This window comes from Streptomyces tailanensis (assembly GCF_008386495.1).
Classification (GTDB): Bacteria; Actinomycetota; Actinomycetes; order Streptomycetales; family Streptomycetaceae; genus Streptomyces; species Streptomyces tailanensis.
In genome coordinates, this window is the sequence record NZ_VTHJ01000044.1 from 1 (window position 1) to 112,599 (window position 112,599).

Here is a 112,599-nt window from a genome sequence, read left to right on the forward strand (position 1 = left end):
GGCCGCCACCTCCACGTCGGCCGCCACCTCCACGTCGGCCGGGACCGCCACCGGCCGCCCGGGGCGCCGCATGAAGGTGATCGCGGTCGAAGAGGCGTTCTCCGTTCCGGAGCTGATCCCGTGGCCGGGCGAAGCCCAGATGCCCCCCGGCTGGGGGCAGGAGTGGGGGCGCCGGCTTGCCGACTTCACGCAGTTGCGGCTGGCGGACATGGACGAGCATGGGGTGGACATGCAGGTCCTGTCGCTCACCTCACCCGGCGTGGAGGCCATCGAGGACCCCGCCGAGGCCGTGGCCACGGCCCGCCGGGTCAACGACCGCCTGGCCGAAGTGGTCGCCGCCCACCCGACACGGTTCGCCGGCTTCGCCGCCCTGCCGTTGCAGGACCCGCAGGCCGCCGTGGTCGAGCTGCGCCGGGCGGTGGAGCAACTCGGGCTCAAGGGGGTCCTGCACAACGACCACGTTCTGGGTCACTACCTCGACGAGCCGCAGTTCCGGCCTGTGTGGGCCGAGCTTGAACGGCTCGGCGTGACGCTCTACCTCCATCCCGCGCTCTTCCCTGCCGATCAGTGGCGGGTGTTCCAGGGATATCCCGTGCTGAGCGGGCCGTCCTGGGGATGGACAGCGCAGGTCGGCGCCCACGCACTTCGCCTGATCTACGGTGGAGTGTTCGACGAGTTCCCTCGGGCCTCGGTGACGCTGGGGCACATGGGAGAACTGCTGCCTTTCCAGCTGGCCCGGCTCGACAGCCGCTACCACCAGGCCGACCCCAAGAGCAGGCCACGCCACCTGCCCTCCCACTACCTGCGGCACAACCTCTACGCGACCACCAGCGGCGTCTTCTCCCACGCGGCCCTCCTCGGAGCCGTCCATGCCATCGGCGCCGACCGGCTGCTGTTCGCCGTCGACTACCCCTACGAATCAACCGCCGAGGCAGTCGAGTTCCTCCGCACAGCGCCGTTCTCCCGTGCCGACCTCAAACGCATCGCACGCCTCAACGCGGCACACCTGCTGAACCTCTGACCAAGACAGCAGCAGGTGGGGAATGCGGCTGAGCCGACGTCCCANGCGGCACACCTGCTGAACCTCTGACCAAGACAGCAGCAGGTGGGGAATGCGGCTGAGCCGACGTCCCAGCACCGCGAGCACCGGCACCGGATGCTCGGTCCTGAGCCAGAAGGCAAGGCACCGGCCACCGCCAGGACGCGGACGGCGACCGCGAGCGCCAGGGCACGCGCATCACCCGCGCCGTGCCGTCCCGGCGGACGGGGGCGGGCCCATGGTCTCTGCGATGACGGCGAAGGGCGATTGCCTTTCGGTCCGGGCGACCGGCTGCAGGTGGCCACGCGGTTACGGCGCCCATCCGGCGCTGAGGGTGTGCGCGTCCGCGCGGAACTTCATTCGTTGGCGTCGCGGAGCGTGCGCAGGATGCGCTCCAGGTGGCGGCGATCCTCGGATGAGAGCGGTCCGGTGACGTGGTTGCGGAGATGGGAGACGTGGGCGGTCAGGGCGCGGCGAGCGCCTCGGCGCCCTGGTCGGTCAGTGCGGCGAGTGCGGCTCGTCGGTCGGCGGGGTCGGGGTCGCGGCGGATCAGCCCCTCCTGCGCCATACGGTCGGCGAGCCGGGTGAAGCCGCCCGAGCTTGGTCGACGTCGCCCCGGCCGACTCCGCCCTCGGCGACCAGCTGATCGGGACCGGCGACCTCACCGGCCGCGACGGCCGCAAGCTGGGCACCAGCAGCTTCGGCGGCGTCTCCACCCACGCCAAGCCGCGCACCGCCGAGCTGCTGACCTTCGTCTACGAACTGCCCGGCGGCAAGATCACCACGGCCGGCACGGCGAAGCTCTCCGCCTCCGGACCCGTCTTCGACGAGCGGTTCGCCATCACGGGCGGCACCGGCATGACGTACGAGCACACCGACTTCGCGACCTCAACGGCCCCCGGTGACGTGGTCCGCCGCCAGTACCTGGCCTCCGCGGCCGGCGACCTCCCTCTCGCCGGCACCTACCGCACCCCCGACGGGGTCACCTCCCACGTCATGGAGAAGCTCGCCCAGGAGTGGGACGGCTGGACCGCGCACGACGACACCTATGTCACCGAGGGGGAGAACGTCGTCGTCCTCGCCCGCTACACCGCGACCAACAAGGCCACCGGCAAGCCGATCGGCGTGCGCGTCGCCCACCACTTCGTGGTCCGCGGCGGCCTGATCGTCCGCTTCGAGCAGTTCGTCGACACCGCCCTCGTCCGCGACGCCATGCACGGCTAGGCGCCCGCCCAGCCTTCCCCGGGACGGGCCGCGACTCTGTCCATGGGTGTCGCCACTGGCCATGGGCCTGCCAGCGCAATATCCAGCTCCGTGGCGCAGGGCGCGTGAGGTCGTCGGCATGCCCGACGGCTTCCGGTTGTTGAGTCGGCCCTGGGCGCGGTGCCGGGATTGCTCCCGGTCCGTTTCCCCGGACCGCTCGCCGCCCCGCCGTACCGACCTCTCGGCAACGGGCTCGGGTTCTGCCGTCAGCCGGGGTTCGTGGTCGGCCAGGGGCTGGGATCTTGTTGCCCCGGTAGGTGCAACGGAAGACCGCCACCCTCTCGATCCGGCATAACCCGACCCCTTCCGCCGCGATCCGTCATCGTCCTGAGGCGGCGGTCAGGTCAGAGCACGGATCTCCGCCTTCAAGGTCCAGACAGGCCGGGCGTCGATGACGGTGTGGACGTACCACTTGTTCGCCACCTCTTGCACCAGCGCACCGGGCGGCATGATCGGACGTCTCTCCCACCTCATCGGGGGCGCCGGCCGTCTCCGCGATCTCTCAACGAGAGAAAGGCAGGACAGTGACCGACGCCAGTTGCCCAGGTGGATGACAGGAACGTCGCTCGGGCCGGACCGACTGACGACTCGGGTGGCCGGGCCAAGCCGGGCGGGCGCCGGGCACCCGGTGAGTAAGTCTGGTGCCGCGGCGCCTTCGTGGTGATCGCGGAGCAGGGGTGGGCGGCGATCGAGGCGGCGGCTCCGCTCCATGTGGAGCGGAGCGTTCGCTGAGGCCAGGGTCAGGCCTGGTCGAGCTTCTCCAGTTCCTCCAGCTGCCAGCCGGCGACCTCCCTCATGATCGGCCCCTGCGGAGAGGCCCAGTCGAGGCCCGACTCGGAGATCAGCGCGAAGGTCGAGTTGGGTACGCTGCCGGCCTGGACCATGCGCTGGACCGCCAGGTCGTGCGCCTCCTTGGTGACGCCGCCGACCGCGTCCGCGGGGAACGTGGTCCTGAGACCTGCGGCCTGCATCTCCGCCACCGGGTAGGCCAAGCAGATCTCGGTCCACAGGCCGAGCATGATGAAATTGCGGCGGCCGGTTCTCTGTATCGCCCGGCGGAAGGCCGGGTCGTCCCAGGAGTTCATTGTGGTGCGGTCGATCTCGGGGACGTCCGGTATCTCCGCACGCAGTTCCGGGAGCGTCGGCTGGTTGATGCCCATCTCGACCGCGATGGTGCTCAGGACGACCGGCATCCCCATCTTGACCGCGAGGCGGGCCAGCGCTCTCGCGTTGACCATCATCCTCTTGGTGTCGGTGGACTTGACCCAGCCGAGCATTTCCGGCTGGTAGTCGATGAACACCAGCACCGAGTTGTCGAACGTGAACAGTGGGTCCTTCGAGCGGCCACGGGACGCTGCTGCGGCGGCCTGAGGCGCGACCATCGAGGTCGTCACGGCTGCGGCACTGGCGCCAGTGGCAGCAATCACTCCACGACGGCTGATCTTCTTGTCCATCAACGCTCTCCTTGACGAAGGGACCGCGACCTTCATGGCCACGGGCGGGCCTCAGATCAAATGAATGATGCATCATTTATATTGAGAAGTGAATGACGTGTCAAGTAGTTCAGGTGCCCGTCTGTCTCGTAGGAGGTTCCCTAGCCGGCGCATAACCTGAGGCAGCAGGCAGATCCTCATCAGCGCCGACATGGAGGGTGCCACGGGGGTGGCCTGGCCGGCCGACGTGCTGCCGGGACCCCGAAGTGGGAGCGGTGCCGGGCGATGTTCACCTCGGGCCTCAACGCCGCCGCGCTCGGCTTCTTGGACGGCGGCGCCCCCACTGGACCATGCGCAACCCGCTCCTCGAACAGCTCGATGAGCGGGCGAACGTGACCGCGTTCATGGTCAGCCTGGTCGCCGCCGCCCCGCTCGGTCCCGACCAGGCCGCCGAACGTCTCGGGGTGAGGCGAGTCGAGAGCCCACGGAGTGTCGAGAGGTGAGGTACGGCACCTCCCGGGCCGGGACGGTCGACGTGCCGATCTTCACCACGACGTCGGTCGACGCGGTGGTCGACGCGCACCCCGAGGTCGACTGGGAGCAGTTGCATCAGGGCAAGCATTTCCGACTGCCCCATGGGTCCCTTGAGACGAGCGAAGTCAGGAGTCGGCGGCGTCACCAGTGCGAGGACCGCGGCGAGGGTCACCGTGGCTCGTTGTCCAGTTGTTCCAGGATGCGGTTGGAGAGCCGTGCGAAGGTGTCGAGTTCGTCGCTGAGGGCGTCGATGACCAGGCGGCGGACCGTGGCGACATGGTGAGGTGCGGCGGCCTCGATGATTTTGCGGCCGGCCGGTGTGATGGCGACGAAGGCACCGCGTCCGTCCTCGGCGCATTCTTCCCGGGCCACCAGGCCGCGTTTGGTCATCCTGGCAATCTGGTGGGACAGGCGGCTCTGTTCCCACTCGATGGTGCTGGCGAGGTCCTGGAATCGTTGCCGACCGTCGGGGGTGTCGGTGAGGGCGACGAGGATCTGGAAGTCGGCGCCGGACAGCTTGTGCGCCTTCAGGTCACGCTCCAGCGTGGCCCAGAGCTTCTGGTGTAGACGGATGAAGGCACGCCAGGCGTGCTGCTCGGCGGGGCTCAGCCACGCGGGTGTGTCGTTCATACGCAACGAGTTTACTGGGCGCTTGACATGTCATACACCTGCATCTAACGTGCATGACACATCACATGACACGTCATGCACTTTCGGGCGTGAAGATACATGATGTGTCATGCAGTGGGGGTGCTTGCCCCTGACCCAACAAGAAGGAGAAGGCCGTGGCGGAGAAGAAGGTCATCGCGGTGGTCGGCGCGACCGGCGCCCAAGGTGGCGGGCTGGCCAGGGCGATCCTGGCCGACGCCGGTGGCGGGTTCGCGGTACGCGCGCTCACCCGCCGTCCCGACTCGGACACCGCACGCGAGCTCACGGCCCTGGGCGCCGAGGTGGTGAAGGCCGACACCGGCGACCTGCGGAGCCTGACGGAGGCGTTCGACGGGGCGCACGGGGCGTTCCTGGTGACCAACTTCTGGGAGCACATGTCACCCGAGCAGGAGAAGCAGCAGGCGGCAACCATGGCCCGGGCCGCCAAGGCCGCGAATGTGGCCCATGTCATCTGGTCGACGCTGGAGGACACCCGCGACTACATCCCGCTCGACGACGAGCGCATGCCGACGCTGATGGGCGGCTACAAGGTGCCGCACTTCGATGCCAAGGCCGAGGCCAACCAGTTCTTCACCGATGCCGGGGTGCCGACCACCTTCCTGCAGACCACTTTCTTCTGGGAGAACCTTCTCGGCCCGATGGCGCCGCGACGGGGAGACGACGGCCGGCTCATGCTGGCCCTGCCGATGGCCGACAGCCCGCTCGCCGGCATCGCCGCCGAAGACATCGGCAAGACCGCCTACGGCATCTTCCGCCGCGGCGGTGACCTCGTCGGCCGCACCGTGTCCATCGCCGGCGAGCACCTGACCGGCAAGCAGATGGCCGAGCAGCTCAGCGCGACCCTGGGCGAAGACGTGGCGTACGTGCCGGTGCCCTTCGACGCGATGCGGGCGCAGCCGTTCCCCGCCGCGGCCGAGTCGGGAAACATGTTCCAGTTCTACGCGGAAGTGCCGCAGTTCAACGCGGTCCGCGACCTCGACGCCGTCCGCGACCTGAACCCGCAACTGCAGACGTTCCAGCAGTGGCTGAACGCCCACAAGTCCGCCTTCGCCGGCGCCTGACGGGCGACCCGGCGGATCTTATTCCACGCATCTGATCCCCAGGCCCCGGCGTTCTCGCGAAATGCCGCTTTCGTCCCGCACATCGAGACGCATCACGAGAACGTCGGGGCCCTGTCTGCTCCCCCTTGATTGGTTGACTCATGAACATCGTTTTGTGGATTCTGGCCGGCCTGCTCGCCGCGCTCTTCCTGGCCGCCGGCGGCGCGAAGCTGGCCCAGCCGAAGGAGAAGCTCGCCGCCTCGCCGAACATGGCGTGGGCCGAGGACTTCTCTCCGGGCATGCTCAAGCTGATCGGCGCCCTGGAGGTGCTGGCCGCGGTCGGGTTGATCCTGCCCGCCGCGCTGGACGTCATCCCCGTCCTGGTGCCGCTGGCCGCCGTCGGCCTCGTGCTGCTGATGGCCGGGGCGGCGACAACCCACGCCAGGCGCAAGGAGTCCAGCGCGATCGTGCCGAACCTTGTGCTGATCGTGCTGGCCGGTGCGGTGGTGTGGGGCCGCTTCGGCCCGTACTCCTTCGCCTGATCGCCGGCAGCGTCCGTCCAGGGAGGAGCACCATGCCCGCCATCACTGTCGAGGACGTCCTCGTCCTGCCCCGCCTGCCCGCACTCGCCCCTGACAGGACCCGGATCCGTGAGGTGCGCCGGCTGGTCACCGCACCGCACGGCCACGAGGGTGAGGGCTTCCCGGTACGCCGCGGGTTCGCCGATGTGCCCCTGTCCGAACTGGATCCATTCGTCCACTTCGATCATCTCGGCGAAGTGGACCTGGCCCCCGGTGAGCCCAAGGGGACCCCGTGGCATCCGCACCGCGGCTTCGAGACCGTCACGTACGTCATCGACGGCATCGTGGACCACCAGGACTCCAACGGTGGCAGTGGGCGGATCGCCGACGGCGACACCCAGTGGATGACCGCCGGGGCGGGCATCCTGCACATCGAGGCGCCGCCGGAGAGCCTGGTGATGAGCGGGGGCGTGATCCACGGCACCCAGCTGTGGGTCAACCTGCCCCAGGCGAAGAAGCTGGTCCCGCCCCGATACCAGGACATCCGCGGCAGCCAGGCGGCGCTGCTGACCACACCGGACGGCGGCGCGCTCATCCGGGTCATCGCCGGCGACATCGCCGGACACGCCGGACCGGGGGTCACGCACACGCCGATCACGCTGGCACACATCACAGTCGAGCCCGGCGCCCAGGTCGACCTGCCCTGGCACCCCGGATACAACGCGCTGGTCTACGCCCTGGCCGGCGCCGGCACCGCCGGCGCCGAGAACAGGCCGATCCAGGTCGGTCAACTCGCCGTGCACGGGCCCGGGGACGGCCTGCGCCTCACCGCCGCGCCACGGCAGGCCTCACACACCCCGAAGCTGGAGCTGTATGTCATGGGCGGGCAGCCGATTCGTGAACCGATCGCCCACTACGGCCCGTTCGTCATGAACACCCGCGACGAACTGGCCCAGGCCTTCGAGGACTACCAGGCCGGCCGGCTCGGCGTCACCCCCGCCACCCGGCTGCCGCACACCGGATAACCGGCCACCGAATCTCCCTGGCCCCCGGCACCGACCGCACGCCGGGTCCTGTCACCGTGAGCTGGCTCGCGGTGACAGGACCCAGCGTGCGGTCGTCGTTCAGTGCCGACTCAGCCGGGGTATACGCGCACGCAGCTTCGGGAACTGGGCGAGGGCGTGGGTCCGCTCGAGAGCGATCCTCTGGTGCGGGCTGTAGACGCCGTCGACGGGTGGTTCGGGGTCGCCCGCCCGCGGGTCCGGCAGACGTCCCTCGAGGAACGGCATCTTCTCCACGTTGTCGGCCTCGAAGAGGTTGTGGACGGCCGGCCAGTCGCTGCCGAACATGATGTGGTCGGCCGGCACGAGCGACGCCAGTGGCAGCAACTGGGCGGCGGTGAACGCCTGCGCGTCGTCGAAGTACAGCCGCGAGAAGTAGTCGAGGGGGCCTTCGGGCAGTACGGAGTTGAACGGCGGGAAGAACGCGTGCAGCGTCGCGAGCCGGTAGGACAGGAACGGCAGCGTCCCGCCGCAGTGCGTGAAGTGCCGGCGGATGTTCGGGTGGTCCCGCAGGACACCGTTGTAGATCAGGCTCGTCATCGCGCGGGTCGCGTCGAAGGTGTACTCGTAGACGAAGTTCAGGGCCGGGATGTCGGGGCCGTAGCGGAGCTTCGGGGCCGGATTCACCTCCGGACCCGTCGGGTGGACGTAGACGTAGGCGCCGTGGTGGTCGAGGACCTCGTACAGCGGCGCGAACGAGGGGTCGCCCAGGTAGCGGCCCTGGTAGTTGGTGAGCAGACAGATGCCGTCGAGGTCCAGCTCACCGAGCGCGCGGTCCACCTCGGCCACCGCGCCCTCGACGTCCGGCATCGGGGTGACCGCGAAGATCCCGAACCGGTCACCACGGGTGCGCACGAGGTCGTGGGCGTAGTCGTTGACCGCGCGGGCGGTGACGCGGCGGTCGTCGACCGGGCCGAGGGTGAGCTGGAGGTCGCCGAACGACAGGACGCTCGCCTGGATCCGGTACCGGTCCATGAACGCCAGGTGCGCAGCCGGCGACCAGGGACCCACGTTGGCCAGGGTGTCGGCGAGGCCGCCGTGGCGCTCCACGTAGTCGTAGTACACGTCGGGGAAGTAGTGCGCGTGGGTGTCGATGCGCCAGTTGCCCTTCGGCAACCCTCGGCCGGACGGTGCCGCGGAGGCGGCCGGCACCGCACCCGCCGCCGCGACGAGGGGCGCGCCCGATGTCGCCTCGGTCAGTCCTCGAGGTGAGGTGCTCCGTACGGGGTCCCTGTCTGGGGCTCCACTTCTCGCAGGCCCGTCGTCGTCCGGACGGGTTGGTGGATGGGGCCGGGGACGCGGGACAGGGGCAGGCCGGTGCCGTTGTGGGTGTGGGCGATGATCTCGGCGGTGATGGAGATCGCTGTCTCCTCGGGGGTGTGGGCGCCGAGGTCGAGGCCGATGGGTGAGTGCAGGCGGGCGAGGTGCTCTTCGGGCACGCCGCCCTCCCGCAGACGTTCCAGTCGGTGCTCGTGGGTACGGCGTGAGCCCATCGCGCCGACATAGCCGACCGGCAGGCTCAGCGCCAGGCGGAGCAGAGGGACGTCGAACTTGGCGTCGTGCGTGAGGGCACAGATCGCGGTACGCCCGTCCACCTCGGTGCGCTCCAGGTAGCGGTGCGGCCAGTCGGCGACGACCTCGTCGGCGTGCGGGAAGCGGGCCGGGGTGGCGAAGACTGGGCGGGCGTCGCAGACGGTGACGTGGTGGCCGAGGAACTGCCCGGCCCGGCTGATGGCGCCCGCGAAGTCGACCGCGCCGAAGATCAGCAGGCGGGGGCGGGACGCGTGGGTGTGGACGAGGACCGACAGGCGCTCGGGGCAGGTGTCGGCGTCGCCGCCCACCTCGACACGGCGGGTGCGGTCGGCCCTCAGCTGCGCGCGGGCCTGCGCTGCGACAACCTGGTCCGCGTTCGTGTCGCCCACGGTTCCGCGGTGAGGACCCGTGCCCTCGGGGACGTGGAGGGTGCGGCCGAGGAGGTCGTCCGGGCCGTCCACCACCTGGGCCACAGCGACGGGTCGGCCCCCTACGACCGCGTCGAGGGCGTCGATGAGATGCGGCTCGGCGGCGGGCTCGACCCGCTGCACCAGGACGTCGATCTCGCCGCCGCAGGTCAGACCGACGGCGAAGGCGTCGTCGTCGGAGTAGCCGAACCGGGCGCGGGTGGGACCGCCGCCGTCCCTGAGCACTTGGACGCACAGCTCGTAGACGGCTCCCTCCACACAGCCGCCGGAGATGCTGCCGACCGTGTGGCCGTCCGTGTCGACGGCGAGGGCGGTACCGGGTGGCAGGGGTGCGCTGCCGCTGACGTCGACGACGGTGGCGAGGGCGAAGGGACGGGCCTCGCGGCACCAGTCGTACAGCGTGTCCGCGATGTTGAGCATGGGCGTGCGCTCCGGATGATGGGGGGCTTGAGGACCGCCGCAGCACTGTGAGGGGGCAGCGTGCGACGGCGGCCTGGTGCCCGGCGGTGGGCCCGTCGTCGGCCGCCGGATGCTGGGGAGCCCGGGTGACCGGTGGCGACGCGGCCACCCGGGAGTTCAGAGCAGGGCCTCGGGCTTGATCGGCAGTTCGCGGATCCGGCGGCCGGTGGCGTTGAAGACCGCGTTGGCGATGGCGGGCGCCACTCCGACGATGACGACCTCACCGAGTCCCTTGACGCCGATGGGGTCGGCTTCGTAGTCCTCTCCGTCGATGTAGATCGCCTTCAGTTCGGGGATGTCGGCGTGGGTGGGCACGAGGTAGTCGGCGAGGTTGGCGTTGACGATCCTGCCGTCGCGGTGGTCGGTGACCGTGTGTTCAAGGAGGGCCTGGCCGATGCCGCCGGTCATGGCGCCGAGGGCCTGGCTGTCGGCGAGTCTCGGGTTGATGATCCGGCCGGCGTCGTACACGCCGACCATGCGCCGCACCCGTACCAGGCCGAGGCGGGCGTCGACGGCGACTTCGGCGAAGGTCGCGGCGTAGGCGTAGAGGGAGAACTTCGCCGTTTCCGGCGCTCCGGCGTACGAGCCCATCGCTTCGAGGTGGGTGCGGTTGTTGCGGGCCAGGAGCTGCTGGTACGTCTCCCCGCGCGCGGGGTCGTCCTGCACGTGCAGTCGGCCTCCTCGTACGACGATGCCGGCGGGGTCGACGCCGTGCAGCGGTGACTCCTCGTCCCCGACGGCCAGTTCGATCGCCTGCCGCCGCAGTTTGTCGCAGCCGTCCTGGACGGCCGATCCGACGCTGGCCATGGTCTGCGAACCGTAGTGGCCGGGGGCCGGAGGCAGACGGGAGTCGCCGAGCCGGAAGGTCACCCGGCGCATGGGCAGGCCGAGGGCGTCGGCGGCGAGCTGCGTCATGGACGTGGCGGTGCCGACGCCCATGTCAGCGGTCGCGGCCTGGAGCAGGGCGGTGCCGTCGGCGTCGAGCCGGACGGATGTCTGGGACTCGGAGCGTGCTGTGTCGTAGACGCCGGCGGCCATGCCCATACCGATGAGCCAGTCGCCCTCGCGCCTTGAGCGGGGCTCGGGCCTGCGCCGCTCCCAGCCGAACTCGCGGGCGCCCACGCGGTAGCACTCGCGCAGGCGGCGCGTGGAGAACGGCAGCCCGCTGGACTCGTCGTCGGCGGGCTCGTTGCGCAGCCGCAGCTCGATGGGGTCGAGTCCCAGTTCGTGGGCGAGCTCGTCCATCGCCGACTCCACGGGGAAGGCACCGCTGGCGTAGCCGGGGCCGCGCATATACGTCGGTGTGTTCACGTCCAGCGGTACGTGCCGGTACGCCTGGCGGACGTTGGGGGTGCTGTAGAGCATCTGGCCGGGGCCCAGCACGTGTTCGATGTGTGTCTCGTACCTGGAGGTCTCGGCGCGCACGTCGTGCGCCGACGCCGTGAGACGCCCCCGGCGGTTGCTGCCCAGGCTCAGTTCGTACTCGTACGCGGGCCGGTATCCCACGCCGAAGTACAACTGCCTGCGGGTGAGGGCGAGCTTGACGGGGCGCTGCACCTCGCGTGCGGCCACGGCGGCGATGACGGAGTGCACCCAGGTGCGGGCAGCGTTGCCGAAGGCCCCGCCGATGAACGGAGAGATGACGTGGATGTCGTCCGGTGGCATGCCGAGCGCGGCGGACATGCCGAAAGCGGCGGACTGCACCCATTGGCTCTTCTCCCAGAGGGTGAGCTTGTCGCCGTCCCAGCGGGCGACGAGGCCGGCCGCTTCCATGGCGTTGTGGTGGTTGCGGGCCGTCCGGTACGTCATCTCCATCCGGACGGCGGCCGAGTCCAGGGCTTCGTCGGCGTCGCCGCGCGCATAGGTCTCGGGCTCGCCGGCGGGGTCGGCGGCGGCCAGATCGGTGGCGGGACGCTGGGCGTCGTAGGAGACCTTCACCAGGCTCGCGGCGTGCTGGGCGGTCTCCAGTGTGGCCGCCACCACGACCGCGACGGGCTGTCCGAAGAACCGGATGCGGTCGTCCTGGAAGGCACGCAGCGGCTTGCCCGGCGGCCATTGCCCTTCAACGGGCGGGAGTTCGGGCGCGTTGAGGTGGCTGATCACCTTCAGCACGCCCTTCTCGGCTTCGGCGGCGCGGGTGTCGATGCCGGTGATGCGGCCGCGGCCGACGCCGCTGTCGACGATGACCGCGTGCACGACCCCGTCGGGGTTGTTGTCGGCGGCGTACTTCGCTTGCCCGGTGACCCTCAGCCGGGCGTCGACTCGGGGGACCGCCGCTCCGACGGCTGCCTGTGGCTGCGGGCTCACTTGCCACCTCCTACGACGCGCAGTTGACGCTCGACGGTCCGTTTGAGCAACTCGACCTTGAAACGGTTGTGTTCGAGGGGCCGGGCCCCGTCAGCCGCCCGCTCGGCGGCCTTGGTCCACAGGGCGTTCGACGGCCGGCGTCCGATGAGCTCCCGCTCGACGGCGGGCAGTTTCCAGGGGACGGTGCCCACGCCTCCGGCGGCCACTTTGGCTTCGCGGATCACGCCGTGTCGGAGGTGCAGGGCGACGGCCGCGGAGGTGAGGGCGAACTCGTAGGACTGCCGGTCGCGCACTTTCAGGTAGCCGGACTTCAGCGGGCGCGGGTGGGGCGGTATCTCCACTGCGGTGATCAACTCTCCGGGGCGCAGGGCCTGTTCGTGGTGGGGTGTGCTGCCCGGCTTGAGGTGGAAGTCGGCGAAGGGCACGGTCCGCTCCCCCGCTGGGCCGAGCAGGTGGACGGTCGCTTCCAGGGCGGCGAAGGCGACGGCGGCGTCGGAGGGGTGGGTGGCCACGCAGTCGTCGGTGGTGCCCAGGATCGCGTGGCTGCGGTTGTAGCCGTGCAGCGCGGCGCATCCGGAGCCGGGCTCGCGTTTGTTGCAAGGGGCGGTCACGTCACGGAAGTACGTGCACCGGGTGCGCTGCATGATGTTGCCGCCGATGGTGGCCATGTTGCGCAGTTGGGGCGACGCACTCAGTTCCAGCGCCTGCGAGACGACGGGGTACAGGGCATGGACCTTGGGGTGGGCGGCGGCCTCGGTCATGGTCACCAGGGCTCCGATGCGCAGGCCCCCGCTCTTGGTGGCGGTGACCGAGCGCAGGGGCAGGGCGCTGATGTCGACCAGCGAGCCGGGGTGTTCGACGGTCTCCCGCATCAGGTCGACCAGGGTGGTACCGCCGGCGATGTAACGCCCGCCGCGCCGACCGGCATTGAGGGCTTCGCGCGTGTCCGCGGCCTTGGTGTAGGTGAAGGGATGCATGGGAATCGGCCCTCACTTCCGTCCTGCGGTCTGCTCGACCGCCCGCACGATTTTCACGTAGCAGCCGCAGCGGCAGATGTTGCCGCTCATCCACTCCCGGATCTCCTCCGCCGAGCCGGTGTGGCCCTCCTGGACGCAGGCGACACCGGACATGATCTGACCCGGGGTGCAGTAGCCGCACTGGAAGGCGTCCTGGTCGATGAACGCCTGCTGCAGCGGGTGCAGCCGTTCGCCCTTGGCCAGGCCCTCGATCGTGGTGACCTCGGCGCCGTCCAGCCGGACCGCCAGCGTCAGGCAGGAGTTGACCCGGCGGCCGTCGACCAGGACGGTACAGGCGCCGCAGGCCCCGGCGTTGCAGCCCTTCTTCGAACCGGTCAGGTCCAGGTGCTCGCGCAGCAGGTCGAGGAGCGAGGTGCGGTTGTCGATCGTGACGGTGCGCCGGACGCCGTTGACCGTCAGGGAGACGCGGCTGCCGTGCGGCGCCTCGGCGGCGGCCGCTTCCCCGGAGCCGGGAAGGGGCACCGCGACCAGGCCGCCGGCCAGGGCGGCCCCTCCGGCCACCGTGGTCGTCGCGATGAACGTACGCCGGGTCGGTGCCGAGCCGGATTCGGCGGGGGGAGACACGGCTGAGTCGGGAAGTTCGGTGGACATGCCCACTCCTCGGTGCGGGGTACGGATGGTCCTGCTGATCGGCGCGAACCTGTCGGGGCGGGGCGCACGGGGCGTCTCCTGCCGCACCCTCGCCCCGCCCCCCCCCTGAACCGGGCGCCGACCCGCGGTCTCGCGTATGCGCCCGCCTCCGCCTCGGCTGTCGCGGCTGAGGGCGGTGCGGGGCCCGCTGCTCAGGCGACGGGCAGGTGCCCGTAACGGGCGGCCGGGGAAGAATGGTTGCCGGTCAGCAGGGCGGATTCGGCGGTCAGGAGGGCGTCGAGCACGACAGCCTGGTCCTCCAGACCAGGGACGCAGACGGACTCCCCCAGGCGGACGCCGGCGAGACTGGCATGTGCCACACCCTCGGCCGTCATGGCGAAGGGGTAGCCCTGGCCGAAGCCGCCGTCGAACTCCGTCGCCACCACCCCCGGGCACACCACCTGGGCATGGACGCCGGTGCCGGCGAGTTCGTGTGTGAGCGTCCGTGTGAAGGCGACCGTGGCGGCCTTCGCGGCCGCGTACAGGGTGCGCGGTATCGGCATCTCCTGACCGGCGCTGAAGGCCAGCAGTGAGGCGAGGGTGATGACGGTGCCGTCACCGGCGGCCAGCATCCCGGGCAGGGCGGCCCGCACCAGACGGATGGGGCCGGCGGCGTTGAGTGTGAGAAGACGGTCGATCTCGACGGCGTCGATGTCGGTGAGCGGTGCGAAGCCCCCGACTCCGGCGTTGCAGATCAGCAGCCGGACGTCTCCGGTGGCCAGGCGGTGGGTCACGGCGTCGATGCCGTCGTGCGTACTGAGGTCGGCGGGCAGAACCTCGACGGCGGCACCTGCTTCGCGCAGTTCGGCGGCCAGCTCGTTCAGCCGGTCCACCCGCCGGGCCACCAGGACGAAGTCGCAGTCGGACGCCAGGAGCCGGGCGTAGGCAGCGCCGATGCCGGACGAGGCGCCAGTGATCAGAGCAAGAGTTCGGGACATGCGCCCAGCATTAACCAAGCGCCTGTCTAGAATCAAGCATTTGATAGCAAGTGATTGATACACGTGAATTCCCGTATCCTCCTCGCGTGACCACGGATGACGAGAAGACGCCTGGTGGCGATGTCAGAGCGATCTGGGCCCTGCGGAGGGCGGAACTCGCCGTGCAGGCGCTCAAGGGACAGCGACTGCGCACCCTGGACATGGCGCCCGCGCACTACTCCCTGCTGTTCTGCATCCATGACGAACCCGGCCTCACAGGCGCGGAGGCCGCCCGCCGCCTGAACGTCACCCCTCAGGCCGTGGCATCACTGGTGGCGCGACTGGAGGGGCGCGGCCAGCTGGAGCGTCGACAGCACGCGCTGCACCGCCATGTGCAGGAGCTCCACCTCACCGACGCCGGCCGTGAGGCATTGGGCTCCGCCAGTCGCGTCGTCGCGGACATCGAGCGCCGCGTCGTCGAGCGGCTGGGCTCGGACGGCACTGCGCAACTCACCGCCTTGCTCGGGCAGGTGGTCGAGGCGGTCCGGGAGCCGTAGGTCACCGCTGTGGTCGGGTCAGCGGTACCCGGCGGCGCTGCCGGCGATCGTCGACGTGTGACGGGCAGGCCCGGATCCGCAGCGCGGACGCCGGATCGGGAAGGTCAGGCCGAGCTCAGGAGTGGGGGGAACTGCGCGACACGGCAACCCCGTTGCGCTAACCGTGAGTTAGTGCTTTCCTTCAGAAAGCACGAGGTTGAGCTTTCAACCTTCGCCGATCTTCCTTGCCTACTTCTTGAGGAGAGCGCACCGTGACCCCCACCACCCATGCCCGCAGAGCACTCGTCGCTTTCATGGCCTCCGCCGCCCTACTGGGCGCCGTCGGCGCACCCGCCGTCGCTGCGCCGTCCGCCGCTTCCGCCGGGCACTCCGGTTATGGCGCCCACTCCGGTTACGGCGACTCCGCCCGCCTCAGCCACCAGAAGGCCGTCACCGTACGCGTCCTCAAGGGCCTGTTCGAGCGGGGCGACACCAAGGTCGTCGATCGCTACGTCCGCCCGGACTACATCCAGCACAACCCGCTCGCGCCCGACGGCGCCGAGGCGCTGAAGAAGCTCGGCACGGACCTCCACCAGCGGTTCCCGGACGCCAAGTACGACATCAAGCGGGTGATATCCGAGAGTGACCTGGTGCTCGTCCACTCGAACGTCGTCCTGACGCCGGGCGAACGGGGCGCGGCGGTCTTCGACATCTTCCGGTTCCAGGGCGGGAAGATCGCCGAGCACTGGGACGTGGAGCAGAACGTGCCCGAGACTTCCGTGAACGGCAACGACATGTTCTCGATGGAGAGTTGGCCGCGCACCGAGCAGCCGGGGCCGGCGTGGCTCACCGAGTACAACAAGAAGCTGGCCACCAAGGCCTTCGACGAACTCATGGTCCACAAGGACCTGTCGGCGATCGACCGCTACTACGGCCCCGAATACCACCAGCACAACCCGACCGTCCCCAACGGGGTGGCGGGCGTGAAGGCGGGACTCGGCGGACTCTTCGAGGCCCTCCCGCAGCTGGAGGCCTCCCGGAAGCGGGTGATCGCGCAGGGCGACCTGGTCGCGGTCCACCAGCACTTTGTGGAAGCGCCGGGTGCGCGGGGTCAGGCGATTGTGGATCTGTTCCGGGTGCGGAACGGGAAGATCGTCGAGCACTGGGACGTGATCCAGGCCGTGCCGGAGACGTCGGCGAACGACAACACCATGTTCTGAGCCGAGAGCGTCCCCCTGTCCGATCATCGAACCAGTCTGGCATAGTGCATGACACATCACGTACATTCTTGACATGTCATGCACTCTGATGCGTCATGCAGATCGCTGGTCCGCTCGTCGGGTCCTGTACGCGAGGAGCAATCGTGAAAGCCGTCACCGTCACCGCGTTCGGCACTCCGCCCGTTTTGCGCGAGGACGTTCCGGAGCCGATCACGGGGCCCTGGCAGGTACTGGTCCGCGTCCAGGCGTCGTCAGTGAACTGGCTGGACGCGGACATCGCCTACGGCACCCTCAAGGACATGGCCCCGCACGAGCTGCCGATCACACTGGGCCGGGACTTCGCCGGGATCGTCGAGGCCGTCGGTGAAGGCATCAGCGAGGTGGAGGTCGACGACGAGGTCTTCGGGGCCGTACCCATGGCGGAGACCGCTCGCGACGGGGCCTGGGCCGAGCTCGTCGTGACCGGCGGGCACACGCTGACCCGCAAGCCCGCCCACATCGACACCGCGACCGCCGGTGCGGCCGCGCTGACGGCCAGTACTGCGCTCATGACGGTCGACGCGCTGGACCTGGCACCCGGCGACACCGTCCTTGTCGTGGGTGCGACCGGCGGGGTCGGCGGCATCGCCGTACAACTCGCCCGGGCGGCCGGTGCGGTCGTCCTGGCGCCGGGACTACCCGAGGACGAGGAGTACCTGCGCGCCCTGGGCGCGAGCGACGTGCTCGAGCGCGGGGGTGACCTCGTCGCCGCCGTACGCAGGAAGCACCCCGGCGGGGTGGACGCGCTCGTCGACGCCGTGACCGCGTACGAGATCACGCCGTTCGCGGGAGTCGTCAAGGACGGCGGCCGTATCGCCTCGCCGACCTACGCCGCAGGTTATGGCCCAGGCCGCACCAACGTCGTGCACGGGCCGTGCCCCGAGATCCTCGGGCGCGTGGCGCGGCATCTCGCCGATGGCACGATCAGGAATCCCGTCGGACGGACCTACGCGCTGGCGGACGCGGCCACGGCGCTCCAAGTCTTCGCGACCCGCCACACGCACGGCAAGATCGCCCTGCGCGTCGCCTGAACCCGGTCCATCCCCCTTCATCACCCCGTCTCCTTTCGAGAGCCGGGCATCGGGCATCACGGAGCAACCATGACCGCACAGTTGACGGGTGAGCGCACACTGACCCGCATCACCACCAAGCAGCAGCTGGGCCCCGACGCGCAGGTCGACGACAAGGCACTCGTCTTCGTGCCGACCGACCCGGCCCTGACCGACCCCTTCCTCGCCCTGGTCGAGGACTGGTTCTCCACCCCCGGCTTCGAGTGGCACCCCCACCGCGGCCTGGAGACCGTCACCACCGTCGTGGACGGCGCCCTGGAACACGGCGACAACCTCGGCCACGCCGGGGCACTGGAGGCCGGTGAGGTGCAGTGGATGACCGCCGGGCGCGGCATCATCCACCGTGAGCTCGCCTACCGCGACGAGCACGCGCACGTGCTGCAGATGTGGCTCAATCTGCCCGCCGAGAAGAAGCTGACGCCGGCGCGTTACCAGGACCTGACCAAGGCCGCCATGCCACGCGTGCGGGCGCCGGGTGTGACGATCGACGTCCACGCCGGCACCGTCGGCGGCGTCACCGGCGCGGCCGACACCCGTCACCCGGTGCAGGGCGTCGTCGCCACGCTCGACCCCGGTGCCTTCTACGACCTGCACGTTCCCGCCGAACACCGGCTGTTCGCCCACGTCATGAGTGGGCGCCTGCTGATCGGCGGCCGGGAACTGCACGCGGGGCAGACCGGCTGGTCCGACCCCGTCAAGAGGAGGAGCGGGGATGACGGCGGTGCTCCGGCGGCCACCTCGCTGCACCTGGCGACCGTCGACCCCGAACAGCCCGCCCGCGTCATGGTCTACAGCGGCACTCCACTGCGCGAACCCGTCGCCGTCGGCGGCCCGTTCGTGATGAACACCAACGTGGAGATCACCAAGGCATTCGCCGACTTCCACGCCGGCGCCTTCGGCCCGGTGCCCCGCCAGGCCCGCCTCGCCTACGACCGGTGACCGGACGTCTGCGACACGGACCGAGAACAACCCAGACCACCAGAAGGACCAGAAACAAGAGACAGCGAACATGATGAAAAAGAACACAGACATGGCCCAGCCCGAGTCGTCGGCCAGCTCAACGCCCCCGCAGCCGGCTGGTCACAGGGCGCGGACGTTCGGCCGCCGACCGGTACTCGCCGGGCTGCGGGCGCGCTCGGCGCCACGGCCGTGGGAGTGGGCGTCGGCCTGGGGGCGGCCTCCCCGACCGCGACGGCATCCCCGGAACCGGCGGCCGCGCCGGTGACGTTCGCACCCGGCCGGCCCCTCCTCTTCCGCCGGGCAACCGTGATCACCATGGACCCCCGCCGCGGGATACTGCCCGACACCGACGTCCTGGTCCGCGGCACGGACATCACCCACCAGCACATGTGGCAGGCCGCGAAGCGGGGCGTGGGCGCGGACTGGACCTTGGCCCAGTACCTGGATTGGATGCTGATGAAGCGGGGGCCGCTGTTCCGCCCGGAGGACATCCACGCGGCCAACTATCCGAGCATGGTCGAGGCCGTCAACGACGGGGTGACCACCGTGATGGACTGGTCGCACGGCCTGCGCACCCCGGACCACGCCGACGCCGCCGTGGACGCGCTGTTCGCCGTACCGGGACGCGCCCGGTTCGGCTACAGCAACGCCTTCGCCACGGACCTGAAGTGGGTCTACGAGGGGCGCATCGACAAGATCACCCGAGCGAGCGACTGGGGCTTCACCGGCTGCCTCCGGCCGCGGCTGACCTTGTCCTGCTCGGAGACCTCACCGGCCGCTACGTGGCGGGCAGTTACAGCAGGCTCGGCTCCGACGGCCGAACCGTGGTCCTGCGCGAAGACCGTCAGGGCGCGGCCGAGCACGGGCACCGGATCACCGCGGCCATCGCCTGCCACGTCGCCCGCGCCGGCGGAACCGTCGACGAGCTGACCCGGCTGCTGCTGCACCCCGACCACGAGGGTGGTCGGCACGTCCAGCACATCGCGCTGCGCTCCGGGCAGGCGCGTGCCCTGGACTACATCCGCCGGGTGTGGGCCAGCGCCTCGGCCGCGGTCGCCAGCACGCGGGTCCTGGAGTCGCGCCAGCAGGCGCACGAGGTTCTCGCCGCGCTGCGGGACCGGATCGAGACGACGCCCTGGCGCGGGGAGCGGGGACGGACCGCGCTGCGCGTGGCCCACCCCTGAGACAGGGACGGCGGCCGACATCGATTCCACCGTCATCGGCCGGCTGATGGGCCACGACGCCTTCGCCCACCACGGCCTCGGCAGCTCCGCCTTCATGATCATCGGCGCGCTGCACGCCCGGCCAGCCCAGACGGTCGGTGAGCTTGTCGGCTCCGCATCGGTGTCCCGGGCCACCGCCTACCGGACCTTGCGCCGCCTGGCCCACCACGGCCTGGTGCACCACAGCGGAGAGACCTGGAGCCTCGCGCCTCGCGCGCTGGAGGGCTTCGGTACCAGCCTGCCGGATGCGGTTCCTGGCCCGACCGCGTACCCGGCACAGGGCTGGGACGCGGTCGCCCGGCAGTACGGCACCGCGGGCATCGCGGCCCGGCGCAAGGGACTGCACGCTGCCGAGCGCTCGACGTACCGGGAGGCACTGGACCGGCTGTCGGAGCACCGCAGCAAGGCCATGGTGATCGTCCGCGACGGGCGCCGGGTCCTGGTCCCGGCACCTCGTCCCGACGAGATTCCCTCTGCGTGGCACGCACCGGGCGGGCGCGTCCTCGACCCGGTCACGGGCCGCCCTGACGCCGAATGGCGCGTGGCCACCGACGGCCGTCTGATCCTCATCACCCCATCGGACCAGCGCAGTTACGACGAGCTGGCCGCCGCCCATGCCGAAGCCCTCTGCGAATGGGAGTCCGCCGCATGAACCCAGAGCCCCCAGTCACATCCGATGCCAGCGAGGCGGTGACACCCGAGGCCCTGCGCAAGCAGTACGAGTCCGGTGCCACCATCGACGAACTCGTGGCCACCAGTGGCCTGTCCTACGGCACGGTCCTCAACCGGCTGCACGACGCCGGGACCGAGATGCGCACGTCGTGGCAGACCCGCCGAATGCGCGAGGACCCCCAAGCACGCCAACGCCTCGCAGCACATCTCCGCACCCTTTACGAGGAGCACGGAGCGACCCTCACCGAGCTCGCCGCGGCCGCGGGAGAGACGAGACGTGCTGCCCGACGCCTGCTGATCGAGGCCGGCGGCACCGTGCGCACCACGCAGCAGACCCTGCGGATGCGCTCTGCGGCGCGGGCCGTCGAGCGGCAGAAACTAGCGGTGTCGTTGCGGGCGCGGTACAAGGCCGGCGCCACGGTCCCGGACCTCGCCCAGGAGTGCAACTACTCGGTCGCCACCGTCTACCGGCTCCTGCACCAGGCCGGCACCCGGATGCGTCCCCAGCACACCCACAGCCCAGCCCACGAGGGCAGCTCAACCACGCCGTCCCTGAAGTTCTTCAGTTCCAGCGCCGGATCCGCCGCTGCAACGCCGACACCGACATCCCTCACGGTGACATCGTCGCTCTCGCCCTTGATGCCTGGCTCCGTGCAAAGGGCTACCCGCCCGGCCTCGTCCCGACCGAGACGGAAACTCCATGACCGGGCAGCCCAAAGTGCGACTCGAATCGCCCATCCCGCACCCCGTGCCATCCCAAAACACCGGATCAGCTCGTGCTGCTCGGTCACCGACGGCTCTCCTCCGACCTCGTCAGAGGGTGCCGCACAGCGACCCGCCTCCGCCAGGAGCGGCCCAACGGGGGCAGAGACCGGCAACAGGCGGCTCCCGGTACTCGATCACCTAGGCGGGGATGAGCGATCGCCGGACGACTGATCCACCGGACGGGCGGCTGCGGCGGCCATAAGGGCCAGCAGGAGCGCGATCACGCCGACGATGATGTTGTTGACTATGGTCCTGGTGGTACTGACGTCTCCTGCTACAACCCAGGGCGCAAAGATCGTCCACACGCTGAGTGCGCAAGCGGCCCACGCCATGCCGTGCGAGCGCTCGTATGCCCGGCCAAAGCCACCGCTCATGATCACGGCGTATGCGATGCCGACGATCAAGTTGTTGACGGCCAGGGTGGAGAAGTCGCTGAAACCCGCGATCCACGGTGAGGCCGCCAGGTAGAGGCCCGTGATCAGTGCCATCGCCTCGACCGCCTGCGCCCTCGGCGTACTCGCGACACGCTCGGCCATCTCGTGTCGACTGCGCATGGCGAGGATGTCGGGGTGCGTTTCCATGTCCGACCGGGGATGCGTTGCCATTCCGACCTCCAATTTGCCCGTTATGTGCATTCGTGAAGGCGGGTACCCCTCAGGGGCGGAGTAACCATCGCAGACATGCCTGCACCCTCAGGACGCCACTGAAGGAGGTGACCTTCAGAGCACCTCGCCAGCCCTACTCAGGGCCTGCTCGACGGTGGGACGGCGGGGGATGAGCACGGGCGATGCGCAGTCACCTTTGAGCGCCAGTCACGCGCCGGTGAGCGGCGACGAAGACGTTGACCCCCCTGGAGTCCATGGAGGCCACGCCGCTGAGATCTGCCACGATCGAGGGCGGCGGCGTACCGTCCGCTCCCGGGCCGCACACGCGGGGGCAGAATGGGACATTACGCCATCGACAGGTGGTTGATACGTGGCCGGCAGTGATGCGGTGCCGCGCGAGGCCCCCTGTCGGGTTGTCCCATAGCCGGTGTGAGCTGCCGTCTCCCCACCCGTGCCCCAGGTGGTCCTGGGCCATACGGCAGTCGGCAGGCGGCGGGGCGGCCTCGCGTCCGGCAACCGGTCGGCGCGGACGATCGCCCCGGTGCGCGTGGATCCGGTCATGCCATAGTGCGCTGGCACTGTCATCTCGGCTGATCCGGTGGGGGAATCGCACGCCCTCTGGGCGCGAGCGGTGGCTGAAGGTCGGCGATGACGGCGAGACTCGCAGGTGGACCTGTGCTCGTCGTTCGCGGCGGGGTACCCGTCGGCGCACGAGTCCTCCTGTCCCAGGAGGCACCCCCCCATGACCTTCAATCCACTCGAGCAGCGGGGCATCCCGCTGGATCGGCAGCTGCGCAGCTGGCGGGAGCTGAACGTGCAGCCGATCGACCCCGACCGCTGCGACCCCTATACGCGGTGCCGGATCATTACGATGAACGGCATCGAGGTGGAGGCGATCCTCTTCAGCCACCAGCTCGCCCGGAACACGGCCGACCAGGAGGTCAAGCGGCAGCTGGCACGGACCCGCTACATCGAGGCGCAGCAGCAGAAGGTCGTGAACTGGCTGCTGCCGGGCGTCTCGTCGGTGCTGGAGACGACCATCGCCTACGAGCAGGTCGCCGTGGACCTGACGGCGTGGGTGGCGCGGATGGAGCCGGACCCCTATCTGAAGCAGGCGTACCAGTTCGGTGTCCTGGAGGACTTCGACCACCTGTACCGGTACGCCAACCTCTACGAGATGATCGAGCACCGCAAGGCGGAGTCGATCGTCGACAACCTCACCGAGGTCATGCCGGGCAGGCCCACCCGGTACCACCACCGCGATCCGGTCGACAACGTCCGTGACCCCTACGACAAGGACGCCACGAACCCCCTGTCGAAGCTGCACGCGCTGACGATCTTGTCGGCGGAGCAGCAGACCATGAACTTCTACATGAACACCGGCCCCACCTACGTGGAGCCGATCGCCCGTCAGCTCTACCAGGAGATCGGGCTGATCGAGGAGGAGCACGTCACCCACTACGAGTCCCTCGTGGACCCGGGCGAGACGTGGTGGGAGCAGCTGGTCAACCACGAGTACAACGAGTGCTACCTGTACTACTCCTTCATGGAGCAGGAGAGCGACCCCCGGGTGAAGTCGATCTGGGAGCTGCACCTGAACATGGAGCTGGAGCACCTGCACATCGCCTGCGACCTGATGCGCCGCCACGACGGACGCGAGCCGCAGGAGGTGCTGGCGCCGGAGCTGCCCAACGTGCTCACTTTCGAGCCGAACAAGCAGTACCTGCGCGAACTGCTGGATACCCAGATGGACCTCACGACCCTCGGCGCGGGCTACGTCCGCGAGGCGCACGAACGGTTCGAGAAGATGCAGGAGCAGATCCACGGCGGCGAGGCCCCGCCGAGCGACCGGGTGATGACCGAGCACGACGAGATGTTCGGCCGCGAGTACCGCGTCCAGACCGAGGGCGAGCACCCCGACCCCGCCCAGCGCGAGAAGTGAGGACGCCGCACATGTCCGAACTGCGAACACCTCAGGCCGGCGACGACCAGGCACCTGACATTGACGTAGTGGCTCTGCTGATGCGTCAGCACGGCGACATCCGCAACCTCTTCGACGAGGTCGAGCAGAGCCGGGGTGAGGAACGCCGGGACGCTTTCCGTCGCCTGGTACGCCTGCTGGCCGTGCATGAGACCGCCGAAGAAGAGGTCGTCCACCCCTTCGTCCGCAGGGCGGTCGAAGGTGGCGAGCAGGTCGTCAGGGATCGCCTGGCGGAGGAGAAATCGGCGAAGGAAACGCTGGCGGCCCTGGACGACATGGACACCGACGACCCCAAGTTCATGCCCCGGCTGATGCAGTTGCGCACCGAGGTGCAGGAGCACGCGCGGGCGGAGGAACGCTACGAGTTCGCCCACATCCGCCGCAGCACCGACGTCACCAACCTCGCCGCCATGGCCAAGGCCGTCAAAGCCGCCGAGGCGATGGCTCCCACCCGGCCGCACCCCGGTGTCGAGTCGGCCACTGCCAACGTGGCCCTCGGTCCGGTGGCCGCACTCATGGACCGCACGAAGGACGCTGTCCGCAAGGCGATGGGAAAGAGCTGACATACCCGGGAGTCGTCAAGTCGGCCGCCTCGAGATCGCCGAGGGGGGACGGGCCGGCGTCAGAAGTGAGTCTCTGGGCCACCACCGAGCGATCGAAGCATGGAGCATCCGGGCGGAATATTGCTCGGCGAGGACCTGCTGGCGCGGTATCGCGCCAGCAGGTCCTCGCCGAGCTCGTCGTCGGAGGCAGCTGCGGCGGGCAGACCGACGCAGACCAGCAGGACCGCCTCACGGGAGGAGCCGGGGTACAGGTCCAGTACCGCCGTCGACAACCAGCTGCCGATCGGCACCTGCACCGTCAGCGGATGCGCCGGATGCCCCAGCGCCCGCACCCCCTTGCGGACCTCGTCGATCACCGCGCCGGCCCTGGGCTCACGCTCCAGGTGGTCCAGCAGCCGCAGCACCCGGCTGCCGCATCCGGGGGCGGCGTGGCGTCGTGCTCATAGTGGACCGGATCCCCATCTGCGCAGACGGGACAGGGGCCGCCTGCGGTGGACCACGGTCAGCCGCCCGGCCGGATCACCGCGCGCACGCAGCCGTCGTTCTTCTCCTTGAACATGTCGTATGCCCGTGGCGCCTCGTCCAGGGGCACGGTATGGGTCGCCAGGTGGGCCGTGCTCAGCTCTCCGGCCGCCAGGCGGTCCAGCAGCATCGGGATGTAGCGCTGGCCGTGCTGCTGGGCGCCCCGCACGGTCAGGCCCTTGTTGATCACCGCGCCGAGGGGGAACTTTTCGACGGCGCCGGCGAAGACGCCGAGGACGAAGACCGTGCCGCCCTTTCGGCAGGCGTGGATGGCCTGCCGTACGGCGGTGGGGCGGTCCGTCTGGAGCCGGAGCTGCTGCTTGGCCTGGTCGTAGAGGTGGACGGGGCTGTCGCTGTGGGCTTCCATGCCGACCGCCTCGATGCACACGTCGGGGCCGCGGCCTCCGGTGCGCTCGCGCAGTTCCGCGCCGACGTCGGTGGTCGTGTAGTCGATGACCTCGCTGCCGATGTGCCGCTCGGTCATCTCCAGGCGTTCGCTGTTGCGCTCCGGCCTTTTCGCGCAGCCCGGGGAACTCGTACTGTTCCTCCGAGGCCGCGTGCTGGAGCACGTCCGCGCGCAGTTCGCGCAAGGCGGGCATGAACCCGGGGTCGTCGGGGTCCATGTCATCGAGTCGGCTCAGCTTCTCCTTCGCGGCCCGCTCCTCCTCGAGACGGTCGTCGACCACCTGCTCACCCTCCTGCAGCAGACGGCGGGCTGCCGGGTGGACCACTTCCTCCTCGGCGGTCTCGTGGACGGCCAGCAGGCGGACGAGTCTGCGGAATGCCTCCGCCCGGTCGTCGGCGGTGGCGTTCTCGACCTCGGCGAAGAGATCACGGATGTGGTTGTGCTGCTGCTTCAGCAGTGCCACGACATCGTCGTTCTCGCCGGTGTCGTCGAGGTGGGGCATGGCGTCGGTCAAGGGAGTCTCCTTGGGGTGCGATTCCGAAGCGGCGTCGGCCCGCAGACAGCGGTCACCTAGGCTTCGTCCAGGTTCTCCCTGGTGACGGGCGGCCGCGACCGCGCGGGGCCGAACGACGCGGGTGATAGCCCAGGGCGAGCAGCCGCCATCGACCTCGCACGGCTGCCCGGCGTCGCGGCCGGTCACGGGGGTACCCGGGCCGGGTCTCAGGAGTGCCGGGCCGTGAAGGGGGCGTCGCGATGGGCGTGCACGACCGGATCATCGAGCTGCGCCGCGTCGCCCGGGAGCGGTTCGGGTGGAGCGACCTGGCCGCCGAGCAGACGGAGGCGATGGAGGCACTGCTCGAGGGCCGCGACGTGCTGGTCGTCATGCCCACCGGTTCCGGCAAGTCGGCGATCTACCAGGTTCCGACCGTCCTGCTCGGTGGTCCCACGGTCGTGGTGTAGCCGCTGATCGCCCTGCAGCGCGACCAGGTCACCGGACTGCGGGAGAGCGCGGCGCCGGACGCCGTGGCCGTGAACTCGGCACAGCCCCGGTCGGCCACCGAGAGGGGCTGGCGGGCGATCCGGGACGGTGGTGCCGAGTACCTGTTCCTGTCTCCCGAGCAGCTGGCCAAGGACAGTGTCGTGGAACAGCTGCGGGAACTGGGTCCTTCGCTGTTCGTCGTGGACGAGGCCCACTGTGTCTCGGCCTGGGGACACGACTTCCGTCCCGACTACCTGAATCTGGGCGAGGCCGCCGAACGGCTGGGCCGCCCGCCGGTACTCGCCCCGACGGCGACGGCCGCGGCCCATGTCCGCGCGGACATCGTCGAGTACCTGCACATGCGCGAGGCTCACGTCGTGACGGCTGGGACCGACCGGCCGACCATCTATCTGGCGGTGCGCACCTTCACCGACGACCCTGCCAAACGTGAGGCCGTCTCTCGCTGGACGGCCCGAGCGGGCGCCCCGGGCATCCTGTACACCGCCACCCGCAAGGACGCCGAGACGTACGCGGGGCGACTGCGGCAGGACGGAGTGGACGCGGAGGCGTACCACGCGGGCATGAAGGCGGCCGACCGCCGCCGCATTCACGACGGCTTCATGGCCGGCGCTCCCGCCGTGGTGGTGGCCACCTCAGCTTTCGGGATGGGCATCGACAAGTCGGACGTACGGTTCGTCGCCCACGCGTCCGTCCCGGAGTCGCTGGACTCCTACTACCAGGAGATCGGGCGCGCCGGCCGGGACGGGGAGCCGGCCCGCGCGGTGCTGTTCTACCGCCCCGAGGACCTGGGACTGCAGAAGTTCCTCACCGCCCGGGCCCTGGACGACGACGCACTGCGCCGGATCATGACCACGCTGCTCGGCCAGAACGCCCCGCAGAGCCGTAGCCGCACGGCGCAGCTGTGCGGCCTGTCGCGCCGGAAGACCAGCGATCTGCTGAACCTGCTGGAAGAGGCCGGAGCGGTGACCGTCGAGGGCAGGCGCCGTGCAGTCCGGGCCCTGCCTGGCCGCACGGCGGACGAGGCCGCCGAAGAGGCGGCACGGGTGTTCGAGCGGCGGCGCCGCGTCGACCGCTCGCGCATCGAGATGATGCGCGGCTACGCGGAGACGCCCACCTGCCGCCGCCAGTACCTTCTGGGCTACTTCGGCGAGCAGCTCGACGCACCGTGCGGGCGGTGCGACGTGTGCGACCGCGAGGACGAGCACCCCGCCACCGGGGCCGGGCACCGCGACGCCGCTCCCCCGCCCGGGCACGGCGGGCCCTATGCGGCGAACGACCGCGTGCGCCACGCGGAGTGGGGTGCGGGCACCGTGATGCGCACGGAGGAGGACCGCCTCGTCGTGCTGTTCGAGCAGGTCGGCTACAAGACGCTGTCCCTGACAGCAGTACAGGAGGGCGACTTGCTGACCGGCACCTGACGTGCCCGGCGACCGGGCCGGGCCGTGACCGGGCCGAGCAGCAGGTGAAAACACCACAAACGGTGGGCCGCGCCGCGTCGGGGTACCCGCCACTGGACACTGTCGGCAGCCGCTCGGGCGGACGGGCGTCGCGGCCGGTCTGCGCAGAGGAGAGGTCCATGCCCGAGACGATCAAAGAGCAGACGGTTGAGCAACTGGGCGGCCCGAGCAGCGTGCTGGCCCGGCAACGCCGTGATCATGCCGAGATGGACAGGTTGATGGACCGCTATTCAACCCTGGCGGACGGCAAGGACCGCGAACGGGTCCTGCAGGAGACCGTCCAGCTGGTCTTCAGCCATGCCTTCGCCGAGGAGACCGTGCTGTGGCCGGCCGTCCGGCGCTCGGTCGAGGACGGGCACGAGTTGACCTTGCGGGTCGAGGAGGAACACCAGCAGATCAACGATCTTGTCGCCGACATCGAACGCCTGAGTCCGGGTTCTCCTCAGCGTGAGGAGAAGGTACGGCGGGTCTTCGTGCTGATACGGCAGGACATCCGCGACGAGGAGGACCTCGTGCTGCCCCGGCTGCAGGAAGCGCTGCCCGCCGCGCAGCTGCGCCGGCTCGGCACGGCATGGGACACGGTGCGACGCAGCGCGCCCACCCACCCCCACCCCGTCATCCCGCGGCGCCCGCCCGGCAACGCGGTCCTGGGTGTGCCGCTCGGTCTCTACGACCGGCTGCGCGACGCCTTCGGACTGAGCACGCCCATGGCCGCTGCCAAGAAGGTCTTCACCGGGCTCGCCGGGGTTCTGGTATTGCTCGCGGCCGTCGCGATGCGCCGTAAGCGACGGTGAACCAACCATGTGCGGCGCTGGGTGCCGAGGGCACCACGGGCAGGCCGTCGACGTCGCACGCATCTTCTGATCGGGAGGCATCATGTCCGTGTGGTCATGGGTCCGCGAACACCTGGGGGGTCGCACGACCGAGCCCTCCGCAGAGGTCCGTTCGGGTCGGTCGGAGGACACGGGCGGTAAGCCGGACACCGAGGCGGCGGACCGGCACAGCACGACGGGGACGACGCCCAACGACGTCTTCGTGGGCCGGGTCGCGGGCGACGACCCCGGCTACCTGGAGACGGGCGTCGAAAAGCGCGCCGAACCGGACACCGGAGAGGGCGACGAGACCACGACATCGACGTAGGGAAGACACCGCCCGGCATCGGTGATCGCCCAGCAGGCGTCCCGGCCGGACGACTGGCCGTCCGCGTGCCGAGTCCGCCCTGTCCTCGCTGTGCCGCCGGCCGAGTGACCGCCGCGATGCCGGTTGGCGCGGGGCGTGTTCTCCTCTCCCCTGAGGGCCGGTGCACTTGTGCTTGGCCCTGCCCTGGCGGGTACCCGGCGCCGGGCATCCCCAGCCGACGTCGTCGTACAGCGGGAAGGAAGAGCCATGAGCGACTCCGTCCGGTCCGACACCGCACCGGGCACCGGCTCCGCGACCCGCAGGTCCATGGCCGTCTGCGCGCTGATCGGGGCGGCGGTCATGGCCTCGGTCGACGAGATCGTCTTCCATCAGATCCTGGGGTGGCACCACTTCTACGATCGTTCCACCTCCGGCGTGGGCCTGCTGTCCGACGGCCTGCTGCACACCGCCGAACTGCTTGCTCTGGTCGCGGGGTTCTTCCTCTACGCCGATCTGCGCCGCCGCAGGGCCCTGGTGCCGGCCCACGCCTGGTCGGGCTTCTTCCTCGGACTGGGCGTCTTCCAGCTGTTCGACGGGGTCGTGGACCACAAACTGCTGCGCCTGCACCAGATCCGCTACGGGGTGGACGTCACCCCGTACGACTGGGCGTGGAACATCGCCGGCCTGGTCCTGCTGCTCATCGGCGTGATCCTGGCCCTGCGTGCGGCCCGCCGCAGCGGGGCCGGGCCGGCGTCGTGACACTCGCGCACGTCCACCCCGGCCCGGCCACCGGACCCGGGACGGGCCAGCTGCTCACCGTCGTGGCCGCGCTGCTGGTGGCGGTGGCGTATCTGCTGGCCGCGGGGCGTCTGCGGCGCCGCGGGGATGCCTGGCCCCGATGGCGGGATGTGTCGTTCACCGCCGGGGGCATCGGTACGGCCTGGGCGTCGGGGGGAACTGTGCCGGGAGGACCGTTCACCGGGCACATGATCCAGCACCTCGTCGTCGGCATGGCCGCCCCGCTGCTGTTCGTCGCGGCCCACCCCCTCACCCTCGCCCTGCGAGCCCTCAGGCACGGCCGGGCACGACGACGCCTGCTGGTTCTCGCGCGATCCCGTCCCGTCGGCTGGCTCGTCCTCCCACCGCTGGCGGCCCTGTTGGACGTCGGCGGCCTCTGGCTGCTGTATCGGACGGACCTGTTCGCGACCATTCGGCACCAGCCGCTGCTGCACGGCGTGGTGCACGCCCACATGCTGGCGGCAGGGCTCGTGTTCACCTTCGCCGTGTGCCAACTCGATCCGGTGCGCCGTCGCTGGAGTGTCGCCGTACGTGGTGCCACCTTGCTGGCCGCCGGCGCCGCGCACGCGGTGCTCGCCAAGACCCTGTATGCATTTCCGCCGCCCGGCACCGACTTCGCTGCTGCCGACCTACACAGCGGCGTCCAGTGGATGTACTACGGCGGCGATGTGGTGGATGCGGCCTTGGCGGTGGTGCTGGGGGTGGGCTGGTACACGGCCGGCGGACGTGCCCGTGCCCGTCGCACCCGACGTGGAGCTGCCCGGACCGGCTCCAAACAGAGGTTGACCAGTGCAGCCGGGGCACTCGGTGACCGTCGGCAGGGCGCCAGTACGGCGACATCCGCAATCTGTTCGAAGCTGGGGCTTCAACTACATCGAGAACGTGGACGGCAAGGCAGATACGGGCAACGCGAACGCCGATCCCGACCTGAGGATCGTTCCGGACAGGTACAGCAAGGATTTCCCCGAAGGCGCCGAAGGTGTCTACGACGTGGGCGTCCCCAGCACCCGCAACCCGCAGACCGGCAATCCCGGCCCGACGCTGTGGCTACCGATGGGCGAGAAGGTCCGGTTCGTCCTGTCCTCGCGTGACGTCATCCATTCTTTCTGGGTGTTGCCGTTCCTGATGAAGCAGGACGTTTTCCCGGGCCACAATGTCAATGCCTTCGAGGTGACCCCCAACCACGAAGGCACCTTCCGGGGGAAGTGCGCCGAACTTTGCGGCGTCGACCACGCCCGGATGCTGTTCAACGTCAAAGTCGTCACCCCTGATCGCTATCAGCAGCACCTCAAGGAACTGGCCGCCCAGGGGCAGCGCGGCTTCATTCCGGCAGGCATCGACATCACCGATCCGGCCAGAAACGCTGAGCCACGCAAACTGTAAGGACCCCGGGCATGAGCAATGCCACGGCCGTGCCGGGCGGTTGCTGAAGCAGGCAGAGCAAGGTGTGCTCACTCCAGCTCGCTGTGCACGTCGCTGAGGCGGAGAGTCTCGGCCGGCTTCGCCGCTCGGGGAACTCTGCGGCGACGGCCCCGCGCAGGCCGTCAACGAGCCAGCGCCTCATCAGCCAGGCATCGGCGCCACGCGGCGTTGATCAGCCGTGGTGTCGAGCGAAATGTCCGGCTTCAACAAGACGGCGGTTCCACCAGCCGGGGCGGGCTGCCGCGATCGCCTTCAGCCGGCGGTGTTCCGCACGCTGGGCGGCGACGAGGAGGGGAACCAGCGCAGGAGTCAGCAGCGGCAGGCGTCGCGGAGCGGATTCGTTCTCTAGGAGCAAGGCTGCCACGGCCGCGGTACCGGAGACGTAGAGGATCGGGTTGTAGTACGGCATGAGCCGCGGGCCAAGCCCTTCGCAGTCCGTGAGCCACGGAAGACCCAGCCGCGTCCGCCTGCGCGGCCAGCCCGTCAGGTGGGCGATCACCGCAGCCAGGCTCACGCTGTTGAGCACGGCGAAGGCCGGATCGTCCTGCGAGGGCCGGGTGCCCCCCGCCCGCCAGGCCGTTGCCGTACCGACGGCCCACGCGGTCGCAGCGGTGAATGGTCCGAGAAGGGACGCCAAGGGCATCCCGACGCCTGCGGCCAGTTCGAAGAAGGCGTGTGTGGCCGTCGCGGCTGCGGTGACCTTGGTCAGGGGCCGCCGTCGGCGCGCCGTCCGGTTCATCGCCGTCGCCTCCTCCGCCTCCGGGCGTTCCGCCTGCTGTCCTGCTCATGGCCGCCCTGGTGCGGGCGGCATCGGCTCCGACGGTGTGGGTCGCACCGGCTCGCTGCCCTGGTGTCGTTGCCGTCGCGAGTACCCAGAGCCGCGCGTCGCCACCCACTGGCCCTCGCGTGTATACCCGGCGGCTGATGATCGCGGGATCTACCGCATGCGTTGGCGCGCGGCGCCGGGTCAGCACCGGGCGTACGGTGGACCGGCGGAGCGTCGAAGCGTTCTGCGGGGAGGGGGGTCACCGCGCGCCTGCCTCGGCCGTCGACCGGTTCGGCAGGCAGCCACCACAGCGAGCGCTGGAGGGCCGGTTCCGATGGCCACGCCGGTTATGGACAAGGCGGAGCAGACTTCCGCTGCATTCCCGTACATCACGGTCACCTTCCGGATCCGCCGGTTCAACCCGGAGGGCTCCGCGGGGGCGACCTGGCAGGACTTCCTGGTCGAGATCGATCCGAAGGAGCGCGTCCTCGACGGTCTGCACAAGATCAAGTGGGAGCAGGACGGCTCGCTGACCTTCCGCCGTTCCTGCGCGCACGGCATCTGCGGGTCGGATGCCATGCGGATCAACGGCCGCAACCGGCTGGCGTGCAAGACACTGATCAAGGACATCAACCCGGGCAAGCCCATCACAGTCGAGCCCATCAAGGGCCTGACCGTGCTGAAGGACCTGGTCGTGGACATGGAGCCGTTCTTCCAGGGCTACCGGGACGTGATGCCGTTCCTCATCACGACTGGCAACGAGCCCACCCGGGAGCGCATCCAGTCCGCGGAGGATCGGGAGCGCTTCGACGACACGACCAAGTGCATCCTGTGCGCCGCGTGCACATCGTCGTGCCCGATCTTCTGGACCGACGGGCAGTACTTCGGTCCGGCGGCGATCGTCAACGCGCACCGCTTCATCTTCGACAGCCGGGACGAGGGCGGTGAGCAGCGACTGGAGATCCTGAACGGAAATGACGGCGTGTGGCGCTGCCGCACAATCTTCAACTGCACCGACGTGTGTCCGCGTGGCATCGCCATCACGAAGGCGATCCAGGAAGTGAAGCGGGCACTGATCACACGCCGCATCTGACCGGCAGCGCGCCGACGCCGCCTGCTAGGGCTGGGCGAGGACCCATTCGGCTGCGCTGGTACCTGCGCTGGGGGCTTTCCAGCCGACTCGGTGTCGGTACGTGTGGCCGGTGACGGGCGCTTTCACGTGCTGCCGTTGATGCAGCCGGCGATGAGCGCCGTCACGTGCCACTGTCTCTGTGGGTCGGTCCGTCAGCCTGTTCGGCCGGCTGGGGATGGTCGCGTTGGAAGGTGGCGTACAGCCACCACAGGGACGGCAGCAGGAGGACTGCTCCGACGGCCAGGGAGATCAGGCTGGCCGACAGGACGGTGTCGGTGGCGGCGGCGTCCTGGAGTGTGACGCCGGGCAGCAGCCGGGGGTACTGGGCGATTCCCCAGCCCCACAGCAGGCCGACGACGGCCAGGGCGGCTGTCAGCCGCACGGCCAAAAGGTGCCGGCCCCACATTAGCAGCGCCAGGGAGACCAGCCCCGATGCCACGGAGAGGATCAACAGGGGCAAGGCACTGCCGGAGGTGAGTTCGGAGTGGAGCGCGGGTGCGTCGGCGTGCAGGACGACGAGCCCTGCCGCGGACAGGACACCGACGACGAAGCCGGTGACCAGTGCGCGGCGGCGGAACGCTTCGGTCAGCGGCGCATCACCGGCTCGCTGGGCGTCTCGGGTGAGATAGACCGCGGCGAGGTAGGCGGCGGTTCCCACCGCGAGAGCCCCGCTGATCAGCGAGGTCAGGTTGAGCCAGCTGGATACGGTGCCGCCTTGGGTGATGCCTGCGGGGACCCGGCCGGAGGCCACCGCGCCCGCCACGGTGCCCAGGAAGAAGGGCGTGGCCAGGGAGGAGAAGGCGAAGGTGGCGCCGAAGAGGCGTTGCTGCCAGATCTCGACGCTGACCTTGCGGAAGGCGAAGGCCGCACCGCGGGCGATGATCCCCAGGGCGGCCAGGGTCAGCGGAATGTAGAGAGTGGAGGCGATGGCGGCGAAGACGGGCGGGATGCCGGTCCACAGCAGCACGATGACGAAGATCAGCCAGACGTGGTTGGCCTCCCATACGGGACCGATGGAGTGCTCCACCAGGTCGCGCTGGGGCCTGCCGCGTCGGGTGGTTCCGGCGAGCAGGTCCCATACCCCGCCGCCGAAGTCGGCGCCGCCGAACAACACGTAGGCAGTCAGACCGATCCACAGCACCGCCAGCATGGCCTCGGGCAGCGACATGACCGGTCCCTTCCGCTCGGCGTCTCGGACGACCTTGAACTCGGCGACATCGCGCTCCTGCGGGGCGATCGGCACCGGCTGGTCACGGGCCAGGCGGCGCAGAACATAAACCGTGGCCACGGTCAGCACCAGATACACGACGCTGACCACCACGAATCCCCACACCACTCCGGGTGCGGGGTTGACCGCCTCGGACGTGCGCAGGACGCGGTAGACGATCCAGGGCTGGCGCCCCACCTCCGTGACGACCCACCCGGACTCCAGCGCCAGGACCGCGGCCGGACCGGAGAGCACGGCGGCGCGCAGGAACCACCGGCTGCCCGGAAGCCGTTTGCGGCGCCGCCACACCAGGCCGAGCCAGGCGGACAGGGCCAGCAGCGCGAACCCGCAGCCCACCATGATCTGGAACGCCCAATGGGTGATGTTGACGGGCGGGCGGTCGCGCGCCGGCACCTCGTTCAGCCCCGCGACCTGCGCGTCTGGGGCGAAGTGCGCCAGCAGGGACAGCCCGCGGGGGATTTCCAGGGCGTAGCGCATCTCGCCGTCGACGGCGATGCCGCCCACATGCAGGGGAACACCGCGCGCGGTGTCGAAGACGCCCTCCATGGCGGCGAGTTTGACGGGCTGGTTGTCCGCCACGAAGTGCGCCGCCCAGTCACCCACCCCGATCTGCACCGGGGTCACCAGGGCGGCGATCGTGAACGGCACCAGGAAGCCGAGCCGGTGGTATCGGTCGCGGCGGCCGCGCAGCATCGCGACCGCGTACACACTGGCCATGAGGAAACCGGCGACCATGAACGCGGCGAGGATCATGTGAACGGTCTGCGGCGGGGTCGCCGGATTGAACATCGCCTCCCAAGGATCGACGGCCACGACCCGACCGCCCCGCATCTGGAAGCCCACCGGTTGCTGCATCCAGGCGTTGGCGGCGACCACGAAGAAAGCGCTGGCCACTCCCGCGACGAGGATCGGCAGTGCGGTGAGCATGTGCTGGCGGGGCGGCAGCCGGTCCCAGGCGTACAGGTAGATGCCGAGGAAGATCGCCTCGATGAAGAAGGCGATGCCCTCCAGTGAGAACGGCAGGCCGATGACCTGTCCGTAGGTGCCCATCATCCCGGGCCACAGCAGGCCCTCTCGAACGACAGGATGGTTCCGGACACCGCTCCGACCGCGAACAGCACCCCCGTCGCCTTCGCCCACCGCCGCGCCAGCAGCCGGTAGTGCACATCCCCCGTGCGGTGACCGCGCCACTCGGCGAACACGGTGATCGCGGGCATCCCCACCCCCAGGCAGGCGACGATGATGTGCCAGCCCAGCGACAACGCCATCTGGGACCGCGCCGCCCCCAAGCCGCCGGCCTCGGCATGTCGGGTGCCATACCTTGGCGGCGTTGCCCGGCGGCGGCCAGCCGGTTCTACCCGGGTGTCGTGGACGTGAGGTTCTCCACCGGGCGCGTTCCTGCACGTTGGCGCGGAGGGCGGCCTGGTGGCCACCGGGCTACGGGCCATGGCGGTCTCATGTCCCGCGTGCCGGGTCTGGGCCCGATGTCTGCCGTGAGGAGGAATTCGGGTGAGCAGCACCGCGCTTGGGGACGTGCTGTCCGCTAGGCATGTCACAGCAGCGACGCGACGTCAGCCGCAATCGGCACAGGCTCCGAGCAGCGAGGCCCGCAGAGCCGTCACGTCCCGGCCGGCGAAGCCAAGGCCGCGGCACCACCGCGGGCGGGGCTGGCCGTCTGCCAGCGGAGTGGTGGAGTACAGGGTGGATCACTTGGCCTCGCAGCCGATGACGTCACCGTCCCGGTCAAGGCGGTCCTGGTCGTCGGGAGCCGCCCCAATCGGGGCCTGAGCGACCTGAGCAGTCCACTTCGGGGACACCAGCGGGAGGCTCGTCCGGGAGATCCGGGAGGTCCGGTCGTGCCGGGGCGTCCGGGGCAGGCGAGTCAGGCGAGTCGTCTGTTGCCTCTTTCGGGCACCACCAGCTGGCAAGCTCGTTTGTTTCCCCCGCATCTGCTGCGGCTGCGGCAGCCGTGGGAGCGGCGGCCCCGCCGCTTGCTGCCCCGGTCGGCCCTCCCCCGAGTTGACCGGGTCTCATGTGCCGTTCGTGGCTTGCACGCGGCGACACAGGGCACCCGACATGCGCGGATCGGCGTCCGCCGCGCGGGCACAGGGGCGGTGAGTCGGCGGTGGCCGTCCGCTCGGATGACACAGGGAGACACGTGACGGTGGGCATCGGGGCACATGCGTCAGGGCTGCGGAGGGCCGGATGACGGCCGAGGCGACGAAGGCGGTGCGGCTGGTCGCGGAAGCCGCGGCGGGCACCCCCGGCGAGGAGGTTCCCCGGCGGGTGTGCGCGGCGGTGTGCGAGGGACTCGGCGTGGACGGTGCCACCTTGTCGTTGCTCACCGACACACCCTCCCGCCAGCTGCTCGCCGCGTCGGACGATGCCGCCCTGCTGCTGGAGGAGATCCAGTTCACGGTGCTGGAGGGGCCCTGCATCAGTGCCGCGCAGACCGGCGAGCCTGTGGCCGTGGACGACCTGGGGCAGGAACTGACGCCCTGGCCGCTGTTCGGGGCGATGGCGCACGAGAAGCTCCCGGAAGTGGGCTCGGTGTACGCGCTCCCCCTGTTCTTCGGCGACTACGTCCTCGGGTCGGTAGACCTGCTGTCGACACGGCCCCGCGCTCTCGATGAGGACGCCCTGGAGCAGGCGTCCCACGTGGCCGACGCGGTGACGGCAGCGCTCATGCCCACCCGCGAGATGCTGCTCACGGGGAATGACGCCCCGGCGTGGGAGCCGGAGCAGGTCGTCCGTGCCCACTGGTTCGACACCTGGCGTGCCGTCGGAGCCCTGGCGGCCCGACGGCGGATCAGCCCTGAGGACGCCCTCGCCCTCATGCGCGCCGAGGCCCTTCGCACCGGCAGGTCATTGCCGGACATCACCACGGACATCCTGCGCGACCCGCCCGGTACGTCGTAGGCGCGCGGGTCCAGAGCAACTGCTCAGGCGCCCGTCAGCAGGTCGTGCTCCCGGACAGCTGCCAGGGACAGCGTCCTGGAGCCGACCTGCTCGAGGCGGCGGCGCCGGACACGACGACCAAGGTCGGCGTTGGACTCCAGCAGGGCCTTGACCTGTTAAGGCGTGATCATGCCGGTCCGTCCTGGCCACCGATTCGCCGCGCTAGGACCCGCGCTTCCCGCTGATCGCGTCGATGAGCTCTTCCTTACGCATGTCGTGAACACCGCTGAGGCCCTTGTCGCGGGCCATGTCGCGCAGCTCGTCCATGTTCATCTCGCGGAGTTGCTCCTCGGAGACCTCCTGGGACGCCTCGGACGTTCCAGACGTCTCTGCCCCGCCGCCCATGGAGGCTCCGGCAGGCGTCGTCGCGCTGGGCGGGGACGTGGGGTACCCCTCGCCGGCGTCGCTCGAGCCCATCTGCTCGGCCAGCCGACCCAGCAGCTGTTCCGTCTCGCGGCACTCCTTCGCGGACAGCTCGAAGTACGGAGTGCCCTTGAACTCCTCGGCAGCGTCCGCGCTCGCGCGCAGGACGGTGCGGGTCGCCTCGATGATCGCCATCGTCGTCGGCGCGTCGTATCCCGTCTGGCGGGCCAGGATCCGGGCCGCGACCGTACACAGGTCGGCGCAGTCGTTGTCCAGGCGCACGCACTTGATGGACATCACGATCTTTTCCGGGTCCTGCTCGGCGGCGGCCGCGTCGGCGCAGGACAGACAGACGCCGGCGCACTCGTACAGCTTGTCGACCGCCTCGCCCAGCATTTTGGGCGGCATCCCGGTCTCGGCGGGGTAGGCGTCGAGCAGCTTCTCGACCAAGGACATGGCATCCTCCGTACATCAGGGGTGGGGTCGGAAATGCCTGTTTCGCGCGATTCGCGCCACGGGTACCCGCACCTGCGCTCGCCACCCACTCCGATGGCGTTGTAGCCGGTCCCGGATCTCGCCGGTACTTTGCACGGCCCATGTGCCGGGCCCAGGCGACATGGGAGAGATAGGCGGCACAGTCGGGGTGCTCCCCGCCCACCGGCGCCCACCGGGACGCCGACCGCCGCGCGACCGGTGGGTGAAGGCGGTCGCACCGGGTACTCGCCAGGGCATGATCAAGCGCGCACTGTGGCAGGGACTGCTCGCCGGTACCGCCGGAGGCGTCGTGATGACTCTCGGCGAGAAGATCGAGCAGGCCGTCACCGGCCGGCCCGATTCTCATGTGCCCGCGCGGGTCCTGCAGCGACTGACCGGCCTGCCCGAACGACCCGGACCCCAGCCGCTGCCGGTCAACTGCGCCATGCACTACGGCCAGGCCGCCCTCCTCGGGGTGCTCCGGTCGGTCATGGCCCAGGCCGGACTGCGCGGACCGCTCGCCTCCGCCAAGTTCGCCGTCGTCCGCCTCACCAACGACCAGATCCTGGAGAACGCGACCGGCGTCGGCGCCCCACCGCAGACCTGGCCCCGCAAGGAACTCGTCGTGGACCTGCTGCACAAGGCCGTCTACGCCTTCGTCACGGGTGCCGTCGCCGACGCCCTGGCCGCCCGCGGCGGCCCCGGCCCCGGACAGCGCCACGCCGCCGCCCGCCCCGGGCGCCACGCCCACGTCGGACCGCTGCCCCGCAGGCATGCCTACGGGGGATGAATCCGGCAGTCGTCACCGAACGGTCGGGAGCAGCCGTCCGGGCGGTGATAACGGGAGCCGCTCGTTCACCGTCGGCCGCTCCTGACGTCCCCCGTACTCCGCGCTGGGGACAAACGCAGCCAGGCGGCGATCCATCCGGTCTGCATCGCGGCATCGAGGAGGTATGTCGGCCGGATCCGCCCCTTGGGTACGTAGACCAGGTCGACGGCCAGCAGCGTCACGGCGGTGCCCAGACCGACACGGCGGGCGTGGGCCGGGCCCTGCGCGTCCCCGGCCGCCGCGAGCTGGGCGACGCCCGCGGAGGCGAGCAGTCCGCCCGTCGTCATCTGCAGCCACACGTCGGTCTTCGGGCCGAAGACCCACTCAAAGCTGCGCAGGTGCAACAGGGGCCACAGCCCACCCACGATGTTGAAGGCACCGTGCGCGACCGCGAGCGTGTGAGCGGGCCCCCGCACTCCGGTTCTGCTCAAGGGACATCCCTCCTTAGGTTCCGGCCGGGTACCCCTGCCCAGGCGCCCTCACTCCGGACCGAGTTCGACCGTCGTCGTGACCCGGGTGACGGAGGGGTTCCTCGGCGCCGAACCGAACCCGAAGCGCACGGGCGGCTCGACGGGTGCCATCGCCCCGAGGTCCGCGCCCTCGTAGGCGGCCGAGACGGCACGGATCGGCAGCAGGTCCCGGGCGCCGTACCACTCCCGGCGGCCCCGGCCGGCGCTGCCCCGGGTGCGCACGCCGGGCACCAGCAGGCGGGCGGGCCGGTCCGTCAGCGCGCTCCATGCCGGACGGCGGGCGAGCGCGCCGGGCACGGTCCGCAGCGCGAAGCCCACAAGCCCTCGCCGGCCGGTGGTGAAACGCAGGTCGAGTGGCCCGGCGGTGACCGTCCAGGCGTAGTCCGTGACACTCACCTCGACCGGGACGACACGGACCGTGTCGAAAACGTAGGTGCCGCTGACGAAGTCCGCTGTCTCCCGCGTGGGGGCCAGCAGCAGCCTGTCCCCGTCGGCCCGCTCCAGCATCACGTCGCTGAACGCTCCGAAGGGCGAGCCCTGCCAGTGTCCGACCACGATCCGTGTGCCGGAGGAGGTGCCCATGCCCGCGATCCAGCCGTCGAAGCGCACGCGCGGGCGTCGCGTGACGGCGCCGGAATTCCGGCAAGGGGAGTCAGGAAGACTGGGAGACGCGCTCCGGGACGCACGGCCTGGAGGGCCCGAGCCGTACATACCTGACTCCTTCCGAGAAGTGCACCAGGGGCTCACCGAGGGGGGCTTCCCGAAGGCCCGCCGCGGCGGTCAGCGTCTCCTCCAGTACATCGACGCCGGCGTCGGCCAGCGGCCACGGCTCGTGCTCGACGGGCGTCTCCCAGAGCATGCCGAGCCTGCGGGTGTACGCCCGCCAGCGCGAGGTCAGCCACACGTCCCGCTCCGCCGGCTCGATCGGGTCGCCCGGGCGGACGACCAGGCGGTAGGACGCGTCACCGATCCATCGGGAACCGGAGTACGAGACGGTGTCCCCGTCCGTGGACACGCGGAGGGTGCCCGGGTTGTACGGTGCGCCGATGGCCCGGGCCGCCACCATCGGGGGGAAGGCGACCTCGATGGACAGGAACCAGAGCCCGTCCCGGCCGTCACGGTGCCGTACGTACGTGCGCAGGTTGGTCTCCGCGAACGTCGGCAGGCCGGGCAGCGAGGCGGGAACACCGGGTGGTCGCACGTCCGCCATGACAAAGGGAGTGAGCCCCACCCAGGCGGCCCCCTCGTACTCGTCCACGACCAGTCCCCCGGGCAGGAGCGCCTGGACCGCCTCAGGCCGGAACGGCCAGTGGACGAACGTCTGCGTCAGCCAGCCCGCCCGCAGCGCCGGCAGGCGCACCCGCTGCTCTGCTCCGTATGCCACCACGGGCGTCGGGTCCCCCGCGCACGCTCGAAGGAAACCCGCAGGCCCCGGCACGGCGGGCGGAACGGCGCCGGCCAGATCATGAAGAGGGCCAGGACGCCGGGCGTCCGGGCGAAACGCCTCGCCCGGCTCAGGGAAGGTAGTAGGTCTGCCGCAGGAACGCGGCCGTGTCCCGCAGGGCCTGGGTATAGCCCGCCCTATCGCGCGCGTCGGTGTCGGTGCGCCGGCTTTCGGCCTCCGCCCACTGGTCGAGGTGCAGGGCGATGTCGAGGTGGTTGCGGTAGAGCGTGCCATGTTCGCCGTCGAGGGCCGCTCGTGTCCGCTCCTCGTCCCAGTCCTCCAGCTCGCCGGTATCGAAATCCAGCAGTTCCTCATCAGGCCGCTGCACGGTTTCCTCCTTCGTTCTCCTCGGGCCGAGGACGAGCAGCCCAGTCGTCCCTCCCAGGTACCCGTCATCGGATCCCAGTCGCGTCTGATGACCGGCTTCCAGACGACGGACTTCTGGTCGAGAAACAGGAAGTAGCGTCGCTTCTCCTCGGGGTCTGCCACTGCACCTGGCTGAGGCCGAGTGCGCGCGCTTCGGCCAGCACGGCCTCCAGTCAGCACCGGACCCACTCCGCGACCCCGGTGGCCGTCCCTCAGGAACAGGCAGTCCATTCCGCCCTACCGCGGCGCGTCCTCGCCCGCCGGCTCGTGGCATGGGGCCGTTGCCGGGGTTCATCCGGCCTGGTCGGCCGTTTGCGGTATGCGCAGGTGGGGACCCGGCTGCGCATGACCACGACGCCACGCCGTCGGATGCGGCAGAACCGGGTCCTGTGGCTGCTGGACCGCCTGGAACGTGCCCCCCGGGCCGATGCGGTGATCGACGCGATCGGCCGGGGTGTGCGTGCCCTGCCGCTCGGTCACGGCCGGGACGCGCTGCACGGAAGGTGGCTGGGCCACCCCGTGCATCCGCTGATGGTGCAGGTGCCGATCGGCAGCTGGCTGTCCGCGGCCCTGCTCGATCTACGGCCCGGCCGCTCCCGTGAAGCGGAAGTGCTCATCGGCGTCGGCCTGACCGCCGCCGCCCCCGCGGCCCTGGCAGGCTGGGTCGACTGGGCGGAACTGCACCGCCAGCAAAAACGCGTGGGCCTGGTGCACGCCCTGAGCAACGTGACAGCCGTCGCGCTGTACGCCACCTCACTCACCTGCCGCCTCAAGGGACGCCACGCGGCCGGCCGAGCCTACGGCCTGCTGGGACTGACGGCGGTCGGAGTCGGCGGCATGCTGGGCGGCCACCTCGCCTACCGTCAGGCATCCGGCGCCAACCACGCCGAAGAGGTGCCGCACGTGGTCACGGAGGGCTGGCACCGGATCGGCACCGTGGACGAGTTCCCGGCCGGCCGGCCCGTGCGGCGCAGTGTGGACGACGTACCGGTCCTGGTCGTGCGCGAACCCGGCGGCACCATCCACGCGCTGGCCGACCGGTGCAGCCACCTCGCCAGACCACTGTCCGAGGGCACGATCGCCGACTGATGCGTCCAGTGCCCCTGGCACGGAAGCGTCTTCCGCCTCTCCGACGGCTGGAACGTACGCGGCCCCGCCACCGCTCCCCAGCCCGCCTTCGACACTCGGATCACCGACGGCCACGTCGAGATACGCCTGCGCCAGGACGACCGGGCGGAGCACACGGACAACAGCCGGGAGACAGAGCGGCAACCGGGAGCCGCGGAGAAGGGTGTGACCCATGGATCCTCTGGCCACCACACCTGACAACAGGGCTGACACCACAGGTGACGCCGCAGCTGACAAGACGGCTGACAGCCGCCTCGCACCACGCCTGCGCGAGCTTGCCCGGCGCACCGGACGACAGTACTCCGCAGGGCACGACCGGCCGCTGAGCGGCTATCTCGCGTCCATGACGGGATTCGGGGCGTACACGGCGGCCTGGGCCACGGCGGTACGGCTGCGCGGGTGCCCCCTGCCCGACCGGCCCCAGCCCTGGGACGTGGTCCTGACCTCGGTCGCCACCTTCCGGCTCAGCAGGCTCCTGAGCAAGGCGTCCGTCACCGGTCCGCTGCGCGCGCCCTTCACGCGGTACGTCGGCCCGCAGGGCCCCGCCGAGCTGCACGAGGAGGCGGATCCGGAGGGCGGCAAGGGGACACCTCGTACATGTACTTCCGAGTGCATCGAATCCGAGATGCCTCCTCCAGAACGGCACTGGATCACATTTGACACCCGGAATGCCCGGATATGCGGCACGGATGGTAGACGGGGACGACAATACTTAAGGCCCGAATTCGACGCGGATTCGACCCGAGCAGTTTGTTCAGCGAGTAAACATGCCCTCTGACCTGCGGAAATAGAGAGCGGCAGACGAGTCGGGCTGTACGCCGGGTTCTGTTCCGGAGGGTTCTCGCGAGCCCTCCGGCGACGGCCATCCATCTAGGGCCGACGTTGCCGTCGGCCTCGTGCGGTCTACCCGTGGACTTGGGCGGGCAGCCCTCGGGCGTCCACGCAGGGACACCGGGGTGTCCCCTCTTGACCTTGCTCCGGGTGGGGTTTACCTAGCTGCCCAGGTCACCCTGGGCACTGGTGGTCTCTTACACCGCCGTTTCACCCTTACCCAGCACCTGAGCGCTGGGCGGTTTGTTTTCTGTGGCACTGTCCCGCGGGTCACCCCGGGTGGCCGTTAGCCATCACCCTGCCCTGTGGAGCCCGGACGTTCCTCGGGAAGCCCCCTAGGGGGACTCCACGCGGCCGTCCGCCCGGCTCGTCTGCCGTGTCGACCATGCTACCGGGCGCCCGCCGGTCCTCGGTCCCGGTGGTGTCGGTGACGCCGTCGCGAGGAAGGAGCCGGCCAGGATCAGGGCGAAGGATGCCAGGACTCCGGGCGTGAGTTGCTCGTCGAGGAAGATCGCGCCTGCCGCCACCGCCACCGCCGGGTTGACGTACGTGAAGACCGTCGCCCTCGTGGGGCCGACCTCGTGGACCAACTCCAGGAAGGCCACGAAGGCGAGGGCCGTGCAGATCACGCCCAGGGCCGTGAGGGACGCCAGGGCGGGGGTCGAGGGCATGGTGGGCGGGCGGGTCAGGGCCGCCGCGGGGGCGTAGACGAGGGCCGCGAGGAGGAGGACCGGGGCTATCAGCTGGAGGGTGGGGACCTGCTTGAGGTGGCGGGCCATGATCAGGGGAGCTATGGCGTAGCCGACCACCGTGATCAGGACCTCCGTGAGGGAGAGGACGTTGCCTCCTGTGAGGTGCGGAACGGTCAGGACCGCCACGCCGCCCAGGCCCAGCGCGAGCCCGGTGATCCGGCGGGCGCCCAGCCGTTCCGTGTCGCCGAGGAACCGGGCCAGGACGACGCTCAAGATCGGTACGCCCGCGATCAGGAGGCCGGCCGTGGAGCTGGAGAGGTGGCGTTCGGCGTCGGTCAGCGTCCACCACGGGCCGATGACCTCGATGACCGCGAAGGCCAGCATCGGGCGCCAGTGTGCCCGTACGGTCGCGGCCAGTCCGCCCTGACGGATCGCGAAGGGAAGCAGGAGGGCCGCGCCGAGGGCACAGCGTACGAAGACGACCATGGACGGCGACACCTCGTCCACGGCCACTTTGATCATCAGGTAGGGGATGCCCCAGACCACTCCCAACAGGGAGAAGAGGAACCAGCCGCGTGCAGTCATGGGGGGAGTCTCGGCCGGGTCGGCGACCTACGTCTTGAACGCTGTTGCGCCTCGCCCACGGCTTCTACGGCATCCACGCCTACTGCGGCTTCGGTGTCACGCCCATGCGGTACGCCGCCGGTGTCACCCCCAGCACCCTGCGGAACCACCTCGTCATATGGGCCTGATCCGCGAAGCCCACCTGGCCGGCCGCCTCCGCCGGGCGGGCGCCGGACTCCAGCAGGGTGCGGGCCCGGGCCACGCGGTACTGGGCGAGCCAGGCGTACGGGGGCATGCCCATGGTCGTACGGAAGGCGCGGAGGAGCTGGTAACGGGAGAGGCCCAGGTCGGTGGCGAGGTCGGCGAGGGAGGGCGGGGCCATGAGCTCGTCGGCCAGGCGGTCTCGTACGGCGTGGGCGATCGTGCTCGCGCCGGGGACCGTGTCCGGTGCCGGGCGGGACGTGGAGTGGCGGCGGGCCAGGGCCGTGAGCAGCCAGGGGAGGCGGGACTCGGCCTCCAGGAGGTCGGGGCAGGTGCTCAGCTCGGCGTGGGCGGTGCGCAGGGCGGCGGCGAGTTCGGGGTCGTGGAGGACGGGCTCGCGGAAGTGCGGGATGCCGCCGAGGATGCCGTCGGTGAGGAGGGCGGTGGCCGGGTAGAGCGCGCGGTAGGCGTAGGTGCCGTACGCCGACTCGCCGGTGTGCGGTTCGCCGGGGGCCAGGACCACGATCGCGCCCTCCCCCACGGTGAGGGCGCCGCCCCGGTAGTCGATGCACGAGGCGCCCAGCACGCAGATGCCCACGCTGAACTCCTCGTGGGTGTGCGGGGCGTAGCGGTGGCGGTCGAAGCGGGCGGTGAGGAGGTCGAGGGGGCGGTCGGGGCGGCCGAGGGTGGCGCGGGTCCAGCGGGTGCGGGTCTTGCCGTGTTCGTTCACCTCGTGCCCCGCTCCCCCGGTCCTCGCCCCTCCGCCACCGGTTCTCCAGGCTACGCCCACGTCAGGCTTGCGCCCCGCCGGTGGCCCTCGCTTGACCCTGCCGCAACGTCAACGTTTCTGCTGGTCCCATGGTGGGTGCGGTGCCGATCGTGTTCGGTTCCTGCTGCCGTCGACGCCGCTGGATGCGGCGGGTCGGGCGCGGTGTGGAGACCGCCCTGCCGGACGCTTTCCGAGCCGGTGTGGACCCGGCCGGGGCAGGGAGCAGGCCGACGGTATGAACATTCGCCGCCAGGACTGCGCCGTAGCGCCCTCGTCCCCACCTCCAAACGGAGAGCGGGACGGCTCGTGCGCTTCAACGCCGACGAGTCCGATCAACTCGCACGTGCTGTGCAGGAGTTCACGCCGGCACGAAGCGGACCTTCGCCGTCCCCGGGTGCGCCCGCGTGAGTCGCACCCGCAGTCGCCCCCCCCAGCGGCAGCCGCTCGCCGGCCGCAGCGTCGAGGCGGCCGATGATCGCCGGGGACTCCAACTGCACGGTTCCTACCGCCGGTTCACGCTTGTCCATGTCTTCCACGTCCTCCACGTCCACCACCCAGCCGTCGAAGACCTCCCCGACCCGGTCCATCAGCAGCGCGGCCTCGACGATGTCCACGCATTCGCGTTCCACGCGGCCCGCCCGGCGCGTGCCGTCGGCCATCTCGTCGGGGAGGGTGTCGAGGGCGGCCAGGACCCAGTCGGGGGGCGGCTCTCCGGCCGTCGCCGCGAGGCAGATCTCCGAGGCGTAGCGGTCGACGAGGCGGCGGAGCGGGGCCGTGCAGTGGGCGTAGGGGGCGGCGACGGCGGAGTGCGTGGTGATGTCGGGGAGGTCGCTGTCCCGGAAGACCGTGTAGTGCGCGCCGCGCAGGAGGGTCGTGCACTCCAGGAGGAAGGCCGCGTGACGGGGTTCGTGCGGGTCGAGGGAGCGGACGAGTTGCGCGTACGAGACGTGGTGGGGCCAGTCGATGCGCAGGGCCGTGGCGGTACGGCGCAGGCGGCCGACGGCGCCGTCGGGGGCGGTGGGGAGCGTGCGCAGTACGCCGGTGCCGTGGGCCAGCATCAGGTCGGCGGCGGCCATGCCGGTGAGCAGGGAGATCTGGGCGTTCCAGCCGTCGGCGGGGAGGGGGGCGCGGTACGCCAGCTCGTAGCCTTCATCGCCCTCGTCGTGCTCGATGATCTCCTGCTCGGGGACATTGAGGGAGACGCCGCCGCGTTCGACCTCGAGTCGCTCGCGCAGCTGTCCGATCTCCTTGAGGAGGGCGAGCGGTTCTTCCGCGGTGCCCGCGTCGATCTCCTTCTGTACGCCCTCGTAGTTCAGCTTGGCGCGGCTGCGCACCAGCGCGCGGCGGACGTCGACGGAGGCGGTACGGCCGTCCGTGTCGAGGTCCAGCGTCCACAGCACCGCCGGGCAGGTGTGGTCCGGGAGCAGGCCGGCGGCGCCCTCGGAGAGGCAGGCGGGGTACAGGGGGACCCTGTCGTCGGGGAAGTACAGGGTCATCACCCGGCGGTGGGCCTCGGCGTCGAGCACGGCGCCGGGGGTGACGAACGCGGCGACGTCGGCGATGGCGTACCGGACGCGGTAGCCGGCGCCGCCCGGGAGGCGAGACAGATGCATCGCCTGGTCGAGGTCGGTGGCGGCTGGCGGGTCGATGGTGAAGAAGGGGATGTCCGTAACGTCGTACGACGGCAGGCGGGGCGAGTGCGCCGCGTGCTCCGCCTCTACGAGGACCTGGAGCGGGAAGACGTCGGGCACACCGAGTTCACCGCGCAGCGCGCGCAGGGCCGCCCGTAGGGGAGCCTCGGGGGCGCCCATGACGCGGATGTGGCGGCGGGGCATGGGTCGAGCGTAGGGCGGAGCGGGCGGAACGGCACCCCGACCGCACCCCGACCGGGACGTACCGAGGCCCTCGCTCGCACCCCGGCCGCCGCTGCGGAAGCCCCCCTTCCCACCCCGTACTCTGTCGCGGAGCCCTACAGACGCAAGGAGTACCCGTGCTCGTCCTGCTGCCCCCGTCCGAAGGAAAGGCCCCCTCGGCGGGTGGCACTCCGCTGAAGTTGGAGGGCCTTTCCCTGCCGGCGCTCACCGGGGCGCGCGAGGCCGTGCTCGGTGAGTTGGTCGAGCTGTGTGCGGGTGACGAGGACAAGGCCCGGGAGGTGCTCGGGCTGAGCGAGGGGCTGCGGGGCGAGGTCGCCAAGAACGCGGAGCTGCTGACGGCGGGGGCGCGCCCGGCCGGGCAGATCTACACGGGGGTGCTGTACGACGCCCTCGACCTGGCCACGCTGGACGCCGCCGCGAAGAGGCGTGCCGCGCGCTCGCTGCTGGTCTTCTCCGGGTTGTGGGGCGCGGTTCGGGTGACGGACCGTATCCCCTCCTACCGCTGCTCGATGGGCGTGAAGCTGCCCGGCATCGGCGCGCTGGGCACGCACTGGCGTACGCCGATGGCGTCGGCGCTCCCCGAGGCGGCCGGCGACGGTCTCGTCCTCGACCTGCGGTCCTCCGCGTACGCCGCCGCCTGGAAGCCGAAGGGTGAGGTGGCCGGGCGGACGGCGACCGTACGGGTGCTGCACGCGCCGACCCGGAAGGTCGTCAGCCACTTCAACAAGGCGACCAAGGGCCGGATCGTACGGAGTCTGCTGGCGGCCGGGATCGCCCCCAAGGGTCCGGCGGAGCTGGTGGAGGCGCTGCGGGACCTCGGGTACGTGGTGGAGGCGGAGCCGCCGGTGAAGGCGGGGGCGGCTTGGGCGCTGGATGTGCTGGTGGACGAGATCCACTGAGGCCCCCACCGGCAGCGCCGGCGCGGGAGGCGGCGGCCCTGCGCCACCGCCTCCCGTCAGCGCAGGTGTGATGTGTCGTTGAGGAGGCGGACGGTGGCGTTGCCGTCGGCGTAGTACGCCAGTGCCGACAGTGAAGCCGCCGACAGTTCCATGCGGAACAGAGACTCCGGGGGTGCGCCGAGGGCCAGCCGTACCAGTGTCTTGATCGGCGTGACGTGGGTGACGAGCAGGACCGTACGGCCCCGGTACGCCGCGACGAGCTCGTCCCGGGTGGCGGCGACACGGTGGGCCACGGCCTCGAAGCTCTCGCCGCCGCCGGTGGGTCGGGCGTCCGGCGAGGCCAGCCAGGCGTTCATGTCGTCCGGGTACCGCTCGCGCACCTCGCCGAAGGTGAGCCCCTCCCAGGCGCCGAAGTCGGTCTCCCTCAGTCCGTCCTCGACGGCGACCCTCAGCCCCAGCCGGGCGGCGACGATCTCCGCCGTCTCGCGGCAGCGGGCCAGCGGCGACGACACGATCGCCTGAATGGTGCCGCGAGCGGCCAGGGCATCGGCGACGCGCTCCGCCTGATACCGCCCGACCTCCGACAACGCCGGATCCGACCCGCCGCTCCCCGAGAACCGCTTCTCCGGCGTCAACGGGGTCTCGCCATGCCGGAGCAGTACGAAGGTGGCGGGCGTCCCGAGATCGGGGGCGGCGGACGCGACGTTCGTGGCGGCACGGATGTCGGCGGCGGCCTTGGAGGGGGTGGTGTTGCCAGGGGTGGCAGTGGCTCCCGCGCCGCTCTCGACCTCACCACGGGCCCCCGCCAGCGCCGCCCGGGCCTTCGCCGCGCCCGCCGTCGCGTCCCCCGGCGGGCCCGACGGCTCGGGTACGGCGGCGGTCCCGGTCCTCGTCGCCCGGGCGTCCAGCTCCGCCGTGGACGTAGACGCGGACCACTGTTCGCCGCGCCTGCCCGCGTCCATCGCCTCGTTGGCGAGGCGGTCGGCGTGCTTGTTCTGCTCTCGCGGGATCCACTCGTAGGTGACCTGGCCGGGCGGGAAGACGCGGGCGGCCTCGGTGGCCAGCGGCTTCATGTCGGGGTGCTTGATCTTCCAGCGGCCGGACATCTGCTCGACGACCAGCTTGGAGTCCATGCGGACGCGGACGGTGGCCGTCGGGTCGAGCGCGCGAGCCGCCTTCAGCCCGGCGATGAGACCCCGGTACTCGGCGACGTTGTTCGAGGCGACGCCGATGTGCTCGGCCGCCTCCACCAGCGTCTCGCCGGTCACCGCGTCGAGGACGACGCAGCCGTAGCCCGCGGGCCCCGGGTTGCCCCGGGAACCGCCGTCGGCCTCGACGATGAACTCCCGCACGACAGAAGCCCCTTGTCGCCCCTCAGAGGCCCGACTCGCCCGTGCGCACCAGGATGCGGCGGCAGTTCTCGCAGCGGATGACCGTGTCGGGCGCGGCCTTGCGGATCTCGTTGATGTCGGTGATCGACAGCTCCTGGCGGCAGCCCTGGCAGGTGCGCTGGTACAGCTTGGCCGCGCCGATGCCGCCCTGCTGCTCGCGCAGCTTGTCGTAGAGCTTGAGGAGGTCGGCGGGGACGGAGCCGGCGATGACCTCGCGCTCCTTCGTCACCGTCGCCGCCTCGCCGTCGATCTCCTCGAACGCGGCGTCCCGGCGGGCGGTCGCGTCGTCGATCTTCCCCTGGACGGCACCGACCCGCTCGGTCAGTTCGGCGACCCGCTCCTGCGTGGCCTCCCGGCGTTCCATGACCTCCAGGACGATGTCCTCCAGGTCGCCCTGCCGCTTGGCGAGGGAGGCGATCTCGCGCTGGAGGTTCTCCAGGTCCTTCGGGGAGGTGATGGCGCCGGAGTCCAGGCGCTGCTGGTCGCGGGTGGCGCGCTGGCGCACCTGGTCCACGTCCTGCTCGGCCTTGGTCTGCTCGCGGGCGGTGTCGCTCTCCTCGGTCTGCGCGGCCACGAGCAGGTCGCGCAGCTGCGTCTGGTCCTTCGTCAGCGACTCGATCTCGGCGTGCTCGGGCAGCGACCTCCTACGGTGCGCGAGCTGCTGCAGGCGTACGTCGAGGGCCTGGACGTCGAGGAGTCGGATCTGGTCGGCGGGCGCGGCGTTCAGTTGGGGGCTCCTGCAGTTGATTCGGGGGAGGCCGCGTGGGCCGTCCAGGGGTCGGTGACCGTCTTGGAGACGTGGACGCGCAGTCCCCATCCCTCCCGGTCGGAGATCTCGTCGAGCTGGGCGGCGGCCAGCTCGCACCAGGGCCATTCGGTGGCCCAGTGCGCCGCGTCGAGCAGCGCGAGAGGGGTGCCGGTCGCTTCCGTCGTACGGGCGACGGCCTCGGAGGCCGGGTGGTGACGCAGGTCCGCGGTGAGGAAGGCGTCAACACTCGCCGCGCGTACGTCGTCGAAAAGGCTGTCGCCGGAGCCGCCGCTGACGGCGACCGTGCGGACGACCGCCTCGGGGTCGCCGGCGACCCGGATGCCCTGCGCGGTGGCGGGCAGCCGCTCGGCGGCCCGCGCGGCCAGTTCCCGTACGGTCAGGGGGTGGTCCAGCTCGCAGACCCGGCCCAGACCGCGCCGCCCTTCGGCGTCGGAGGGGTCCGGTACGAGCGGTCCTACGACCCTGAGGTCCAGCGCGCCCGCCAACGCGTCGCTGACGCCCGGGTCGGCGGTGTCGGCGTTGGTGTGGGCGACGTGCAGCGCGATGTCGTTCTTGATCAGGGTGTGCACGACCCGGCCCTTGAAGGTGGAGGCCGCCACCGTCGTCGTACCGCGCAGATAGAGCGGGTGGTGGGTGACCAGCAGGTCGGCGCCCAGCTTCACCGCTTCCTCGACGATCTCCTGGACGGGGTCGACGGCGAACAGGACCCGCGTGACCTCCTGGTCGGGGTCTCCGCAGACCGTGCCGACCGCGTCCCATCCCTCGGCCCTCTCGGGCGGCCAGAGGGCGTCGAGCGCGGCGATGACTTCAGACAGACGGGGCACGCACCAAAGGCTACCTGCACCGCTCCCCTCCCAGACCGGCCGCGGGTCACTTGACCAGCCGCACCTCCGGCCCCATGGCCGGACCCACCCGCCCGACCCCGCGCCCGAGGCGTCGGCCAGCACATAAACCGCCGTTCACTCAGGCGAATCGCGGGACGAACACCCTTATGTGTGAAAGATGAGCCCGGTTGTCGCCCGTCTGTGCGTGCGAAAACTAGCTTCGTCGCTGGAGGTGATCGCACGATGACGGCCTGTACATCCCCATCACCCACGACGGGCCTCGGGAACGACGGGAATGAGACGGGACGGGAGAACGAGACGGAGCAGCGGAACGAGCAGAGGAACGAGGGGAACGGCAGGAGCCAAGGGATCGACCACTACGGCGGAACCGACAGCACCGGCCGGACCGACCGCGTCGACCGGCCCGTACCCCCGCCCGGCTGCGTGATCACCGCCGACGGCTCGTACGCGGCACGCCTCGCCCTCGCCGGCCAGTCCTGGTTCCCCGAGCGCTGGACCCTGGACGGCCCCGAGCCGTACGCCGTCCCGTTGCCCGGCAACCAGCCCGAGGAACCCGGCACCGAAGTCCTCCCCATGACCGACGGCCGCGTCCTCATCCACCGACTGGCGGCCGGCCGACACCTGTTCTCGCTCCTCTACCCGACCGGCCCCGGCACCGGCGAGCTTCAACTCGGCTCGGTGGAATACGCCGACCCGTCGACCGAGTTGCGGCTGCTGCGGCCCGGTCCGTGCGGGGAGCGGGCGTACGCCCTCGCCGTGGGCGCCCGTTCCACGACCGTATGGCTGGTGGTGGGCGGGGCCTTCGGGCCGGAGCGGCTGGCGGAGATCCCGGGGCGCTGTTCGGGCGGGGTCTGGCTGGACGGGGCGGGCCGACTGCTCGCGCTGGACCAGGAGTTGGACGGCCGGACGAAGACGGTGGCGGTGGACCTGGAGCTGGACGGCGAGGTCTCGCCACTGCTGCAGATCTCGGACCACAGCAACGACCGTCTGCTGCTGGCCGACCCCGAAAGCGGGCTGCTGCTGATCCGCTCCGACGCGCCCTCGCCCGGCCAGGACCGGCTCGGCTGGGGCGTGCTGGGCAGCACCCTGCCGGTCCGCTTCCCGGAGTGCCTGCGCGTTCCCGACGGCCACCGCATCACGCCCTTCGCCATCCAGCCCGGCCAGATCCTGACCCCCGAGCGCTGCGCGGTCGCACTGCGTGTCGACGGCGCCCGCGCTTCCTGGGTCGGCGTCTGGCGCCCGGCCTCACGGCAGGTCCACCATCTGGCCGCTCCCGAGGGGTGGTTGGCGGGGGCCGGGCTGTGGAGCCGGGAAGGGGTCCTTCAACTGCCGTACGCCAACGGGGCGGTGCGTTGCGGAGTGGCTCGGGTGGGGGTGTCTTGGGAAGAATCCGTGGAGGTTCCGCAGGAGGACTCTCAAGGGGGATCACTCGAAGATTCCCCGGGGACGGAGCCGGGGTGCGCCGGGGCCCCGGTCGCCGAGGGGGCCGCGTCTTCGGGGGATTCGCCTACGTCAGACGCGGTTTCGTCCGCACCCGCCGCGGCGCGGCCCGTGCCGTTGCAGCAGGCGCCGCTGGAGGGGCGGATGCCGGAGGAGGTGACGGTCGGATAACGATGACCGTGCCGGTGCGACGACGAACGGGAAGTCGGCGGGGCGACACGCCTTTCGGGCGCCTTCGGGCCCTGCCCGGCGGCCCGTTAAACTCACCCGCCGTAAGAAGATCATGCGACGGGGTGAACACTTCCTATGAGCGACGCGCACACAACCCAGCCGCCCACCGCCGACCTCCACGAGGCGGACTTCCAGGAGGCGGAGGGCCACGGCAAGCATCGCGGCCGGCTCTCGGCCCATGAAGCCGAGACGACACCTCGCGGACGTCACCGCAAGCCGGCCGAACAGACGGAGTCGACGGCTGCCTGAACGGCTGCGTGATTCACATCTGGCGAAACGTCAATGCATCGTCAATGCACTGACGTGCCCCGCCACTTCACCACCATGGGGCCTCGCTCGTCATCACGGACGAGCGGGGCCTTATGTCTTCAGACCTGCCCCTTCAACCCCAGCACCTCCACCGCCGCGAACGTCTCCCCCTCCGGCCGGTCGGCGTAGTAGGGCGTGAGGAGCGCGTCCAGTTCGTCGTACGTGAACGTGTCCTGCTTGGTGTCGAACTTCGCCTGGACGCGGGGCCGTTCGACGACCGCGACCATGCCGCCGTGGACGACGAGGAGCTGCCCGTTGACCTGTGCGGCGGCGGGCGAGGCCAAGTAGCCGACGAGCGGGGCGACATGCTCGGGGGCGAGGGGATCGAGACCGTCGGTCTCCGGCTCCGGCTTCCCGAACACGTCCGCGGTCATCCGCGTCCGTGCTCTCGGACAGATCACGTTCGCCGTCACGCCGTACTTGGCGAGGGCGAGGGCAGTCGACGTGGTGAGTCCGACGATTCCACCTTTCGCCGCCGCGTAGTTGGGCTGCCCGGCGGAGCCCGCGAGGAACGCCTCGGACGAGGTGTTCACGATCCGCCCGTACACCGGTCCCCCGGCCGCCTTGGAGCGCTCGCGCCAGTGCGCGGCCGCGAATCGGGTGGTGCTGAAGTGCCCCTTGAGGTGGACGCGAATCACCGCGTCCCACTCCTCCTCCGTCATGGAGAAGACCATGCGGTCGCGGAGGATGCCGGCGTTGTTGACGAGGATGTCGAGCTTGCCGAACTCGCCGACCGCCAACTCGACCAGTTCCTGGACCTGTTGGAAGTCGGCCACGTCCCCGGTGTGGGCGAGCGCCTTGCCGCCCGTCGCGCGGATCTCGGCGGCGACCTCCTCGGCGGGTGCGGCGGAAGCCTCGCCCGAGCCGTCCCGGCCGGGCTGCCCGTAGTCGTTGACGACGACGGCCGCGCCGAGCCGGGCGAGTTCGAGCGCCTCGGCCCGGCCCAGGCCCCGGCCGGCGCCGGTGACGATCGCGGTGAGTCCCTCAAGTGGGAGCGACATGCGCCGGGTCCTCAGATCTCGATGCACGTACGGAGTGAAGTCCCCGTCCGCATCTGATCCAGCGCCTCGTTGATGTCGGCGAGCGGCACCCGGTGGGTGATCAGGCCCTCCAGGTCGATACGGCCGGCGCGCCACAGGGTGATGGCCCGCTCGTAGGACCGCAGGACGTCTCCGCCGCCGTACAGGGAGGGCAGGATCCGCTTCTCGTCGAAGAACAGCTCGAACATGCTGAGCTGGAGGAAGTCGTCCATGGCGCCCGCGCCGACGACGACGAGGGTACCGCCGCGCCGGGTGTTCTCGTAGGCGGTGCGGGCGGTGGCCGAGCGGCCGACGACCTCGAAGACGTAGTCGAAGCCCTCGCCGGCGGTGACCTGTCGCTTGGCGTCGGCGAGCTCGTCCGGCGAAACGGCCTTGGTGGCACCGAACTTGAGGGCGGCCTCGCGGCGCGAGACCACCGGGTCGACGGCGACGATCTCGGCGGCGCCCTTGAGCCGGGCGCCCTGGATCGCCGAGATGCCGACGCCGCCGCAGCCGATGACGGCGACCGACGAACCGGCCTCCAGGTCGGCGGTGTTGAGCGCGGCGCCGAGCCCGGTGGTAACCCCGCAGCCGATGAGGGCGGCGACGTCGTACGGCACGTCGTCCGGTATCGGGACGGCGCAGCCGGCGTCGACGACGACTTCCTCGGCGAAGGTGCCGGTGCCGGCGAAGCCGAAGATGTCACCGGCGGGCCGCTTGAAGTTGGGCGTTCCGGCGTTCAGGAACCCGGCGAGGCAGAGTTCGGTCTGGCCGCGCTTGCAGGCCGGGCAGGTGCCGCAGGCCGGGAGCCAGCAGAGGACGACGCGGTCGCCGGGCTTGACGTTGGTGACGCCCTCCCCGACGTCGAGTATCTCGCCGGCGCCCTCGTGGCCGGGGACGAACGGTCCGGGCTGGGGCAGCACCCCGGCCATCGCGGACAGGTCCGAGTGGCACAGCCCCGTGGCCCGCACCCGGATCCTCGCCTTGCCCGGCCCGAAGCCCGCCGCCTCGACGTCGTCGAGCACCTCCAGCTTGTCCTGGCCGATCTCGTGCAGTACGGCTGCGCGCATGGTGCGGCTCCCCTCAGGAGTGGCTGTCGTACGGTCGTGCCGTCGCGGTCCGGTCGTGCCCTTGTTGTCTTCAGGAGTGCGTCTTCAGGAGTGCGTCTTCAGGAGTGCTGGACGATGTCTTCAGTCGTGCTCGACGATCGTGTCGGCCAGGACCGGCGCGTCGTCCCGCTCCACGGCCGTCACCTCCACCCGTACCGCGCCGTCGTCCGGCCGCCACATGCGGATGCGGAGGGTCTCGCCCGGGAAGACGACCCCGGCGAAGCGGGTGCCGTAGGAGCGGACGCGGCCGACGTCCCCACCGAGCACCGTGTCCACGACCGCCTTCAACGTGATCCCGTACGTGCACAGCCCGTGCAGGATCGGCCGCTCGAACCCGGCGCGGGCCGCGAACTCCGGGTCGGCGTGCAACGGGTTCCAGTCGCCGGAGAGACGGTAGAGCAGCGCCTGGTCCTCGCGTACGGCACGCTCGACCTCCTTGTCGGGGTCGGCCGTCGGCGCGTCCAGGCGTGCGGAGGGGCCTCGGTCGCCGCCCCAGCCGCCCTCTCCCCGTACGAAGATCTGCGCCTCGTTGGTCCACAACGGGCCGTCGGCGTCGGCGACTTCGGTCCGCATGACGAGTACGGCCGCCTTGCCCTTGTCGTACACCGCCGCCACCCGTGAGGTGGCCGTCGCCCTGCCCTCGACCGGGATCGGCCGGTGGAGTTCGACGCGCTGGCCGCCGTGCAGGACCTTGGCGAGGTCGACGTCCACGCCGGGGGCGTTCAGGCCGCCGATGACGTCCGGGGAGCCCGCGCCGGCGACGGTGGCGAAACTCGGCAGGACGTGCAGCCGGGACTCCAGGGTGTAGCGCAGCTCGTCGGGGTCGGTCGCGGGGGCGCCGGCGCCGATGCCGAGGTGGTAGAGCAGGACGTCCTTGCGGGTCCAGGTGATCTCGGCGGAACGGGGCTCGGCCGCGAGGGCCTTGGCTGCGTCGATGGGCATGAGGAGGGGGCTCCTGTCGGCGTGCGTCGGGAACCTCGGTACGACCGTCCGCACCAGCGGCCGCACCGAGGTCGTCACGGGGACTCGGAACCCGCCCCTTGCCTTCTAGAACGCGTTCCAGTCCAGCGCACCTCTGTATAGCCGAGGGGGGTGCAGTTGTGAAGACTCCTGACGGCTCGTCACTTCCTCACGAGAAGGTCAAGTTTTCGTTAGGCAGTCGAAGCATTGGAATAGTTGCCCTGGCGTACGAGGTTCACGGGATCATGATCCCACCGCACATATCCACGACGTCCGACCAGCCCGGCCCGACGAGAGCGCCCGGAGCGATCGTCCCCGTGCTGGCCTTCGCCGGGATCGTGGTCGCGGTGATGCAGACCCTGCTCGTCCCGGTGATCAAGGATCTGCCCCAGCTGCTGGACACCACGCCCAGCAACGCCACCTGGGTCCTGACCTCCACCCTCCTCTCCGGCGCCGTGGCTACGCCGATCATGGGGCGGCTCGGCGACCTCTACGGCAAGCGCCGCCTGCTGCTGGCCAGCCTGGCCGTGATGGTGGTAGGCGCACTGATCAGCGGCTTCACCAGCGAGCTGATCCCGATGATCTTCGGCCGTACTCTTCAGGGCTTCGCCATGGGCGCGATCCCCCTCGGCATCGGCCTGATGCGCGACGAACTCCCCCGTGAACGCCTCGCCTCCGCGATGGCCCTGATGAGCTCGTCCATCGGCGTCGGCGGTGGCCTCGCGCTGCCGCTCGCCGCGCTGGTCGCCCAGAACACCGACTGGCACGTCCTCTTCTTCGGCGCTGCGGGCCTCGGCGCCCTCTCGATCGTCCTCACCCTCGTCGCCGTACCGGAGTCGAAGACCCGCGCGGAAGGTTCCTTCGACTACGTCGGCGCGCTCGGTCTCTCCCTCGGCCTGGTCCTCTTCCTCCTCCCCATCACCAAGGGCAGCGACTGGGGCTGGTCGTCCACGACCACGCTCGGCCTGTTCGCCGCGTCGGCCGTGGTCCTGTTCCTCTGGGGCCTGCTGGAACTGCGTATCCCCGCACCCCTGGTGGACCTGCGCACGACCGCCCGCCGCGAGGTCCTCCTCACCAACCTCGCCTCGATCATGGTCGGCGTCTCCTTCTACGTCGTCTCCCTCGTCCTGCCGCAGCTCCTCCAGCTCCCCACCTCCACCGGCTACGGCCTCGGCCAGTCGATGGTCGTCGCGGGCCTGTGCGTGGCGCCGCTGGGCCTGACGATGATGTTCACCGCGCCGGTCTACGCCCGTATCTCTGCCAAGTACGGCCCCAAGAGCACCCTCATCCTCGGCCTGCTGATCATCGCGATCGGCTACGGCGCCGGCCTCGGCCTGATGAGCGCCGCCTGGCAGACCGTGGTGATCTCGGTACTCATCGGCACAGGCATCGGCATCGCGTACTCCTCGCTCCCGGCGTTGATCGTCGGAGCCGTGGACCCGTCCGAGACGGGCGCCGCGAACGGCCTCAACGCCCTCATGCGCTCCATCGGTACGTCGGTGTCGAGCGCCGTCATCGGCATGGTGCTGGCCGACACCGCGAACCACGTCGGCGGCGTCGCGATCCCCACCATGCACGGCTTCCGGCTCTCCTTCCTGATCGCCACGGCCGCCGTCGCCCTCGGCCTCGTCCTGGCCTTGTTCCTGCCGGGCCGAGACCGCCGGGCGACCGGTGACCGGCTGCTCGCGACCAGCGAGGCCCCGGAGCGGGCGGGCGAGCGGGTGGCCTGAGCCCGGCCGCCGCCCACGTGACAGCATGGGCGCCCCCAGGGACGTACGACACAGGAGGACCCCCATGCCGCCCGCCGCCCCCAAGCCGGAGATCCTCGCCGCGTTCGAGTCGGCCAAGGGGTTCATGCCCGTACGGGAAGGGCTCGCCCTCCACGCGGCGGCCGCCGAGGCGGGCCGGCTGGGCCTCCCCCTCCTGGAGGTCGGCACGTACTGCGGCCGCTCCGCGATCCTGCTCGCCGACGCGGCCCGCGAGGCCGGGGTCACCGCGATCACCGTCGACCACCACCGGGGCAGCGAGGAGCAGCAGCCCGGCTGGGAGTACCACGACGAGTCCACGGTCGACCCCGAGGTGGGCCGTATGGACACCCTCCCGACCTTCCGCCGCACCCTCCACAAGGCGGGCCTGGAGGACCACGTCGTCGCGATCGTCGGCCGCTCCCCCCAGGTCGCCGCCTTCTGGGCCACCCCCCTCGCCCTCGTCTTCATCGACGGCGGCCACACCGACGAACACGCCACCGCCGACTACGAGGGCTGGGCCCCCCACATCGCCGAGGGCGGCCTCCTCGTCATCCACGACGTCTTCCCCGACCCCGCCGACGAGTTCACCGGCCAGGCCCCCTACCGCATCTACCTCCGCGCCCTCGCCTCCGGCGCCTTCACGGAGGCCTCGGCGACGGACTCGCTGCGGGTGCTGCGGCGGGTGGGGGCGGGGGTCTGAGGCGTGCGGCCCGCGTGTGCGCGTGGGTGCTACGCCACCGCGATCCCGTAGTCCTGAACCAGTTCCTCCAAGCCGCCCCGGTATCCCTTGCCGCCGAGGACGAAGTCCCAGTCACCGCCTGCTCGGCGGCGGAAGGAGCCGAGGACCAGCGCCGTCTCACCGGAGCGTCCGTCGGAGACCTCCAGTCGGCCCTGTTCGGTGCGTGAGGGGTCCAGCAGACGGATGCAGGCATCGGTGAAGCCGGACAGGTCGGCTTCGGGGTTCACCGCCGGGTCGACCGCCGCCACGAGGACGAGTCGGTCGGCGGTGTCCGGCAAGGCGTCGAAGGACACCTGGATCGCGGCCTTGTCGGGCGCGGTCGGGGGGAGGGCGCGGACTGTGCCGTCGGGTGTGCGGAGGTTGTTGAAGAACACGAAGTGGTCGTCGCTGAGGACCCGGTTGCCGTGGCAGACGAGCGCGCAGACGTCCAGGGCGACGCCACCGGTCCAGGACATGCCCAGCACGCTGTAGTCGCCCGTGCGCGGGTCCGGGTCCGCTCCGGGCTGGGGATCCGGTGAGGTCCGCTGAGGGGGAAGAGCGGCACCGGAGCGCACACCTGTCCCGAGGCGGCCGCGCAGACCGTGCCGGTGGAGCAGGTCGACCAGTTCGCGGCCCGATACGAGTTCGAGTGGTTTGCCGTTGGCGAAGGTGTGGGAGCCCGGTCCGAACTTGGACGTCGTTACGAGGACGCCCTTGTTGGCGCCGGCGTCCTGGACGGTTCCGTACAGGTCACGGACGGCGGTCGGCGGCACGGTGTTCCGGTAGCGCTTGACCTGGACGACGATCTTGCCGCCGCGGATCGGCGTCGGATCCAGGGCGTCGACGTCCACGCCTCCGTCGTTCGAGCGCTGGGTCGTGACCGCCTGCATGCCCATGGCCCGGAACAGTTCGGCCACCAGCGACTCGAAGGCGAGGGGGTCCATTTCCAGCAGGTCGGGCTCCTCGTCGCCCCCGTGCGTGACGACGCCGTTGCCCACATCGTCGGGCCGCCTGCCCGGCCGTACGGCGGCACGCTGGTCCGGCCGTGACGACAGCTGGCCCCGAAGCCCGTCGAGCAGACAGTCGACGGCGCTGACCTGTTCCAGATTCAACCCGGAGAACACCGATCGCGAAGCCATGACGGTGGCCAGGAAGATCTGTGCTCGTCTGCCGGTCGCCGGATCGTGGTCGTCGACGAATCCGTTCAGCGTGACCGACTCCAGGGCGCCGAACTCGTCCGCCGCGAAGAGATCGTGGAGCACCAGCAGGACACTCTGCGCGAGGACTTCCCGGTAGAGCGCCCGACGCTGGGTGACCGGACGGGCCGTCTCCTTGTCCTGGTCGGCACCGGACACGTACCGCACGGCCTTCGCCTCGGGGACGACGTCGTACCTGGGCAGCTCCCAGTCCAGTACGAGGTGCCGGGCTGCCGAGTCGTAGGCGGCGGAGACCTGCCGCGGGAAACCCTCGGGCCATGCGGCGGAGGCGTAGAGCGCGGCGGAGAAATACTCGACGGCGGCTTCCGGATCGCTTCCGTTCCGCAGGGCGGTCGTCATCTCCGCGATCCCCGCGTTGTGCCGACGGATGTCCGACAGCTGGGCCTCGGCCCACTGCTGGTACTGCCGCTGGTACTGGGCGAGTTGCTGCTGCCGCTGGGCCTCCGCTGTCTGTGCCGCGTGCCAGTCGTGCTCGAACCGGGACCGCGCCTCCGCCTGCGCCTGGGCGCGTCGGCCCGCGGTCCAGCCGCCTTGTGCCTGGTAGTGATTCGGATCCGGCATGGGCACCGGATGGGCGAGCACCCCAGGAGCGAATGGTTCCAGTTGTTCGGAACGGCTGAGGGAGGCCGCCCGGAACGCCGGCGCCCGGCAGCCGACCGCCAACAACTCCTGCAAGGCCGCGACCTGCGCGTCCAGCTCCTCCGTACGCCGTCTGGCGTCCGCCTCCCGCTGCTGCTTGTACGCCTGCTGCTGCTCGCGTCGGCTGCGCACCAGTTGTTGCTGGTACGCCCGCTGCTGCCGCTCGTACTCCCGTTGCTGCCTGGCCCGCGCCTCCAGCTGACGCTGCTGCTGGCGCTGCGCCTCAGCCCAGACACCGACCAACCCGTTGGAGCGACGACTCATCCGTTACCGGCCCTCCCCCAGGGCTTCGCCACCGCCCGGCCGAGCCCTGCCCCTACAACCAGCAGTAACTGGGCGACTTTATCCCGCAATCCCGGATACGCCCATCCGTCGGCCGCACGCCTGGCCGACGTACCGCAGGATCATGTAGAGGGCGGCCGACGCGACGACGGTCACACCCGACCGGCGGCCCCCGGCCCGCCCCGTAAGGTGGCAGTCGTGTCGTACGTAGGTCCGGACTTCGATCCGCCCCAGCCCCGTCGTTCCGCTCTTCGCCGTCCGGCCACCGTGGCCGTGGCCGCTGTCGTGGTGGGGGCGGTGGCCGGGTGGGGGGTCTGGCAGGCGGTGGGGGACTCGGGCGGCGGGGGCGGCGCGGACCGGGCGGCCGGGCAGACGCCCCGCTCGGCGACGAACGCCCCCGCGACCTCCGGCGGCAGCCCGTCCGGTGAGCCGACCGCCTCCGACGACGGCAAGAAGGCGAGCCCCTCCCCTTCCCCGTCCGCCGACGGCCCTCTCAAGGGCAAGGTCGTCGTCGTCGATCCGGGGCACAACCCGGGCAACTTCCAGCACACCACCGAGATCAACCGCAAGGTGAACATCGGGACGGGCATGAAGGAGTGCGACACGACGGGGACGACCACCAACGACGGTTACCTGGAAGCCGAGTTCACGCTGGACGTCTCACGGCGGCTGAGGACACTCCTCGAACAGCAGGGCGCCACGGTCGAGTTCACGCAGGACGGTGACCGGCCTTGGGGGCCGTGCATCGACGAGCGGGCGCGGATCGGCAACGAGGCGGAGGCGGACGCGGTGGTGTCGATCCACGCGGACGGCTCGGGTACCGGCAACCGCGGTTTCCACGTGATCCTCCCCGGTTCGGTGGACGAGGGCGCGGCCGATACCCGCCCCATCGTCGGCCCCTCCCGCGCTCTCGGCGAGCGCATCGCGGGCAAGTTCGTACGCGCGACGGGCACCGCCCCCTCCAACTACGTCGGCGACGGTACCGGTCTCGTCACACGTCAGGACCTGGGCGGTCTCAATCTGTCAACGGTTCCGAAGGTGTTCATCGAGTGCGGCAATATGCGCGATAGCAATGACGCGGCACTGTTGACCAGTGGTGCCTGGCGGCAGAAGGCCGCGCAGGGGATCTCTGAGGGAATCGTGAGTTTCCTGCGCGGGTAGGGGGCGGGTCGTGATCATCGGGGCAATCCCGGCGGACACTCACGTCGGACGGGCGATAAGGTCGTCTTTACGATGAGGGGCCACCCCCGCGCTTCCCACCACCAGCCTGACGGCGAGATGGTGTCAGCGATGCCTCCACACCGATGACGAGACGACTGAAGAAGGACTGAAGTGAATATCCGCTCCCTCACCAGAGGCGACGGCGTCGTGATCGGAGCAGCGGTATTGCTGTTCATCGCGTCGTTCCTCGAGAACTACTCGTACGACGGGGTTTCCAGCAACATCGAGATGCCCAACCTCTGGGAGAGCGGGCCCGTCCTGCTCGGTGTCGTCCTGGCGGGCATCTTCGGCGCCGTCTTCATCGTCATCGCCCGGGGTCTGCCCCAGGCTCCCAAGATCGCCGGCATCGACCTCGGTCACTTCGGCATCGCCTTCACGGTCTTCGCCGCGTGGAGCGCGCTCGGGAACATCTTCGACCCGGCCGGTTCCCTGGACAACGTCGGCGGCGACACCAGTGGTCCCGACGTCGGCACCGGCCTCATCCTCGCCCTGATCGCCACCCTGATCATGGCCGCCGCCGCCCTGGCCACCCCCATGGTCCCCGCCCTCAAGGCCGCCCTCATCGGCGCCCCCCGTCCGGCCGCCCCGCAGCCGTACGGGGCCCAGCCGCCCGGTGGTTACGGCTACCCGGGCGCCGGTGCGCAGGCGCAGGCGCCGTACGGTGCGAGCCAGCCGCAGCCGGGGGCGCCGTTCGGTGGGCAGCCGCCGCAGCAGGCGCAGGCTCCGCAGGCGCAGGCCCCACAGCCGCCGGCGAGTGACTTCTCGCCGTTCTGGTTCGCGGTTCCGGTGGCGCGGCCGCTGTTCGCGGAGGACGGTTCGCAGTCGACGATCGCCGAACTGGCGCCGGGTACCTGGTACTTGGCGATCGAGCAGCGCGGCCCCAACCTGGTGGCCCAGACGCAGGACGGCCGTCGTGGCGTCCTGCAGGACACCAGCGGTATCCAACGCGGCTGACGACCGGCTCCTACCTACGGTCCCTCACCCTCCCGGGTGAGGGACCGTTTCAGTACGGTCAAGAGCATGGCTTACATGCCGCCAGATAGCACGGGCGTCGGGGGAACGTCTGAAGGAGTCGTCGGACATCTCACGCAGTCCGCAGCGATGTTGGCGTAACCAGCCCGTCAGCGCATGGTGATGGCGAGGCTGCGCAGGATGGCGAAGCTCTCCGAACCACGCCCGGCGCCCGTGGAGGAGTCCTCGACAAATGGTGGTGTCCCGGGCGAAGTCCAGCCGGTTCTCGATCACCAGTGGGATCTGATTACAGGGCTGTTTCAAAGTCGGGGTGATCCTACGAGGCTCCCTGGTGAACGGGCGCCTTTGACCAGTCGCCGTCCTGAACCGAAGCCTCAACGTGCCGTCAGTCTGTTACCGCCTACCTCACCTAGTCGCCCTGTCTGTTGAGGTCTTCGGGGCCCAATGCTGGCAGAGCGGCTGGTCCGGCTCTTCGGCCGTCAGGACCGAGGGCTGGACTTGCGGTTTCCTGGATTTCCGCTCCGGCGGGGGCCGCAGCCTGCGGTAGCGAGCGGCCGGTCAGCCGGCACGCGGCTGTGACGTCCAGTGCGCGCTCGACGTCGGCAAAGGCATCGACCGCTACCGGGTCGACGGCGTGCATCAGTCCGTGCCCTCGGGGATCATTTCCAAGATCGCGGAAGTATTTCCCCATAACCTCCAACGCGGCCTCGTTCCGCTCCAGCTCCTTCTCCAGTCGCTGTGCCTGACGGCGCAGCTTCTCGCCCTCCGCCTCGGCGTCAGAATTCTTCGGCCGGGCCAGGCTGGTGCGCTTGTCGACCATCTTCTCCAGAGCCCCGGCATCCCGCACAGCCCACCACTCCTTCACGTGCGAGTGGTGCAGCTGCTCGCTGCGCGCGATCGCGCCCTTCTCGTTCTTGGGCGTGGCGTCGTGCTCGGCCACGATCCGCAGCTTGTACTCGGGGCTGAAAGTGCGGCGCTTCGGCCGGGGAGCCGGGTCAGATCCGGCGGTCTTGGTGCTGATCACGAAGGGTTGTTCTCCTGTCGTGCCCTCTGAGGCTAACCCGCCGAAGCGGGGCGTCTCACCAAAGGCCGACAGAGAGGGAGGAGAGCATGACCATCCTGCGCAACCTCGCCATCAACACACCCCGACAGGTTGGCCACACCAGCATCGCCGCTGGACTGCGCAAGATGTCCCATCCTCTTCACCCACTCTCTCAACATCCTGGATCCCTGCCTGACCGGCAGCCACACCCAGATCAAAGAATTTGAAAAATCCCTAACTAAATTCTTAAATAGTCGCTCAAGATTCAGGCAAATAAATAAATCGATATTTGATGATTCGCCCAGATGGGTATAAATTTTGCCGCCAAATAGGTGAACGAGCCTGATTTGACGGCCGACACTTGAATCGAGCTTTCCGCCCTTGGTCGGCCTGGAGATTAAACCACTCAACCTCAGATCTATCTCAAGCCGCCTCTTTCAGGTGCGCTTCTCTGCTTAACTCTCATCACGCGAAGGCGACTGGAGCCTCCCTCTCGTGCACATGGGGGAATCAATGAAGCGCCAGATCATCCGGAACAGCGGCGTGGGGCTTGCCGCCCTAACCATGCTCCTGGCCGGAACAACTACAGCGGCCCACGCGGCGCCCACCGCATCATCAAACAGTGCATTCGCCACCAACGCCCAAGCCTCATTGGTGAAGTACAACCCCAACCTCAGGGCGAAGAACGTCAGGAAAGTAAAGGAGAAGTGCGGAAAGAGCCCGATCGCGGAAGCATCCGGGCGCGGCCGCATGACCCTACGCATAGACGAAACCAGGTCTGCGGGCACAACCTACTCAAAGAAATTCGAAATCAACTTCAAGCAACTCAGCCACTCGGTCGGCTGGGATATCACCAAGTCCCGCAGCATCACAGTGAGCGGGGCTAAGGAAGTGCCTCGCGGCAAGTACGGTGTCCTCAAGGCCTACACAAGGTACGCCGGGAAGAAGTTCGACGTGTACCACATCCATACTCCGTGGAAGATATCCAAGAGGAACGTAATCGCCTACAAGCCAATCGGCGTCTGCTTCACATTCAAGGCCAGCTAATCACTCAAGATTAAAGCCGCCCTTCATTGAAATGGCCTGCCAGAATATTCCAGCAGGCCATTTCATTTGTACCTGCTCCTGGCCACCGCCCTGTTCGAGGAGTGCGGCCACCGGGCGGTGTAGGCCAAGCTCACCGCCGTGCTCGGGTCTGTGCCGGTGCCGAGGATCACCCGAACAGTGTTATGACATGCCCGCTGCCGCCTGGAGGTACGGCCGTTGTGGGCCTGCGTCCGAGCTGATCAGGCTGTATCACGAGCGACGGGAAGTGGAGTCCGCCTACTTGGCGGTCAAGAAATCACTGCTCGGGCGCCGCGTGCTGTGCTCGCGCACCCTGCCTGGCATCGCGCAGGAGGGCGATTGAGTCGACAGCATCCCCTTCCAGGCGAGGGGCCGTTGTCGTACAGTCGCCTGGCCCATTGTCGACTGACGGTCTGTCAGGAGGTGCAGGCGTATGCGGCTCGGCCTCGCGCTCGGCTACTGGGGGCGCGGTCCCTCACCCGACCACCTACCGCTCGCGCAGGAGGCGGAGCAGCTCGGGTACGACTCCGTGTGGACGGCGGAGTCGTGGGGCTCGGACGCCTTCACCCCGCTCACCTGGATCGCGGCACGGACGTCGAGGATCAAACTGGGCACGGCGGTGGCCCAGATGGCGGCCCGCTCCCCCACCACGACCGCGATGCACGCCCTCACCCTCGACCACCTCTCCGGCGGCCGCATGCTCCTCGGCCTCGGGCTGTCGGGGCCGCAGGTGGTGGAGGGCTGGTACGGCAGCCCGTTCCCGAAGTCGCCACTGACCGCGACAAGAGAGTATGTGGACGTAGTGCGTCAAGTCCTGAGCCGCGAGGAGCCAGTTAAGCTGAGCGGGCGCTTCCACCCTCTCCCGTACGATGGCCCGGACGGCACTGGCATCGGCAAGGCGCTCAAGTCCATCACCCACCCCCTCCGCCCCGACCTGCCCGTACTGCTCGGCGCCGAGGGTCCGAAGAACATCGCGCAGACGGCCCGGATCGCGGACGGCTGGCTGCCGTTGTACTGGTCGCCGACGCGGACGGAGGTGTACGAGGCCTCGCTGGCCGACGCCCCGGACGGGTTCCTCGTCGCGCCGATGGCCCGTGCGCGCGTCTGCGACGACGTCGCCGAAGGGCTGCTGCCCGTCAAGGCCATGCTCGGCTTCTACATCGGCGGGATGGGGCACGCCAAGCGCAACTTCCACGCCGATCTGATGGCTCGCATGGGGTACGAGGAGGAGGCCCGGCGGATCCAGCGGCTCTTCCTCGACGGGCGGCGGGAGAAGGCCGTACTCGCCGTACCGGACTCCTTCGCGGACGAGATCTCGCTGATCGGGCCGCGCGAACGGATCGCGGAGCGGCTGGAGTTGTGGCGGAAGGGGCCGGTGACCGACCTGCTGGTCCTGGCCCCCGATCCGCATACGCTGCGGGTGCTGGCGGAGCTCAACTCCTAGAGTTCCGGGGACTTTGTCGGCCCTTCGAACTTGAGCGGTGTGTGCGCGATGGCCATGCTGTTGTCGCTGTCGTGTCGAGAGTGGGGATTGGCAGATTTGTTCCACTCGGGCGGCTCTCACCAGGCTTCGGTGAGGCCGTGAGTGGAACAGATCTGCCAATTACGCGACGGCCCCCACCGCTCAACTTCGAAGACTGCGAAATGAGGCTCCGCCCCACCGAGGATCCGGCGATAGGGCGGCGCGGGAAGTCCCGGCCCATTACGGATGAGGCCAACTTGCGGCTGTTGCCCGATCGGAACAGGGACTCACTGACCCACGGTCGGCGGGCCCGCGTCACGGGTCGTCACCTCCAGCTCGGCCCATACGCGCTTGCCCCACGGCTGCTTGCCGGTGCCCATGTGCTCCCAGCCCCAACGGAGGGAAACGGCGGCGACCAGGAGGAGGCCCCGGCCGCTCTCCGCGTCCGTCCCGGGGGTGCCCGGCTGAGGCGGCGCTTCGGGCGATCGGTCGATCACCGACACTGAGACAAGGCCGGTTTGGGGGCGGTGCACCGTCATGTTGATCTTCGGGCCGCGTGCGTGCCGGACGGCGTTCGCGGCGAGTTCGGACATGACCAGGGCTGCCGTTTCGGCATCGGCAGCCAGGCCCCAGTCATTCAGCGCCCGCCGGGCGAGCTTTCGGCCTTCTTCCACCAGTTCCGGAGTGCGGTTCCCCGTGCGGGTATACCCGGCGTACCCAGAGCTTCGGCGCTGCTCCGCGCTCGGACTGATCACGATCGGGCGCCCTCGGTGTCATCCCCAGCGGTCGGCTCGGTCACACTTTCGCAGTGCTCATAGAGAGTCAGGAGCGCCCGGCACTGCACCGCGAGGTCATGAACAGCCGACACCGACCCGGTCTTGCTGCGCATCAGTATCGGTCCGGTGCCGTCCAGGACGTGTTGGGCGGTCCGCAGCCACTCGCCGCTCAACACCTGTTTGCCCATGGCTACTTTGGGCACCAGGACCCGGACCTGCTCGACCAACAGGCAGCCGAGGCGCACACGCTCCGTGTCCGTCAGGCCGACCGTGCCCATCACCGTTTCGCACGTGTCCCGGATCAACACGGGGTTGACTTCGCACACACTGACCGTCGTACCGGCGCTCACCGGGTAGAGGTCCTCAACTCAGGCAACGCGTCCGCCGCCGCGTTGACCACCTCCGCCAATTTCGTGGCGACGCCGGCGCCGCAGCCGCCCAATTCGACGAATGCCTTGCCGTTCACCGGCTGCCCCGCCCACAGCGAGGGCAGCTTGATCCCGACCCTGTCCAACGCTTCCTTCAGCCCCGCCACCGCCGCGTCCGCCGCCCGCATGGCGTCCGCCGCCGGGTCCGTGGTGCGCTTCTTCGTCCTCTTCACGGCCACCGTCATCCCACTGCCTCCACTCTGTGATGCTCCAGATGCGGTACGGCATGACGGTATGGCGGGTCTGGTACAGCGATGGGGACAGTCTGTCCCCACTTGTCGAGGGAGACAGACTGTCCCCATTGCTGTCGCCCGCGAGAGGGAACAGCAGGTCAGGCAGCGACGCCGATATCGTCGGCCAGCTCGCCCGCGAGGTGCGAGAGTGCGCCGGTCGCGGTCCGCTTCAGGTCCACTGCGAGCGCCCGGCCCGAGGGTACGTACCGCACGGCCTCGGGCGAGGTCTTGTACGCCAGCCGCAGGTACTGCAACGCGCTTGCCTTCTCCCGGCGGACGTGCTCCGCCTTGGCCGCGTCCAGGAACAACCGGCTGCGCCTCTCCAGGGAGGGGATCGACTCGGGGTCGACGTCCGCCAGTTGCTGGAGCGCGACGCCCGGCGTACGCAGATCGGCGCCGATGGTGACCGCGTGGACGGAGACGTTGCCCTTGCCGAACATGGTCCAAGGGTGGGCGTACGACGGCCCCAGCTTCTTCGCCGTACGGTCAGCCTCGTCGTGCCAGCGCCAGGCGTCGCCGTCCCGGCTGTCCTGAGCCGCGGTCACCGCCGCGTGCAGGCACAGCGAGCCGTACGTCCCGCGCAGCCGATCCGAGCCGCCCTCCAGCTGCGGACGCAGGGTGTCGGCCGCGTCCGCGACCATCCGCAGAGCCTCCTCGGTTTGACCCGCCACCCTCAGTCCGTTGCCGACGATCCAGGCCGCCGAAGCGAGCGCGATCGGGTCGTCCGACTGCTCCGCCGCCATCCGGGCCCGGTCCACGATCACCCAGTACAACTCCGGTTCCACCGTGTGCGCGGCGTACTGCTGCGCGAGCGCGTACATCTCGCTCAGGATCACGCTCGCTCGGCGCTTCTCGGCGCCCTCGGCAGCACGCACGGTGGCGTGCCCCGCCTTGATCAGCCCCGGCAGCACCGAGGCGACCGCGGTGCGCTGTTCGCGGGCGCGATGCCAGATGTCCCAAGCCTGACGCACCCGCCCGGCCAACTCGCCGACGTCCTCCGGGGTGCCTGCCGCCCCGAACAGCGGAGCGTGGATCGCTGCCCGCAGGTCGGGAACGCCCGAGTGGCTCAGCTTGCCGCCGTCATCGATCGGCACCGACACGTCCGCGCCGGTCAGCTCGCTGACGTCCTGGCAGCCGAGCACACGGGCAAGGTTCACGATCATCGCCAGCGACCGCACCGGACGTTCGTTACGTTCGACCTTCTTCACCCAGTCCGGGGAGCGGCCGACCAAACCACCCAGGGCCGCCCGGGTCAACTGGCGACGTTCACGGCGCTCCCGCAGGAGTTCGCCGTCCACGGTCATCTGCACTTGCTCATCAGGCATCTGAGCCCCCTCAGCAGGGTTATTCCCACCAGCGTAATGACGTCCACCAAGCCGTGCTCCCCATCCACCTCAATCCATCGGTGAACAGGTACAGCCCGACTCCGACTCGTCTTCGGGAGCGATCAACGAAGGCTTTCGCCGGGGGTCACACGCCCGTATTGCGTGGGGCGGGAACTTCTCTCAGCAGCACTCCACGTCGTCGAGGCCGACCGGCAGCCGCTCCCCGCCGAACACCGCGCAGGTCGCCTCGTCGCCCCCCAGCGCGGCCACGGCCAGCAGCAGCGACCCCGCCGTCCAGGACGTCAACTCCTCGGGCCAGACGGCCTGGTCCTCGAAGACGTACCCCGTCCAGTACAACCCGGAGCCGGGGTCGCGGAGGTGCTGGATGGACTGGAGGATCTCCAGGGCCCGGTCGGACTCGCCCATCGCCCACAGGGCGAGGGCGAGTTCGGCGGACTCACCGCCCGTCACCCACGGGTTGGGGACGACGCAGCGGACCCCGAAGCCGGGCACGACGAACCGGTCCCAGCCCTCCTCGATACGGGACTTCGCCTCCGTACCCGTCAACGCGCCGCCCAGGACCGGGTAGTACCAGTCCATGGAGTAGCGGTCCTTGTCCAGGAACCGCTCCGGATGGCGGCGTATCGCGTGCCGCAGCGCGCCCACCGCCAACTCCCAGTCCGGCTGCGGCTCTTCCCGCTGCTCGGCGATGGCGAGCGCGCAGCGCAACGCGTGGTGGATGGAGGAGGAGCCGGTCAGCAGCGCGTCGACGACCGGCGTGCCGTCGTCCTCGCGCTTCCAGCCGATCTGCCCGCCGGGCTGCTGAAGCCGCAGGACGAATTCGACGGCCGCGTAGACGGCCGGCCACATGCGGTCCAGGAAGGTGTCGTCGCCGGTGGCCAGGTAGTGGTGCCAGACACCCACCGCGATGTACGCGACGAAGTTGGTCTCCCGGCCGCGGTCGGTGACGTCACCGGCGTCCCCGTCGGCGTACGCGGCGTACCAGGAGCCGTCCTCGTTCTGGTGCCGGCGCAGCCACTCGTAGGCGCGCTCGGCGGCCTCGTGCTCACCGGCCGCGTCCAGGGCCATCGCCGCCTCGGTGTGGTCCCACGGGTCGAGGTGATGCCCGCGGAACCACGGTATGGCGCCGTCCTCCCGCTGTACGGCGAGGATGCCCCGTACGGTCGCGGCGGCCTGCTCGGCGGTGAGGACCCCGGGCAGGACCAGGTGTTCCGTCCGGGGGGTGGTCACGAAGCGTCCACCCGGGCGGCGTCGGCGGGCAGGTGCGGCTTCGTCGCGTACGCCACGAAGCTCTTGCCGATCAGCGGGTTCAGCGCCTGCTCGGCGACCCGGGTGGCCAGGGGCTTCTTCATGATGTCCCAGACCAGCAGCTGGTGGTACGCCCGCACGGGCAGCGCCTTGTCGTTGTCGACGCCGAACGCGCACTTCAGCCACCAGTACGGGGAGTGGAGGGCGTGGGCGTGGTGGGTGCCGTACGGGCGCAGGCCCGCCTCGCGGATCTTGGCCAGCAGCTCGTCCGCCTTGTAGATGCGGATGTGGCCGCCCTCGACCTCGTGGTACGCGTCGGACAGCGTCCAGCAGACCTTCTCGGGGCCGTAGCGGGGCACGGTGATGGCGATACGGCCACCGGGCCTGAGCACCCGGACCATCTCCGCCAGCACGCCCTTGTCGTCGGGGATGTGCTCCATGACCTCGGAAATGATGACGACGTCGAAGGACTCGTCGGGGAAGGGGAGCGCGAGGGCGTCGCCCTCCATCGCCGTGGCGGTCGCGCCCTCCGGTGCCTCCCCGGCCTCCTTCATCGCCGCGAACCACTTGGCGACCTCGCGGATCTCCTCGCCGTTCTGGTCGAGGGCCACGACCTGGGCGCCGCGCCGGTAGCACTCGAAGGCGTGCCGGCCCGCTCCACAGCCGAGATCCAGGACACGGTCCCCCGGGGCGAGCGGGAACCGGGAGAAGTCGACGGTCAGCACGTGGCCCTGCTTTCGGAATAGTTGCTGGTGGAGGCCGCAGAGGTAGTCGTGGAGGTGCCCGCGCGGGCGATCGCCTCGCGGTAGTGCGCCACCGTGCCCTCGGCGGCCTTGGCCCAGGTGAACCGGGCCAGCACCCGCTCGCGTCCCGCTCGCCCGAGCCGTACGCCCAGCTCCGGGTCGCCCAGCAGCCGGTTCAGCGCGGCGGCCAGCGCCCCCGGGTCGCCCGGCGGCACCGCGAGGCAGGTCTCGCCGTCGGGTCCGGCGACCTCCGGGATGGCCCCGCCGGTGGTGGCGACCAGGGGCGTACCGGTGGCCATGGCCTCGGCGGCGGGCAGCGAGAACCCCTCGTACAGCGAGGGCACACAGGCGACCTCGGCCGAGCGGACCAGGTCGACAAGCTCGGCGTCGGAGATGCCCTTGACGAAGTCGACGACGCCTTCGAGGCCGTACCGCTCGATCGCCTGGGCGACCGGCCCCTCGGTGGGCCGCTTGCCGACGACGACCAAATGCGCCGCCGGGTGCTCGGTACGCACCTTCGCGAGCGCCTCGACAAGAAAGACAAGCCCCTTGAGCGGCACGTCCGCGCTGGAGGTGGTGACGATCCGGCCCGGTATTCGCGCCACGGACGGATCCGGCGAGAAGAGGTCGGTGTCGGCGCCGATGTGGACGACGTGGATACGGTCGTCGCGTACGCCGAGGTGGTCGACGATCTCCTGGCGGGAGGTGCCGGAGACGGTGAGCACGGACGGCAGCCGCCGCGCGACCCGTTTCTGCATGCGCGTGAAGGCGTACCAGCGGCGCACGGACATCCGCCGCTGCCAGCCCTCGGCCGCGTCCAGCTCCAGCTGCCGGTCGACGGTGATGGGGTGGTGGATGGTGGTGACGAGGGGCGCGCCCACATCACCCAACAACCCGTACCCGAGGGTCTGGTTGTCGTGCACGACGTCGAACTCCGCGCGCCGGGCGCGCAGATGACGCCGGGCGCGGAGCGAGAAGGTGAGCGGCTCGGGGAAGCCGCCGGTCCACATCGTCGCCACTTCGAGGGCGTCCACCCAGTCGCGGTACTCGTCGCGCCCCGGGGTGCGGAAGGGGTCGGGCTGCCGGTAGAGGTCGAGGCTGGGCAGTTCGGTGAGGGAGAGCGCGCCCGGTCCGTCGACGGGGACGGCGTCCTCGTCGAGCACGGGGTAGGGCTGGGAGCCGATCACCTCGACCCGGTGGCCGAGGCGGGCGAGCTCGCGCGAGAGATGCCGTACGTAGACGCCCTGGCCCCCGCAGAACGGGTTCCCTTTATAGGTGAGGAGGGCAATGTCGAGCGGTCGCTCGCCGTCAGCGGCGAGGTCATGCCGGGACCCCGCCTGACTGGCCTCAGCGGTCACTCCTGGCCCCCTTCTCACTGCACTTTCCCGTGAGATTACGACGAGACGTTAATCTAGAACAAGTTTCAGAGTTGATCGTTCAAGAGGCTTTGAATCTACCGGCTGGTAGAACCGCTGCGAGGGGTGGATCAGGTGATTCACGCCACGGCACCGCCCTGGCATGCTGTCTGATCGCATACCCTCACCGACCGTCACGACCGTCACGGAACGAGACCCATGCCTGCGGAAGTCAAGGTGGAAGCCAGGAGCGCGGCCGGCGCACGACAGGACTCGCGGCCGGGCTCGCGACCGGACTCACGGCCGGATTCGCCGCCCCTCACGGAGCGGCAGGAGGCCCGTCGGCGCCGCATCCTGCACGCGAGCGCGCAGCTGGCCAGCCGGGGCGGTTTCGACGCCGTACAGATGCGCGAGGTGGCCGAGTCCTCCCAGGTCGCGCTGGGCACCCTCTACCGCTACTTCCCGTCCAAGATCCATCTGCTGGTCGCCACGATGCAGGCCCAGCTGGAGCACATGCACGGCACGCTCCGCAAGAAGCCGCCGACCGGCGAGACGGCCGCGGAGCGCGTCGCGGAAACGCTGATGCGCGCCTTCCGCGCCCTCCAGCGCGAGCCCCACCTCGCCGACGCCATGGTCCGCGCCCTCACTTTCGCCGACCGCAGCGTCAGCCCCGAGGTCGACCAGGTCTCCCACCAGACCACCGCGATCATTCTCGACGCCATGGGCCTCGACCACCCCACCCCCGAGCAGCTGTCGGCGGTCCGCGTCATCGAACACACCTGGCACTCGGCCCTGGTCACCTGGCTCTCCGGCCGCGCCTCCATCGCCCAGGTGAAGATCGACATCGAGACGGTGTGCCGCTTGATCGATCTGACGGCACCGGAGGACAGGAAGCAGCCCCGGCGGCACCAGGGCCACCGGGGCATGTGAAAGACCTACGAGACGGGTTCCCTGCGCCGGTATTACCCGGATCAGGTATTGGGGGTCGCCTTCCAGTCCTGTCCCAGCGACCTTCCGGCCTCTCAGCCCAACCGTCGACGTCGGCACCAGCGGAGTCTGACCTCTCGCAAATGTCGGCTACTCCGGTTGGACTCCCTCACTCGTCCCGTAGGCCGACTTTCAGGATATAACACCCTTATTCGTACGCAACCCCCAGATGGGATTTTTTACCCATGGTGAAGTCGGGAGTGGGGGCGTGCGAGCCGCGTGGGGCCCGCCGCAGGCGGAGGGCTCCACGCGGGACTCACCTTGTCCGGAGGTCAGAAGCCGCCGGCCAACCCCGGGATCCCCCGAGGCGTCGGCAGCGGCAGCGGGTTGGCGCCGCTGCTCTCGCGTGCCGGAGCGGCCTTGCAGGTCACATCCTTCGCCGGCAGCTTGCCGGTGGTCAGGTAGACCGTGGCCGTCTTGTCCGCGCACGACTTGGAGCCGTAGATGCCGTGTCCGACACCTCCGACGACCGTGACCATCTTCGCGCCCTTCATGACACGGCGCAGGCCCTGGCCGCTGGTCAGCGGGGTCTGGGAATCCCACTCGTTCTGCAGGATCAACGCGCCGACCTTGTTGCCGATCCTGGTGGCGGGCTCACTGCCGTTCTTCTTCCAGAACGCGCACGGCTTGATGTTGGACGCGAAGTCGCCGTACAGCGGATACCTGCCCTTGTCCCGGATCGCGTCCCTGCGGTACTGCTCGGGGTCGCGCGGCCAGTTGCGGGTGTCGGCGCAGAGGACGGTCCAGAAGCTGGCGGTGCCGTTGTCCGCGGGCACGGCGCGACCGAACGACGGCGGAAGCGGCGTGGCCGTCCTGGTCTCCCGGTCACCGGACGGGCGCCTGCCCTCGGCGGCCTTCTTCAGCTCGACGACCGTCTCGGCGGCGTCGCGCACACTGAAGAACATGGCACGGCCGCCGGAGCGGATGTCATCACCGGTCAGCTCGGTCCCGTCGAGGTCGATGGGCTCGCGGTCGGCCTGGGCGATCAGGTCGTAGAAGGTCTTGCGGACCGCCTGGGGGGTGTTCCCCAGCTTGTACGTGGCGTTCCGCTCGGCGGTCCACTGGGTCCACCTGGTGAAGGCGGGCTCGCTGCCCTCCGCCCAGACCTGGATCATGCCGCGCCAGATCCGCGCCGGGTCGACGGCGCTGTCCAGCACGAAACGGTCGGAGCGCTTGGGGAACATCTGCGTGTAGACCGCGCCGAGGTAGGTGCCGTACGAGTACCCCAGGTAGGAGATCTTCTTCTCGCCGAGTACGGCACGGATCACGTCCATGTCCCGGGCGGTGTTGCGGGTGCTGATGTGGCGCAGCTTGTCGCCCTGTTTGGCGTGGCACTTCTCGGCGACGGTTCGCGCCCACTTCACGTCCTTGGCGAACGTCTCGGGTTTGTACGCCCGTTCCCAGTTCTGTTCCTGGTCCGTCAGGCCGCAGCCGACGGGAGAGCTCTGGCCGACGCCTCGCGGGTCGAAGCCCACGAGGTCGTACTTGCGCTTCACGGACTTCGGCAGCTCGCTCGCCAACAGCTGCGGCATGTCGACGCCCGTACCCCCCGGGCCACCGGGGTTGATCAGGAGCACACCGCGACGCTCGCTCTTGGTGCTCGTCTTCAGCCTCGATATCGCGAGATCGAGCTTCTTGCCTTTGGGGCGGCTGTAGTCGAGGGGCACCTTGATCGTGGCGCACTGGAAGGCCTTCGGCATCTCTTTGTCGCAGCGGTGCCATGCCGGCTTCTGCTTGAGGTACTGGCTCAGGGGATCTGCGGCGGATGCCGTAGCCGGTGCGATCGCGGGTACCAGGGCGGCGACTGTACTGACCGCCAGGAAAGAAGCTGTTCGACTTCTTCGCACGTGGGGGGTCCTCGGGGTAGTTGCGTGTGAGACGCACTAACCCTTTCGTGCACTGGAGTTGAGCGAATCCACCAGAGAGACAGGATTGCTCCGACCACGGATGGAGGGACAGGGCATGACGGATGGTCCCGGAGTCGGACAACCAAGTCCGGCTCCGCGACGTCTTGCTCAAGTGGGCTTCATGGCCGCCTGATCCATGACCTCCAGCCCGCTCCAGCTCCGCCCGACCGCCGTCTCCCCCGCCCAGCGGTCCAGCAGTCGTCGGGCCTCGTCCTCCGGGGCCGCCAGGCAGACGCGCTGGGTGCCGCCGTGGACGCCCTGTTCCTTGTGGATGGTGCCCTCGCTGCAGCAGGCGCAGTAGGTCTGAACGCTGCTGGCGGGTTCCGCGCCGAAGTCGTGGTCGGTGAAGAGGGCGAGTAGGGACTCCAGATCGGTGCGCTCGGCCGCGGCGACCGTCACCGACAGGGTGGGGAGGTCGGAAGGTTCGAAGAGGAGGAGTTCGTCGAAGACGGGGTAGGTCGTGCCGTTGACGACGCGTTCGCCCTTGGGTTCGCCGTCGTGGACGACGATCTCGCCGTAGCGGCGGCCGCCGGTCACGGGCACGTTGACGACACGGCCGCGGGTCGGGCAGAGGCGTTCCATCCACACGACCTCGCGTTCGCCGTCGGTGTCCAGGCGGACGCAGGCCGCACCGAAGCGGCCGTTGATCTCGCCCTCGCCGTCCGGGAGTTCGAAGCCGAAGCCGGACCAGGCGTCGCGGGCCGTGGTCCAGTCGCGGCGGATCGTGGCCGCGATGCCGAGGTTCCAGTACGCCGGGTCACCCTCCCCGCGTGGTGCGCGGGCGGCGGCCTGGACGCCGAGTTCGTACGCCTTCTCCCAGTTGCGCAGGAACTTGTGGCCGAGCGCGGCGTCGTACCACCACTCCGCGCTCGGCTTCTCGTCCGGGTAGTGGGCGAGTACGCGTTCGTAGAGGTCGGCGGCGCGCTGCCACTCCTCGGCGTCCCAGGCCGCGTACGCCTGCTTGATCAGTTGCTTGGCCTCGGACTTCCGCACGCTTCCCCGCCCCGGTCGTTCCTGGTGACGACCGCGAGCGTAAGCCCCTACTCCTCCGGCGGGAACACCGGCTCCCCGCTCCCGAGCAGGGTGATCGTGATCGCCTCCACCGGGCAGCCCTCCGCCGCCTTCAGGACGTGTTCGGTGGCGTCGGCCTCCGGGGCGGCGGGGTGGGACTGCATGGCGGAGTCGAGGTGGAAGGCGTCGGGGGCGAGGTGGGTGCACTGGGCGGAGCCGATGCAGAGGGCGCGGTCGACCTCCACATGCCAGCGGTCGCCCATCACCCGACGCCCTTCCCCGCGACGACGGTGGCGGGCGGCTCGTATCCGGCGGGCAGGTGGATCATCTTGTGCTCCAGGTACTCGCCGTAGCCCTCGGGGCCGAACTCCCTCCCCAGGCCGGAGTTCTTGTAGCCGCCGAAGGGGCCGAGCATGTCGAGGCTGAAGGTGTTGACGGAATAGGTGCCAGTACGGACCTGGCGGGCGATGTCGATGCCGCGTTCGGTGTCGGCGGTCCAGACGCTGCCGCTGAGGCCGTAGTCGGAGTCGTTGGCGATCTTCACGGCTTCGGACTCGTCGCCGTACGGGAGGAGGCAGATCACCGGGCCGAAGATCTCCTCGCGGGCGATGCGCATGGTGTTGTCGACGTCGCCGAAGAGGGTCGGTTCGACGTACCAGCCGCGGTCGAGGCCGGGTGGGCGGCCGCCGCCGGTGAGGATCTTGGCGCCCTCCTCCTGGCCGATGCGGATGTAGTCGAGGCTGCGGCGCTGCTGGCGCTGGGCGACGAGTGGGCCGAGTTCGGTGGCCGGGTCGAGGGGGTCGCCCACCTTGAGCGCGGAGGCCGCCGCCGCGAAGGCCTCGGCGAACTCGTCGTAGCGGGAGCGGGGGACGAGGATGCGGGTCTGGGCGACACAGGCCTGGCCGTTGATCATCCAGGCGAAGGGGGCGATGCCGGCGACGGCGGTCCGCGCGTCGGCGTCCGGCAGGATCACGGCCGCCGACTTGCCGCCCAGTTCGAGGGTGACGCGGGTGAGGTTGCGGGCGCAGACCTCCATGACCCGTTTGCCGGCGGCGACCGAGCCGGTGAAGGAGACCTTGTCGACGCCCGGGTGTCCGACCAGGTACTCGCTGACCTCACGCTCGGCCGGGAGGATGGACAGAACCCCCTCGGGCAGGCCGGCCTCCGCCGCGATCTCCGCCAACAGGTAGGCGTCCAGGGGGGTTTCGGGCGAGACCTTCAGGATCGCCGGGCAGCCCGCGAGGAGGGCGGGGGCGAGTTTGGCGGCCGCGGTGAACTGCGGCACGTTCCACGGGACGACGGCCGCGACGACCCCGACCGGTTCGCGCCGCACGAGGATCTTCCCGAGTACGCCGTCACGCCGCTCCTCGTACGTGAAGTCGCGGGCGGTGGTGATCGCCGCGTCCCATGCCATCAGCGAGGCGAGCGCCTGGATCATCACGCTGGAGGTGTACGGGGTGCCGTTCTGCGCGCTGATGAGGCGGGCGAAGTCCTCGTGGCGTACGGCGAAGGCGTCCTTGATCCGGGTGACGACCGCGATCCGCTCGTCGAGGGTCATACGCGGCCAGGGGCCGTCGTCGAAGGCCTGCCGCGCGGCGGCCACGGCCCGGTCGACATCCGCACGCGAGGCGTGCGGTACGCGCCCGATGACCTCCTCCGTGTGCGGCGAGACCACCTCGATGACGTCCGCACCCAGCGGGTCGGTCAGCTCCCCGCCGATGAACAGTTGTCCGTGTTCCACGAGCTCGGTCATGGACTGCCGCCTCCCGGAGCCAGGTCATCTCAGCAACTTCTCTGATGATCCATCAGACAAGGAACTGATACCAGTTCTATTGAGAGGAGTCCATGGGGGCGGGAATGTCCGGCGGGTGCGGGTGAGTGGGGGCTTGTCGCGCCCACGCGGCGGAGCCGCAAATCGACACAGCCCCGCGCCCCTGAAAGACAAAAAGCACGGGGCGCAGCCCCCGCTTTTCGAGGGGCGCGGGGAACTGCGCGAGCAACCACAACCCACCCGCACCCGCCACACAAACAGCACCCCCGAGCCCTTGGGCGCCCTGGCGGGGGCGAAGAAGATACGACAGCAACCCCTCACTGGAACCCGTTCTAGTTATAGTGGGGACCATGGCGCAGACGGTCGAGCACGGCGGCGGCGTACGCTCCATCGAGGTCCCCATCCCGGACAACCCACTGGGCCACACCCTCATATACGTCGTCGACACAGACCGCGGCCCGGTACTGATCGACACCGGCTGGGACGACCCGACATCGTGGGACACCCTCACCGCGGGACTGACCGCATGCGGAACGACCGTCGAGGAGATCCACGGCGTCGTCATCACCCACCACCACCCCGACCACCACGGCCTCTCAAACGCGGTGCGCGAGGCATCGGGCGCATGGATCGCGATGCACGCCGCGGACACGGCGATCGTACGGCGCACCCGGAGCACCGGCCCGGACCTCTGGTTCTCGTACATGAGGGACAAGCTCACCGCCGCGGGCGCCCCCGAAGAACACCTCGCGCCCCTCCGCACCCCCAGCCGCCCCCGCGCCCTCCCCGGCTTCTCCCCCGCCCTGCCCGACCGCGAGATCGTCCCCGGCGAACTCCTCGACCTCCCCGGCCGCCGTCTCCGCGCGATCTGGACCCCGGGCCACACCCCCGGCCACGTCTGCCTCCACCTGGAGGAGGCCCACCCCGCCCAGCTCCCGGGCCATGGCCGCCTGTTCTCCGGCGACCACCTGCTCCCCGAGATCAGCCCGCACATCGGCCTGTACGAGGACCCGGACGACGACACGGTCACGGACCCCCTCGGCGACTACCTCGACTCCCTCGAACGCGTCGGCCGCCTCGCTCCCGCCGAGATCCTCCCGGCCCACCAGTACGCGTTCACGGACTCGGCGGGCCGGGTACGGGAGTTGCTGGCCCACCACGAGTCCCGGCTCACCGGCCTGCTCGCCCTGCTCGCCGAGCCCCTCACCGCCTGGCAGCTCGCCGAACGCATGCAGTGGAACCGCCCCTGGGACCGCATCCCCTTCGGTTCACGCAACATCGCCGTCTCCGAGGCCGAGGCCCACCTCCGCCGCCTGGTGAAACTGGGGCGGGCGGAGGCGGTGGCGGGGAGCGAGCCGGTGACGTACGTCGCGGTGTGAGGAGACGTGCGAGCAGATTCCCGCGAAAGAAGCCCTGAACGGCACGCATAGATCGCCGGTGGTCCTCGCGTCCTTGTGAGCGTCAGGAAACGGGAGGGCCCATGGACCCGCAGGACCACGAGAGATTCCGGGAATTCGTCGACGCCCGGTGGAGCGCCCTGCTCCGCCTGGCGAACCTGCTCACCGGCGGCGACCGGCACGAGGCCGAGGATCTCGTGCAGATCGCTCTGCTGAAGGCGCTGGGTCGCTGGCGACACATCGAGGACCCGGAGGGCTACGTGCGCAAGGTGATGTACCGGCACCAGATCAGCCGTTGGCGGCTGCGTCGCCCACACCGCGAGGCGACGTTCGCCACGCCGCCGGAGGAACTGGCGGGTGTCGCCGACGGCACGTCCGCCGCCGATCTGCGGATCACGGTGCGCCAGGCGCTCGGCCGGCTGACCCCGCGGCAGCGCACGATGCTCGTGCTGCGCTATTTCGAAGACCTGTCCGAGACGGAGGTGGCGAGCGTCCTGGGCTGCTCGGTGGGCACGGTGCGCAGCACCACCCATCGGTCGCTGGCCCGGCTGCGCGGTCTCGCGCCGGAGCTGGGCGCGCCCGCTCGTGCCGCGACCGCGGCCCCGAGCACCAACGTGCCGAGGGGAGCACACACATGAACGCCGACCAGCTGGACCGCACGATCCGGGACGTCCTCAACGGCTGGACCCCCGACAGCCCCGGCGCTCCCGCAGGCCTCGCCGACCGCCTCGTGCGCCGCCGCCGACGGCGGAACCTCGTGCGCGCGGGCGGTGCGGCCCTCGGCCTGGCCGGTATCGCCGTCGGCTCGGTGCTCGTCACCGGTGGGGGCGGCGGCGACAGGACACAGCCGCCGGCTTCGGGGGTGAGCAAGGAGAGCAGGCTGCTGTGGCGGACCACGCTGCCGGGTACGTCCTGGGACGCCTGCACCACCGGTCCGGGTGCCGTCTACTGCCGGGGGGCGGCGTACGACGGCATCGGCGTGGACGCCCGTACCGGAAAGGTCGAGTGGCGGCGGAAGGCCGAGGCCAACGACGGCAACGGCACCCCGGCGGGATCGCTGGCCGGTGTCCGCGACGGGGTGCTGTACACCTACGCCGATCACGCCCCGGGGACGTCCAGAGCCGGCACCGACCTCGTCGCCCTCGACATCGACACTCGCCGGGTGCTGTGGAAGCACGAGCTGGCCGACGACAGCCGCGACCGGGACTCCGGCGTGCTGTTCGACGGCGGGATCCTCGCCAACTCCCCGTCCTTCAAGAGCGTGGCCGCGCTGGACGACACGACGGGCCGGACGCTGTGGACCTACAAGTGGAAGCAGGCCGACTGCGACCGGGCAGCGATCAACGGTGTCCCGTACCTGATGTGCTCGCCGGACAGCGAGAAGGCCCCGCAACGCAGCACCGTCGTGCGGTTGGACCCGGCGACCGGCGAGGCCCGGACGGTCGCGACCGTCGACGGCCCGACGATCTATCTCGGCACGGACGGGGATGCCGTACTGCTGGGCGGTATGGCCGGCGACCAGGAGTACTTCGGCGACCCCGGGCCCGCCACCCTGACCCGCGTCGACCTCGGCTCGGGCAAGGTGTCGCAGCACCGCGCGGACGGCATGCCGATGGGCGACGTCGCGGACGGCATCATCCTGACGTCCCGCAGGGGCGGCACCGTCATCGCGTACTCCGCCGACAACGGCGAACGACTGTGGTCACGCGAGCTCGGCCTCACCCTGCGCGAGGACCCACGCGACCCCGCGATGCTGGAACTGGCCTCCGACGCCGCCGTGGACCTCGACAACCGCGTGGCCTACTACCTTGATCCGTCCGGCCACCTGGTGGGCCTCGACCTGGGCAGCGGCGAGGTCCGCTGGCGCGGCCAGGTCCGCCTGCCGAAGAGCCCGGTGGAGGGAGGAGTCGCCCCAGAGCTGATGCTCCACGACCACACCCTCATCGGCCAGATCGGCGGCCAGCTCTTCCGGATCGAGCCCGTGCTGCCCGAGGCGGGGTCGTAGGCGGAGGTGGTTCGTGGCGAAGCCGAGTCCCGCGCCGGCCGCGGAGTGCGGCCGGCGCTGGACGGCGGCTCGGCTCAGCGGTGCGCTCCCTCTGCCGGGGACGCGTTCGCGGGTCGCGTACGCAGGGCGACGGCGGCGGCCGACGCGGACAGAACCACGCTGCCCCAGGCCGCGAGCCGGTGGTCGTGCGTCGCCTCGGTCGCGGCGCCGGCGAGCAGCGGCCCCAGGAACGCGCCGGCGTTCAGCGCGACCGTCGCGAACGCACCGCTCAGCGACGGGGCGCGGGACGCGACGGACATGACGTGATGGACGAGCGTCGAGCCGATCCCGAACGACAGCCCGCCCTGGATGACGGCCGCGATGAACAGCGGTACCGGGTACGCGCTGGTCGACGCCAGCACCGCCCATCCGACGGGCAGGACGTACAGGGTACGGATCAGCCCCGGTCGCATCCCCAGCCGCCCATTGCCAACCCCTTCGTCGCCGACGCGGCCCGCGATCGTCACCCCGATGAACGCGCCCACACCGAACGCGGCGAGCAGGCCGGGTACCGCCACGCCGGGCAGGCCGGCGACGTCCGTCGCGATGACGGCGAGGTAGGCGAAGGTCGCGAACGTCGCCCCGTTGACCAGGGCCGCGAGGAGCAACGCCAACTGCACGGGACGCGCCCGCAGTTCGCGCGCCTCCCGCCTGATCGAGACGTCATGCGGACGAGGGGCGGAGGAAGAGGGCGCCGACCGGAACACCAGCGCCAGTGCGGGCAGGCACAGCGCGGCGACCGCCCAGAACACCGATCGCCAGCCGGACCAGTCGCCGAGCAGCGCGCCCGCGGGCACACCGATGACGCACGACAGCGTCACCCCGGACAACAGGGTCGCGGTGGCCCTGGGCCGCCGCTCCGGCGCGACCAGGCCGGTCGCCACGGACATCGCGACCGCGAGGAACCCCGCGTTGACGATCGCGGCGACGACACGGGTACCGAACAGCACCGGGAAGCTCGCCGTGACCGCACCGACCACATGCACGACGACGAACGCGGCCAGAAAGCCCGCCAGCGCCCGACGGCGTGGCCAACGGGCGCTCAACGCGGCCATCACCGGCGCGCCGACGATCATCCCGACGGCATACGCGGAGGTCAGGCTCGCGGCGGCCGCCACGGACACGGACATGTCGTGAGCGATGCCCGGCACGAGCCCGGCCAGCATGAACTCGGAGGTCCCCTGCGCGAAAACGGCAAGGCTGAGGACGTAGACGAAGAGAGGCAAGGAGTCGACTCCAGCGTCGAGGTACGCGAGGTACGGGACAGAGGCACGCGTGCCCGGTCACTGGAAGCGAGAAGTGAGATCGGCTGAGAGGCGGCCGACCGTCACCGGTCGCCGCTCGTCACAGAACCGCTCGCCGCCGAGTGACCGGCGGCTCGGTTCTGTCCGACTCGGGGTTCGTCACCCGAGGCACGGTAGTCCCGGCCCCACGGGCGCTCAACCGGATTACAAAGCCAGCCCGCGGATCAACTTCTCGGCCTTGCCCAGCAGTTGGACCTCCTGCTCGCTCATCGTCGGGTTGGCGGCCCGGCGGGCTCGCGCCTCGCTGAGGCCCGTCTCCGTGAGGGTAGATGTGGGCGAGGCGGTCGGGGTCGCCGTGCGCACGCACGGTACGGGGTAGCCGTGGCCGCGTACGTACTCCATGACCTCCGCCTCGGCGGTCGCGTCACCCCGGTCGACCCGGTAGCGCCGCAGCACCCACGCGATCCCGTCGGCCCCGAGCCCCTCCCCGGCCCCGTCCTCGATCTCGTACACGTCCGCCGTGCGTCCCGCCCCGAGCAGTCTCCCCATCCGCATGTCCGGAACCTACCGTGGCCGGCTCACAGGCGGCCCTCAGGCCGGGCCAGGTGCCGGGCGGCGTTCGAGAGGCCGGTCACATTTGCCCCACCCACGCGGTGAACACCCTGCCACGCACTCGCCACGGTCCGTCAGCCGAGTCGTGAACCAGCCCACAGGACCCAGGTCACATACGAAGTGGGGTCGTAGATCGAATGGCATGACATGTGCGCGGCGTAAGTACCCCTGACCTGCACATTGAGAGCCACGTCACACAAGCGACCTCCTCCACACATACGACCATAACTAGCAAAAGGGGTGTTTGCGGACAGGTCGCCCGGCCTGCTTCTGTGGACGAGTCGCACGGCGCCGACGTGCCCACCCGGGCCGCGGCGCCGACGTACGCCCCCACCGCACCTCACGTGGTGAAGGCATGCCCGCGACGGTCATGTCCCCGAAGAAAAGGCTCCCCGTGACTCTCTCCCTTCTCCGCCGCATCGCCTCCCCGAAGAAGGCCCTCGCCGGTGCCGCCGTGGCCGCCGCCACCGCCGGTACGCTGCTCGCCGCCGCGCCCGCCCAGGCCGCGTCGGAGGCCTCTCAGGCGCAGTCGATCGCGAAGAAGATGATCGGCAACTCGGCCCAGTACAGCTGCTTCGCCAAGATCGTCGACCACGAGAGCGACTGGGACGTCAACGCGACGAACGCGTCCTCCGGCGCCTACGGCCTGGTCCAGGCGCTCCCCGGTTCGAAGATGGCCTCCGCCGGTTCCGACTGGAAGACCAACGCCACCACCCAGATCGAGTGGGGCCTGGACTACATGAAGGAGCGCTACGGCAGCCCGTGTGGCGCGTGGAACTTCTGGCAGGCCAACAACTGGTACTGATCAGCACTGGCACTGATCAGCCCCGCAGCAGCTGAGCTGAAGGCGTTCCGCAAGCTGCCCGCGGCCAAGCAGAAGGCGTTCGTCGGCTACCTGCAGAACGCCAAGGTCTACAAGGCGTTCGCCTTCGATTGGAGGAGGGGAACCAGCGGTCCACGACCACCAGGTTCCGCCCGTACCACGCCGTCTTGTACTCCAGNTTGGAGGAGGGGAACCAGCGGTCCACGACCACCAGGTTCCGCCCGTACCACGCCGTCTTGTACTCCAGCATGCTCCGCAGTTCCCGCCATGCGGCATCGGAGATGGCGCGGGCGAGGCTGTGGTTCTTGACCATGTTGCGTACGGTCAGGTCCTCGATCACGAGCGTTTGGTTTTCGCGCACGAGACGAGTGGTCAGCTTGTGCAGACCGTCGCGGCGACGGTCGGTGATACGGGCGTGGATCTTGGCGACCTTACGCCGGGCCTTGGCCCGGTTGGTCCCGTCTCCCTTGGCCTTGCGGGACAGCTCCCGCTGGGCCTTGGCGAGGCGGGCTCGGTCCTTGCGCTCGTTCCTCGGGTTGGTGATCTTCTCTCCGGTGGAGAGCGTCACCAGGTGGTCGAGCCCGGCATCGATACCGATCTCCGTGTGTGCGGCGGGGAGCGGGATCACGGTGGGGTCCTCGCACAGCATCGAGACGAACCAGCGTCCGGCCGCGTCCTGGAAAACGGTCACCGTGGACGGCTTCGCGCCCTCAGGCAGCGGCCGGGACCAGACGATGTCCAGCGGCTCGGCCATCTTCGCGAGGGTGATCCTGCCGTCGCGGAAGCGGAAACCGCTGGTGGTGTACTCGGCGGACTTCCGCGACTTCTTCCGGGACTTGAAGCGCGGGTACTTCGCCCGCTTGCCGAAGAACTTGGCGAACGCCACCTGGAGGTGCCGCAGCGTCTGCTGGAGCGGTACCGAGGAGACCTCGTTGAGGTAGGCCAGTTCCTCTGTCTTCTTCCACGCCGTCAGCATCGCGGAGGTGGCGTTGTAGTTGACCCGCTCCTGCCGCGTCCACGCCTGCGTGCGAGCCGCGAGGGCGAGGTTGTAGACCTTGCGCACACAGCCGAAGGTGCGCGACAGCTCTGCCGCCTGCGCATCCGTCGGATGGAAGCGGTACTTGAACGCCCGCTTCACATGGTTCGCGGCCACGCTCACAAACTAGCGGCGCCACAGGTGAAGATCAAACCTGCGGGACAGAGCACGGTCTTTCGCCTTGACGGCGAAACCCCGCTCCCTGCCCTGCTCTACAGGAGTCCGTTTCCTCTCCGGCGTAAACACCGGAGTATCCACGGAGGACCCAGATGAANCCTGCTCTACAGGAGTCCGTTTCCTCTCCGGCGTAAACACCGGAGTATCCACGGAGGACCCAGATGAAGCCTCGTACGGCCTTTCCCGTCCTCGCCGTCTGCGTCGCCTGTGCCGTGCTCGCCCCGCTCTCGGGCTGTGGCGGTGGCGGAACAGGGCGCGAGCGTGAGGGGGATCCGGCGCCCGAGGTCTCCGGTGGGCTGCCCGGTGTGCCCGAGGAGAGTCGGGCGCCGGCCAGGGGGAAGGGGGCGAAGGATCCCGACGACATCAACGGCGACGGGTACCGCGACTTCGTGGTGTCGGTCCCCGGCGGTGAGCGGATCGCCGTGCTGTACGGCTCGGCGAAGGGGCTCGACCCCGGGACGCGTACGGTGCACAGCCGCCGCGACCTGGGGCTGCCGGACTCGGCGGAGGCAGCGGGCGCCGGGAGCGGCGCGCTCGCCCCGGACACGGTCGCCGACCTGGACGGTGACGGCTTCCCGGACCTGGTCACGACCGTCGCCGGTGGGAACGTCGTGGAGAACGTCGCGGGCGTCGAGGTGCACAGCACGAACACCGCTCCGTACGTGACCTGGGGCGGACCCGGCGGGCCGACGACGGGGGCCGAAGCGACCCCGCTTCGGCTGCCGCGGAGCGCGTCGAGGATGGGCCTCGTGACCGTGGCGCGCGGCGACTTCGACGGGGACGGGCGGCATGACCTCGCGGGGGTCGCGAAGAACGGGTCGTCCCTGGTGGTGCTGTACGGCCCGTTCACGCGGGGCGGCGCGGCGGCCCGTACGGACACCGGTCTGCCGTTGCCGGAGGGCGGCATCGTCGTGGACGCCATCAATCCGTCCGGCGAGCCGCGCGCTACATCCCTGCTGGTCAACGAGCCGAGCGACGGTGAGCAGTCCGGCAACGTCCTGTACCGGGCACAGCGCGGCACCGGCCTGTCCTCGAACGGCACCCGGCTGCGCGCCGGAAACGCCCACGCGTTCGGCGACTTCGACGGCGACGGGCTGCGCGATGTGGCCGTCGGGGACGACGGAGGGCGCAACAACGAGCCCGGCTACGAGACGGAGCCGCCCGAGGTCGACGGATCGCTCGACGTGTATCCCGGCAGGGGCGGCGAAGCGATCGGGCACCGGCTGCCCGAGGCGCCCGAGGGCAGGGGCAGCATGTACGGGCCCGGCGGTTTCCTCGCCGCCGACCCGGACGGCGACGGCCGCGACGGCATCCTCGTCGCCACGTACGCGGGCGCCACCCTCATCGACGGCGACAAGCGCACTCCGGTCCGGCGCACCGTGGACAAGGGGCCCGCGAAATGGCGGCACACCCGGCCCGCGGGAGCCGCCGACTTCAACGGCGACGGCAAGGACGAGCTGATCCTCGACTGGGGGGCCGGCACCATGTTCGGCACGTACGGCGAGGACCCCACGCACTGGTGGATCACCGAGGGCACGACGTCCCGGGACCAGGCGTCCTTCGCGGTGGCGGAGCTCGCTCCGTCCGCCTCCTGACCACGCTCGAAGCTCCGTCCCCGCCGCCGTCGCCGTCCCCGCCGCCGTCGCCGTCGGCCGATCGGGCAGTGTCCTTTCGGGCAGTGGCTGGAGAGACAATTTCGGCCAAGGGCGGGCGTTCGTAGGGTCGTTGGCGCAGGGCAATCACACGCGCACTCGCACTCGCACTCGTCAACGGGGAGTTCCACATGTTCACGTCCACCACCGGCCGTCTCACGTCGGCCGCGGTCGCCACCGTCGCCGGTCTCGCGGTGCTCGCGCCCGCGGCTCACGCCGTGGAGCAGGGCCCGGCCAAGCCGGCCGCGAAGCTGACCGTCGCCGGGTACACCAAGTACCTCCAGACGCAGAAGTCTCCCGAGGCGAAGGTGGCGCTCAAGAAGTTCCTGAAGCTGAACAAGGGGCAGAAGGCCGTCTTCGTCAAGGACCTTCAGGACCGCCGGATCTACCGGGCGCTGCTCAGCCGGGCGAAGGGCCCCATCGGCACGCCGGTCAACATCACCGACCCGTACAACAAGGAAGTCCGGTTCGTCACGAAGGTCAGCTCCACCGTCGCCAAGGACAAGAACCGCACCACCACCGTCCGCTTCACCGTGACCGAGGAGATCTTCAAGATCCCGGTCACCAGCGAGACCCTCACCCTCCGCTACACCACCGCCGGTGACGGCCCGCGGAAGACCATCGGCTCTTCCAAGGTCACCAACGTCAACGCGGCCATCGCCATCAAGGCCACGCCGCCCGTGAAGGTCACGGGCAACACCGTGCAGGCCACGTGGGACGCCACCCCGCAGGTGAAGTCCTTCGGCAAGGCCGTTCAGAAGAAGCAGCACATCACCGGCAACAAGACCAACTTCCGGGCGCTCCTCAGCAACATCGGCGCCTGACGCTCGGCCCACCCGGTTCAACCCGCCTCGCCCTCACCACAGGAAACGGCTCGCCCGGCACAGTCCGCGGCGGGCCGTTTCCGTATGCGCGCTGCTGCGGGCCGCCCTTCGTGACGCTTTCGGCCATTGTCGGATTACCGGGAAAGGGGCCGGGAAAGGGCCTGGGAAAGTGACGGCGAATCACCGGTAGGGAGGGTTTGAACGGACCCCGCTGGACGGTGGCGGACCCGACGCCCCATCATCGCCCGCGCGAACGCCGGCCGCCCCGCCCCGGTCATGCCGATAAAACGGCGCCGCAAACTCGAATTCCTGCTCGATATCAGCCTTTCCTTCTCTCTTTCCTTCGCGGCGAAAACCGCCCTTGTGAGTCGTGCATCCGGCATCGCAGCATGAATCCGGAATGTCCGTCCAACCGGAAGGAGACACACGATGGAGCAGGCCCAGACCGACCAGAAGCCGGTGTACGAGCCGCCGGCGGTGGCCGAGGTCGCCGAGTACTCGGAGCTGACCACGGGTTGTGGGTTCGACTTCTTCGAGTTCCCCGCCCAGCAGACCGTCTGTTGATCCCGATCGTCACCTCGCGTCGAGCGTGATTCGCACGTGACCGGTCGCGGCCGGGTCGAACCCACCCCTTTTTTCCAGCGTGGCTACGTGAAATCCCGGCCGCGACTGCAATTCGTTCACCGAATACACCTTTCTCAAGGCCGGGCAAACACCAGGGGGTTATGAGCGTGATGCCGGAAAATACAGCGGCGCCGGGCAGCGGCTGGTTCGCGGTTCTCCCGGACTGCGAGGCCGCGCGGGCGGCCGCCGCGGTCCTGGGCGCGGAGGCGGCGCGGATCGTCGAGCACGCCTCGGGGCGGCCGTGGCTGGTCGGGCACTGGGCCGACGACGAGGTCGTCGTCGCGGCGGTCGGCGACGCCCGGGTGGCGGCCGTGGGCCTCACCCCGCTGACCGGCGCCCGCCTCGCCGCGCTCGTCCGGGAGGGCGACGCGCTCGGCTCGCTCGACCGGATCGGCGCGAACGGCCCGACCGGCAGCTGCCATCTGCTCGCGTCGGAGGCGGGTCGGCTGCGGTCCCAGGGCACGGCCTCGGGGCTGCGGCGGCTGTTCTCCGCCCGGGTGGCCGGTGTCGTGGTCGCCTGTGACCGCTCGGACGTCCTGGCCACCGCCCTCGGCGCGGGCATCGACGAACGCCTGGTCGCCCTCCGCCTCATGGACCCACTGATCCCGCACCCCCTCGGCGAACGCCCCCTGTGGCGGGGCGTGACGGCGGTCCCGGCCGGTACGGCCCTGCTGACCGACCCCGACGGCCACTCCCGTACGCGGCGCTGGTGGCACGCCCCCGAGCCCGAACTCCCCCTCGCCGAGGGCGCGGAGCGGCTGGCCGGGGCCCTCTCGGACGCGGTCGCCGTACGCACCGCCGGCGGCGGGCTGATCAGCTCGGACCTGTCCGGCGGGCTGGACTCCACCTCGCTGTGCTTCCTGGCCGCGCGGGGGCCCGCCCGGCTGCTCGCCCTCACCCTCAGCGGCTCCGACCCCGCCAACGACGACCTCTCCTGGGCCCGTCGGGCCGCGGACCGACTGCCGGAGGCCGAGCATCTGGTGCTGCCGACGGCCGACCTGCCGGCCCACTACACCGGGGTGCTGCGGGCGGGCGACGGTGTCGACGAACCGGCCCTCGGCGGCCGCGTCCACGCCGCGTTCGCCGAGACCGCGCGCCGCCTGACGGGCCGGGGCTCGCGGCTGCATCTGTCCGGGGAGGGCGCGGACCAGATCCTGTCCGCGCGCCCGCCGTACCTGCACACCACGTTCCGCACCCGGCCCCGCACCGCCGTCGCCCACCTGCGCGCCACGGTCTCCACCCAGCGCTGGCGCCTGCTGCCGACGCTGCGGGCGCTGGCCGACAACCGCTCGTACGGGCGCTGGCTCGCGGACACCGCCCAGGACCTCTCCCCCGTACTGGCCCTGGACGGCTCCCCGGCGCTGAGCTGGCAGATGCTGCGGCCCCAACTGCCGCCCTGGGCAAGCCCGGACGCGGCGGGCGCCGTACGCGAACTGCTCTGGCGGACCGCCCTCGAAGCCGAGCCCCTCGCCGGCAGCCGCGGCCGGCACGAGGTCCTGTGGTCCGTGCTGAACGGCACCCGGATGGTCCGTCAGCTCACCCGCGTCACCAGCCGGGCGGGCCTGCCCACGCACTACCCCTTCTACGACGACCGCGTACTGGAGGCGGCCCTGTCCGTACAACTGCACGAGCGCACCACCCCGTTCGCGTACAAGCCGCTCCTGGTGAGGGCGATGCGGGACGCCATGCCCGCCGAGCTGCTCACTCGCAGCACCAAGGGCGAGTACAGCGCCGAGATGCAGAGCGGTCTGCGCGCCCACCGCGCGCAGCTGGCGGAGCTGCTCGACCAGCCGCTCCTCGGCACGCTCGGCCTCGTCGACGCCGACGCCCTGCGCCGGGCGTGTCTGAGCATGTTCCCGCCCCGGCTGTCCCCGGTCACGCTGGAGGCGACCCTGGCCGTCGAGACCTGGCTGCGCGCCCACACCGGACCGGCCACGTCCACCACCTCCCTGGGAAGCGAGGCGGCGGCGTGAACGGGACCACCAAGTTGCGACGGCATGTCTCCGCCTCCGACGTCGAGGACGGCATGGTCCTCCTCGACGAGCGCAAGGGCCGCTATTTCAAGCTGAATCCGAGCGGCGCCCTGATCCTGCGCGCCCTGCTCGACGGTTCGTCCCCGGACGAGGTGGCGAGGGTCCTGGTCGAGCGGTACGAGGTCTCCGAGGAGCGGGCGGCGGCCGATGTCGACGCGCTCACGGCCCAGTTGGCCGACATCGGGCTGGTGGTCGCGTGAGCGTCCCCAGCGTCTTCCGGGCCCGGCCCCGGCTGCCCCTGCACCGACGCCCGCTGCCGCTGCTCGCGGTGGGCGCCGCGCACCTCATCGGCCGGCTCTCCCCGCTGCGCATCCGGCAGATCCTGACCGCCTGTTCCCGCGGCGCCCGCCCCGCGACGTACGCCGAGGCCGCGCGGGCGCGCGGTGAGGTGGTCGCGGTGAGCGTGCGCTGCGCCGGGCAGGGCTGCCTGCCGCGCTCCATCGCCACCGTGCTGCTGTGCCGCGTCCGCGGCAGCTGGCCGACCTGGCGTACGGGCATGCGTACGGTCCCGATGGTCGCCCACGCGTGGGTGGAGGCGGAGGGCCGCCCGGTGGAGGACCTGCCGCTCACGCCGGGCATCCCGCCGCTCATCACCGTCGCGCCACGGAAGCACTCATAACAGAGGGGGAGTTATCGTGCCGGGCGCCGACATCGCCGTACGCACCGAGGAACTCAGCAAGCTCTACGGGACCCGAGAGGCCCTGGTCGGACTCGACCTCACCGTCCCGGCCGGCCAGATCTTCGGCTTCCTCGGCCCCAACGGGGCGGGCAAGAGCACCACCATCGGCATCCTGTGCACCCTGCTGCGGCCGACGCTCGGCCACGCGTGGGTGGCCGGGGCGCATGTGGCCCGCGAGGCCGGGCGGGTACGGCGCCGGATCGGCGTCGTCTTCCAGGAGCAGACCCTCGACCAGGATCTGACGGCCATGGAGAGCATGCGCCTGCAGGCCGAGCTGTACGGGCTGCCCGGCCCGGCGGCCCGCGCCGCCAGTACCGCGCTGCTCGACCTGATGGGCCTCGCCGACCGGGCCGGCCACGTCGTACGCGCCCTCTCCGGTGGCACCCGCCGCCGCCTGGAGATAGCCCGGGCGCTGGTGCACGGCCCCCGGGTGCTCTTCCTCGACGAGCCCACCACCGGGCTCGACCCGCAGACCCGGGCCGCCGTCCGGGAGCATCTGCGGCTGCTGTGCCGGGAGCACGGCATCACCGTGTTCCTGACCACGCATCATCTGGAGGAGGCCGAGCACTGCGACCGCATCGCCATCATCGACGACGGCGAACTGGTCGCGGAGGGCTCGCCCGGGGAGCTGAAGGCGGTCATCGGCGCCGACCTCGTCACCCTGCGCACCGACGACGACGAGCGGGTCGCCGAGGCCGTACGCGGGCTGTTCGGCGTGGCGACGGTGACCGGCCCCGGCGGCGTACGGCTGCGCGCGCCCGACGGGGCCGCCCTGGTCCCCCGGCTGTGCGCCGAACTGACCGTCCCCATCCACTCCGTGACCGTCGAGCCGCCCACCCTCGACGACGTGTTCCTGCACTATACGGGCCGCACGATCCGCTAGGCGTGTCACTGTCGCGAGAGTCCCGTCCCTCAGGAGGAGGCATCCCTTTGTCGTCGGCGACCACGTCCGAGTCCACGTCCGAGTCCTCGATCGATATGAGTACCAAGACCACCGGGGCCGTCATCGATGAAGCCGGGTTCCGTGACGGCCCGTTCGGCGGGTTCGCGGGGGATCTGCGGACCGTGCGGATCCTGTGGCGGCGGGAGATGGTGCGGTTCCTGCACAACCGTGCCCGGCTGGTGATGGGGCTCGCGGCGCCGCTGCTGTTCCTGTTCGTGCTCGGCAACGGGATCGGCTCCACCGGCGGCGATCTCGGCCTCTACCAAGCGTTCCTGTTCCCCGGCACGCTGCTGATGGTCGTGCAGGGACCGGCCGTCGCCGTGGGCACGGTAATCATGTGGGACCGGCAGTCCGGGTTCCTGCGGCAGATGCTGGTCGCGCCGGTACGGCGGGCCGCGGTCCTCGCGGGCATCTGCCTCGGCGGCACCACCACCGGGGCCCTGTACGCGCTGCCCGTCCTGGCCCTCGCCGGGGCCATGGGGGTGCCCTATCACCCCCGGCTGCTCCTGGTCCTGGGCGAGATCACCCTGCTCGCCTTCGCACTCACCGCGCTGGGTGTCTCGGCGGCGGTGTGCATCCGGCGCCCGGAGACCTTCCAGATCGTGTCCGGACTGGCGATGGCCCCGGCGGTGCTGCTGTCCGGCGCGCTGTTCCCCGTCGGCGGGCTGCAGTCGTGGCTGGGCATGGTGGTACGGGCCAACCCGCTGAGCTACGGCGTCGACGCCCTGCGCCGCACCATGCCGGACCCGGACCCGAGCGCCCCCACCCCGGCCTGGTTCCGGGCCGGACCCGAGTGGTGGGGCTGGGCCCCACCGGTCCTCCTGGAGCTGAGCCTCGTCGTCGTACCGTCCCTGATCCTGCTGACGCTGGCCGGCCGCCGCTTCTCCCGTATCGACTGACGGTTCGCCCGTGCGGCCGGGGCGGGACCGGAATCCGGTCTTGGCCCGGCCGTTACGGGTCCGTGAGCGGTGTCTCGCAGACTTGCGCCATGCACCGTTCAGCTCACCGCCATCTTGTCTCCACCCTGGCCTGTCTCTGCGTGACCACCTCGCTGTTGACGGCCTGCTCGAACGAGGACACGGACACGGACACGGCGGGGAGAACGGCGTCATCGTCCCCCTCCGCCTCGAAGTCCCCCTCGAAGTCCGCCTCCAAGGGGAGCGACGGTGAGGTCAACCGGGACGACGTCAACGGAGACGGGCACGCCGACGTGGTCGTCAACGGCTGGTACAGGGCGAAGGACAAGGCGGAGTGGCAACGGAACCGTTTCGTCGCCCTCGCCGCGCCCGGGGGAACGGAACCGGGCGCGGCGTTCCGGCTCCCGGAGCGCCTGCCCGAGCTCGATCCCAGGATCAGCAGCGGGCCGATCGGGCATGACCAGTCGACTCAGTACACCGGGGATCTGGACGGCGACGGCCATGCGGACGTCGTGACAGGCGACATGGTGCCCGACTCGGAGGGGGAGTTCACGTCCGAGCAGCGCATCGTCTGGGGTGGCTCCGACGGCCTCGGCGGCGCGACCGAGCTTCCGGCCGACGACGAACGGGCCGCGGCCACCGGCGACTTCGACGGCGACGGCGCCCTCGACCTGATGACCCTCGCGGCGCCCTCGTTCAGCGAATCCGCCGACGGGCCGCAGCCCGCCACCGTCCTGTACGGCCCCTTCGAACGGGACGGCGCGAAGCCCCGTACGACCTCGACCCTCGACGTGGGGCACGGAGGCTGGGCGTCGGTGGTGTCCACGTTCGTCGGCGACTTCGACGGCGACGGCCGGGACGACCTGGTGACGAAGGCGCGGTACGACGAGGAGGACGCGCGCCTGGAGGACGGTCTGCCGGAGGGCGTCACCGACTCCACGTTCTACCGGGGCACGGCCAAGGGGCTGAAGAGCGCCGGGTCCGTGCCCGGCATCTCGAACGGCGCGACCCCCGTCGCCGTCGGGGACTTCGACGGCGACGGCAAGCAGGACATCTTCGGCGAGTGGCCGGACGACGAACGGGCCGCCGTCGTCTACGGCGACAGCAAGGGCCCCGGCCGGGGCGAGGCGCGCTCCGGCGACCTCGGGGAGCTGAAGGTGGCCCTCGCCGTCGCGGTCGGCGACGTCAACGGCGACGGCCACGACGACGCCGCGATCCAGTCGCTCGGCGGCGACGACCGCCGTGTCGGCCAGGTGGTGGTGCTGCTCGGCGGCGAGGGCGGGCTCAGTGCGGACCGTACCGTCACGCTCGACCGGTATGCCATCGGCCTCGGCGGCTCACCGGCGAGCTCGGGGGACCGCGACCACTTCGGCTGGGACCTGTACCTCGCCGACCTCGACACCGACGGGCGCGACGAGCTCCTCATCGGCACGTTCGGCTTCAACAAGCCGCGCAAGGACGCCGGTTACTGGATCCTGCGCGGTACGCAGGACGGCCCCTCGAAGACGGACCGACGCTTCGTCAAGACCAAGGACTTCGGCAGTGGCTGATCTGCAGCAGTCCGCCTCGCCCGCCCCTCGTATCGACTGACGGTCCCGGCGACGACTCGTCACGGTGGCTCTATATGATCAGCGTTCGCATGTGCGGGGGCATGTGGCGATTCGGCATCACCGTGTACAGATCTGCGCTGCCGTCTTCCCTCTCTCCGTACGTCGCGCTCGCGAATGAGACATCGACCGAGACATCGACGACGAACGAGGGAGATCAGGGGCAATGTCCTATCCCCCGCCGCCCCAGGGCGCCTGGCCGCCCGGGCAGGGGCAGTACCCCGGGCAACCGCAGTACCCGGGGACGGCACCACAACCCCCGTACCCGGCACCCCAGTACCCGGGCGCGGCACCCTACGGCGCCCACCCCGCCCCGCCGTATCCCGCGCACCCCCACGCACCGGTACCCCCACCGCGGCCGGGCGCTCCGCTGCCGCCGCCCAGGAAGTCAGGCACGGGCCTCGGCTGCCTGGCGGCCGTCCTCGGTGTCTTCGGCGTCCTCGGCATGCTCGGCGGCGGCTTCCTGGTCAGCCACGCGTACTCGAACCACAGCCAGGTCATATCGAACGGCGGGGAGTACGGGCCGACGATGTGGCGCAACGAACCGGCGGACGCGTTCTTCCCCGAGGTGCTGGCACCCGTGAACAGCGTCACGGAGAACGACCCGAAGCGGGCCACCTGGCACCGGCTCGGCATATCCCAGGACACCGGGTGCGAGGACGGGCTCAACAAGGTCACCGCGGCCGCCGTGAAGGACCTGGACTGCGAGGCGGTGCTGCGCGCGACGTACGTGGACCCGACGGGGAACACCGTGGGGACGGTGTCGGTGATCGTGCTGCCGGAAGGCGGGTCCGCGCGGATGACCGAGTTCTTCGAGAAGGACGCGGACAAGCTCGACCCCGAGGTCGGCGCGAAGCCGTACGCCGTGCCCGGCACCGTCGCGGCCAAGTGGAGCGGGGCGCGCAGCAACGGCGGGGCGGGGTTGGAGGTCGGCGGCATGCCGTACGTCCTCGTGGCCTCCACCGGCGCCGTCGACGGCCGGAAGGCGGGCGACCTGCCCGGCGAGTGGGGCAGCCACAGCTGGTCCGCGGGGGACGACAAGGCCCCGTGGCGGGGCGCCGCGAAGGCCCTCTGCGACGACATGGAAGTGCACCTGATGAACCTGCTGAGGGAGACCTCGTGATCGTCGTGATCGTGCGGCGTACCGCCGTGGCCGTGGCGGCGTCCCTGATCGGCCTCACCGCGTCGGGTACGGCGTCGGGTACGGCGACCGCCGCGCCCCGCGCGGCCGAGACCGTCCCGCAGAGCTGGGAGTACTCGGCGCTGCGGCTGGCCGAGGCCCACCGGACCGCGCAGGGCGAGGGCGTCACCGTCGCCGTCCTGGACTCCGGTGTCGAGGCCGGCCATCCGGCCCTCGCCGGCAAGGTCACCACGGGCCCGGACTATGTCGAGGACGGCCTCCAGCCGGGCGACGCGAAGTGGGGCGACCACGGCACCGCGATGGCCTCCGACGTCCTCAAGGTCGCTCCGAAGGCCGAGATCCTCTCGATCCGCATCACCAACGACGAGGACGAGGACGAGGACTTCTACACGGGGACCAGCAGGGTCGCCCGGGGCATCGACTACGCGATCGAGCACGGCGCCGACGTCATCTCCATGTCGATCGGCGGCGAACTCCTCGGCGACAGCTACGACGAGGACGAGGCCGACGCCCTGGGCCGCGCCGCGCAGGCCGGCGTTCCGGTCCTCGCGTCGGCGGGCAACAGCGGTGACGAGTTCAACGACGCCCAGTACCCGGCGGGTTACCCGGGCGTGATCGCCGTCGCCGCGCTCCAGCAGAGCGGCTCCCGGGCCGGGTTCTCCACCGTGCGGACCTACAACTCGGTGGCCGCGCCGGGCGTGGCCATCATGAGCGCCAAGAACACCGGCGGCTACGAGGCGATCAACGGCACCTCACCCGCGACGGCCCTCACCGCGGGCGTCGCGGCCCTGATGAAGTCCGCGAACGGCAAGCTGACCTCCGCCCAGGTCCGCTCCATCCTGACCAGCACGGCCCGCCACGCCTCCACCGGCCCCAGCCCTCTCGACGGCTACGGCATGATCGACGCGGCCGCCGCCGTCCAGTCCTCCGCAAAGCCCCCCACCGACCGCACCGAGCCCATCGCCTACAAGGGAAAGGAACACCTGGCCACCCCCGACGGCACCCCGAAGACCCAACACCCGCCTCTGGACACGGAACTGGTGACCATCGGCGGCGCCGCGGCCGCCGTCGGCCTCATCATGGTCATCGGCGCACTGCTGACCGCCCGAGCGGCCCGCCGCCGCGCGACCCGGGCCCGCGCACAGCGGGCAGGGCGGGGCTGAGCGGCGGGTTCGGGTGCGTTGTCGTCTGCGGGTGAGTGGGGGCTTGTCGCGCCCACGCGGCGGAGCCGCAAATCGACACAGCCCCGCGCCCTACGGCGTACGCACCTGCCGCCCTTGAAGCCCCTGGCCCTGGTAGCCGAACCCGTCACCACTCGGGTGCCAGCGCCTCCGTCAGTCGTGCGACGGCGGCCAGGTCCGGCAGGTTCCGCAACGTGGCGACGACCCGGTCGCTCGCGAACTCGCGCTGGGCCGGGGTAACGTTCGGGTCGATCGCGCACTCGGCCTGTACGCGGACGAAATTCAGGTCCGTCGCGAAGAGCATCGAGAAGGAGTCCAGCCCCTTGATGACAGCGCGCCCGCCGGCGTCCAGGTAGGCCCGGACCAGCCGCCGGGCGGAGTCGGCGTCGAAGTCGTTCCCGCCCGCCCATACATGGACGGCGCGGGCGAGTTCGCGTTCAGCCGATATGAGGCCGGCGTTGTCCCAGTCGAGAAGGGCGGGCCCGGCCGGGCCGACCAGGACGTTCTGCGGCCGCATGTCGAGATGGGACACCACCACGTCACCGGCGCCGGAAGGGGTGACATGGTCCGCCAGCTCCCCCGCCGAGGTGGCGACGAACCGCCCCAGCTCGTCCGCCCACGGCACACCGGCCCGCCGCACCGCCTCGTACAACTCGGCCCAGTCGGCCGGTCGCGGGCACTCCTCGTACCAGGCGTTCGGCGCCCCGCTCGCCCCCTCCCCGGCCCTGTGCAGCAGGGCCAGAGTCCGGCCGCACCACGCCAGGATCTCCGGATCGGCCGGATCCGCCTCGACCCCGTCGACCCAGTCGTACAGCTTCACGTACGACCCGCCCATCGAGGAGGGCAGCCGAGAGACGTACGCCCCGGTGCTGTCCGGCAGGAACCGCGGCGCCGAAATCCCCAGCCCCTCCGCGGCGTTCCGCAACGCGGCCTCCCGCTCCACCTGCCCCTCGTCACAGCCGAACAGAAGCTCCTTCACCGCCCACGAGAAGCCGTTCCCCGACGACAACTTCCAGATCTGCCCCAGCGCACCCCGAGCGACGGGCGTCATGCCCCACGCCGGGGAGCCGGGCCCCACCCCGCATTCGCCGCCGAGGTCGTACACGGTCGCGATGAAACCGGCCCTGCTCCGCATGTGGTCACCTTTCAGTCGTAGCACCGGCAGGTTCTCCAGCTTGCCGGGGCACGGAGCCGCCGCGCAGGAACACGGCGCTGGTGAGGGTGCCGAGGAGCACGAGCGCGGCGTTCAGGGCGATCGCGGCCTTGAGACCGCCGAGCATGGCCGCCGCTCCGCCACCGGTGGCCGCGGCGGTGGCGACGGCGCTCATGATCGGCGTACCCATGGTGATGCCGATCTGCTGGGTCATGGTGGCGAGTCCGGTGGCGAGGCCCTGCTCGTGGTCGTCGAGCCCGGAGGTGGCGGTGACCATGAAACCGACGATGACCAGCATGTTGCCGACGCCCCCGGCGAAGGTGCAGGCCAGCAGCAGCCACATCCAGGAGCGGTCGTCGCCCATCCCCAGCAGGGCGACCGTGAAGACGGTCTGGACGACACCGCCGACGATCAGCGTCCGCCTGCTGCCGATCCTGCCGATGACCTTGGGCGCCAGCGTGCCGCCGACGACCGTACCGACCCCCAGCACGCCGAACGACAGCCCGGCGGCCAGCGGCGAGAAGCCGAGGACTTCCTGGAGGTGGAGGGTGAGGAGGAAGACCAGGGAGGTCTCCGTCAGGAACGCGATCAGCCCGGCCACGTTCCCCCACGCCACCGACCGCTTCCCGAGCACACCGACCGGCACCAGCGGCTCGGAGACCCGGCGTTCGACGCAGTAGAAGACGAGGAGCAGAACGACACCCGCCGCGAGCCACAACAGCGCGGACGCCGAGCCCCAGCCGTGTTCGCCCGCCCGGGTCAGGCCGAGGACGACGGCCAGCAGACCGAGCGTGACGCTGACGGCACCCGGCACGTCCAGCCTCGGGCGTTCGTCGGGCCGGGACTCCTTGATGACGGCCGGGGCGACGAGGAGTACGGCCAGGACCACGGGCACGTTGACGAAGAACGCCCAGCGCCAGGAGAGCAGTTCGGTGAGCAGGCCGCCGAGGATCGCCCCGGTGGTGAAACCGGCCGACATCAGCGCCCCGTTGAGACCGAGAGCCTTCTCCCGCAACGGCCCCTCGGGGAAGGAGGTAGTCAACAGCGACAGCCCTGCGGGTGTGACGGCGGCCGTCGCGAGCCCCTGGAAGACCCGGGCCACGATCAGCACCTCCGGGTTCCGCGCGAGCCCCCCGGCCAACGAGGCCGCGCCCAGCACCACCAGCCCGCCGAGGAACAGCCGCCGCCGTCCGAAGAGGTCGGCCACGCGGCCGAAGAGCAGCGTGAACCCCGCCGCGCACAGCGCGAACGACGTGGCGATCCACTGCAGACCCGCCGACGAGAACCCCAGCCCGTCGCCGATCACCGGCAGCGCCACATTCAGGATGGAGAAGTCCACGGCCAGCATGAACTGAGCCGCGAGGAGCAGCACCAGGGTCAGTTTCAGGCGGGGAGCGAGCGCACCGGTGTCTGTGTCGGTATCCGTATCCGCAACGGGCATGTCGTCGGGTCCCTTTCCCTCGCGTACTCACGAACTCGCGTACGTGTACTCGCGTATCGCTATGGAGAAATCGCTACGGAGAAAGAGGCTCGCCCGCCCCGAGAACCCCAGCCAGAACCCTGTCCCGCACACCCCGCGCGAGAGTGGTCATCACAGCACCACCCTTACGGCACCCGCCCATCCACGGCCCTGTGCATGATGGAACGCATGGTGAACGCCCCGTCCGAACTCGGGGACTTCCTCAGGTCCCGCCGAGCCGCGCTGCGCCCCGAGGACGTCGGGATCGCCCCGCACCCGGCCCGCCGCCGGGTGACCGGCCTGCGGCGCGAGGAGTTGGCGATGCTCGCGGGAGTGAGCATCACCCACTACACCCGCCTGGAACAGGGCCGCGCCCTGAGCCCCTCGGACAGCGTCCTGGAGTCGATCGCCCGCACCCTGCGCCTCACCGAGGACGAGGTCGCCCACCTGAAGACCCTGGCCCGCCCCACCACCCCCGCGCCGCCGGCGTCCCGCGTGGCGCATGCGAGCCAGGCGACCCGCCAACTACTGACCGCCATGACCGACGTACCGTCCCTCGCCCTGGACCGCCGCACCGACGTCCTGGCCTGGAACCGCCTCGGCCACGCCCTCCTCGCCGCCCATCTGCCATCGGAGGCCCCGGACACCCCCGCCACGCGGCCCAACCTGACCCGGATGCTCTTCCTGGACGAGGCCTACCGCGCGCTGTTCCCCGACTGGACCGGCGAGGCGGGCCTCGCGGTGGCCTCACTGCGCCTCGTCGCCGGCCGCCGCCCCGACGATCGCGCCCTCGCCGAACTGGTCGGCCAACTCTCCATGACCTCCCCCGAGTTCGCCTCTCTCTGGTCCCGCCACCCCGTCCGCACCTGCACCTCAGGCACCAAGCACCTGCACCACCCCCTCGTCGGCCGGATGCACCTGACCTTCGAGACCCTCGACATCCCGGGCCCCTCCGGCCAACGCCTCATCGCGTACACGGCGGAGCCGGGCTCTCCGTCCGAGGCGGCACTGCGCCTACTGGGCAGCACCGCGGCTACTGACGGCACCGCGGCTACTGACGGCAGCGGCGCGACGGCCCGTCACCGCCGCCCGCAGCCCGAGGAACACCGACAACCCGAACGGCGACAGCAGGACCGTGAAGACCAGCAGGGGACCCATCAGCAGGGCTGAGATCCCCAGTCGCCTCGCCTCCCGGTACATCCACTGCCCGATGAGGAGGTCCCAGGCGATGACCTGCGCCCAGATGGCCCCGGCGCCGTTCGCGCGTGCCGTCAGTTCGCGGAACGTGTCGATGTCCGGGCTGCTGACCGCGGTCCAGAGCTCGGGGAACACCGGGATCGCCAGCGCCATGTACGTGACCAGCACGGGCACGACGGTCAGCGGTGACCCGGCGATGCGGTCGGTCGGTCCCCACCCCGGGGCGAAGATCATGAGCAGCCAGACGGGCGCGGCCAGCCAGAAGGAGAGCTCGAAGAGGAACCCGGTCACAGCCTGACCCCCTTCGAGGCACCGGCGCCTGGAGCGTCGGCTCGGGCGTCAGTCGCCTTGCCCCGCGCGGGAGTCGGCACCCGCAGCACCCCGTACGTGCCGAGAACGGCGATCCCGGCGATCACCCCGGCCGCCCCCAGGGTCACGCCGTCCGGACGGATCAGCGGCTGCCCCCGCAGCGCCTGCCAGAGGACCAGCGCGAAGGCCGCGGTGTACACCCCCGACGCGAGCAGTACGAGACGCAGCCGCACCCGGTCGTCGGCCAGGCGGGCGAAGCGCGGTGCCAGGGCGGCCAGCACCATGACCACCAGCGGCAGGAGTTGCAGCGCGTGCATGCCGACGAAGTGCGGGATCCGCAGATCGCCGCCGGTCGTCGACCAGCCGGTCAGCGGCATCGAGGGACCCCCGTCCGGTACGCCCACGCTGTGCCCGCCGACCACGTCGGAGGCGCCGCGCGGTTGCCCGGGCTTGGGCTGCGTCATCAGGAATCCGACGGCGGCCCCGGACAGCGCCAGGACGATGCCGGAGCGGATGGCCCAGGCGGACGCGCGGTCGGCGATGCGGGCGCGGAGCAGCAGTACGGCGACGGCGAGCGTGCCGAGCCACAGGATGACGATCGTGACGGCCATCGTGTTGTACAGCGCCGTGTCGAAGGGCGTCGCGTAGTTGAAGTGGCTGCGCTTCCCCCGTATCGCCTGCCCGATGATGATCACCATCTCGACGAGGCTCGTCACCGCTACGACGGTCCCCGCCCACCAGCCCACGCGCCGGCCGCGCGGGAGGAGCGAGAGCATCCAGGCCAGCGAGAGGCCGTACGCCACGAACGACACCGAGAACTTGAACGGCTTGGCCCAGATCGGCGCGCCCACCAGGACCCGGTCGTCGACGACGAGCCCCACGGCGGACAGCAGCGCCGTTACCGCCATCGCCGCCGAGAACAGCACGAGCGGCCGATGCCACGACCGCCATGACCGCGACGACTGCCACCGCCGCGAAGCCGAGGTTGAAGACATGATCCGCACACCAACACCTCCCCCTAATAGATAGCGGCACTCTCCGCTATCCGATAGCGCCACTATCTATGATGGGAGGCGCACTCGGCAAGAGCCGGGCGGCGGGCACGGCAAGGGCACGGCGAAATCAGGGAGTGAACGGGCATTGCGCATCGGAGAGTTGAGCCGGAGAACCGGGGTGCCGGTGCCGACGATCAAGTACTACGTCCGTGAAGGGCTGCTGCCCGCGGGCGAGCTGAGCAGCCCCAACCAGGCGGCCTACGGAGAGGCGCACGAGCGGCGCCTGCAACTCATCCGCGCACTGCTCGACGTGGGCGGCATGAAGGTGGCCGAGATCGCGGACGTACTGGCGGCCGTCGACGACCCGACGCGCCCCCTGCACAAAGTGCTCGGCACCGCCACGGACCACCTCGCCGGCGCGGACACCGAACGCGACGACACCGAGTCGGCGGCCGCGAGGGCCACCGTCACCGACCTCATCGCCCGGCGCGGCTGGCGCACGGACGAGTGCAGCCCCGCGGTGGCGGACCTGGCGAAGGCCCTCGCCGCGATGGCCCGGCTGGGCCACGGGGCCTTCGCCGAGGTGCTCGACGACTACGCCGAAGCCGCCGAACAGGTCGCCCGCGTCGACCTCGCCTACGTGGACCGGCGCGCGGAGGTCGAGGAGATCGTGGAGAGCGTGGTCATCGGGACCGTACTGGGTGAGGCGGTGTTCAGCGCCCTCCGCCGGCTGGCCCACATCGACGCCTCGGCGAAGCTGTACGGCGCGGACGGCCCGCCGGGACGGAGGACGCCGGGACGGAGGACGGACTGAGCCGGCCGCGAGCGGGGCAGACCTCCCGCGCAAGGGCCCTCCTCACCCCACGTCCCACACCACCACCTCCACATCGATCGCCTCGGCCCCCCGCACCGCCCGCACCCGGAACGCCCCCACCCGCTCGTACTCGGTGACGAAGCACCCCACGTCCCCCTCCTGGACGGACAGGGCCTGGCGCCCGAGCTGGGTGTTCAGACTCTCGGCGCACTGCCCATGGTCGGGCAGCGCGGCGGTACCCCACCTGGTGATCCCGAACGGGGCGTAGACCTCGGCGGAACCCCGGATCGCGAGGTCGCCCATGGGCGCGCGGGCCGGGGGCGACGCGTCGAGCCGCCAGCCGCGGACACCGGCGCTGCCGTCCAGGGCGAGGGAGCCGTGCCAGCGGACCCGGCTGGTCGGCGCGGGGAGGGGCGGCGGTTCGGCCGGATCCGAGGCGGGCGGGGGCGAGGTGTCGGCCGGGGGCGGGGAGGTGGGCGGTACGGCGGGAGTGGACTCCTCCTCGGTGGGGTTCGGGGCGGAATCCGTGGCCGAGGGGGACGACGGCGGCTCGGAGGTGGCGTCGGGGGGTACCGGGGCCGCCGGGGCCGACGACGAGGGATCGGGCGACGGGGAGGCGAGGTTCGAGGTCCCGCCTCCGTCCAGTACGGCGATCAACGCGACGGCCAGCGTCACCACCGCACCGAGCAGAGCCCCGCACAACGTGCCGAACGCCCCGATGACGGCCGCCTTGATCCCCGCGTCCTGACGCCGGTACCACGCCATGAACCGCTCGGAACGCCGCCGCCCCGCCGGCATGCCCTGACCTGCCATACGTCACATCCCCGCTCTCCCCCGCGACATGAGCCAGACAAGGCTGCAACGGCGCGCGGAGCGCGTCCAGACCGCATGACCGGCAGGCCGCCCGCCGCCCTACTCGGGTGCGGCCAGGTCGAACCACACCGCCTTGCCGTCGGGGTGGACCAGGCCGCCGTTGCACGGGAGGGCGGAGGCGGTTCCCCAGTGGCCCTCGGTGAGGGCGTCCACGAGGTACAGCCCGCGGCCGCCCTCCTCCCACCCGTCGGGGGTCAACTCCCGCATGACCGGCGGGTTCTCGTCACCGTCGTAGACGATCACTCTGACCCGCCACCCCTCCACCGCCAGCCAGAGAACCGATCCTCCTCCTTTGGCGTGCACACACGCGTTCGTGACGAGTTCGGATGTGCACAGGGCGGCGGCGTCCACGAGGGCGTCGAGGCCGAGCGCGCGCAGGACGGTGGCGACGAAGTCGCGGGCGATCTGCGGGGAGGTGTCGAGGGGCGGGCAGAAGAGGGTGTACGTCGTCGCCGTGGGGGAGAGCTTCCAGGGGGTAGGGGCTGGAATGTTCCGGACGGTTTCGGGCATGGATGATCAACTCCATTGCGACGAGAAGGGATTGCTCGGTTCCCTACCGCGTCGGTGGCTCCTCCTCGGGTGTCGACGGGCCCGGGGTGCGCTTTCAACTGGCGGTACGCAGGGGTGAGTTGCGGACGAGTTATGGACGAGTTATGGACGAGTCCCGTATGTGAGTAATCAATTGAGCACTCTCCGTGAGCGCAGGAATGACCGTAGTCGGCATATTTGCACTGCCGCAATGGGGTCGATGGAAGTACTACGAAAGCGCCCCACAGCCCCCCATAGCCACCCGTGACCACCCTCCATCGCGCGCCACCCCACGCCACCCCCCGCCCGTCACGCCCGTGTGAGGATGGACCGCAGGACCAGGACCAGGACCAGGGCCTGGAACGGGCGGGGCCCTTACGGGGACAGAAACGGGACGGACATGACCAGTCGGTTGCTCATGGCGTACGACGCACGCGCCAAACGGCTCGGCGTACGGGCACGACCCTCCGAGGAGGTACGCGGCTCCACGCGCGCCACCGCCATCCTGGACCACGACGACCCCCGGATCAGGGACCTCGCCCAGCGGGTGGAGGGAGAGCGAGGCGACCCCGCTCGACGCACTGCGGGCCGCGCACCGGATCATCGCGCGTGACGTACGCCCGGTGTACTCGGTCGCGGACCGCCGCCGCGTATCCCGCACCCTGTGGCTCGGGCGCGGCTCGTGCAGTCAGCGGATGGCGGCGCTGGAGGCGGTCGCCCGGGCCGTCCGCGTACGGACGCGCGTGCGCGGGCTGCTCGTCGACGGGGCGTTCTGGTACCCGCGTTTCCCCCGTCTCAAGCCGTTCGTGCCGGAGCAGGTCCCGCTGGCCTGGCCGGAGTTCCGGATCAGCGGCGCATGGCTCCCCGTCGGCGAACTCTTCACCGCCCCCACCACCGACCGCCCCTTCGCCAACAAGGGCGGCGAGACCCTCTTCGACGCGGTCGCCCGCACCGGCATCCACTGGGACGGCGCCCCCGACACCGCCCCCCACCTGCGCCGCCGACGGCCCCCCTTGCGACCTCTCCGCCCAGGTGCTCGCCGACCTCGGCCACTTCGACGACCGCGACGACCTATTCACCCGCCACGGCCAGGCCCTGTGCTGGACGGCCCGCACCCTGGGCGAACCGGTACTGGGCCGCTGGAGCGCGGGAGCACGGGCAACGGCGACCTGAGCCGTTGAAAACCTCCCCCTACACCCCACGCACGGTGAACCCGATCACCAACCCCCCGCCCTCCCGCCGGAAGGCGAACGGCGCCCCACCATGCGCCGCCGCGACCGCGCGCACGATGGACAGGCCGAGCCCGGAGCCCGGCAGGCTGCGCGCGTCGGGGGCGCGATAGAAGCGGTCGAAGATGCGCTCGAGATCGCAACCGGCCACTCCGGGACCCCGGTCGAGAACCTCGACCCGGACGACCTCCGAGTCACCGGCGTCGCCCAGTTCAGCCCGATCGGCATGTTCGGCATGTTCGGCACGTTCGGCACGTTCACCCGTGAACGGACCCCCGACCCCACCCCGCGCGACCACGACCTCGATCGCCCCCGACCCCCCGCGATCGAACTTGGCCGCGTTCTCGACCAGGTTGGACACGGCCCGCTGCAACGCCCCGGCGCGGCCCTCGACGGTGGTGTCGCTCTCCACCCGTACGACGACCTCCCGCCCGGTGCGCCGGCGCGCGGTGGCCGCGACGTCCTCCGCGACGTCGGCCAGCTGGACGCGCTGGACGGGCTCGGTGCCGGACTGTCCGGCGGCGAGGTCGACCAACTCGTTGACGAGGTCGGTCAGTTCGCGGGCCTCCTGGGCGAGGTCGTCGACCAGTTCCTCCCGGACACCGGCGGGCAGCTCGTCCATCCGCCGTAGCAGCGAGATGTTCGTACGCAGGGACGTGAGCGGCGTCCTCAGCTCGTGCCCCGCGTCCTGCACCAGCCGCCGCTGGTCCTCCTCGGACTGCGCGAGCCGTACGAGCATCCGGTCGAAGGAGCGGCCGAGGCGCCCCACCTCGTCCCGGCCGGCGACCGGCACCTGGATGCCGAGGTGCCCGGTCCGGGCCACGTCCTCCGCGGCGCTCGCCAACTGCACGAGCCGCCGGGTCTGCCGCCAGGCCAGCCACCACCCGAAGAAACCCGCCGAGATGACGACACCGGACACGAACAGCAGGGTCCGCTGCTGCAAGTCCCTCAGCAGGTCCTCCGTGTCGCTGAACTCCTGAGCGACCTGGACGGCCCCCCGGCCACCGCCGAGCGCGACGGTCGCGACCCGGTAGCGGTCGTCGCCGACCTCGACCTCGCCGTGCTCGACCATCACCCCGGCGCGGGCCGCGCCGGCCGTACGGCGGTCGGCGGGACGTACGGGCAGGCCGGGTGCGCCCTCGTCGAGGATCTCCCCCTGCGGGCCGAGCACCTGGACATCCGTACGGCCGGAACGGATCAGGTCGTCACGCGGACCGCCGCTCCCGCTCGGCGTGAAGTCCTCCGGCGTCAGCGGATCCTGCTCCACCAGCTCCCGCAGATCACGGACGACCTCGGCGAACACGGTCTGCTGGTCCACCCGCACCAGCCGCGCGGCCGCGCTGTAGCTGAGGATCCCGACGAGCACGGTGACGACGCACGCCACGGCCACGAACGACACCGTGAAGGTCGCCCGCAGCGAGGACGACGGGCGCAGCCGAAGGAGCGGCGCCAGCAGACGGCCGAGGCGACGTGACATCCCCCGCTCGCCCTCAGTCTTCCCGGAGCGCGTACCCCACACCGCGCACGGTGTGGATCAGCGCGGGCGCCCCGGGCTCGTCGAGCTTGCGCCGCAGATAGCCGACGTAGACGGCGAGGTTCTTGGAGCCGGGGCCGAAGTCGTAGCCCCAGATACGGTCGTAGATGGTGGCGTGGTCGAGGACGATCCCGGCGTTGCGGACGAGCAGTTCGAGCAGGTCGAACTCGGTGCGGGTCAGCTCCAGCTCACGCGCCCCCCGCCAGGCCCGCCGCGCCTGTACGTCCATCCGCACCCCGGCAGCCGCGACCAGGCCGCCGGCGCCCTGCGCCCCGTTCGCGGCCGGCCCCGGCGGTACGGACCTCGCGGCGACGGGGGCGTCCCCGGTGTTCCCCGTACGACGCAGCAGCGCGCGCAGCCGGGCGAAGACCTCCTCCACGTCGAACGGCTTGACGACGTAGTCGTCCGCCCCGGCGTCGAGCCCGGCGATCCGGTCGGCGGTCTCCACGAGCGCGGTGAGCATCAGGATCGGCGTCCGGTCGCCCTCGGCGCGCAGCACCCGGCAGACCTGGAGGCCGTCGATGCCGGGCATCATCACATCGAGCACCAGCACGTCCGGCTGCCGGCGGTGCGCCTGGGCGAGCGCCTCGACGCCGTCGGCGACCGCCGTGACCTCGTAACCCTCCAGGGTCAGCGCGCGTTCCAGCGCATGGCGGATGGCGCGGTCGTCCTCGGCGAGCAGCACGTTCTGGGGCACCCCACCAGTCTGCCAAGGTCACGGACGCCCACCATCGCGCCGGGTGCCCGGGGCCACCCTTCTTACCGGCCTCTCACCCCGAACAACCGACCGACTTACCGCCTCGGACCACGGTGTCCGTGTCGAGGCCGTCCACCAGGGGACCCGAACCGGACGAGCGGAGGGAGCGAATGGAGTACAAAGTGTCAGAAGAAGTGCAATACGCCGATACCCCCACACGCACACCTACTGGGAAGGTAGCGCATGAGCCGCCGCATGAAGATCGTGTTCCTGCTGCACAACGCGTACGCCATCGGCGGCACCGTCCGTACGACACTGAACCTGGCGTCGGCGCTCGCGGACCACCACGACGTGGAGATCGCCTCGACGGCCCGCCACCGGGACGCCCCCCGCTTCACCGTCGACCCCAGGGTCGCCCTCGTCCCCCTCGTGGACATCCGCCCGGACAGCCCCGACCTGCGCGATCCGGCGCAGATGCAGCCCGCCACGGACTTCCCCGCCGCCGACAAACGCCACCACCAGTACAGCCGCCTCACCGACCGCCGGGTCCGCGCCTACCTGGCCGCCTGCGGCGCGGACGTCGTCATCGGCACCCGCCCCGGCATCAACGTCTACGTCTCCCGCTTCGCCCCCCGCCGCGCCCTGCGCATCGCCCAGGAGCACCTGCGCCACGACGCCCATACCAAACAGCTCCGCAAGGTCCTCGCCCACCACTACCGCACCGTGGACGCGATCGTCACGACCACGGAGGCCGACGCCGAGGTGTACCGCGCACGGATGAACCTGCCCGGCGTACGGGTGATGGCGGTCCCCAACATCGTCCCCGAGACCGGGGTCACCCCGTCGGACGGCACGGCCCCCGTCATCGTCGCCGCCGGCCGCCTCACCCGGGGCAAACGCTTCGACCTCCTCCTGGAGGCGTTCACGACGGTCGCCGCGAAGGAACCCGACTGGCAGCTGCGCATCTACGGCGGCGGCAGACAGATGGACCGCCTGGAGTCCCTCATCCACGACCTGGGCCTCACCGGCCGCGCCCACCTCATGGGGCCGCACACCCCCATCGAGGCCGAGTTCGCCCGCGCCTCGATCGTCGTCAGCGCCTCCGACGCCGAGTCCTTCGGCATGACCCTCGTCGAAGCCATGCGCTGCGGCGTCCCCGTCGTCAGCACCGACTGCCCCCTGGGCCCCGCCGAGATCATCACCGACGGCACCGACGGCCGCCTGGTCCCCGTCAACGACCCCCACGCCCTGGCCGACGCCCTCCTCGACCTCATCACCGACCCGCCCCTACGCCGCGCCATGTCCCAAGCGGCCCTGCACAGCGCCCACCGCTACGACCCGGCCCCGATCCTGGCAAGGTACGAGACCTTGTTCCGGGACCTCAACAACACCCGCCTGACCCGAACTTGGGACCGCCATCACGCAAGGGCAAGGGCTTGGCTGCGGAGGAGGGCGCGTTCCTGAGAGGGGGGTGCGACCGTTCTTTCAGGGGCGCGGGGCTGTGTCGATTTGCGGCTCCGCCGCGTGGGCGCGAGCAACCACACACAACCCGCACCCTGCCAACAACCGCACCCCTACGGCGAATCTCAGCCCGCCAACGCCGCCAACCTCCCCGCATGGCTGGGCGCATCCCGCACAACCGCCGGACGGCTCTTCGCAAACTCCGACCGCAACACCGGCACAACCTCCTCCCCCAACATGTCGATCTGCTCAACCACCGTCTTCAACGGCAACCCCGCATGATCGACAAGGAACAACTGCCGCTGATAGTCCCCGGCATACTCCACTGCATCGATGTCAGTGGCGCCCCCTACTCTCGCCGCATGGCCACCCCACGCCGTGACACCCACGGCATCGTCGACGCCGCCGGCCTCCTCGCACACGTGGACTTCCGCCGCCGCGCCCCCGCCGAACCCCTGCGCCCCTACGTCGAGCAGTACTGGCTGATCGACTGGGACCTCCCCGAGCCGTACGTCTCCCACGTGGTCCCGCACCCGGCGGTCAACATCATCTTCCAGCACTTCGCCGACGAGCAGCCCTTCGCCGAGGTCGCCGGCGTCCAGCTGGGCCTGTTCGCCCAGAAACTGGAGGGCCGGGGCCGGGTCTGCGGCATCAAGTTCCGGCCCGGCGGCTTCCGCCCCTTCGCCCCCGACCGCCCGGTGACCGACTGGACCGGCCGCCGGGTACGACAGCCCGAGGTCTACGCCGACACGAACCCGGCCACCGTCCTCACCCCCGACGACGAGGAGGCCCGCATCGCCGCCCTCGACGCCTTCCTCCTGCGGCACCACCCCAGGCCGGACCCCCAGGCCGACCTCGCCATGACTCTCGTGGACCGCATCCACACCGACCGCACCATCCGCCGCGTCACCGACTTCGCCCGCGCCGAGGGCATGTCCGTACGACTCCTGCAACGCCTCTTCGCCGCGTACGTCGGCGTAGGGCCCAAGTGGGTCATCCTCCGCTACCGCATCCACGAGGCCCTGGAACGCGCCGAAACCGACCCCGAGGTCGACTGGGCAGCCCTCGCCACCGACCTGGGCTACGCCGACCAGGCCCACCTGGTACGAGACTTCACGGCGACGGTAGGGGTACCGCCGAGGACGTACGCGCAGGCCCTGTCGCCTACTTCGCGTGCGTGACCGCGTAGATCATCACGAACGCCACGATGTGGATGCCGAAGAGGAAGTACGCGAGGAACCACCACACATACCGCTCGTTCTTCGTCTCCTCGGCAAGCCGGCGCTGTTCCGGGGTGGGGCCCTCGCCCCCTGGCGGCATCACAGCTCCCGGTGGACCTTGGTGTTGGAGGCCTGGGCGCGGGGGCGCAGGACCAGGAGGTCGACGTTGACGTGGCTGGGCCGGGTGACCGCCCAGGTGATCGTGTCGGCGACGTCGTCGGCGGTCAGGGGCTCCGCGACGCCCTCGTAGACGCTCGCCGCCTTGTCCGCGTCGCCGCCGAAGCGGGTCAGGGCGAACTCGTCCGTCCTCACCATGCCGGGCGCGATCTCGATGACCCGGACCGGTGTACCGACGATCTCCAGCCGCAGCGTCTCGGCGAGGACATGCGCCCCGTGCTTGGCGGCGACATAGCCCGCCCCGCCCTCGTACGTCCCGTGCCCGGCCGTCGACGACACCACGACCACCGTGCCGTCACCGCTCGCGGTCAGCGCGGGCAGCAGGGCCTGGGTGACGTTGAGCGTACCGATGACGTTCGTCTCGTACATCTGCCGCCAGTCGGCGGGATCACCGGTGGCGACGGGGTCGGCACCGAGCGCGCCACCCGCGTTGTTGACCAGCACCCCGATCGCCCTGAAGGCTGTGGCGAACTCGTCCACCGCGGCCCGATCGGTCACATCCAGGGCGTACGCGGCGGCCTTACCGCCGCCCTTGTTGATCTCCTCCGCCAGCGCCTCGATCCGGTCCTTGCGCCGCGCGGTCAGCACGACCCGGTACCCCGCGGCGGCCAGCTGCCGGGCCGTGGCGGCGCCGATCCCGCTGCTCGCACCGGTGACGACGGCGATACGGGAGGCGGCGGACGGTACGGCGGCGGCCATGATCTGCTCCTGAACGGGGTCGAACGTAGGACAAAGTCTCGCCCGGCCAGGATAGGCGGACGGTGAGACACTGAGAGTGGGTGATCCCCTGTTGAGGAGGTGGATCATGGGACAAGCTCGTGAAGTCATGGACCGACTCACGGACGCGGTCACCACACACCCCGACCTGAAGGCCCTCGCCGCGCTGTACGCCGAGGACGCGGTAGCCGTCACCCCCGACGGCGGCGAGCTCCACGGCCGGGACGACATCGTCGCGTACTGGCGCCAGATGACCGAGGCCATCCCGCAAGGCACGTACGAGGCGGTGCACGCGTACGAGGTCGGCGACACCGCCATAGACGAGGGTTACTTCACCGGCAAGAACACCGGCCCCATCCAACTCCCCTCCGGCGAAACCATCCCCGCCACAGGCAAGGACATCAAGATCCGCGGCGTGGACTTCGCCACCGTCAAGGACGGCCGGATAGTCGAATACCGGCTGTACTTCGACGAGATGGAGTTCCTGGGCCAGCTGGGCCTGCTCCCGAAAGAGCCGTCTTGACGGACAGACAATTAACCCTGAGTGCCTCGCGGCGCATACATGATCACCGCCATGCCCGCGAGGCAGATCAGCGCCCCCGTCACATCCCAGCGGTCTGGCCGGTAGCCGTCCGCGACCATCCCCCAGGCGATCGACCCGGCCACGAAGACACCGCCGTACGCCGCCAGAATCCGCCCGAAGTGCGCATCCGGCTGCAACGTCGCCACGAACCCGTACACCCCCAACGCGACGACCCCCGCCCCGACCCACACCCACCCCCGATGCTCCCGCACGCCCTGCCACACCAGCCAGGCCCCACCGATCTCGAAGACCGCGGCC

The 112,599-nt window shown here is 70.5% G+C and carries 106 protein-coding genes, 1 other RNA gene and 11 pseudogenes (1 of these 118 only partly in view); 59 read left to right on the forward strand and 59 right to left on the reverse strand.

What is annotated here, in order from left to right; all coding sequences use genetic code 11:
• Positions 1–1,021, forward strand: a 1,021-nt coding sequence (locus tag F3T56_RS29900) for an amidohydrolase family protein (RefSeq protein ID WP_342787000.1), incomplete at its 5' end; no start/stop codon positions are given.
• Positions 1,022–1,502: 481 nt separating this feature from the next.
• Here the strand turns inward: F3T56_RS29900 and F3T56_RS50195 are convergent.
• Positions 1,503–1,607: a hypothetical protein gene (locus F3T56_RS50195; RefSeq protein WP_425473653.1), complete on the reverse strand. Its 105-nt coding sequence runs from the start codon at positions 1,605–1,607 to the stop codon at positions 1,503–1,505.
• A 32-nt stretch (positions 1,608–1,639) separates the two neighbouring features.
• Here F3T56_RS50195 and F3T56_RS50200 point away from each other — a divergent pair, with 32 nt between their 5' ends.
• Positions 1,640–2,263: a nuclear transport factor 2 family protein gene (locus tag F3T56_RS50200; RefSeq protein ID WP_425473654.1), complete on the forward strand. Its 624-nt coding sequence runs from the start codon at positions 1,640–1,642 to the stop codon at positions 2,261–2,263.
• 779 nt (positions 2,264–3,042) lie between these two features.
• On the opposite strand, the gene F3T56_RS29925 is transcribed toward F3T56_RS50200, so the two are convergent.
• Positions 3,043–3,756, reverse strand: a complete 714-nt coding sequence (locus F3T56_RS29925) for an isochorismatase family protein (RefSeq protein ID WP_172639206.1) — start codon at positions 3,754–3,756, stop codon at positions 3,043–3,045.
• 190 nt (positions 3,757–3,946) lie between these two features.
• Here F3T56_RS29925 and F3T56_RS29930 point away from each other — a divergent pair.
• Positions 3,947–4,130: pseudogene (locus F3T56_RS29930) on the forward strand (M55 family metallopeptidase); the annotation flags it as partial.
• Between the two features lie 307 nt (positions 4,131–4,437).
• On the opposite strand, the gene F3T56_RS29940 reads toward F3T56_RS29930, so the two are convergent.
• The gene (locus F3T56_RS29940) at positions 4,438–4,899 is read right to left on the reverse strand and encodes a MarR family winged helix-turn-helix transcriptional regulator (RefSeq protein ID WP_149828480.1); all 462 of its coding nucleotides are present in this window, start codon (positions 4,897–4,899) and stop codon (positions 4,438–4,440) included.
• A gap of 155 nt (positions 4,900–5,054) precedes the next feature.
• Between F3T56_RS29940 and F3T56_RS29945 the strand changes: the two genes are divergently transcribed.
• The 3 genes from F3T56_RS29945 (at position 5,055) to F3T56_RS29955 (ending at position 7,524) form a co-directional block, all read left to right on the forward strand.
• Complete coding sequence (locus tag F3T56_RS29945; protein ID WP_149828481.1) at positions 5,055–5,999, forward strand: NmrA/HSCARG family protein; 945 nt, start codon at positions 5,055–5,057, stop codon at positions 5,997–5,999.
• A 140-nt stretch (positions 6,000–6,139) separates the two neighbouring features.
• On the forward strand, positions 6,140–6,520 hold the full coding sequence (locus F3T56_RS29950) for a DoxX family protein (protein ID WP_149828482.1): 381 nt from the start codon (positions 6,140–6,142) through the stop codon (positions 6,518–6,520).
• A 32-nt stretch (positions 6,521–6,552) separates the two neighbouring features.
• Entirely contained in the window at positions 6,553–7,524 is a 972-nt protein-coding gene (locus tag F3T56_RS29955) for a pirin family protein (protein WP_149828483.1), read from the forward strand.
• Between the two features lie 99 nt (positions 7,525–7,623).
• On the opposite strand, the gene F3T56_RS29960 is transcribed toward F3T56_RS29955, so the two are convergent.
• From F3T56_RS29960 to F3T56_RS29985, 6 genes are all read right to left on the reverse strand, one after another.
• On the reverse strand, positions 7,624–8,712 hold the full coding sequence (locus tag F3T56_RS29960) for an amidohydrolase family protein (protein WP_172639207.1): 1,089 nt from the start codon (positions 8,710–8,712) through the stop codon (positions 7,624–7,626).
• Positions 8,713–8,756: 44 nt separating this feature from the next.
• Positions 8,757–9,941, reverse strand: coding sequence for an XdhC family protein (locus F3T56_RS29965; RefSeq protein ID WP_149828484.1), 1,185 nt, complete (start codon positions 9,939–9,941; stop codon positions 8,757–8,759).
• Positions 9,942–10,097: 156 nt separating this feature from the next.
• Positions 10,098–12,287 (reverse strand): xanthine dehydrogenase family protein molybdopterin-binding subunit, encoded by a 2,190-nt coding sequence (locus F3T56_RS29970; RefSeq protein ID WP_149828485.1) that lies wholly within the window; start codon positions 12,285–12,287, stop codon positions 10,098–10,100.
• Positions 12,284–13,264 (reverse strand): FAD binding domain-containing protein, encoded by a 981-nt coding sequence (locus F3T56_RS29975; RefSeq protein ID WP_149828486.1) that lies wholly within the window; start codon positions 13,262–13,264, stop codon positions 12,284–12,286. Before F3T56_RS29975 ends, F3T56_RS29970 begins: the two co-directional genes overlap by 4 nt.
• 12 nt (positions 13,265–13,276) lie before the next feature.
• Complete coding sequence (locus tag F3T56_RS29980; protein WP_149828487.1) at positions 13,277–13,915, reverse strand: (2Fe-2S)-binding protein; 639 nt, start codon at positions 13,913–13,915, stop codon at positions 13,277–13,279.
• 191 nt (positions 13,916–14,106) lie between these two features.
• A complete protein-coding gene (locus F3T56_RS29985; RefSeq protein ID WP_149828488.1) occupies positions 14,107–14,892 on the reverse strand; it encodes an SDR family NAD(P)-dependent oxidoreductase in 786 nt (261 codons plus the stop codon).
• Positions 14,893–14,978: 86 nt separating this feature from the next.
• Here F3T56_RS29985 and F3T56_RS29990 point away from each other — a divergent pair, with 86 nt between their 5' ends.
• The 8 genes from F3T56_RS29990 to F3T56_RS48365 all read left to right on the forward strand — a co-directional run bounded on the left by F3T56_RS29990 (position 14,979) and on the right by F3T56_RS48365 (position 21,527).
• A complete protein-coding gene (locus F3T56_RS29990) occupies positions 14,979–15,428 on the forward strand; it encodes a MarR family winged helix-turn-helix transcriptional regulator (protein ID WP_216373019.1) in 450 nt (149 codons plus the stop codon).
• A 251-nt stretch (positions 15,429–15,679) separates the two neighbouring features.
• Positions 15,680–16,627, forward strand: a complete 948-nt coding sequence (locus tag F3T56_RS29995; RefSeq protein WP_216373020.1) for a nuclear transport factor 2 family protein — start codon at positions 15,680–15,682, stop codon at positions 16,625–16,627.
• A gap of 143 nt (positions 16,628–16,770) precedes the next feature.
• Positions 16,771–17,697 (forward strand): NADP-dependent oxidoreductase, encoded by a 927-nt coding sequence (locus F3T56_RS30000; RefSeq protein WP_172639208.1) that lies wholly within the window; start codon positions 16,771–16,773, stop codon positions 17,695–17,697.
• Positions 17,698–17,766: 69 nt separating this feature from the next.
• Positions 17,767–18,675, forward strand: a complete 909-nt coding sequence (locus tag F3T56_RS30005; RefSeq protein WP_149828490.1) for a pirin family protein — start codon at positions 17,767–17,769, stop codon at positions 18,673–18,675.
• A gap of 216 nt (positions 18,676–18,891) precedes the next feature.
• Positions 18,892–19,626: a hypothetical protein gene (locus F3T56_RS30010; protein WP_149828491.1), complete on the forward strand. Its 735-nt coding sequence runs from the start codon at positions 18,892–18,894 to the stop codon at positions 19,624–19,626.
• On the forward strand, positions 19,521–19,880 hold the full coding sequence (locus F3T56_RS48355) for a hypothetical protein (RefSeq protein WP_246204021.1): 360 nt from the start codon (positions 19,521–19,523) through the stop codon (positions 19,878–19,880). Before F3T56_RS30010 ends, F3T56_RS48355 begins: the two co-directional genes overlap by 106 nt.
• 46 nt (positions 19,881–19,926) lie before the next feature.
• On the forward strand, positions 19,927–20,571 hold the full coding sequence (locus F3T56_RS48360) for a helix-turn-helix domain-containing protein (protein ID WP_246204023.1): 645 nt from the start codon (positions 19,927–19,929) through the stop codon (positions 20,569–20,571).
• Entirely contained in the window at positions 20,568–21,527 is a 960-nt protein-coding gene (locus F3T56_RS48365) for a helix-turn-helix domain-containing protein (protein WP_246204025.1), read from the forward strand. The genes F3T56_RS48360 and F3T56_RS48365 overlap by 4 nt, the downstream gene beginning before the upstream one ends.
• Here F3T56_RS48365 and F3T56_RS30025 read toward each other — a convergent pair.
• Entirely contained in the window at positions 21,491–21,961 is a 471-nt protein-coding gene (locus tag F3T56_RS30025) for an SPW repeat protein (RefSeq protein ID WP_172639209.1), read from the reverse strand. The two genes, F3T56_RS48365 and F3T56_RS30025, sit on opposite strands and share 37 nt — an antisense overlap.
• Before the next feature lie 742 nt (positions 21,962–22,703).
• Here F3T56_RS30025 and F3T56_RS30035 point away from each other — a divergent pair.
• Together F3T56_RS30035 and F3T56_RS30040 are read left to right on the forward strand one after the other, a co-directional pair.
• Positions 22,704–23,903, forward strand: a complete 1,200-nt coding sequence (locus F3T56_RS30035) for a hypothetical protein (RefSeq protein ID WP_149828492.1) — start codon at positions 22,704–22,706, stop codon at positions 23,901–23,903.
• Between the two features lie 11 nt (positions 23,904–23,914).
• The gene (locus F3T56_RS30040; protein ID WP_149828493.1) at positions 23,915–24,505 is read left to right on the forward strand and encodes a hemerythrin domain-containing protein; all 591 of its coding nucleotides are present in this window, start codon (positions 23,915–23,917) and stop codon (positions 24,503–24,505) included.
• Positions 24,506–24,564: 59 nt separating this feature from the next.
• Here F3T56_RS30040 and F3T56_RS50205 read toward each other — a convergent pair whose 3' ends face one another.
• From F3T56_RS50205 to F3T56_RS30055, 3 genes and pseudogenes are all read right to left on the reverse strand, one after another.
• Entirely contained in the window at positions 24,565–24,909 is a 345-nt protein-coding gene (locus F3T56_RS50205) for a hypothetical protein (protein WP_425473655.1), read from the reverse strand.
• A 98-nt stretch (positions 24,910–25,007) separates the two neighbouring features.
• The gene (locus F3T56_RS30050) at positions 25,008–25,511 is read right to left on the reverse strand and encodes an MDR/zinc-dependent alcohol dehydrogenase-like family protein (protein WP_246204027.1); all 504 of its coding nucleotides are present in this window, start codon (positions 25,509–25,511) and stop codon (positions 25,008–25,010) included.
• 103 nt (positions 25,512–25,614) lie between these two features.
• Positions 25,615–25,935, reverse strand: a pseudogene (locus tag F3T56_RS30055) (hemerythrin domain-containing protein); the annotation flags it as partial.
• A 251-nt stretch (positions 25,936–26,186) separates the two neighbouring features.
• Between F3T56_RS30055 and F3T56_RS30060 the strand changes: the two are divergent.
• The 6 genes and pseudogenes from F3T56_RS30060 to F3T56_RS30085 all read left to right on the forward strand — a co-directional run.
• Positions 26,187–27,851 (forward strand): annotated as a pseudogene (locus F3T56_RS30060) (RecQ family ATP-dependent DNA helicase).
• A gap of 158 nt (positions 27,852–28,009) precedes the next feature.
• Positions 28,010–28,684: a hemerythrin domain-containing protein gene (locus F3T56_RS30065; protein ID WP_149828494.1), complete on the forward strand. Its 675-nt coding sequence runs from the start codon at positions 28,010–28,012 to the stop codon at positions 28,682–28,684.
• Between the two features lie 82 nt (positions 28,685–28,766).
• Complete coding sequence (locus tag F3T56_RS30070; protein ID WP_149828495.1) at positions 28,767–29,030, forward strand: hypothetical protein; 264 nt, start codon at positions 28,767–28,769, stop codon at positions 29,028–29,030.
• A 246-nt stretch (positions 29,031–29,276) separates the two neighbouring features.
• Positions 29,277–29,768, forward strand: a complete 492-nt coding sequence (locus tag F3T56_RS30075; RefSeq protein ID WP_246204029.1) for a DUF2243 domain-containing protein — start codon at positions 29,277–29,279, stop codon at positions 29,766–29,768.
• A gap of 83 nt (positions 29,769–29,851) precedes the next feature.
• Positions 29,852–30,511: pseudogene (locus F3T56_RS30080) on the forward strand (cytochrome c oxidase assembly protein); the annotation flags it as partial.
• A 151-nt stretch (positions 30,512–30,662) separates the two neighbouring features.
• A pseudogene (locus F3T56_RS30085) lies at positions 30,663–31,190 on the forward strand (cytochrome c oxidase subunit II); the annotation flags it as partial.
• Between the two features lie 211 nt (positions 31,191–31,401).
• Here the strand turns inward: F3T56_RS30085 and F3T56_RS30090 are convergent.
• Positions 31,402–31,968 carry a hypothetical protein gene (locus F3T56_RS30090; RefSeq protein ID WP_149828496.1) on the reverse strand — a complete coding sequence of 189 codons (567 nt, stop codon included), beginning with the start codon at positions 31,966–31,968 and terminating at the stop codon, positions 31,402–31,404.
• Positions 31,969–32,329: 361 nt separating this feature from the next.
• On the opposite strand from F3T56_RS30090, the gene F3T56_RS30095 reads away from it, so the two are divergent.
• Positions 32,330–33,088 carry a succinate dehydrogenase iron-sulfur subunit gene (locus tag F3T56_RS30095; RefSeq protein ID WP_149828497.1) on the forward strand — a complete coding sequence of 253 codons (759 nt, stop codon included), beginning with the start codon at positions 32,330–32,332 and terminating at the stop codon, positions 33,086–33,088.
• Between the two features lie 160 nt (positions 33,089–33,248).
• Here F3T56_RS30095 and F3T56_RS49845 read toward each other — a convergent pair whose 3' ends face one another.
• Both F3T56_RS49845 and F3T56_RS49460 read right to left on the reverse strand, forming a co-directional pair.
• Positions 33,249–35,408 carry a cytochrome ubiquinol oxidase subunit I gene (locus F3T56_RS49845; protein WP_342787001.1) on the reverse strand — a complete coding sequence of 720 codons (2,160 nt, stop codon included), beginning with the start codon at positions 35,406–35,408 and terminating at the stop codon, positions 33,249–33,251.
• Entirely contained in the window at positions 35,405–35,623 is a 219-nt protein-coding gene (locus F3T56_RS49460) for a cytochrome ubiquinol oxidase subunit I (protein WP_281291922.1), read from the reverse strand. The genes F3T56_RS49845 and F3T56_RS49460 overlap by 4 nt, the downstream gene beginning before the upstream one ends.
• A 937-nt stretch (positions 35,624–36,560) precedes the next feature.
• On the opposite strand from F3T56_RS49460, the gene F3T56_RS30110 reads away from it, so the two are divergent.
• Positions 36,561–37,274 (forward strand): GAF and ANTAR domain-containing protein, encoded by a 714-nt coding sequence (locus tag F3T56_RS30110; RefSeq protein ID WP_149828498.1) that lies wholly within the window; start codon positions 36,561–36,563, stop codon positions 37,272–37,274.
• A gap of 201 nt (positions 37,275–37,475) precedes the next feature.
• On the opposite strand, the gene F3T56_RS30115 is transcribed toward F3T56_RS30110, so the two are convergent.
• The gene (locus tag F3T56_RS30115) at positions 37,476–38,132 is read right to left on the reverse strand and encodes a four-helix bundle copper-binding protein (RefSeq protein WP_149828499.1); all 657 of its coding nucleotides are present in this window, start codon (positions 38,130–38,132) and stop codon (positions 37,476–37,478) included.
• 274 nt (positions 38,133–38,406) lie between these two features.
• Between F3T56_RS30115 and F3T56_RS30120 the strand changes: the two genes are divergently transcribed.
• Positions 38,407–38,940, forward strand: a complete 534-nt coding sequence (locus tag F3T56_RS30120) for a hypothetical protein (protein WP_149828500.1) — start codon at positions 38,407–38,409, stop codon at positions 38,938–38,940.
• A gap of 65 nt (positions 38,941–39,005) precedes the next feature.
• On the opposite strand, the gene F3T56_RS30125 is transcribed toward F3T56_RS30120, so the two are convergent.
• The 4 genes from F3T56_RS30125 to F3T56_RS30140 form a co-directional block, all read right to left on the reverse strand.
• Entirely contained in the window at positions 39,006–39,410 is a 405-nt protein-coding gene (locus F3T56_RS30125; protein ID WP_172639210.1) for a hypothetical protein, read from the reverse strand.
• A gap of 48 nt (positions 39,411–39,458) precedes the next feature.
• Entirely contained in the window at positions 39,459–40,031 is a 573-nt protein-coding gene (locus tag F3T56_RS30130; RefSeq protein WP_246204050.1) for a hypothetical protein, read from the reverse strand.
• A 70-nt stretch (positions 40,032–40,101) separates the two neighbouring features.
• On the reverse strand, positions 40,102–40,836 hold the full coding sequence (locus F3T56_RS30135) for a YqjF family protein (protein ID WP_149828502.1): 735 nt from the start codon (positions 40,834–40,836) through the stop codon (positions 40,102–40,104).
• A 127-nt stretch (positions 40,837–40,963) separates the two neighbouring features.
• Positions 40,964–41,221 carry a hypothetical protein gene (locus tag F3T56_RS30140; protein ID WP_149828503.1) on the reverse strand — a complete coding sequence of 86 codons (258 nt, stop codon included), beginning with the start codon at positions 41,219–41,221 and terminating at the stop codon, positions 40,964–40,966.
• Between the two features lie 407 nt (positions 41,222–41,628).
• Here F3T56_RS30140 and F3T56_RS30145 point away from each other — a divergent pair.
• Together F3T56_RS30145 and F3T56_RS48370 are read left to right on the forward strand one after the other, a co-directional pair.
• Positions 41,629–42,585, forward strand: a pseudogene (locus F3T56_RS30145) (Rieske (2Fe-2S) protein).
• Positions 42,586–42,730: 145 nt separating this feature from the next.
• The gene (locus F3T56_RS48370; protein WP_246204052.1) at positions 42,731–43,165 is read left to right on the forward strand and encodes a DUF1360 domain-containing protein; all 435 of its coding nucleotides are present in this window, start codon (positions 42,731–42,733) and stop codon (positions 43,163–43,165) included.
• Positions 43,166–43,185: 20 nt separating this feature from the next.
• Here F3T56_RS48370 and rnpB read toward each other — a convergent pair.
• The 4 genes and pseudogenes from rnpB to F3T56_RS30170 form a co-directional block, all read right to left on the reverse strand.
• An RNA gene (gene rnpB, locus F3T56_RS30155) (RNase P RNA component class A) lies at positions 43,186–43,588 on the reverse strand.
• A 127-nt stretch (positions 43,589–43,715) separates the two neighbouring features.
• Positions 43,716–44,495: pseudogene (locus F3T56_RS50210) on the reverse strand (DMT family transporter); the annotation flags it as partial.
• 79 nt (positions 44,496–44,574) lie between these two features.
• Entirely contained in the window at positions 44,575–45,405 is an 831-nt protein-coding gene (locus F3T56_RS30165) for a helix-turn-helix domain-containing protein (RefSeq protein WP_149828504.1), read from the reverse strand.
• A gap of 397 nt (positions 45,406–45,802) precedes the next feature.
• Positions 45,803–47,279, reverse strand: a pseudogene (locus F3T56_RS30170) (RNB domain-containing ribonuclease).
• Positions 47,280–47,434: 155 nt separating this feature from the next.
• Between F3T56_RS30170 and yaaA the strand changes: the two are divergent.
• On the forward strand, positions 47,435–48,217 hold the full coding sequence (gene yaaA / locus F3T56_RS30175) for a peroxide stress protein YaaA (RefSeq protein ID WP_149828505.1): 783 nt from the start codon (positions 47,435–47,437) through the stop codon (positions 48,215–48,217).
• A 56-nt stretch (positions 48,218–48,273) separates the two neighbouring features.
• Here the strand turns inward: yaaA and F3T56_RS30180 are convergent, their stop codons facing one another.
• From F3T56_RS30180 to F3T56_RS30190, 3 genes are read right to left on the reverse strand one after another with little or no spacing between them, the layout of a single operon-like run.
• Positions 48,274–49,569, reverse strand: coding sequence for a bifunctional RNase H/acid phosphatase (locus F3T56_RS30180; protein ID WP_149828506.1), 1,296 nt, complete (start codon positions 49,567–49,569; stop codon positions 48,274–48,276).
• A gap of 22 nt (positions 49,570–49,591) precedes the next feature.
• A complete protein-coding gene (locus F3T56_RS30185) occupies positions 49,592–50,335 on the reverse strand; it encodes a zinc ribbon domain-containing protein (RefSeq protein ID WP_149828606.1) in 744 nt (247 codons plus the stop codon).
• Positions 50,332–51,201 (reverse strand): Nif3-like dinuclear metal center hexameric protein, encoded by an 870-nt coding sequence (locus F3T56_RS30190; protein ID WP_149828507.1) that lies wholly within the window; start codon positions 51,199–51,201, stop codon positions 50,332–50,334. The genes F3T56_RS30185 and F3T56_RS30190 overlap by 4 nt, the downstream gene beginning before the upstream one ends.
• A 243-nt stretch (positions 51,202–51,444) precedes the next feature.
• On the opposite strand from F3T56_RS30190, the gene F3T56_RS30195 reads away from it, so the two are divergent.
• Both F3T56_RS30195 and F3T56_RS46465 read left to right on the forward strand, forming a co-directional pair.
• Positions 51,445–52,833, forward strand: a complete 1,389-nt coding sequence (locus F3T56_RS30195) for a hypothetical protein (protein WP_246204033.1) — start codon at positions 51,445–51,447, stop codon at positions 52,831–52,833.
• Between the two features lie 135 nt (positions 52,834–52,968).
• Entirely contained in the window at positions 52,969–53,142 is a 174-nt protein-coding gene (locus tag F3T56_RS46465) for a hypothetical protein (protein ID WP_172639212.1), read from the forward strand.
• Between the two features lie 119 nt (positions 53,143–53,261).
• Here the strand turns inward: F3T56_RS46465 and F3T56_RS30200 are convergent, their stop codons facing one another.
• From F3T56_RS30200 to F3T56_RS30210, 3 genes are all read right to left on the reverse strand, one after another.
• Entirely contained in the window at positions 53,262–54,203 is a 942-nt protein-coding gene (locus F3T56_RS30200) for a 3-oxoacyl-ACP reductase (protein WP_149828508.1), read from the reverse strand.
• Positions 54,204–54,214: 11 nt separating this feature from the next.
• Positions 54,215–55,291 (reverse strand): Zn-dependent alcohol dehydrogenase, encoded by a 1,077-nt coding sequence (locus tag F3T56_RS30205; RefSeq protein ID WP_149828509.1) that lies wholly within the window; start codon positions 55,289–55,291, stop codon positions 54,215–54,217.
• Positions 55,292–55,411: 120 nt separating this feature from the next.
• Positions 55,412–56,272, reverse strand: a complete 861-nt coding sequence (locus tag F3T56_RS30210) for a MaoC/PaaZ C-terminal domain-containing protein (RefSeq protein WP_149828510.1) — start codon at positions 56,270–56,272, stop codon at positions 55,412–55,414.
• Positions 56,273–56,535: 263 nt separating this feature from the next.
• Here F3T56_RS30210 and F3T56_RS30215 point away from each other — a divergent pair, with 263 nt between their 5' ends.
• Both F3T56_RS30215 and F3T56_RS30220 read left to right on the forward strand, forming a co-directional pair.
• Complete coding sequence (locus F3T56_RS30215) at positions 56,536–58,020, forward strand: MFS transporter (protein WP_149828511.1); 1,485 nt, start codon at positions 56,536–56,538, stop codon at positions 58,018–58,020.
• Positions 58,021–58,084: 64 nt separating this feature from the next.
• Positions 58,085–58,738 (forward strand): class I SAM-dependent methyltransferase, encoded by a 654-nt coding sequence (locus tag F3T56_RS30220; RefSeq protein ID WP_149828512.1) that lies wholly within the window; start codon positions 58,085–58,087, stop codon positions 58,736–58,738.
• Between the two features lie 29 nt (positions 58,739–58,767).
• Here F3T56_RS30220 and F3T56_RS30225 read toward each other — a convergent pair whose 3' ends face one another.
• Positions 58,768–60,876 (reverse strand): restriction endonuclease, encoded by a 2,109-nt coding sequence (locus F3T56_RS30225; RefSeq protein ID WP_172639213.1) that lies wholly within the window; start codon positions 60,874–60,876, stop codon positions 58,768–58,770.
• A gap of 216 nt (positions 60,877–61,092) precedes the next feature.
• On the opposite strand from F3T56_RS30225, the gene F3T56_RS30230 reads away from it, so the two are divergent.
• Positions 61,093–62,055, forward strand: a complete 963-nt coding sequence (locus tag F3T56_RS30230) for an N-acetylmuramoyl-L-alanine amidase (protein ID WP_149828513.1) — start codon at positions 61,093–61,095, stop codon at positions 62,053–62,055.
• A gap of 171 nt (positions 62,056–62,226) precedes the next feature.
• Positions 62,227–63,069, forward strand: a complete 843-nt coding sequence (locus tag F3T56_RS30235) for a hypothetical protein (protein ID WP_172639214.1) — start codon at positions 62,227–62,229, stop codon at positions 63,067–63,069.
• A 427-nt stretch (positions 63,070–63,496) separates the two neighbouring features.
• On the opposite strand, the gene F3T56_RS30240 is transcribed toward F3T56_RS30235, so the two are convergent.
• Positions 63,497–64,111 carry a transposase gene (locus F3T56_RS30240; protein ID WP_149828514.1) on the reverse strand — a complete coding sequence of 205 codons (615 nt, stop codon included), beginning with the start codon at positions 64,109–64,111 and terminating at the stop codon, positions 63,497–63,499.
• Between the two features lie 531 nt (positions 64,112–64,642).
• Between F3T56_RS30240 and F3T56_RS30245 the strand changes: the two genes are divergently transcribed.
• On the forward strand, positions 64,643–65,176 hold the full coding sequence (locus tag F3T56_RS30245; RefSeq protein ID WP_149828515.1) for a hypothetical protein: 534 nt from the start codon (positions 64,643–64,645) through the stop codon (positions 65,174–65,176).
• Between the two features lie 451 nt (positions 65,177–65,627).
• A complete protein-coding gene (locus F3T56_RS30250; protein WP_149828516.1) occupies positions 65,628–66,638 on the forward strand; it encodes an LLM class F420-dependent oxidoreductase in 1,011 nt (336 codons plus the stop codon).
• Positions 66,639–66,943: 305 nt separating this feature from the next.
• On the opposite strand, the gene F3T56_RS30255 is transcribed toward F3T56_RS30250, so the two are convergent.
• From F3T56_RS30255 to F3T56_RS30285, 7 genes are all read right to left on the reverse strand, one after another.
• Positions 66,944–67,330, reverse strand: coding sequence for an ATP-binding protein (locus tag F3T56_RS30255; protein WP_172639215.1), 387 nt, complete (start codon positions 67,328–67,330; stop codon positions 66,944–66,946).
• 77 nt (positions 67,331–67,407) lie between these two features.
• Complete coding sequence (locus F3T56_RS30260; protein ID WP_149828518.1) at positions 67,408–67,782, reverse strand: hypothetical protein; 375 nt, start codon at positions 67,780–67,782, stop codon at positions 67,408–67,410.
• Positions 67,779–68,045: a hypothetical protein gene (locus F3T56_RS30265; RefSeq protein WP_172639216.1), complete on the reverse strand. Its 267-nt coding sequence runs from the start codon at positions 68,043–68,045 to the stop codon at positions 67,779–67,781. Before F3T56_RS30265 ends, F3T56_RS30260 begins: the two co-directional genes overlap by 4 nt.
• Before the next feature lie 146 nt (positions 68,046–68,191).
• Complete coding sequence (locus F3T56_RS30270; RefSeq protein ID WP_246204035.1) at positions 68,192–69,418, reverse strand: helix-turn-helix domain-containing protein; 1,227 nt, start codon at positions 69,416–69,418, stop codon at positions 68,192–68,194.
• Positions 69,419–69,598: 180 nt separating this feature from the next.
• Positions 69,599–70,669, reverse strand: a complete 1,071-nt coding sequence (locus tag F3T56_RS30275; protein WP_149828520.1) for a prenyltransferase/squalene oxidase repeat-containing protein — start codon at positions 70,667–70,669, stop codon at positions 69,599–69,601.
• Positions 70,666–71,412 (reverse strand): class I SAM-dependent methyltransferase, encoded by a 747-nt coding sequence (locus F3T56_RS30280; protein ID WP_149828521.1) that lies wholly within the window; start codon positions 71,410–71,412, stop codon positions 70,666–70,668. Before F3T56_RS30280 ends, F3T56_RS30275 begins: the two co-directional genes overlap by 4 nt.
• On the reverse strand, positions 71,406–72,788 hold the full coding sequence (locus F3T56_RS30285; RefSeq protein WP_149828522.1) for a glycosyltransferase family 4 protein: 1,383 nt from the start codon (positions 72,786–72,788) through the stop codon (positions 71,406–71,408). Before F3T56_RS30285 ends, F3T56_RS30280 begins: the two co-directional genes overlap by 7 nt.
• 216 nt (positions 72,789–73,004) lie before the next feature.
• Here F3T56_RS30285 and F3T56_RS30290 point away from each other — a divergent pair, with 216 nt between their 5' ends.
• Complete coding sequence (locus F3T56_RS30290; RefSeq protein WP_149828523.1) at positions 73,005–73,715, forward strand: TetR family transcriptional regulator; 711 nt, start codon at positions 73,005–73,007, stop codon at positions 73,713–73,715.
• A gap of 329 nt (positions 73,716–74,044) precedes the next feature.
• On the opposite strand, the gene F3T56_RS30295 is transcribed toward F3T56_RS30290, so the two are convergent.
• The 4 genes from F3T56_RS30295 to F3T56_RS30310 all read right to left on the reverse strand — a co-directional run bounded on the left by F3T56_RS30295 (position 74,045) and on the right by F3T56_RS30310 (position 78,443).
• A complete protein-coding gene (locus tag F3T56_RS30295) occupies positions 74,045–75,619 on the reverse strand; it encodes an alpha/beta fold hydrolase (RefSeq protein ID WP_149828524.1) in 1,575 nt (524 codons plus the stop codon).
• Between the two features lie 168 nt (positions 75,620–75,787).
• Complete coding sequence (locus tag F3T56_RS30300; protein ID WP_149828525.1) at positions 75,788–76,672, reverse strand: tetratricopeptide repeat protein; 885 nt, start codon at positions 76,670–76,672, stop codon at positions 75,788–75,790.
• Positions 76,673–76,719: 47 nt separating this feature from the next.
• The gene (locus F3T56_RS30305; RefSeq protein WP_149828526.1) at positions 76,720–76,953 is read right to left on the reverse strand and encodes a ferredoxin; all 234 of its coding nucleotides are present in this window, start codon (positions 76,951–76,953) and stop codon (positions 76,720–76,722) included.
• Positions 76,953–78,443, reverse strand: a complete 1,491-nt coding sequence (locus tag F3T56_RS30310) for an aldehyde dehydrogenase (protein ID WP_149828527.1) — start codon at positions 78,441–78,443, stop codon at positions 76,953–76,955. The genes F3T56_RS30305 and F3T56_RS30310 overlap by 1 nt, the downstream gene beginning before the upstream one ends.
• Positions 78,444–78,811: 368 nt before the next feature.
• On the opposite strand from F3T56_RS30310, the gene F3T56_RS30315 reads away from it, so the two are divergent.
• From F3T56_RS30315 to F3T56_RS30325, 3 genes are all read left to right on the forward strand, one after another.
• Positions 78,812–79,840 carry a Strvi_7410 family MBL fold metallo-hydrolase gene (locus F3T56_RS30315; protein WP_149828528.1) on the forward strand — a complete coding sequence of 343 codons (1,029 nt, stop codon included), beginning with the start codon at positions 78,812–78,814 and terminating at the stop codon, positions 79,838–79,840.
• Positions 79,841–79,941: 101 nt separating this feature from the next.
• Entirely contained in the window at positions 79,942–80,496 is a 555-nt protein-coding gene (locus tag F3T56_RS30320) for a SigE family RNA polymerase sigma factor (RefSeq protein WP_149828529.1), read from the forward strand.
• A complete protein-coding gene (locus tag F3T56_RS30325; RefSeq protein WP_149828530.1) occupies positions 80,493–81,863 on the forward strand; it encodes an outer membrane protein assembly factor BamB family protein in 1,371 nt (456 codons plus the stop codon). Before F3T56_RS30320 ends, F3T56_RS30325 begins: the two co-directional genes overlap by 4 nt.
• Before the next feature lie 74 nt (positions 81,864–81,937).
• On the opposite strand, the gene F3T56_RS30330 is transcribed toward F3T56_RS30325, so the two are convergent.
• Together F3T56_RS30330 and F3T56_RS50215 are read right to left on the reverse strand one after the other, a co-directional pair.
• Positions 81,938–83,128 carry a Cmx/CmrA family chloramphenicol efflux MFS transporter gene (locus tag F3T56_RS30330; RefSeq protein WP_149828531.1) on the reverse strand — a complete coding sequence of 397 codons (1,191 nt, stop codon included), beginning with the start codon at positions 83,126–83,128 and terminating at the stop codon, positions 81,938–81,940.
• A gap of 222 nt (positions 83,129–83,350) precedes the next feature.
• Positions 83,351–83,701 carry a hypothetical protein gene (locus F3T56_RS50215; RefSeq protein ID WP_149828532.1) on the reverse strand — a complete coding sequence of 117 codons (351 nt, stop codon included), beginning with the start codon at positions 83,699–83,701 and terminating at the stop codon, positions 83,351–83,353.
• 427 nt (positions 83,702–84,128) lie between these two features.
• On the opposite strand from F3T56_RS50215, the gene F3T56_RS30340 reads away from it, so the two are divergent.
• The gene (locus F3T56_RS30340) at positions 84,129–84,563 is read left to right on the forward strand and encodes an aggregation-promoting factor C-terminal-like domain-containing protein (RefSeq protein WP_484422106.1); all 435 of its coding nucleotides are present in this window, start codon (positions 84,129–84,131) and stop codon (positions 84,561–84,563) included.
• 193 nt (positions 84,564–84,756) lie between these two features.
• On the opposite strand, the pseudogene F3T56_RS30345 reads toward F3T56_RS30340, so the two are convergent.
• Positions 84,757–85,734, reverse strand: a pseudogene (locus F3T56_RS30345) (RNA-guided endonuclease InsQ/TnpB family protein); the annotation flags it as partial.
• A 221-nt stretch (positions 85,735–85,955) separates the two neighbouring features.
• Between F3T56_RS30345 and F3T56_RS30350 the strand changes: the two are divergent.
• From F3T56_RS30350 to F3T56_RS30400, 11 genes are all read left to right on the forward strand, one after another.
• On the forward strand, positions 85,956–87,389 hold the full coding sequence (locus F3T56_RS30350; RefSeq protein ID WP_149828534.1) for an FG-GAP repeat domain-containing protein: 1,434 nt from the start codon (positions 85,956–85,958) through the stop codon (positions 87,387–87,389).
• A 188-nt stretch (positions 87,390–87,577) separates the two neighbouring features.
• The gene (locus F3T56_RS30355; protein ID WP_149828535.1) at positions 87,578–88,270 is read left to right on the forward strand and encodes a hypothetical protein; all 693 of its coding nucleotides are present in this window, start codon (positions 87,578–87,580) and stop codon (positions 88,268–88,270) included.
• Between the two features lie 429 nt (positions 88,271–88,699).
• Complete coding sequence (locus tag F3T56_RS30360) at positions 88,700–88,834, forward strand: lasso RiPP family leader peptide-containing protein (protein ID WP_149828536.1); 135 nt, start codon at positions 88,700–88,702, stop codon at positions 88,832–88,834.
• Between the two features lie 170 nt (positions 88,835–89,004).
• On the forward strand, positions 89,005–90,867 hold the full coding sequence (locus F3T56_RS30365; RefSeq protein ID WP_149828537.1) for an asparagine synthase-related protein: 1,863 nt from the start codon (positions 89,005–89,007) through the stop codon (positions 90,865–90,867).
• A complete protein-coding gene (locus F3T56_RS30370) occupies positions 90,864–91,127 on the forward strand; it encodes a lasso peptide biosynthesis PqqD family chaperone (protein ID WP_246204038.1) in 264 nt (87 codons plus the stop codon). The genes F3T56_RS30365 and F3T56_RS30370 overlap by 4 nt, the downstream gene beginning before the upstream one ends.
• A complete protein-coding gene (locus tag F3T56_RS30375) occupies positions 91,124–91,546 on the forward strand; it encodes a lasso peptide biosynthesis B2 protein (protein ID WP_149828538.1) in 423 nt (140 codons plus the stop codon). The genes F3T56_RS30370 and F3T56_RS30375 overlap by 4 nt, the downstream gene beginning before the upstream one ends.
• A 16-nt stretch (positions 91,547–91,562) precedes the next feature.
• Positions 91,563–92,489 (forward strand): ATP-binding cassette domain-containing protein, encoded by a 927-nt coding sequence (locus tag F3T56_RS30380; RefSeq protein WP_246204040.1) that lies wholly within the window; start codon positions 91,563–91,565, stop codon positions 92,487–92,489.
• Between the two features lie 95 nt (positions 92,490–92,584).
• Positions 92,585–93,448: an ABC transporter permease gene (locus F3T56_RS30385; RefSeq protein WP_149828540.1), complete on the forward strand. Its 864-nt coding sequence runs from the start codon at positions 92,585–92,587 to the stop codon at positions 93,446–93,448.
• A gap of 89 nt (positions 93,449–93,537) precedes the next feature.
• Positions 93,538–95,016 (forward strand): FG-GAP repeat domain-containing protein, encoded by a 1,479-nt coding sequence (locus tag F3T56_RS30390; protein ID WP_149828541.1) that lies wholly within the window; start codon positions 93,538–93,540, stop codon positions 95,014–95,016.
• A 223-nt stretch (positions 95,017–95,239) separates the two neighbouring features.
• The gene (locus tag F3T56_RS30395) at positions 95,240–96,196 is read left to right on the forward strand and encodes a hypothetical protein (protein ID WP_246204042.1); all 957 of its coding nucleotides are present in this window, start codon (positions 95,240–95,242) and stop codon (positions 96,194–96,196) included.
• Positions 96,193–97,377, forward strand: a complete 1,185-nt coding sequence (locus F3T56_RS30400) for a S8 family peptidase (RefSeq protein WP_149828542.1) — start codon at positions 96,193–96,195, stop codon at positions 97,375–97,377. The genes F3T56_RS30395 and F3T56_RS30400 overlap by 4 nt, the downstream gene beginning before the upstream one ends.
• A 145-nt stretch (positions 97,378–97,522) precedes the next feature.
• Here the strand turns inward: F3T56_RS30400 and F3T56_RS30405 are convergent, their stop codons facing one another.
• Positions 97,523–98,530: a phosphotransferase enzyme family protein gene (locus tag F3T56_RS30405; RefSeq protein ID WP_149828543.1), complete on the reverse strand. Its 1,008-nt coding sequence runs from the start codon at positions 98,528–98,530 to the stop codon at positions 97,523–97,525.
• A 4-nt stretch (positions 98,531–98,534) separates the two neighbouring features.
• Positions 98,535–99,989: an MFS transporter gene (locus F3T56_RS30410; protein ID WP_149828544.1), complete on the reverse strand. Its 1,455-nt coding sequence runs from the start codon at positions 99,987–99,989 to the stop codon at positions 98,535–98,537.
• 207 nt (positions 99,990–100,196) lie between these two features.
• On the opposite strand from F3T56_RS30410, the pseudogene F3T56_RS30415 reads away from it, so the two are divergent.
• Positions 100,197–101,042, forward strand: a pseudogene (locus F3T56_RS30415) (helix-turn-helix transcriptional regulator); the annotation flags it as partial.
• On the opposite strand, the gene F3T56_RS48385 reads toward F3T56_RS30415, so the two are convergent.
• Together F3T56_RS48385 and F3T56_RS30425 are read right to left on the reverse strand one after the other, a co-directional pair.
• Positions 101,022–101,495: an abscisic acid-deficient protein Aba4 family protein gene (locus F3T56_RS48385; protein ID WP_149828546.1), complete on the reverse strand. Its 474-nt coding sequence runs from the start codon at positions 101,493–101,495 to the stop codon at positions 101,022–101,024. The pseudogene F3T56_RS30415 and the gene F3T56_RS48385 sit on opposite strands and share 21 nt — an antisense overlap.
• On the reverse strand, positions 101,492–102,421 hold the full coding sequence (locus tag F3T56_RS30425; RefSeq protein WP_246204054.1) for a hypothetical protein: 930 nt from the start codon (positions 102,419–102,421) through the stop codon (positions 101,492–101,494). Before F3T56_RS30425 ends, F3T56_RS48385 begins: the two co-directional genes overlap by 4 nt.
• Before the next feature lie 265 nt (positions 102,422–102,686).
• Here F3T56_RS30425 and F3T56_RS30430 point away from each other — a divergent pair, with 265 nt between their 5' ends.
• A complete protein-coding gene (locus tag F3T56_RS30430; protein ID WP_425473660.1) occupies positions 102,687–103,322 on the forward strand; it encodes a MerR family transcriptional regulator in 636 nt (211 codons plus the stop codon).
• A 42-nt stretch (positions 103,323–103,364) separates the two neighbouring features.
• On the opposite strand, the gene F3T56_RS30435 is transcribed toward F3T56_RS30430, so the two are convergent.
• Both F3T56_RS30435 and F3T56_RS30440 read right to left on the reverse strand, forming a co-directional pair.
• The gene (locus tag F3T56_RS30435; protein ID WP_149828548.1) at positions 103,365–104,135 is read right to left on the reverse strand and encodes a hypothetical protein; all 771 of its coding nucleotides are present in this window, start codon (positions 104,133–104,135) and stop codon (positions 103,365–103,367) included.
• A gap of 99 nt (positions 104,136–104,234) precedes the next feature.
• Complete coding sequence (locus F3T56_RS30440) at positions 104,235–104,705, reverse strand: ATP-binding protein (protein WP_149828549.1); 471 nt, start codon at positions 104,703–104,705, stop codon at positions 104,235–104,237.
• 418 nt (positions 104,706–105,123) lie between these two features.
• On the opposite strand from F3T56_RS30440, the gene F3T56_RS48390 reads away from it, so the two are divergent.
• Together F3T56_RS48390 and F3T56_RS30445 are read left to right on the forward strand one after the other, a co-directional pair.
• On the forward strand, positions 105,124–105,336 hold the full coding sequence (locus F3T56_RS48390; protein ID WP_246204043.1) for a hypothetical protein: 213 nt from the start codon (positions 105,124–105,126) through the stop codon (positions 105,334–105,336).
• Positions 105,337–105,346: 10 nt separating this feature from the next.
• Entirely contained in the window at positions 105,347–105,904 is a 558-nt protein-coding gene (locus F3T56_RS30445) for a hypothetical protein (protein ID WP_342787004.1), read from the forward strand.
• Positions 105,905–105,914: 10 nt separating this feature from the next.
• On the opposite strand, the gene F3T56_RS30450 is transcribed toward F3T56_RS30445, so the two are convergent.
• Both F3T56_RS30450 and F3T56_RS30455 read right to left on the reverse strand, forming a co-directional pair.
• The gene (locus tag F3T56_RS30450; RefSeq protein ID WP_149828550.1) at positions 105,915–107,429 is read right to left on the reverse strand and encodes a HAMP domain-containing sensor histidine kinase; all 1,515 of its coding nucleotides are present in this window, start codon (positions 107,427–107,429) and stop codon (positions 105,915–105,917) included.
• Positions 107,430–107,442: 13 nt separating this feature from the next.
• On the reverse strand, positions 107,443–108,183 hold the full coding sequence (locus F3T56_RS30455) for a response regulator transcription factor (RefSeq protein WP_149828551.1): 741 nt from the start codon (positions 108,181–108,183) through the stop codon (positions 107,443–107,445).
• Positions 108,184–108,426: 243 nt separating this feature from the next.
• On the opposite strand from F3T56_RS30455, the gene F3T56_RS30460 reads away from it, so the two are divergent.
• The gene (locus F3T56_RS30460) at positions 108,427–109,647 is read left to right on the forward strand and encodes a glycosyltransferase family 4 protein (RefSeq protein WP_425473661.1); all 1,221 of its coding nucleotides are present in this window, start codon (positions 108,427–108,429) and stop codon (positions 109,645–109,647) included.
• A 122-nt stretch (positions 109,648–109,769) separates the two neighbouring features.
• Here F3T56_RS30460 and F3T56_RS48395 read toward each other — a convergent pair.
• Positions 109,770–109,967: pseudogene (locus F3T56_RS48395) on the reverse strand (5,10-methylene tetrahydromethanopterin reductase); the annotation flags it as partial.
• A gap of 39 nt (positions 109,968–110,006) precedes the next feature.
• On the opposite strand from F3T56_RS48395, the gene F3T56_RS30470 reads away from it, so the two are divergent.
• A complete protein-coding gene (locus F3T56_RS30470; RefSeq protein ID WP_149828552.1) occupies positions 110,007–110,825 on the forward strand; it encodes a helix-turn-helix domain-containing protein in 819 nt (272 codons plus the stop codon).
• On the opposite strand, the gene F3T56_RS46475 is transcribed toward F3T56_RS30470, so the two are convergent.
• Positions 110,809–110,964, reverse strand: coding sequence for a hypothetical protein (locus F3T56_RS46475; protein ID WP_172639217.1), 156 nt, complete (start codon positions 110,962–110,964; stop codon positions 110,809–110,811). The genes F3T56_RS30470 and F3T56_RS46475 overlap by 17 nt on opposite strands.
• Positions 110,964–111,740, reverse strand: coding sequence for an SDR family NAD(P)-dependent oxidoreductase (locus tag F3T56_RS30475; RefSeq protein ID WP_149828553.1), 777 nt, complete (start codon positions 111,738–111,740; stop codon positions 110,964–110,966). The genes F3T56_RS46475 and F3T56_RS30475 overlap by 1 nt, the downstream gene beginning before the upstream one ends.
• A 106-nt stretch (positions 111,741–111,846) precedes the next feature.
• Between F3T56_RS30475 and F3T56_RS30480 the strand changes: the two genes are divergently transcribed.
• Positions 111,847–112,281 (forward strand): ester cyclase, encoded by a 435-nt coding sequence (locus F3T56_RS30480; RefSeq protein ID WP_149828554.1) that lies wholly within the window; start codon positions 111,847–111,849, stop codon positions 112,279–112,281.
• A gap of 11 nt (positions 112,282–112,292) precedes the next feature.
• Here F3T56_RS30480 and F3T56_RS30485 read toward each other — a convergent pair whose 3' ends face one another.
• Positions 112,293–112,599, reverse strand: the 3' portion of a protein-coding gene (locus tag F3T56_RS30485; RefSeq protein WP_149828555.1) for a YnfA family protein. The gene runs 35 nt beyond the window's last position; the window shows 307 of its 342 coding nt (coding positions 36–342); the start codon falls outside the window, past its right edge; it ends in the stop codon at positions 112,293–112,295.

Bases quoted from the DNA above. Each gene is read 5' to 3' on its own strand.
- F3T56_RS50195 (WP_425473653.1), bottom strand. From the start codon at position 1,607: ATGGCGCAGGAGGGGCTGATCCGCCGCGACCCCGACCCCGCCGACCGA.
- F3T56_RS29925 (WP_172639206.1), bottom strand. From the start codon at position 3,756: ATGGACAAGAAGATCAGCCGTCGTGGAGTGATTGCTGCCACTGGCGCC.
- F3T56_RS29940 (WP_149828480.1), bottom strand. From the start codon at position 4,899: ATGAACGACACACCCGCGTGGCTGAGCCCCGCCGAGCAGCACGCCTGG.
- F3T56_RS29950 (WP_149828482.1), top strand. From the start codon at position 6,140: ATGAACATCGTTTTGTGGATTCTGGCCGGCCTGCTCGCCGCGCTCTTC.
- F3T56_RS29955 (WP_149828483.1), top strand. From the start codon at position 6,553: ATGCCCGCCATCACTGTCGAGGACGTCCTCGTCCTGCCCCGCCTGCCC.
- F3T56_RS29965 (WP_149828484.1), bottom strand. From the start codon at position 9,941: ATGCTCAACATCGCGGACACGCTGTACGACTGGTGCCGCGAGGCCCGT.
- F3T56_RS29975 (WP_149828486.1), bottom strand. From the start codon at position 13,264: ATGCATCCCTTCACCTACACCAAGGCCGCGGACACGCGCGAAGCCCTC.
- F3T56_RS29980 (WP_149828487.1), bottom strand. From the start codon at position 13,915: ATGTCCACCGAACTTCCCGACTCAGCCGTGTCTCCCCCCGCCGAATCC.
- F3T56_RS29985 (WP_149828488.1), bottom strand. From the start codon at position 14,892: ATGTCCCGAACTCTTGCTCTGATCACTGGCGCCTCGTCCGGCATCGGC.
- F3T56_RS30005 (WP_149828490.1), top strand. From the start codon at position 17,767: ATGACCGCACAGTTGACGGGTGAGCGCACACTGACCCGCATCACCACC.
- F3T56_RS48360 (WP_246204023.1), top strand. From the start codon at position 19,927: ATGGGCCACGACGCCTTCGCCCACCACGGCCTCGGCAGCTCCGCCTTC.
- F3T56_RS48365 (WP_246204025.1), top strand. From the start codon at position 20,568: ATGAACCCAGAGCCCCCAGTCACATCCGATGCCAGCGAGGCGGTGACA.
- F3T56_RS30025 (WP_172639209.1), bottom strand. From the start codon at position 21,961: ATGGCAACGCATCCCCGGTCGGACATGGAAACGCACCCCGACATCCTC.
- F3T56_RS30035 (WP_149828492.1), top strand. From the start codon at position 22,704: ATGACCTTCAATCCACTCGAGCAGCGGGGCATCCCGCTGGATCGGCAG.
- F3T56_RS30040 (WP_149828493.1), top strand. From the start codon at position 23,915: ATGTCCGAACTGCGAACACCTCAGGCCGGCGACGACCAGGCACCTGAC.
- F3T56_RS30050 (WP_246204027.1), bottom strand. From the start codon at position 25,511: ATGACCGAGCGGCACATCGGCAGCGAGGTCATCGACTACACGACCACC.
- F3T56_RS30065 (WP_149828494.1), top strand. From the start codon at position 28,010: ATGCCCGAGACGATCAAAGAGCAGACGGTTGAGCAACTGGGCGGCCCG.
- F3T56_RS30070 (WP_149828495.1), top strand. From the start codon at position 28,767: ATGTCCGTGTGGTCATGGGTCCGCGAACACCTGGGGGGTCGCACGACC.
- F3T56_RS30075 (WP_246204029.1), top strand. From the start codon at position 29,277: ATGAGCGACTCCGTCCGGTCCGACACCGCACCGGGCACCGGCTCCGCG.
- F3T56_RS30090 (WP_149828496.1), bottom strand. From the start codon at position 31,968: ATGAACCGGACGGCGCGCCGACGGCGGCCCCTGACCAAGGTCACCGCA.
- F3T56_RS30095 (WP_149828497.1), top strand. From the start codon at position 32,330: ATGGCCACGCCGGTTATGGACAAGGCGGAGCAGACTTCCGCTGCATTC.
- F3T56_RS49845 (WP_342787001.1), bottom strand. From the start codon at position 35,408: ATGATGGGCACCTACGGACAGGTCATCGGCCTGCCGTTCTCACTGGAG.
- F3T56_RS49460 (WP_281291922.1), bottom strand. From the start codon at position 35,623: ATGGCGTTGTCGCTGGGCTGGCACATCATCGTCGCCTGCCTGGGGGTG.
- F3T56_RS30110 (WP_149828498.1), top strand. From the start codon at position 36,561: ATGACGGCCGAGGCGACGAAGGCGGTGCGGCTGGTCGCGGAAGCCGCG.
- F3T56_RS30115 (WP_149828499.1), bottom strand. From the start codon at position 38,132: ATGTCCTTGGTCGAGAAGCTGCTCGACGCCTACCCCGCCGAGACCGGG.
- F3T56_RS30120 (WP_149828500.1), top strand. From the start codon at position 38,407: ATGATCAAGCGCGCACTGTGGCAGGGACTGCTCGCCGGTACCGCCGGA.
- F3T56_RS30130 (WP_246204050.1), bottom strand. From the start codon at position 40,031: ATGGGCACCTCCTCCGGCACACGGATCGTGGTCGGACACTGGCAGGGC.
- F3T56_RS48370 (WP_246204052.1), top strand. From the start codon at position 42,731: ATGACGGGATTCGGGGCGTACACGGCGGCCTGGGCCACGGCGGTACGG.
- F3T56_RS30195 (WP_246204033.1), top strand. From the start codon at position 51,445: ATGACGGCCTGTACATCCCCATCACCCACGACGGGCCTCGGGAACGAC.
- F3T56_RS46465 (WP_172639212.1), top strand. From the start codon at position 52,969: ATGAGCGACGCGCACACAACCCAGCCGCCCACCGCCGACCTCCACGAG.
- F3T56_RS30200 (WP_149828508.1), bottom strand. From the start codon at position 54,203: ATGTCGCTCCCACTTGAGGGACTCACCGCGATCGTCACCGGCGCCGGC.
- F3T56_RS30205 (WP_149828509.1), bottom strand. From the start codon at position 55,291: ATGCGCGCAGCCGTACTGCACGAGATCGGCCAGGACAAGCTGGAGGTG.
- F3T56_RS30210 (WP_149828510.1), bottom strand. From the start codon at position 56,272: ATGCCCATCGACGCAGCCAAGGCCCTCGCGGCCGAGCCCCGTTCCGCC.
- F3T56_RS30215 (WP_149828511.1), top strand. From the start codon at position 56,536: ATGATCCCACCGCACATATCCACGACGTCCGACCAGCCCGGCCCGACG.
- F3T56_RS30220 (WP_149828512.1), top strand. From the start codon at position 58,085: ATGCCGCCCGCCGCCCCCAAGCCGGAGATCCTCGCCGCGTTCGAGTCG.
- F3T56_RS30225 (WP_172639213.1), bottom strand. From the start codon at position 60,876: ATGAGTCGTCGCTCCAACGGGTTGGTCGGTGTCTGGGCTGAGGCGCAG.
- F3T56_RS30245 (WP_149828515.1), top strand. From the start codon at position 64,643: ATGAAGCGCCAGATCATCCGGAACAGCGGCGTGGGGCTTGCCGCCCTA.
- F3T56_RS30250 (WP_149828516.1), top strand. From the start codon at position 65,628: ATGCGGCTCGGCCTCGCGCTCGGCTACTGGGGGCGCGGTCCCTCACCC.
- F3T56_RS30265 (WP_172639216.1), bottom strand. From the start codon at position 68,045: ATGACGGTGGCCGTGAAGAGGACGAAGAAGCGCACCACGGACCCGGCG.
- F3T56_RS30270 (WP_246204035.1), bottom strand. From the start codon at position 69,418: ATGCCTGATGAGCAAGTGCAGATGACCGTGGACGGCGAACTCCTGCGG.
- F3T56_RS30290 (WP_149828523.1), top strand. From the start codon at position 73,005: ATGCCTGCGGAAGTCAAGGTGGAAGCCAGGAGCGCGGCCGGCGCACGA.
- F3T56_RS30305 (WP_149828526.1), bottom strand. From the start codon at position 76,953: ATGGGCGACCGCTGGCATGTGGAGGTCGACCGCGCCCTCTGCATCGGC.
- F3T56_RS30310 (WP_149828527.1), bottom strand. From the start codon at position 78,443: ATGACCGAGCTCGTGGAACACGGACAACTGTTCATCGGCGGGGAGCTG.
- F3T56_RS30315 (WP_149828528.1), top strand. From the start codon at position 78,812: ATGGCGCAGACGGTCGAGCACGGCGGCGGCGTACGCTCCATCGAGGTC.
- F3T56_RS30320 (WP_149828529.1), top strand. From the start codon at position 79,942: ATGGACCCGCAGGACCACGAGAGATTCCGGGAATTCGTCGACGCCCGG.
- F3T56_RS30325 (WP_149828530.1), top strand. From the start codon at position 80,493: ATGAACGCCGACCAGCTGGACCGCACGATCCGGGACGTCCTCAACGGC.
- F3T56_RS50215 (WP_149828532.1), bottom strand. From the start codon at position 83,701: ATGCGGATGGGGAGACTGCTCGGGGCGGGACGCACGGCGGACGTGTAC.
- F3T56_RS30340 (WP_484422106.1), top strand. From the start codon at position 84,129: ATGTCCCCGAAGAAAAGGCTCCCCGTGACTCTCTCCCTTCTCCGCCGC.
- F3T56_RS30350 (WP_149828534.1), top strand. From the start codon at position 85,956: ATGAAGCCTCGTACGGCCTTTCCCGTCCTCGCCGTCTGCGTCGCCTGT.
- F3T56_RS30355 (WP_149828535.1), top strand. From the start codon at position 87,578: ATGTTCACGTCCACCACCGGCCGTCTCACGTCGGCCGCGGTCGCCACC.
- F3T56_RS30360 (WP_149828536.1), top strand. From the start codon at position 88,700: ATGGAGCAGGCCCAGACCGACCAGAAGCCGGTGTACGAGCCGCCGGCG.
- F3T56_RS30365 (WP_149828537.1), top strand. From the start codon at position 89,005: ATGCCGGAAAATACAGCGGCGCCGGGCAGCGGCTGGTTCGCGGTTCTC.
- F3T56_RS30385 (WP_149828540.1), top strand. From the start codon at position 92,585: ATGAGTACCAAGACCACCGGGGCCGTCATCGATGAAGCCGGGTTCCGT.
- F3T56_RS30390 (WP_149828541.1), top strand. From the start codon at position 93,538: ATGCACCGTTCAGCTCACCGCCATCTTGTCTCCACCCTGGCCTGTCTC.
- F3T56_RS30395 (WP_246204042.1), top strand. From the start codon at position 95,240: ATGTCCTATCCCCCGCCGCCCCAGGGCGCCTGGCCGCCCGGGCAGGGG.
- F3T56_RS30405 (WP_149828543.1), bottom strand. From the start codon at position 98,530: ATGCGGAGCAGGGCCGGTTTCATCGCGACCGTGTACGACCTCGGCGGC.
- F3T56_RS30410 (WP_149828544.1), bottom strand. From the start codon at position 99,989: ATGCCCGTTGCGGATACGGATACCGACACAGACACCGGTGCGCTCGCT.
- F3T56_RS30425 (WP_246204054.1), bottom strand. From the start codon at position 102,421: ATGGCGGTAACGGCGCTGCTGTCCGCCGTGGGGCTCGTCGTCGACGAC.
- F3T56_RS30435 (WP_149828548.1), bottom strand. From the start codon at position 104,135: ATGGCAGGTCAGGGCATGCCGGCGGGGCGGCGGCGTTCCGAGCGGTTC.
- F3T56_RS30440 (WP_149828549.1), bottom strand. From the start codon at position 104,705: ATGCCCGAAACCGTCCGGAACATTCCAGCCCCTACCCCCTGGAAGCTC.
- F3T56_RS48390 (WP_246204043.1), top strand. From the start codon at position 105,124: ATGACCAGTCGGTTGCTCATGGCGTACGACGCACGCGCCAAACGGCTC.
- F3T56_RS30450 (WP_149828550.1), bottom strand. From the start codon at position 107,429: ATGTCACGTCGCCTCGGCCGTCTGCTGGCGCCGCTCCTTCGGCTGCGC.
- F3T56_RS30460 (WP_425473661.1), top strand. From the start codon at position 108,427: ATGAGCCGCCGCATGAAGATCGTGTTCCTGCTGCACAACGCGTACGCC.
- F3T56_RS30470 (WP_149828552.1), top strand. From the start codon at position 110,007: ATGGCCACCCCACGCCGTGACACCCACGGCATCGTCGACGCCGCCGGC.
- F3T56_RS46475 (WP_172639217.1), bottom strand. From the start codon at position 110,964: ATGCCGCCAGGGGGCGAGGGCCCCACCCCGGAACAGCGCCGGCTTGCC.
- F3T56_RS30475 (WP_149828553.1), bottom strand. From the start codon at position 111,740: ATGGCCGCCGCCGTACCGTCCGCCGCCTCCCGTATCGCCGTCGTCACC.
- F3T56_RS30480 (WP_149828554.1), top strand. From the start codon at position 111,847: ATGGGACAAGCTCGTGAAGTCATGGACCGACTCACGGACGCGGTCACC.